This window comes from Palaeococcus pacificus DY20341 (assembly GCF_000725425.1).
GTDB lineage: Archaea > Methanobacteriota_B > Thermococci > Thermococcales > Thermococcaceae > Palaeococcus > Palaeococcus pacificus.
This window is the reverse complement of sequence record NZ_CP006019.1, coordinates 1,740,865-1,855,353: the sequence shown is the minus strand read 5'-3', so window position 1 is coordinate 1,855,353 and position 114,489 is coordinate 1,740,865. Positions and strand designations below refer to the sequence as shown.

Annotated in this window: 114 protein-coding genes, 3 tRNA genes and 1 pseudogene (2 of these 118 cut by a window edge); 62 read left to right on the top strand and 56 right to left on the bottom strand. The window is 42.1% G+C overall.

From position 1 onward, the window contains the following. A protein-coding gene (locus PAP_RS10045) for a hypothetical protein (protein ID WP_048165870.1) crosses the window boundary here: on the top strand, positions 1–580 show its 3' portion. It extends 80 nt beyond the left edge of the window; only the last 580 of its 660 coding nucleotides appear in the window; its start codon lies off the left edge, out of view; its stop codon occupies positions 578–580. Positions 581–607: 27 nt separating this feature from the next. Here PAP_RS10045 and PAP_RS10040 read toward each other — a convergent pair whose 3' ends face one another. From PAP_RS10040 to PAP_RS10030, 3 genes are read right to left on the bottom strand one after another with little or no spacing between them, the layout of a single operon-like run. Continuing rightward, a complete protein-coding gene (locus tag PAP_RS10040; protein ID WP_048165869.1) occupies positions 608–778 on the bottom strand; it encodes a preprotein translocase subunit Sec61beta in 171 nt (56 codons plus the stop codon). Between the two features lie 50 nt (positions 779–828). Continuing rightward, positions 829–1,509: a ribose-5-phosphate isomerase RpiA gene (gene rpiA / locus PAP_RS10035; protein ID WP_048165868.1), complete on the bottom strand. Its 681-nt coding sequence runs from the start codon at positions 1,507–1,509 to the stop codon at positions 829–831. Positions 1,510–1,514: 5 nt separating this feature from the next. After that, positions 1,515–1,850, bottom strand: coding sequence for a hypothetical protein (locus PAP_RS10030; protein WP_048165867.1), 336 nt, complete (start codon positions 1,848–1,850; stop codon positions 1,515–1,517). Positions 1,851–2,018: 168 nt separating this feature from the next. Between PAP_RS10030 and PAP_RS10025 the strand changes: the two genes are divergently transcribed. The 3 genes from PAP_RS10025 to PAP_RS10015 all read left to right on the top strand — a co-directional run bounded on the left by PAP_RS10025 (position 2,019) and on the right by PAP_RS10015 (position 5,354). Continuing rightward, positions 2,019–3,242, top strand: coding sequence for an inorganic phosphate transporter (locus tag PAP_RS10025; RefSeq protein WP_144368042.1), 1,224 nt, complete (start codon positions 2,019–2,021; stop codon positions 3,240–3,242). A 5-nt stretch (positions 3,243–3,247) separates the two neighbouring features. Then, positions 3,248–3,922 (top strand): TIGR00153 family protein, encoded by a 675-nt coding sequence (locus PAP_RS10020; RefSeq protein ID WP_048165866.1) that lies wholly within the window; start codon positions 3,248–3,250, stop codon positions 3,920–3,922. A gap of 208 nt (positions 3,923–4,130) precedes the next feature. Next, positions 4,131–5,354, top strand: a complete 1,224-nt coding sequence (locus tag PAP_RS10015) for an alanyl-tRNA editing protein (RefSeq protein ID WP_048165865.1) — start codon at positions 4,131–4,133, stop codon at positions 5,352–5,354. Between the two features lie 131 nt (positions 5,355–5,485). Here the strand turns inward: PAP_RS10015 and PAP_RS10010 are convergent, their stop codons facing one another. From PAP_RS10010 to PAP_RS09995, 4 genes are all read right to left on the bottom strand, one after another. After that, a complete protein-coding gene (locus PAP_RS10010) occupies positions 5,486–6,310 on the bottom strand; it encodes a 7-cyano-7-deazaguanine synthase (RefSeq protein ID WP_048165864.1) in 825 nt (274 codons plus the stop codon). A 65-nt stretch (positions 6,311–6,375) separates the two neighbouring features. Next, positions 6,376–7,293 carry a radical SAM protein gene (locus tag PAP_RS10005; protein ID WP_048165863.1) on the bottom strand — a complete coding sequence of 306 codons (918 nt, stop codon included), beginning with the start codon at positions 7,291–7,293 and terminating at the stop codon, positions 6,376–6,378. 58 nt (positions 7,294–7,351) lie between these two features. Next, positions 7,352–8,095, bottom strand: coding sequence for a dihydroorotate dehydrogenase electron transfer subunit (locus tag PAP_RS10000; RefSeq protein ID WP_048165862.1), 744 nt, complete (start codon positions 8,093–8,095; stop codon positions 7,352–7,354). Next, a complete protein-coding gene (locus tag PAP_RS09995; RefSeq protein WP_048165861.1) occupies positions 8,082–9,302 on the bottom strand; it encodes a dihydroorotase in 1,221 nt (406 codons plus the stop codon). Before PAP_RS09995 ends, PAP_RS10000 begins: the two co-directional genes overlap by 14 nt. Positions 9,303–9,652: 350 nt before the next feature. On the opposite strand from PAP_RS09995, the gene PAP_RS09990 reads away from it, so the two are divergent. From PAP_RS09990 to PAP_RS09950, 9 genes are all read left to right on the top strand, one after another. After that, positions 9,653–12,097 (top strand): ABC transporter substrate-binding protein, encoded by a 2,445-nt coding sequence (locus PAP_RS09990; RefSeq protein ID WP_084177561.1) that lies wholly within the window; start codon positions 9,653–9,655, stop codon positions 12,095–12,097. Positions 12,098–12,306: 209 nt separating this feature from the next. After that, the gene (locus PAP_RS09985) at positions 12,307–13,362 is read left to right on the top strand and encodes an ABC transporter permease (RefSeq protein ID WP_048165860.1); all 1,056 of its coding nucleotides are present in this window, start codon (positions 12,307–12,309) and stop codon (positions 13,360–13,362) included. Between the two features lie 11 nt (positions 13,363–13,373). Beyond that, positions 13,374–14,834: an ABC transporter permease gene (locus tag PAP_RS09980; protein WP_048165859.1), complete on the top strand. Its 1,461-nt coding sequence runs from the start codon at positions 13,374–13,376 to the stop codon at positions 14,832–14,834. A 10-nt stretch (positions 14,835–14,844) separates the two neighbouring features. After that, entirely contained in the window at positions 14,845–15,804 is a 960-nt protein-coding gene (locus PAP_RS09975) for an ABC transporter ATP-binding protein (RefSeq protein WP_048165858.1), read from the top strand. A gap of 10 nt (positions 15,805–15,814) precedes the next feature. Beyond that, on the top strand, positions 15,815–16,822 hold the full coding sequence (locus PAP_RS09970; protein WP_048165857.1) for an ABC transporter ATP-binding protein: 1,008 nt from the start codon (positions 15,815–15,817) through the stop codon (positions 16,820–16,822). Positions 16,823–16,859: 37 nt separating this feature from the next. Continuing rightward, positions 16,860–17,333, top strand: a complete 474-nt coding sequence (locus PAP_RS09965; RefSeq protein ID WP_048165856.1) for a hypothetical protein — start codon at positions 16,860–16,862, stop codon at positions 17,331–17,333. Then, a complete protein-coding gene (locus PAP_RS09960) occupies positions 17,330–18,094 on the top strand; it encodes an NAD+ synthase (protein ID WP_048165855.1) in 765 nt (254 codons plus the stop codon). The genes PAP_RS09965 and PAP_RS09960 overlap by 4 nt, the downstream gene beginning before the upstream one ends. A 9-nt stretch (positions 18,095–18,103) precedes the next feature. Next, positions 18,104–18,946, top strand: a complete 843-nt coding sequence (locus tag PAP_RS09955) for a DMT family transporter (protein ID WP_048165854.1) — start codon at positions 18,104–18,106, stop codon at positions 18,944–18,946. Between the two features lie 145 nt (positions 18,947–19,091). Beyond that, positions 19,092–20,024: an SPASM domain-containing protein gene (locus PAP_RS09950; RefSeq protein ID WP_052649142.1), complete on the top strand. Its 933-nt coding sequence runs from the start codon at positions 19,092–19,094 to the stop codon at positions 20,022–20,024. Here PAP_RS09950 and PAP_RS09945 read toward each other — a convergent pair. Next, positions 20,013–20,939 (bottom strand): Lrp/AsnC family transcriptional regulator, encoded by a 927-nt coding sequence (locus PAP_RS09945; protein ID WP_048166036.1) that lies wholly within the window; start codon positions 20,937–20,939, stop codon positions 20,013–20,015. The two genes, PAP_RS09950 and PAP_RS09945, sit on opposite strands and share 12 nt — an antisense overlap. A 63-nt stretch (positions 20,940–21,002) precedes the next feature. Between PAP_RS09945 and PAP_RS09940 the strand changes: the two genes are divergently transcribed. From PAP_RS09940 to PAP_RS09930, 3 genes are read left to right on the top strand one after another with little or no spacing between them, the layout of a single operon-like run. Next, a complete protein-coding gene (locus PAP_RS09940; RefSeq protein WP_048165853.1) occupies positions 21,003–21,491 on the top strand; it encodes an adenosine-specific kinase in 489 nt (162 codons plus the stop codon). A gap of 27 nt (positions 21,492–21,518) precedes the next feature. Then, positions 21,519–22,079, top strand: coding sequence for an XTP/dITP diphosphatase (locus PAP_RS09935; protein ID WP_048165852.1), 561 nt, complete (start codon positions 21,519–21,521; stop codon positions 22,077–22,079). A gap of 57 nt (positions 22,080–22,136) precedes the next feature. Next, entirely contained in the window at positions 22,137–22,589 is a 453-nt protein-coding gene (locus tag PAP_RS09930; RefSeq protein WP_048165851.1) for an Lrp/AsnC family transcriptional regulator, read from the top strand. A gap of 219 nt (positions 22,590–22,808) precedes the next feature. Here PAP_RS09930 and PAP_RS09925 read toward each other — a convergent pair. Continuing rightward, positions 22,809–22,957, bottom strand: a tRNA-Trp gene (locus PAP_RS09925). A gap of 110 nt (positions 22,958–23,067) precedes the next feature. On the opposite strand from PAP_RS09925, the gene PAP_RS09920 reads away from it, so the two are divergent. The 5 genes from PAP_RS09920 (at position 23,068) to PAP_RS09900 (ending at position 27,240) form a co-directional block, all read left to right on the top strand. Next, positions 23,068–23,307, top strand: coding sequence for a hypothetical protein (locus tag PAP_RS09920; protein ID WP_048165850.1), 240 nt, complete (start codon positions 23,068–23,070; stop codon positions 23,305–23,307). Positions 23,308–23,428: 121 nt separating this feature from the next. Then, positions 23,429–24,553 carry a fructose-1,6-bisphosphate aldolase/phosphatase gene (gene fbp / locus PAP_RS09915; protein WP_048165849.1) on the top strand — a complete coding sequence of 375 codons (1,125 nt, stop codon included), beginning with the start codon at positions 23,429–23,431 and terminating at the stop codon, positions 24,551–24,553. A gap of 501 nt (positions 24,554–25,054) precedes the next feature. Beyond that, positions 25,055–25,438, top strand: a complete 384-nt coding sequence (locus tag PAP_RS09910) for a 30S ribosomal protein S6e (protein ID WP_048165848.1) — start codon at positions 25,055–25,057, stop codon at positions 25,436–25,438. Positions 25,439–25,567: 129 nt separating this feature from the next. Next, positions 25,568–26,800 (top strand): translation initiation factor IF-2 subunit gamma, encoded by a 1,233-nt coding sequence (locus PAP_RS09905; protein ID WP_394296782.1) that lies wholly within the window; start codon positions 25,568–25,570, stop codon positions 26,798–26,800. A 26-nt stretch (positions 26,801–26,826) separates the two neighbouring features. Next, entirely contained in the window at positions 26,827–27,240 is a 414-nt protein-coding gene (locus PAP_RS09900) for a PIN domain-containing protein (RefSeq protein WP_048165846.1), read from the top strand. Here the strand turns inward: PAP_RS09900 and PAP_RS09895 are convergent. The 4 genes from PAP_RS09895 to PAP_RS09880 all read right to left on the bottom strand — a co-directional run bounded on the left by PAP_RS09895 (position 27,237) and on the right by PAP_RS09880 (position 30,235). Next, entirely contained in the window at positions 27,237–28,148 is a 912-nt protein-coding gene (locus tag PAP_RS09895; protein WP_048165845.1) for an asparagine synthetase A, read from the bottom strand. The genes PAP_RS09900 and PAP_RS09895 overlap by 4 nt on opposite strands. 144 nt (positions 28,149–28,292) lie before the next feature. Further along, on the bottom strand, positions 28,293–29,423 hold the full coding sequence (locus PAP_RS09890; protein WP_048165844.1) for a cation:proton antiporter: 1,131 nt from the start codon (positions 29,421–29,423) through the stop codon (positions 28,293–28,295). A 17-nt stretch (positions 29,424–29,440) separates the two neighbouring features. Continuing rightward, complete coding sequence (locus PAP_RS09885; RefSeq protein WP_048166035.1) at positions 29,441–29,947, bottom strand: CBS domain-containing protein; 507 nt, start codon at positions 29,945–29,947, stop codon at positions 29,441–29,443. A 210-nt stretch (positions 29,948–30,157) separates the two neighbouring features. Continuing rightward, positions 30,158–30,235: transfer RNA gene (locus tag PAP_RS09880), tRNA-Tyr, on the bottom strand. Positions 30,236–30,347: 112 nt separating this feature from the next. Here PAP_RS09880 and PAP_RS10305 point away from each other — a divergent pair. Beyond that, positions 30,348–30,485, top strand: coding sequence for a hypothetical protein (locus tag PAP_RS10305; protein WP_158442514.1), 138 nt, complete (start codon positions 30,348–30,350; stop codon positions 30,483–30,485). Here the strand turns inward: PAP_RS10305 and PAP_RS09875 are convergent. Then, positions 30,464–30,541 (bottom strand) — tRNA-Pro (locus PAP_RS09875). The two genes, PAP_RS10305 and PAP_RS09875, sit on opposite strands and share 22 nt — an antisense overlap. Positions 30,542–30,638: 97 nt before the next feature. On the opposite strand from PAP_RS09875, the gene PAP_RS09870 reads away from it, so the two are divergent. The 4 genes from PAP_RS09870 (at position 30,639) to PAP_RS09855 (ending at position 34,754) form a co-directional block, all read left to right on the top strand. Continuing rightward, on the top strand, positions 30,639–31,697 hold the full coding sequence (locus PAP_RS09870; protein ID WP_048166034.1) for a glycosyltransferase: 1,059 nt from the start codon (positions 30,639–30,641) through the stop codon (positions 31,695–31,697). A gap of 69 nt (positions 31,698–31,766) precedes the next feature. After that, positions 31,767–32,480 carry an RAD55 family ATPase gene (locus tag PAP_RS09865; RefSeq protein WP_048165843.1) on the top strand — a complete coding sequence of 238 codons (714 nt, stop codon included), beginning with the start codon at positions 31,767–31,769 and terminating at the stop codon, positions 32,478–32,480. A gap of 10 nt (positions 32,481–32,490) precedes the next feature. Beyond that, positions 32,491–32,955 carry a hypothetical protein gene (locus PAP_RS09860; protein WP_048165842.1) on the top strand — a complete coding sequence of 155 codons (465 nt, stop codon included), beginning with the start codon at positions 32,491–32,493 and terminating at the stop codon, positions 32,953–32,955. Beyond that, positions 32,955–34,754 carry a polysaccharide deacetylase family protein gene (locus PAP_RS09855; protein WP_048165841.1) on the top strand — a complete coding sequence of 600 codons (1,800 nt, stop codon included), beginning with the start codon at positions 32,955–32,957 and terminating at the stop codon, positions 34,752–34,754. The genes PAP_RS09860 and PAP_RS09855 overlap by 1 nt, the downstream gene beginning before the upstream one ends. 36 nt (positions 34,755–34,790) lie before the next feature. Here the strand turns inward: PAP_RS09855 and PAP_RS09850 are convergent, their stop codons facing one another. Then, a complete protein-coding gene (locus PAP_RS09850; RefSeq protein WP_048165840.1) occupies positions 34,791–35,855 on the bottom strand; it encodes a hypothetical protein in 1,065 nt (354 codons plus the stop codon). Between the two features lie 179 nt (positions 35,856–36,034). Between PAP_RS09850 and PAP_RS09845 the strand changes: the two genes are divergently transcribed. Next, positions 36,035–37,711: a DUF4910 domain-containing protein gene (locus tag PAP_RS09845; RefSeq protein WP_048165839.1), complete on the top strand. Its 1,677-nt coding sequence runs from the start codon at positions 36,035–36,037 to the stop codon at positions 37,709–37,711. Here the strand turns inward: PAP_RS09845 and PAP_RS09840 are convergent. Next, positions 37,679–38,014, bottom strand: coding sequence for a transcriptional regulator (locus PAP_RS09840; RefSeq protein WP_048165838.1), 336 nt, complete (start codon positions 38,012–38,014; stop codon positions 37,679–37,681). The genes PAP_RS09845 and PAP_RS09840 overlap by 33 nt on opposite strands. A 98-nt stretch (positions 38,015–38,112) precedes the next feature. Continuing rightward, a complete protein-coding gene (locus PAP_RS09835) occupies positions 38,113–38,760 on the bottom strand; it encodes a metallophosphoesterase (protein ID WP_048165837.1) in 648 nt (215 codons plus the stop codon). Positions 38,761–39,277: 517 nt separating this feature from the next. Between PAP_RS09835 and PAP_RS09825 the strand changes: the two genes are divergently transcribed. Beyond that, entirely contained in the window at positions 39,278–40,072 is a 795-nt protein-coding gene (locus PAP_RS09825) for a nitrilase (RefSeq protein WP_048165835.1), read from the top strand. 32 nt (positions 40,073–40,104) lie between these two features. Here the strand turns inward: PAP_RS09825 and PAP_RS10155 are convergent, their stop codons facing one another. From PAP_RS10155 to arcC, 5 genes are all read right to left on the bottom strand, one after another. Further along, positions 40,105–40,920, bottom strand: a complete 816-nt coding sequence (locus PAP_RS10155) for an SdpI family protein (protein ID WP_052649141.1) — start codon at positions 40,918–40,920, stop codon at positions 40,105–40,107. A 63-nt stretch (positions 40,921–40,983) separates the two neighbouring features. Next, positions 40,984–41,790: a DUF1648 domain-containing protein gene (locus PAP_RS09815; protein ID WP_048165834.1), complete on the bottom strand. Its 807-nt coding sequence runs from the start codon at positions 41,788–41,790 to the stop codon at positions 40,984–40,986. Next, positions 41,783–42,142, bottom strand: coding sequence for a PadR family transcriptional regulator (locus PAP_RS09810; RefSeq protein ID WP_048165833.1), 360 nt, complete (start codon positions 42,140–42,142; stop codon positions 41,783–41,785). The genes PAP_RS09815 and PAP_RS09810 overlap by 8 nt, the downstream gene beginning before the upstream one ends. Continuing rightward, on the bottom strand, positions 42,132–43,244 hold the full coding sequence (locus PAP_RS09805; protein ID WP_236626993.1) for a DUF3887 domain-containing protein: 1,113 nt from the start codon (positions 43,242–43,244) through the stop codon (positions 42,132–42,134). Before PAP_RS09805 ends, PAP_RS09810 begins: the two co-directional genes overlap by 11 nt. An 88-nt stretch (positions 43,245–43,332) precedes the next feature. After that, entirely contained in the window at positions 43,333–44,283 is a 951-nt protein-coding gene (arcC, locus tag PAP_RS09800) for a carbamate kinase (protein WP_048165831.1), read from the bottom strand. Positions 44,284–44,500: 217 nt separating this feature from the next. Between arcC and PAP_RS09795 the strand changes: the two genes are divergently transcribed. The 5 genes from PAP_RS09795 to PAP_RS09780 are packed head-to-tail and all read left to right on the top strand — an operon-like array spanning position 44,501 to position 48,197. Further along, positions 44,501–45,061, top strand: coding sequence for a DUF3201 domain-containing protein (locus tag PAP_RS09795; protein ID WP_048165830.1), 561 nt, complete (start codon positions 44,501–44,503; stop codon positions 45,059–45,061). A gap of 9 nt (positions 45,062–45,070) precedes the next feature. Further along, positions 45,071–46,222 (top strand): RsmB/NOP family class I SAM-dependent RNA methyltransferase, encoded by a 1,152-nt coding sequence (locus PAP_RS09790; RefSeq protein WP_048165829.1) that lies wholly within the window; start codon positions 45,071–45,073, stop codon positions 46,220–46,222. After that, positions 46,222–47,232 carry a flippase-like domain-containing protein gene (locus tag PAP_RS09785; protein ID WP_048165828.1) on the top strand — a complete coding sequence of 337 codons (1,011 nt, stop codon included), beginning with the start codon at positions 46,222–46,224 and terminating at the stop codon, positions 47,230–47,232. The genes PAP_RS09790 and PAP_RS09785 overlap by 1 nt, the downstream gene beginning before the upstream one ends. Then, positions 47,216–47,359, top strand: coding sequence for a Trm112 family protein (locus tag PAP_RS10250; RefSeq protein ID WP_201769537.1), 144 nt, complete (start codon positions 47,216–47,218; stop codon positions 47,357–47,359). Before PAP_RS09785 ends, PAP_RS10250 begins: the two co-directional genes overlap by 17 nt. Position 47,360: 1 nt before the next feature. Beyond that, positions 47,361–48,197, top strand: a complete 837-nt coding sequence (locus PAP_RS09780; RefSeq protein ID WP_048165827.1) for an NAD(+) kinase — start codon at positions 47,361–47,363, stop codon at positions 48,195–48,197. On the opposite strand, the gene PAP_RS09775 is transcribed toward PAP_RS09780, so the two are convergent. Together PAP_RS09775 and PAP_RS09770 are read right to left on the bottom strand one after the other, a co-directional pair. Beyond that, a complete protein-coding gene (locus PAP_RS09775; protein ID WP_048165826.1) occupies positions 48,194–48,973 on the bottom strand; it encodes a DUF835 domain-containing protein in 780 nt (259 codons plus the stop codon). The two genes, PAP_RS09780 and PAP_RS09775, sit on opposite strands and share 4 nt — an antisense overlap. Continuing rightward, positions 48,964–49,944: a bifunctional N(6)-L-threonylcarbamoyladenine synthase/serine/threonine protein kinase gene (locus tag PAP_RS09770; protein WP_048165825.1), complete on the bottom strand. Its 981-nt coding sequence runs from the start codon at positions 49,942–49,944 to the stop codon at positions 48,964–48,966. Before PAP_RS09770 ends, PAP_RS09775 begins: the two co-directional genes overlap by 10 nt. A gap of 140 nt (positions 49,945–50,084) precedes the next feature. Here PAP_RS09770 and gor point away from each other — a divergent pair, with 140 nt between their 5' ends. Next, positions 50,085–52,046: a glyceraldehyde-3-phosphate:ferredoxin oxidoreductase gene (gor, locus tag PAP_RS09765; protein WP_048165824.1), complete on the top strand. Its 1,962-nt coding sequence runs from the start codon at positions 50,085–50,087 to the stop codon at positions 52,044–52,046. A 108-nt stretch (positions 52,047–52,154) separates the two neighbouring features. Continuing rightward, entirely contained in the window at positions 52,155–52,832 is a 678-nt protein-coding gene (tpiA, locus tag PAP_RS09760) for a triose-phosphate isomerase (RefSeq protein WP_048165823.1), read from the top strand. 68 nt (positions 52,833–52,900) lie between these two features. Here the strand turns inward: tpiA and PAP_RS09755 are convergent, their stop codons facing one another. Then, entirely contained in the window at positions 52,901–53,866 is a 966-nt protein-coding gene (locus tag PAP_RS09755; RefSeq protein ID WP_048165822.1) for a TIGR00269 family protein, read from the bottom strand. A gap of 107 nt (positions 53,867–53,973) precedes the next feature. Between PAP_RS09755 and PAP_RS09750 the strand changes: the two genes are divergently transcribed. Further along, the gene (locus PAP_RS09750) at positions 53,974–54,711 is read left to right on the top strand and encodes an RAD55 family ATPase (protein WP_048165821.1); all 738 of its coding nucleotides are present in this window, start codon (positions 53,974–53,976) and stop codon (positions 54,709–54,711) included. Here PAP_RS09750 and PAP_RS09745 read toward each other — a convergent pair. Genes PAP_RS09745 through PAP_RS09735 form a run of 3 tightly spaced genes read right to left on the bottom strand, consistent with a single transcriptional unit; the run spans position 54,706 to position 57,143 of the window. Then, positions 54,706–55,230, bottom strand: coding sequence for a TIGR00725 family protein (locus tag PAP_RS09745; protein ID WP_048165820.1), 525 nt, complete (start codon positions 55,228–55,230; stop codon positions 54,706–54,708). The genes PAP_RS09750 and PAP_RS09745 overlap by 6 nt on opposite strands. 4 nt (positions 55,231–55,234) lie before the next feature. After that, positions 55,235–56,380: a site-2 protease family protein gene (locus PAP_RS09740; protein WP_048165819.1), complete on the bottom strand. Its 1,146-nt coding sequence runs from the start codon at positions 56,378–56,380 to the stop codon at positions 55,235–55,237. A 40-nt stretch (positions 56,381–56,420) separates the two neighbouring features. Further along, positions 56,421–57,143 carry a hypothetical protein gene (locus PAP_RS09735; RefSeq protein WP_048165818.1) on the bottom strand — a complete coding sequence of 241 codons (723 nt, stop codon included), beginning with the start codon at positions 57,141–57,143 and terminating at the stop codon, positions 56,421–56,423. 168 nt (positions 57,144–57,311) lie between these two features. Here PAP_RS09735 and PAP_RS09730 point away from each other — a divergent pair, with 168 nt between their 5' ends. Beyond that, positions 57,312–58,523, top strand: coding sequence for a glycosyltransferase family 4 protein (locus tag PAP_RS09730; RefSeq protein ID WP_048165817.1), 1,212 nt, complete (start codon positions 57,312–57,314; stop codon positions 58,521–58,523). Beyond that, positions 58,492–59,409, top strand: coding sequence for a glycosyltransferase family 2 protein (locus PAP_RS09725; RefSeq protein ID WP_236626992.1), 918 nt, complete (start codon positions 58,492–58,494; stop codon positions 59,407–59,409). Before PAP_RS09730 ends, PAP_RS09725 begins: the two co-directional genes overlap by 32 nt. Here PAP_RS09725 and PAP_RS09720 read toward each other — a convergent pair. Then, on the bottom strand, positions 59,389–60,291 hold the full coding sequence (locus PAP_RS09720) for an alkaline phosphatase family protein (protein ID WP_236626991.1): 903 nt from the start codon (positions 60,289–60,291) through the stop codon (positions 59,389–59,391). The two genes, PAP_RS09725 and PAP_RS09720, sit on opposite strands and share 21 nt — an antisense overlap. Before the next feature lie 72 nt (positions 60,292–60,363). Here PAP_RS09720 and PAP_RS09715 point away from each other — a divergent pair, with 72 nt between their 5' ends. Together PAP_RS09715 and PAP_RS09710 are read left to right on the top strand one after the other, a co-directional pair. Continuing rightward, positions 60,364–61,209, top strand: a complete 846-nt coding sequence (locus PAP_RS09715) for a glycosyltransferase family 2 protein (RefSeq protein WP_048165815.1) — start codon at positions 60,364–60,366, stop codon at positions 61,207–61,209. A gap of 14 nt (positions 61,210–61,223) precedes the next feature. After that, positions 61,224–62,561 (top strand): annotated as a pseudogene (locus PAP_RS09710) (sulfatase-like hydrolase/transferase). Here the strand turns inward: PAP_RS09710 and PAP_RS09705 are convergent. From PAP_RS09705 to PAP_RS09670, 8 genes are all read right to left on the bottom strand, one after another. Beyond that, entirely contained in the window at positions 62,558–64,087 is a 1,530-nt protein-coding gene (locus PAP_RS09705; RefSeq protein WP_048165814.1) for a flippase, read from the bottom strand. The pseudogene PAP_RS09710 and the gene PAP_RS09705 overlap by 4 nt on opposite strands. Positions 64,088–64,092: 5 nt before the next feature. Continuing rightward, complete coding sequence (locus PAP_RS09700; RefSeq protein WP_048165813.1) at positions 64,093–64,830, bottom strand: sulfite exporter TauE/SafE family protein; 738 nt, start codon at positions 64,828–64,830, stop codon at positions 64,093–64,095. Positions 64,831–64,839: 9 nt separating this feature from the next. Further along, the gene (gene cysC, locus PAP_RS09695) at positions 64,840–65,412 is read right to left on the bottom strand and encodes an adenylyl-sulfate kinase (RefSeq protein WP_048165812.1); all 573 of its coding nucleotides are present in this window, start codon (positions 65,410–65,412) and stop codon (positions 64,840–64,842) included. Next, positions 65,409–66,800, bottom strand: coding sequence for an alkaline phosphatase family protein (locus tag PAP_RS09690; protein WP_048165811.1), 1,392 nt, complete (start codon positions 66,798–66,800; stop codon positions 65,409–65,411). The genes cysC and PAP_RS09690 overlap by 4 nt, the downstream gene beginning before the upstream one ends. 5 nt (positions 66,801–66,805) lie before the next feature. Next, entirely contained in the window at positions 66,806–67,738 is a 933-nt protein-coding gene (locus tag PAP_RS09685; protein ID WP_048165810.1) for a DHH family phosphoesterase, read from the bottom strand. 5 nt (positions 67,739–67,743) lie between these two features. Beyond that, complete coding sequence (gene sat / locus PAP_RS09680; RefSeq protein ID WP_048165809.1) at positions 67,744–68,883, bottom strand: sulfate adenylyltransferase; 1,140 nt, start codon at positions 68,881–68,883, stop codon at positions 67,744–67,746. 28 nt (positions 68,884–68,911) lie between these two features. Continuing rightward, a complete protein-coding gene (locus PAP_RS09675) occupies positions 68,912–69,139 on the bottom strand; it encodes a ribbon-helix-helix domain-containing protein (RefSeq protein ID WP_048150718.1) in 228 nt (75 codons plus the stop codon). Between the two features lie 146 nt (positions 69,140–69,285). After that, positions 69,286–70,233, bottom strand: coding sequence for an NAD-dependent epimerase/dehydratase family protein (locus tag PAP_RS09670; protein ID WP_048165808.1), 948 nt, complete (start codon positions 70,231–70,233; stop codon positions 69,286–69,288). 87 nt (positions 70,234–70,320) lie between these two features. On the opposite strand from PAP_RS09670, the gene PAP_RS09665 reads away from it, so the two are divergent. Continuing rightward, positions 70,321–71,316, top strand: a complete 996-nt coding sequence (locus PAP_RS09665) for a sugar phosphate nucleotidyltransferase (protein ID WP_048165807.1) — start codon at positions 70,321–70,323, stop codon at positions 71,314–71,316. Positions 71,317–71,372: 56 nt separating this feature from the next. Here PAP_RS09665 and PAP_RS10150 read toward each other — a convergent pair whose 3' ends face one another. Next, a complete protein-coding gene (locus PAP_RS10150) occupies positions 71,373–72,221 on the bottom strand; it encodes a DUF835 domain-containing protein (RefSeq protein WP_052649140.1) in 849 nt (282 codons plus the stop codon). A gap of 1,069 nt (positions 72,222–73,290) precedes the next feature. Here PAP_RS10150 and PAP_RS09655 point away from each other — a divergent pair. Together PAP_RS09655 and PAP_RS09650 are read left to right on the top strand one after the other, a co-directional pair. Next, entirely contained in the window at positions 73,291–75,630 is a 2,340-nt protein-coding gene (locus PAP_RS09655) for an oligosaccharyl transferase, STT3 subunit (protein WP_048165806.1), read from the top strand. A 49-nt stretch (positions 75,631–75,679) separates the two neighbouring features. Then, positions 75,680–77,209 (top strand): flippase, encoded by a 1,530-nt coding sequence (locus PAP_RS09650; protein ID WP_048165805.1) that lies wholly within the window; start codon positions 75,680–75,682, stop codon positions 77,207–77,209. Here PAP_RS09650 and PAP_RS09645 read toward each other — a convergent pair. The 11 genes from PAP_RS09645 to PAP_RS09595 form a co-directional block, all read right to left on the bottom strand. Further along, on the bottom strand, positions 77,206–78,651 hold the full coding sequence (locus PAP_RS09645) for an alkaline phosphatase family protein (protein ID WP_048165804.1): 1,446 nt from the start codon (positions 78,649–78,651) through the stop codon (positions 77,206–77,208). The two genes, PAP_RS09650 and PAP_RS09645, sit on opposite strands and share 4 nt — an antisense overlap. A gap of 4 nt (positions 78,652–78,655) precedes the next feature. Beyond that, positions 78,656–79,945 (bottom strand): glycosyltransferase family 4 protein, encoded by a 1,290-nt coding sequence (locus PAP_RS09640; RefSeq protein ID WP_048165803.1) that lies wholly within the window; start codon positions 79,943–79,945, stop codon positions 78,656–78,658. Further along, positions 79,942–81,816, bottom strand: a complete 1,875-nt coding sequence (locus PAP_RS09635; RefSeq protein ID WP_048165802.1) for a hypothetical protein — start codon at positions 81,814–81,816, stop codon at positions 79,942–79,944. Before PAP_RS09635 ends, PAP_RS09640 begins: the two co-directional genes overlap by 4 nt. Next, on the bottom strand, positions 81,813–82,907 hold the full coding sequence (locus PAP_RS09630; RefSeq protein ID WP_048165801.1) for a glycosyltransferase family 4 protein: 1,095 nt from the start codon (positions 82,905–82,907) through the stop codon (positions 81,813–81,815). The genes PAP_RS09635 and PAP_RS09630 overlap by 4 nt, the downstream gene beginning before the upstream one ends. A gap of 40 nt (positions 82,908–82,947) precedes the next feature. Beyond that, positions 82,948–84,015 carry a glycosyltransferase gene (locus PAP_RS09625; protein ID WP_144368021.1) on the bottom strand — a complete coding sequence of 356 codons (1,068 nt, stop codon included), beginning with the start codon at positions 84,013–84,015 and terminating at the stop codon, positions 82,948–82,950. An 82-nt stretch (positions 84,016–84,097) separates the two neighbouring features. Further along, positions 84,098–84,805 carry a glycosyltransferase family 2 protein gene (locus PAP_RS09620; RefSeq protein WP_048165799.1) on the bottom strand — a complete coding sequence of 236 codons (708 nt, stop codon included), beginning with the start codon at positions 84,803–84,805 and terminating at the stop codon, positions 84,098–84,100. Between the two features lie 89 nt (positions 84,806–84,894). Continuing rightward, positions 84,895–85,458, bottom strand: coding sequence for a hypothetical protein (locus PAP_RS10145; protein ID WP_052649139.1), 564 nt, complete (start codon positions 85,456–85,458; stop codon positions 84,895–84,897). Continuing rightward, entirely contained in the window at positions 85,455–86,738 is a 1,284-nt protein-coding gene (locus tag PAP_RS09610; RefSeq protein ID WP_048165798.1) for a DUF58 domain-containing protein, read from the bottom strand. Before PAP_RS09610 ends, PAP_RS10145 begins: the two co-directional genes overlap by 4 nt. Then, the gene (locus PAP_RS09605) at positions 86,735–87,664 is read right to left on the bottom strand and encodes an AAA family ATPase (RefSeq protein ID WP_048165797.1); all 930 of its coding nucleotides are present in this window, start codon (positions 87,662–87,664) and stop codon (positions 86,735–86,737) included. Before PAP_RS09605 ends, PAP_RS09610 begins: the two co-directional genes overlap by 4 nt. Further along, positions 87,661–88,677, bottom strand: a complete 1,017-nt coding sequence (locus tag PAP_RS09600; RefSeq protein WP_201769536.1) for a DUF4350 domain-containing protein — start codon at positions 88,675–88,677, stop codon at positions 87,661–87,663. The genes PAP_RS09605 and PAP_RS09600 overlap by 4 nt, the downstream gene beginning before the upstream one ends. After that, positions 88,674–90,515: an Ig-like domain-containing protein gene (locus PAP_RS09595; protein WP_048165796.1), complete on the bottom strand. Its 1,842-nt coding sequence runs from the start codon at positions 90,513–90,515 to the stop codon at positions 88,674–88,676. Before PAP_RS09595 ends, PAP_RS09600 begins: the two co-directional genes overlap by 4 nt. Positions 90,516–90,583: 68 nt before the next feature. Here PAP_RS09595 and PAP_RS09590 point away from each other — a divergent pair, with 68 nt between their 5' ends. The 11 genes from PAP_RS09590 to cca all read left to right on the top strand — a co-directional run bounded on the left by PAP_RS09590 (position 90,584) and on the right by cca (position 100,154). Next, positions 90,584–91,342 (top strand): hypothetical protein, encoded by a 759-nt coding sequence (locus PAP_RS09590; protein WP_052649138.1) that lies wholly within the window; start codon positions 90,584–90,586, stop codon positions 91,340–91,342. Beyond that, on the top strand, positions 91,333–91,575 hold the full coding sequence (locus tag PAP_RS09585) for a hypothetical protein (RefSeq protein ID WP_048165795.1): 243 nt from the start codon (positions 91,333–91,335) through the stop codon (positions 91,573–91,575). The genes PAP_RS09590 and PAP_RS09585 overlap by 10 nt, the downstream gene beginning before the upstream one ends. A gap of 108 nt (positions 91,576–91,683) precedes the next feature. Then, positions 91,684–93,066 (top strand): ATP-binding protein, encoded by a 1,383-nt coding sequence (locus PAP_RS09580; RefSeq protein ID WP_048165794.1) that lies wholly within the window; start codon positions 91,684–91,686, stop codon positions 93,064–93,066. Positions 93,067–93,136: 70 nt separating this feature from the next. Beyond that, entirely contained in the window at positions 93,137–94,123 is a 987-nt protein-coding gene (locus PAP_RS09575; RefSeq protein ID WP_048165793.1) for a DUF1616 domain-containing protein, read from the top strand. A 140-nt stretch (positions 94,124–94,263) separates the two neighbouring features. Beyond that, positions 94,264–94,863: a TasA family protein gene (locus PAP_RS09570; protein ID WP_048165792.1), complete on the top strand. Its 600-nt coding sequence runs from the start codon at positions 94,264–94,266 to the stop codon at positions 94,861–94,863. 67 nt (positions 94,864–94,930) lie between these two features. Then, on the top strand, positions 94,931–96,253 hold the full coding sequence (locus tag PAP_RS09565; RefSeq protein ID WP_158442513.1) for an ATP-binding protein: 1,323 nt from the start codon (positions 94,931–94,933) through the stop codon (positions 96,251–96,253). A gap of 39 nt (positions 96,254–96,292) precedes the next feature. Beyond that, positions 96,293–97,090, top strand: a complete 798-nt coding sequence (locus tag PAP_RS09560) for an HAD-IIA family hydrolase (RefSeq protein WP_048165790.1) — start codon at positions 96,293–96,295, stop codon at positions 97,088–97,090. Between the two features lie 44 nt (positions 97,091–97,134). Next, on the top strand, positions 97,135–97,695 hold the full coding sequence (locus PAP_RS09555) for a ferritin family protein (RefSeq protein ID WP_048165789.1): 561 nt from the start codon (positions 97,135–97,137) through the stop codon (positions 97,693–97,695). A 15-nt stretch (positions 97,696–97,710) separates the two neighbouring features. After that, positions 97,711–98,151, top strand: a complete 441-nt coding sequence (locus tag PAP_RS09550) for a ferritin family protein (RefSeq protein ID WP_048165788.1) — start codon at positions 97,711–97,713, stop codon at positions 98,149–98,151. A gap of 44 nt (positions 98,152–98,195) precedes the next feature. Beyond that, a complete protein-coding gene (gene thpR / locus PAP_RS09545) occupies positions 98,196–98,750 on the top strand; it encodes an RNA 2',3'-cyclic phosphodiesterase (protein WP_048165787.1) in 555 nt (184 codons plus the stop codon). A gap of 51 nt (positions 98,751–98,801) precedes the next feature. Continuing rightward, positions 98,802–100,154 (top strand): CCA tRNA nucleotidyltransferase, encoded by a 1,353-nt coding sequence (gene cca, locus PAP_RS09540; protein ID WP_048165786.1) that lies wholly within the window; start codon positions 98,802–98,804, stop codon positions 100,152–100,154. Positions 100,155–100,288: 134 nt separating this feature from the next. Here the strand turns inward: cca and PAP_RS09535 are convergent, their stop codons facing one another. Beyond that, on the bottom strand, positions 100,289–102,214 hold the full coding sequence (locus PAP_RS09535) for a S16 family serine protease (RefSeq protein ID WP_048165785.1): 1,926 nt from the start codon (positions 102,212–102,214) through the stop codon (positions 100,289–100,291). A 145-nt stretch (positions 102,215–102,359) separates the two neighbouring features. On the opposite strand from PAP_RS09535, the gene PAP_RS09530 reads away from it, so the two are divergent. The 3 genes from PAP_RS09530 to PAP_RS09520 are packed head-to-tail and all read left to right on the top strand — an operon-like array spanning position 102,360 to position 104,643. Further along, positions 102,360–102,902 (top strand): universal stress protein, encoded by a 543-nt coding sequence (locus PAP_RS09530; RefSeq protein WP_048165784.1) that lies wholly within the window; start codon positions 102,360–102,362, stop codon positions 102,900–102,902. Positions 102,903–102,913: 11 nt separating this feature from the next. Beyond that, a complete protein-coding gene (locus PAP_RS09525; RefSeq protein ID WP_048165783.1) occupies positions 102,914–104,188 on the top strand; it encodes an ArsB/NhaD family transporter in 1,275 nt (424 codons plus the stop codon). Between the two features lie 5 nt (positions 104,189–104,193). After that, positions 104,194–104,643 (top strand): universal stress protein, encoded by a 450-nt coding sequence (locus PAP_RS09520; protein WP_048165782.1) that lies wholly within the window; start codon positions 104,194–104,196, stop codon positions 104,641–104,643. Here PAP_RS09520 and PAP_RS09515 read toward each other — a convergent pair. Genes PAP_RS09515 through PAP_RS09505 form a run of 3 tightly spaced genes read right to left on the bottom strand, consistent with a single transcriptional unit; the run spans position 104,640 to position 105,667 of the window. Then, entirely contained in the window at positions 104,640–104,870 is a 231-nt protein-coding gene (locus tag PAP_RS09515) for an Lrp/AsnC ligand binding domain-containing protein (RefSeq protein ID WP_048165781.1), read from the bottom strand. The two genes, PAP_RS09520 and PAP_RS09515, sit on opposite strands and share 4 nt — an antisense overlap. A 1-nt stretch (position 104,871) precedes the next feature. After that, positions 104,872–105,147, bottom strand: a complete 276-nt coding sequence (locus PAP_RS09510) for a hypothetical protein (protein WP_048165780.1) — start codon at positions 105,145–105,147, stop codon at positions 104,872–104,874. Next, positions 105,140–105,667 (bottom strand): winged helix-turn-helix transcriptional regulator, encoded by a 528-nt coding sequence (locus PAP_RS09505; protein ID WP_236626990.1) that lies wholly within the window; start codon positions 105,665–105,667, stop codon positions 105,140–105,142. Before PAP_RS09505 ends, PAP_RS09510 begins: the two co-directional genes overlap by 8 nt. 297 nt (positions 105,668–105,964) lie before the next feature. Here PAP_RS09505 and gdhA point away from each other — a divergent pair, with 297 nt between their 5' ends. The 4 genes from gdhA to PAP_RS09485 all read left to right on the top strand — a co-directional run bounded on the left by gdhA (position 105,965) and on the right by PAP_RS09485 (position 110,723). Further along, positions 105,965–107,224, top strand: a complete 1,260-nt coding sequence (gdhA, locus tag PAP_RS09500; protein WP_048165779.1) for a glutamate dehydrogenase — start codon at positions 105,965–105,967, stop codon at positions 107,222–107,224. 348 nt (positions 107,225–107,572) lie between these two features. Then, the gene (locus PAP_RS09495; RefSeq protein WP_048165778.1) at positions 107,573–109,141 is read left to right on the top strand and encodes a sodium-dependent transporter; all 1,569 of its coding nucleotides are present in this window, start codon (positions 107,573–107,575) and stop codon (positions 109,139–109,141) included. A 154-nt stretch (positions 109,142–109,295) separates the two neighbouring features. Further along, the gene (locus PAP_RS09490) at positions 109,296–110,024 is read left to right on the top strand and encodes an alpha-glucosidase (RefSeq protein WP_048165777.1); all 729 of its coding nucleotides are present in this window, start codon (positions 109,296–109,298) and stop codon (positions 110,022–110,024) included. A gap of 111 nt (positions 110,025–110,135) precedes the next feature. Then, positions 110,136–110,723 carry an ECF transporter S component gene (locus PAP_RS09485; RefSeq protein ID WP_048165776.1) on the top strand — a complete coding sequence of 196 codons (588 nt, stop codon included), beginning with the start codon at positions 110,136–110,138 and terminating at the stop codon, positions 110,721–110,723. Here PAP_RS09485 and PAP_RS09480 read toward each other — a convergent pair. From PAP_RS09480 to pyrB, 3 genes are all read right to left on the bottom strand, one after another. After that, entirely contained in the window at positions 110,713–112,239 is a 1,527-nt protein-coding gene (locus tag PAP_RS09480; RefSeq protein WP_084177557.1) for a D-glucuronyl C5-epimerase family protein, read from the bottom strand. The genes PAP_RS09485 and PAP_RS09480 overlap by 11 nt on opposite strands. Positions 112,240–112,408: 169 nt before the next feature. Then, positions 112,409–112,864 (bottom strand): aspartate carbamoyltransferase regulatory subunit, encoded by a 456-nt coding sequence (gene pyrI, locus PAP_RS09475; protein WP_048165775.1) that lies wholly within the window; start codon positions 112,862–112,864, stop codon positions 112,409–112,411. Beyond that, positions 112,861–113,787: an aspartate carbamoyltransferase gene (gene pyrB, locus PAP_RS09470; RefSeq protein ID WP_048165774.1), complete on the bottom strand. Its 927-nt coding sequence runs from the start codon at positions 113,785–113,787 to the stop codon at positions 112,861–112,863. The genes pyrI and pyrB overlap by 4 nt, the downstream gene beginning before the upstream one ends. Positions 113,788–113,898: 111 nt before the next feature. Between pyrB and PAP_RS09465 the strand changes: the two genes are divergently transcribed. Further along, positions 113,899–114,489 carry the 5' portion of a thiamine-phosphate synthase family protein gene (locus PAP_RS09465; RefSeq protein ID WP_048165773.1) on the top strand. Its footprint extends 306 nt past the window's final position, so 591 of the gene's 897 nt are visible here — the first part of the coding sequence; its start codon is at positions 113,899–113,901; the stop codon falls past the right edge of the window.

Here is a 114,489-nt window from a genome sequence, read left to right as displayed (position 1 = left end):
TACAGGGATAACCGTGGAAGTGCAACATGACAAGTTTTACTTCATTTTGAAGGTTAAAGCATTGGAAAACATTGGAAAGACTGGGGAATTTCACCCAGGAATGTTCTCAACCGAGAAAAAGATTAAAATTTCCCCTGAAGATATAGTTAGCGTTGGAAGCGATGCGATAATCATAGGTGGAGGAAAAGTTCCCCCTGTGAAGGAAATAGAACGTTTAGTTCAAGTTGCGAGTGAGTACTCAATGCTTGCCAAAGAGCTTGAAGAAAAGGAAAAGTTGCTTCAAGAACTTAAAGCGGAAAATCTCTCTCTTTCAAAGCAGGTTAGTGAGCTTGAGAGGGAGTTGAAGAGATATCAAGTGCTGAAGGAAGACTTTGAGCACTTAAAAGAGCAGCTCATCAAGCAGGAGGGGCAATTGGAGATGGCTAGAGAATACATAAAGCTCTTGGAAGGGCTTAGACACGATATAGATGCTATAAAAGCAAACGTTGAGAAGCTCACCACGGGTTATGTTGAAGAAGTCGTTAGGAACATTGTAAATGAAGAACTAAATGCTAGAGGGCTGAAAAAGACTCTTCTTTAAACTCCTTCTTTTTTTAAAATAAAATCATCAACCGAAGATTTGGGTTCCGAATGCGTGAAGCAGAATTTCTATTGCCACGAATATGAGTACAAGGGCTATTGCACCTCTAGGACTAATCTTAACTCCAGGAGTATCTTCGTCAAAGAATCTCATCAATCCAGCGCCTGTTGGGGGTAGGCTTGTTTTTTGCTTTGCCATCGCAATCACCTCTCTTTTTAAAAGTCTCTCCTAAACTTATAAAATTTTTGCTATCTCTCCATTTTTTTAACTCCTTCCTTCGTGCCGACTAAAACCACATCGGCTATGTCGGCGAAGATACCATTTTCAACTACTCCGGGAATGTTATTGAGCTCTATCTCCATGTCCAATGGATCTTCTATCCTCTCAAATTTGGCGTCTAAAATGAAGTTGCCATTGTCTGTAACGATCGGTCCATCTTTTTTAATGCCCATTCTAAGCTCCGCTGTGGCATTGAAAACTTCAATCTCTTCTGCTATAACGCGCCATGCGCTTGGGATTACCTCAATCGGCACGGGCATCTTTTGGCCCAAGTAATCAACAAGCTTGCTCTCATCGACGAGCACTATAAAGGTTCCAGCCCTGTAATCGATTATCTTTTCCATAGTTAAAGCAGCACCGCGCCCTTTAATTAAGTTTAAGTTTGGATCGACTTCATCCGCACCATCAACGGCTATGTCAATCGCATCGACTTCATCTAAGCTCACTACGGGTATTCCACTCTCAATTGCCAAGAATTTTGCTTGATACGATGTGGGTATCCCATAAATCTCTAACTCTTCTTCCATAACGAGCTTCCCAAGTAGGCGTATGAAATGAGCGGTGGTTGAGCCTGTGCCTAATCCCACTACCATGCCATCTTCAACGAATTTTAGTGCTTCCTTGGCCACGAGCTTTTTCATTTCATCCATTAAGTTCACCCCGTTGTATTGTAGAGGAACTTGTATAGGAGTGCTCTTTCTGGGGCGTAGAAGTTCGGCTCAAAGTGTCCCATTATATTGTACGTCAACACCCAGAAGTAGAACCAGAACAACAGGAAGCCCCAAAAACCTCTCCTTAAAATTAGCTTGTCCTCGTTTAAGTCATCTGGAAGTTCTTTAATAACTGTTGTTATTATTTTTGGTGAGATAAAGTAAATTGCAAGTCCCACGAACAAACCTATTGCTGTATTTGCTCCAGTAAGCCCGCTAAGCACTCCTGCGAGAGCACCAAGTCCATAAATCATGAGTGTTATTTTGTTATTCACATTCACTCCTTACCACCTAAGCCACTCTCTTTTAAAGTGTTTAAAATTCTTTCCCTATAAAACCTTGATCTTCATTGTTCAAATATATATTCTATATATGTTTATGGGTTTGTCTATATTATATTGCGGAAAACTATTTATTTAAGCTTTTCAAGTGGGCTTTTGGTGGTGCAAATGATCGATGTATTCGGTGATCCTTGGCTCCTAATTACAATAGTAGTTGGCCTCTTTATGGCTTGGGCAATAGGTGCAAATGATGCTGCCAACTCCATGAGCACTGCAGTGGGAGCAGGTGCAATAACTCCAAAGCAAGCTGTGCTTATAGCTGGTGTTTTGGAGTTTGTAGGTGCTTACTTCTTTGGAAAGAGTGTTACGGAGACCATAAGAAAGGGTATAATCGATCCATCTCAAATAACCGAGCCTACCGTTTTAATCTATGGCTCAATAGCAGCTTTATTGGCTGCGGCGCTTTGGCTCTTGATAGCCACCAAGTTTGGCCTGCCCGTTTCGACGACACACTCAATTATTGGTGGAATTGTGGGTTATGGTGTTATCTACGCAGGTATGGACATTGTTAATTGGAGTAAATTAGGGCAAGTTGTTTTGAGCTGGATTTTATCCCCAATATTTGGTGCTATAATGGCTTTCGTGGTGTTTAAAGCTATTTCCAAGTCTATACTTCAATCAAAAGATCCTGTCAAGAGTGCTAAACGATATGCTCCAGTGTGGATTGGTTTGGCGTTTGTGGTAATTGGGACGATGTTTTACATAAAGACTCTCCACGGAAAGGAGCTTGCTACTGCTTTAGGATATGGGGCTATGGCCGGTGTTTTGGCGTTTATAGTGAGCTTTATTCTCTTAAGGAACCATGTTAAGGCAACTGATCCTTACTGGTCTGTTGAGGGGATATTTAAGAGAGTTCAGGTACTTACCTCCTGTTACGTCGCTCTTTCACACGGTGCCAACGACGTTGCAAACGCTATAGGTCCTGTTGCGGCTGTTTACGCTGTTGCCACCATGGGATTGGCGGGAATGAAAGTTCCAGTTCCAAGATGGATTTTGGCGATGGGTGGTTTAGGAATAGCTTTGGGTGTTGCTACATATGGTTATAAGGTCATGGAGACTGTTGGAAAGAAAATTACGGAGCTTACAAACACGAGAGGATTTAGCATCGACTTCGCAGCAGCAACAACTGTTTTAATAGCTTCTCGCTTGGGAATGCCAATCTCGACTACACACACCGTTGTAGGAGCAGTCATAGGTGTTGGTCTTGCTAGAGGAGTAAAAGCAATAAACAAAGACATAGTGAAAGATATAATAATATCTTGGTTCATAACTGTCCCAGTTGCGGCAATAATTTCGGCCATGTTGTTTAAGGTCCTAATGATTGTGGGGTGAGAAAAATGCAGGTTTGGACTAAGCTCTTTGCGAAGAGCCCCTTTAAGCCTATGACAAAGCATGCAGAGGTTGTCTTGCAGACAGTGGAGACTCTGGAGAAGGCAATCCAGCTTTGGGAAGAAGGGAATTATGAGGCCATGAGGAAGTACGCACTTGAAGTCGACCGTTTAGAAGACGTTGCAGATAGAATAAAAGAGGAGATTAGGGATAGCTTAAGCTCAAAGCTATTCATGCCCGTTAACAGGGGAGATATTTTGCGTTATTTGCACATGCAGGATAAAATAGCTGATGCGGCTGAAGACACTGCAAAGTGGCTCTTAGTGAAAGAGCCAAATAATATTCCAGTGGAAATAAAGGAGTGCATAGTAAAGATGGCAATGGAAAGCATTAAAGCTGCAAAGCTCGTTTATGAGGCGATAGTTCAAATGGACACGGTTATTGAAAGCGGTTTCAGTGAAGCAGAAATTAAAAAGGAGTACGAAATAATCAAGCAGATTGAAAGCGTAGAGAATAAGATAGATGGTCTTGATACAAAGCTTATGCAATCTGTTTTTGAAAACGAAGACAAGCTGAGCTGGGGGACGGGACTCTACGTTCTAAACATAGCCCGCACTCTGAGCAATATCTCTGACAAAGCAAAGGATGCTGCAGAAAGAATAAGGCTAATGATGAGCAAGTAGCTCAGAGATCACCTTTCCTTCTTCATCTCTCCGTTCGCCCATCAATCATCATCGCTTACTCTTAAGCTCTTTTGAAAAGTATTTAAAAGTTCCTACTCAAAGAAAGTTTGGCGATGATGAGCTGTCACCGGGCAGAGCGGTGAAGAAAGTAGCCACACCTGAGCTATCTTTTTAACTTTTGGAGTCAACTATTTTTTAGGTGAGTATCATGACAGTTAAGCTCTTTTACGAGGATGCATACCTCAAGGAAGCGACTGCAAAAGTTGAAGCGGTTGAAGTAAATGGGGAAAGAATCCGGGTAAAGCTTGATAGGACTATTTTTTATCCTGAAGGGGGAGGTCAACCGAGTGATAGGGGCGTTATTTACGGCGAAGGTTTTAGGATTGAGGTTGAACACGTTGAAGGCAAGGAAGAGATATGGCACGAAGGCGTTTTGAAAGGCAGAGAACCTAAGGAAGGTGAAGAAGTTAATTTGGAGCTTGATTGGGAGTGGCGCTATGAGAACATGCGCCAACACACAGGCCAGCACATTTTGTCCGCTATACTAAAACGGATGTATGGAAGCGACACAACCGGATTCCAAATTTTTCCAGATTACAACAAGATAGAGATAAACTTTGATGGCGAATTAACATGGAAACATGTTTTAGCGGCCGAGCTGGAAGCAAATGAGGTTGTTTGGAGTGATGTGGAAGTTAATGTTGAGGAGCACGAAGAGCTACCTGAAGATCTCGTTAACATCTTAAGAAAGCGCGTTCCGGACGTAAAGAGCAGGATTAGAATCGTTGGGATTGAGGATGTTGATATAACCCCTTGTGGTGGCACCCATGTTAAGCGCACGAGCGAGATAGGTTTTATAAAAGTGCTTAATTTCTACAAGAAGAGTAAAAATATCTGGCGCATTGAGTTTGCCTGCGGCTACAGGGCTTTGATCTATCTAGACAAGCTCTTAGAAGATTATTGGGGTGCCTTGGAGGAAATGCCCAACAAGAATCGTCCTTTGGTGGAGCGTGTTAGGGAGTTTAAGGCAGACTATGAGAATCTCGAGGAGGAAAAGACTAAACTGCGGCGTGAGCTTTGGGAGTGGAAGGCTAGGGCCTTGCTCAACGATGCTGAGGAAATAGGCGGAATAAAAGTTGTGTCTCACTTAGAGAGCGCTCCAATGAAAGGTGCTCAGGCCTTTGCCGTCTATCTCGTGGACAAAAACCCAAATACAATAGCATTAATCGTGGGGGACAACTACGCCCTCTTTGCAAAGAATGAAGAAATTGAAGGCATTTCAATGCGCGAGCTTTTGAGGAGTGTCCTCAGCGAAGTCGGCGGTGGCGGCGGAGGAAGCGATATTTTGGCAAAAGGCGGTGGCTTTAAGGTGAGCAAAGAAGAGGTGCTTGAAAAAGCGAAGGAAATTTTGAGGGAAATGCTCACCAGCTGAATCTTTTTTCTATTTCTCTGTTTATCAATAGTCTTTATGTTCCTCGAAATCCTTCCGAATAGGAAGGCCAAAAGTAATGAAAAAGTTAGTACACTCTTTGGAGTTTTCAATAACTAACTTTCACACCTGAGCTACCTATCGGGGAGAGACAATCCAAGCCTCTCATAAATCTTGAGTTTTATTTCCACTGGAACTTTTGGCTTTTGGACTTCCTTTAATGCTTTTTCCTTATCCATAAGGCCGTATCTCACTAAAGCCGCTATTCTGCGTGTCTCAAAACTGTAACCTCTCTTCTCATAGTATCTCTCCAAAGCTGGCCCCAACATTAGGCAGTTCGTTGTGTAGCCGTAGAGCTTAGGGAACTCGAAGGGAAGTTTTTCCAAAATGCTCAACCTCTCTTTTTCCGTCATGAGTGTTAAAAGTCTAATTTGTACAACTCCTCCACTCATAAGCCTGTAGGGATGATGTCCAAAGGGTAGCTCATGCCCTGTGATGATGTACTTCATGCCTTTCTTTAGTGCGTACTTCCTCAGCTTTTTCATAGTTCTCGAAGAACAGCGCTTGCAGGGTGATTGGGACTTTAAAAGTGCCTCTCTAAAAATGTCTGAGTAATCGTATTGTAATACTGTAAATGGGACGCCTAAGTGATCAGCTATTCTCTTGGCGTTTTCTATTGCCTCCTTAGCCATAAAGCCGTGATCCACCATAACAGCTTCAACGTCAACTCCATACCTTTCTTTGGCCAAGTATAGAGCCACGGTGCTGTCTTTTCCTCCAGAAAAAGCCAAAATTGCTCTATCTACCTTTTTCATAAGCTCCTCTAATTCAGCTTTAATTCGCTCTTTGTCTGGTTTGTGATTTAGGTAGTCCCTACACTCTCTGCATAAGGGGACTCCATCAACTACATCAATTTTTCCAGTTCGTTCGTCATGGATGCAAAGTGAACATCTGAGCATGGAGAAAGAAGAGATAAGGGGTTTAAAAGACTATCCCTTTCTTTGTTGAAGCAATAGCAATAGGTTTAAACTAGTTTGAGGCTATCTTTCCTTTCCCTCTTCACTATCGGCGCCACATCCCTCGCTACTCTCTTAGCACCCCATAATGTTAAAGCGTCCATCTTCTTGTACTGCACGAGCTGGCATCCACTTATCCTCACATCTATGAACTTTTTGGCTTCCATGGCAGCTTTGAGATAATCTGCGATGCTCTCTGCTCTTTCAAAGTCCAAGCCAGCGTTATCAAGCTTTATATGGTTGTGGTAGTGAACGGTCAATGGTTGGAGCATCATCTCATCAATGCCAAGGGACGCTGCTAATTCAGCTATTTTTGGAATGTCCTCATCGTTTATGCCGGGCATAAAAATTGTCCTAACGATTGAGCGGACGCTTTTGTCCCTTCCAACTATCCTTAAGGCGTTTACAACGTCATCGAACGTGTCCGCATTTGTAATCTTAAGGTGCTTTTCTCTACTGGCGGCGTCTAAACTGATCATCACCAAATCGAAGTCTAACTTAGCCCAAAGCTCCTCCGTTAATAGAGAGCCGTTGGTCTGAAGGTCGAGCCTTGCATCCGGAAACCTTTCACGGAGCATTTTGTTTACTTCAACTATTTTGGGGGACATTAAAGGCTCCCCGTACTGTGAAACGGTAATGGCCTTTGGATTATCCCACCCGTAGTAGCCGGGCTTGGGGGCTTTTCCAAGCTTTACAGCAACGTTTGAATAGCAAAAGATGCAGTTATGGTTGCAAGCTGGTGTTAGCTCATATGAAGGGTGATGAACCGGGTTTTCTATGCTTAAATCTAAGCCTTGACAGCCCTGGCAGTGAGTTGGAGGGATTAGCTCGTCTACAAATTTCTTTAAAAGCCTCGCTTCTTTATTCTCCAAGATTTGGGGCTCAACACCCATTTTTCTCGCAAATTCTTCCCATGAATACTTCATACTCTCACCTAATGGCCGTCGGTGAAAGGGGGTTAAAAATGTGATGGAGCAAAAATGATTAAAATGTGGTAATTCTCCCATCAGGCAGTCTCTTGAACTTCCCCAACTCCGTCTCTTTAAGCTCTTCTCCATAAAAAACAGGTCCGTCTTTGCACACCAAGTACTTTCCAAGGGCGCAGGAGCCGCAGACACCAATGCCGCACTTCATGTATCTCTCAGCAGAAACTTGGACGTTCTTGAAGTCCATGATTTCCAAAACCTTTGCCATCATTATCTCGGGCCCGCACGTATAGACCTGCTCAAACTCGTCCTTTCTCTCCGCTAGAACGTCCGTTGGGAAGCCTTTAATGCCTAAGCTCCCATCGTCTGTGGTGAAAACTATTTCATCCACGTATTTTTCTACATCGAGTGTTGCAAATTCATCTTTGGAGCGGGCACCGTAAATGAGCGTAATTTTCTCGAAGTCTTCTCTATAGTGCTTTGCCAGCGCATAAAGAGGTGGAATTCCTATTCCTCCAGCAACCAAGGCTATGTGCTTACCTTTTGGTTCGAATCCCCTTCCGTAGGGCCCGCGTATCCAGAGGTAGTCCCCTTCTTTTAGCTCAAATAGGCGTGAAGTAAAGGGCCCCACGTTCTTAACCACGATTAGGTCGTTATCGGCTAAGCTGAAGGGCTTTTCCCCAATACCAGGAAGCCACGCCATTATAAACTGTCCAGGCTTAAAGTTGAGCATCTCATTAAATCGAAATGCTTTTATGCCGCTAGCTTCTTCCCAAACTTCTACCAGCTCAACTCGTTTCAATTCTCTTCCCTCCAGGCTTTCCTATGATTTCGTCTTCCTCCATAACAAGCCTTCCCCTCAAAAACGTCATCTTAACTTTTCCCTTAAGTTTTTTGCTTTCCCAGGGGCTCCATTTTGCTTTGGTGTAGAATTCCTCTGGCTTGACTTTCCACTCTTCTCTGAGGTTCACTATGATTAAGTCGGCGTCTTTTCCAATCTCGAAGCCCTTGTTCTTAAGCCCAAAAACCTTCGCTGGATTTAACGACGTCTTCTCTACAATATCATTCAAAGAGAGTAATCCCCTATTGTATGCGTCAAAAAGTAAAGCTAATTCCGTTTCAAGGCCGGGGATTCCGGCACTTCCACTTTCCTTGTCCTCAAGTGTGTGTGGTGCATGGTCGCTGGCTATTATTGGTATTTCATCTATATACCTCCACAGGAAATGAAGGTCATCTTTGGTCCGTAATGGGGGATAAACCTTTAACATATTATTATGTTTAAAGTCTTCCTTTGTCAAGAGTAAGTGGTGTGGGGTGACTTCAAAGCTTATCCAAGGGCGATTTTTCTCTAAAATTATGCTTAGCCCTTCTTTTGTAGAAACATGGCATATATGGAGAGGCTTTTTGAATTTTTCAGCACTAGTTAGGGCTTTTTCTATTGCTTTTACTTCAACGATATTTGGCCTATCTGGGAATTTTTGGATCAGTTCATAATCTTCGGCGTGGACGCTCACTCTCCGAGGAGCACATTTATAGTCATTCTCAAAGTTTTTTGAGTAAATTCCTCCAGTTGAAGCTCCCATGAAGATTTTATAGAAGTCTGCATTTACATTTTTTGCCTCTTCGCAGTTATTCGCTAGTAAAAAGCTCAATGCATAATCCGCGTATGCTTTTTTCTTAAAGATGGCAATTCTTTTTTTAAACGTCTCCTTGTCCATTATGAGTGGATTTGTGTTGGGCATATCAAAAATTGTTGTTATTCCTCCGTGTAAAGCTGCTTTTGTCCCACTTTCTATTGTTTCTTTATGTTTTTGGTTGAAGTCCCTTAAATGAACATGAACATCAATCATGCCCGGCAAAATAACTTCATGGAGTCCTGTTTTAATTGTTTCTTCGCCTTTCAGCGCGGACTTGGAGAACTCTAGAATTTTGCCATCGGAAATACCAATATGACCTTCAACTATTTCCCCATGATAGAAAAACTTGCCGTTTATCACTAACTCATACATTACGTGCCCATATCAACTTCAAAAAGGCTTATTTTTTAAAATTTTTGCCTAGATTAAATTTTGAAAATTATCCAAAAGCTTTTCTGGGCTTTCTTCAAGCGCATGGCTCCTTTATTCATCTAGAGCATTCCTTTTTCTGTGTTTTTTTGAAATAGTGGTTATTTAATCATTGCAAAATAAGGTTTGTCTATTAAATTCGTGCAATTAAGGCTTATGGGCTTTTTTGAGATTACTAAGCTTTACAGCCCTGAAAAAGAACGTAAGTCTTAAATAGGTAATCCGGTGTATAATGATATGCCCTTATACCCTAAATAAGGCATTGCTGTAGAAATAGACAAGGGGGATATGAGATGAGAAAGACATTGGGTATAGTTGTTGCAGTTTTGATGTTGTTTAGTATGGTGGCTGCAGTCAACCCTGTGGCTGCTGCTACTGCAAGCGACGCTGCCGCAAGATATGATGCAGACATTGCTTGGGCCCAAAAATACAACCACTTGGCAATAAGCAATGGTCCATACATAATTGACACCTACGCCCCAGAGAACCTCTACTTAAAGCTTGTTAAGTACACTGGAAGTAGGAACGTCTTTACAAACGATCCAAACCTCTTAGCAGAGGGAATTCCAGAGGTTATTGAATACCAAGGTGTCCAAAACCCAGAGAACGTTATTCTTCAAATTGCAAGCGGTGATTTTGACATTGGAATGTTTGCATTCCCAGCCGGTAAGTATAACGGTCTTGGTGAGGACGTTGTTAGCAAGTTGAGCCTCTTTAAGAGTGCTTCAAGCTACAACGAATTAAGTTTCAACACCTATCACGATCCAGATAAAGACACCGGTATTGTTACTGTTGGTGACAATGTCTACTTTAACCCATTCGCTATTAGAGAAGTTAGATTTGCTATGAACTGGCTCATTAACAGACAATACATTGTCCAAAACATTTACCAAGGTTCTGGTGCTCCAATGCTTGGTTGTATAAGGCCAAGCCACCCAGCCAACAAGTACTTCGAGCCAGTTTATGATGCTCTTGGAATTACCCCAGAAGGTGATGAGGAGTTAGCTCTTCAAATGATTGATGAGGCAATGCAAGCTCAAATTGACAAGGTTAAGCAATACGGCCACACCCTCGAGAAGAAGGATGGAATGTGGTACTTTGATGGAAACCCAATTGAAGTCAACTTCATCATAAGAATTGAAGATGAGAGAAAGGATATTGGTCTTTACGCCTCAAAGCAAATCCAAAAGGCTGGCTTTAAGGTTAACGAGCTCCTCTGGGACAGACAAAAGGCTGGTGGTGTTGTATTCGCTACCCCACCAAGCAACTATGAGTGGAACATTTACACCGGTGGATGGGGAGCTGGTGGATTGCCAAGTGTTTGGATTGACGATTACACTGCCTGGTTCTACGCCGCCTGGTATGGTTACGTCCCAGGTGCTGTTGAGCCAAAGCACGTGAACACTGTTACTGTTGAAGACTTCTTGAAGGAAGTTGGTGATGGTGACGCTGACGCTGGTTTACAAGCCATTGGTGCTACCTACTACAAGAGCGCTGCCGATCTCGGTGATATCCTCAAGTGGACAGAAGAAGAGCTCACACAATTAACAACACTCTTCCACGTTGAGTTTGACGGTAAGGCTTATGAAATTACAAATGCTGACCAATACTGGGACCTCCAAAAGATTTCAATGGGTATCGGTGTAATGGAGAGCGCTAGAGTCTTTATGATTGAAACATGGGAGTTCTACCCAGCTAACAAGGACAGAGTTAAGAACATAAAGGCCCACGAGAGCGTTGGTCTCGGTACAAGATGGAGCGTCATGAGTGCTGAAACCCCAGACAAGAAGGTTAAGATTGCCCAATTCGCCGCCACTGGTGCTCTCTTCATGAGTGCATTTAATGATGTTGGCGGTATAAGCGACGTTTACTCAAGCAGAGTCTGGCAACTTGTTAGGGACTACGGAGGAACCAACAACTTCGACGGTGTTTACACACCATACAGATGTAAGTGGGAGCTTGAGAGAGGAGACTTTACAGTTCCAGAGAGCGCTGTAATCTACAACCAGACCCAAGGATGGATTGCCGCTAACGCCGGTGAAGACGCCAAGGTTAAGATCAAAGTAACCTGTGACGTTGGCGAGTGGCACAACGGTATTAAGGGCAACATGGATGACATTAGATACTACATAGCCTTCCTCTACACCTGGGCTTACAAGGACAGCCCAGATGATCCATACTACGATGAGGGTCTCTCAGGTACTGCTGCTTCACTCAAGAACGTCCTTGGTTTCGAGTTCACCGAGGATGGTTACGTTGCTTATGGAACATACACCCACCCAATTGCTGACGATATGACAGCAGCATTCTACATCTTCTATCCAAGATACCCATGGGAGCTCTACTACGCTATGGGTGAACTCGTTGCTAAGTCAAAAGACTACGGTATTGACAAGGTCTACTCATTCAGCAGCAGCGGTGAGGGTATCAACTGGCTTGACCTCTTAACCAAGGAGCATGTTGACGACCTCGTCAAGGTCATGGAGCAACTCAAGGCCAACGCTCCAGTTCCTGAGGCTATAAAGGGTGAGGCCCCAACACCAACCGAGACACCAACTGAAACACCCAAGGAAGAGGTTAAGACTGTTACAGTAACTGAAACTGCCACAGTCACAGAGACAACCACACAAACAGTTACTGAGACAGTAACAGAGACTGGCGGTGGAGTTTGCGGTCCAGCAGCAATCCTTGGACTTGCCCTATTGCCACTCTTGGCCTTAAGAAGGAGAAGAGAGTGATTTTCTCTCTTCTTATTTTATGATTTTTATTCTTGACTATTTTTGATGTATTTGTTTAGAAATGGGCTTTTTATCTGGATTCGTTTTTTCTAGTTTTAGCGTTTCGACATGCATCTAACATAAGGTATATAAATCAAGTTTTACAAACGAGAAAAAGATAATGTTCAAAATTGGGCTTTGAACCCCCTTTAGATTCGGAGGTGACTGAAATGGGATACGGTAGATATCTTGCGTTTAGGATTGTGAACGCAATAATAGTTCTAATAATAGTTACCTTCTTAATATCTGCCCTCTTCGTTAAAGCATCTGAGCAAAGCGCTGAGGGTAAAGTGATCGAAGAACTTATGATGTGGGAAAAGACGGAAGGTAGTAATATTAAGAAGAGTCAGGGAATAGAGGCTTTTGAAGCGGCAAAGGAAGCTAAAATCATAGAGCTTAGGAAGAAATATGAGCTTGATAAGCCATATTTGCAGAGAGTTGTGTCGAAATCCCTCCGTACTCTAAAAATTGACTTCGGTAAGACTAGCATGCCAATATTTGGAACAAACCAAGTGAGTGATATTATAAAACAAGCACTTCCAAGAACAATCTTGTTGTTCACGAGTGGAACAATAATCGTTATTATAATAGGACTTCTTTTGGGTGTTAAAGCTGCTCAAATGGCAGGAAGTGCATTCGATAGAGGATTGTCCATATTTGCTTTGTTAACTTACAGTCTGCCAATGTGGTGGACAGGAATGCTCATGTTGTTAATCTTTGGTTTTGAGCTTCGCTGGTTCCCACTCTCATCTCTGCCGGATCCAAATCTCACGGGATTTGCACACATAAAAGATCTCGCATGGAGACTTGCACTCCCAGTTATGACCTATGTCCTTGTTGCATTTGGTGGTTGGGCTTGGACTACAAGGAACATAATGATTGGTACCCTTCAAGAGGACTTTATCATGGCTGCTAGGGCTAAGGGTGTCCCAGAGAACAAGGTTATATATGGGCACGCTTTGAGAGCTGCAGCTCCGCCAATTGTTACAATGACAATTTTCAGCCTCTTGTTCTCAATGGGTGGTGCTATTATTACGGAGAGCGTTTTCAACTGGCCAGGAATGGGAAGGCTTTACTGGACAGCATTACAGCAGGAGGAAACTAACTTACTCATTGGAATCACGTACTTCTTTACAGTGTTGTTCCTAGCTGCAGTGATATTAGCTGATATGGCGTACGGTTTCCTTGATCCAAGAGTTAAGGTGGGTAAGTCCTCTAAGATGTGAGGTGATGGAGAATGAGATGGTCAGATTTAAAAGAGAGCATCAGCGAGTTCCTTTTTGAATTTAAGAAACAGAAAGGAGGTATACTTGGAGTAATTTTGTTAGTTTTACTAGTGCTAACTGCCATTGCAGCTCCGTATATTACAGAGCCAAATATCCCTGAAAAGTGGAGTGATTCACAAGCATGGCTTGGAAATCCAACCAATGTTCCACCTGCATGGTATAACATGTTCACATCAAAGAAGTTATCTCCTCATGAAATCGTCACTGTCTCTGATCCAGATATAAAAATAGAACAGGTTGATGAAAAAACAACTGTAGTTGAAGTCACATATACATTTGAGGATTACTATTACGGACCAAAGGCAATCATAATTAAAGGCTTCAACACGACGGTTAAGAACAAGAGGAAGCCAGTTAAAATGACTCTCACTTTAGAAAGACCAGATGGCAGGGAAATAACGTTCTTTGAGAGAAAGTCTATCAGAGGAAGCACAGTTATTCAAGTAGGAAAAGATGCTGAGATCTCAAAGGAAATTTACAAGTGGCTTTACTATGAAACAACAGGTGAAGAAATCTCTGAGATGGATATACCCCTTGATAGGCTCCTCATAACCGATATGGTTCAACCATTGTTCTCAGTAGTGGAAGGAAAAACAATAGAGGATGTGCTTAAAAACCCAGAACCACTTCACGGCACTTACACTTTGAAGATGAAGTTTACTAAAGTTTATCCTGAAGACACAATTGATCTATCAAATATGGAGGTCTTGTTTGTAGGAAGGGCATATGGTACCATGGGAACTGACTATTTGGGAAGAGATCTCTGGGCAGGCCTTGTATGGGGTAGCAGAGTTTCACTTGTAATTGGTATACTAGTATCTCTTATTAGTACCGTCATAGGAATCGTCTATGGAGTTACAAGTGCATACTTGGGAGGAAATGTAGACGAGCTTATGATGAGAATAAACGAAATATTCAGCTCAATACCACGTCTGCCAATACTTATCCTTCTTGGAGCTACAATAAAGGGACACATAACACTTGGAGTAATGGTCTTCCTGCTGGTTATATTCGGATGGATGGGTGTTGCGAGAGTAGCCAGAAGTATGGCCCTCCAAATTAAGGAGCAGATATACATTGAGGCTGCAAGGGCATTGGGTGCTGGAAATGGAAGAATTATAATTAAACACATGCTACCTCAGCTCTTGCCTTATGCGTTCGCGGTTATTGCCCTTGGAGTTCCAGGTGCAGTTATTGCAGAGGCTTCACTGAGCTTCCTTGGACTTGGTGACCCAACACAAGTTACATGGGGACAAATACTCAACGCTGCTCAAACTCAAGGAGCAACACTCAAAGGATACTGGTGGTGGGTTATTCCACCGGGATTAGGAATAGCTCTAGTTGGTCTCACATTCGTGTTAATCGGTACTGCATTGGATAAGATATTGAACCCAAGGCTCAGGAGATTGTGAGGTGGGAGAAATGGCCAAGAAAGTCCTTGAAGTTAAGGATCTTAAGATGTATTACTTCGCATCAAGAGGTGTCGTTAAAGCTGTTGACAGTGTCAGCTTTGACCTTCACAAAGGTGAAGTATTGGGACTTGCCGGTGAGAGTGGATGTGGCAAGTCCTCCCTTGGTTTTACTTTAATGGGAATGCCAACAGCACCAGGAAAGATCGTTGGGGGAAGTGTTAAAGTAGATGGAAGGGAGATAGTTGGTCTTCCAGAGGATGTTCTTAGAAAGGAGATTAGGTGGCAGAAGATAGCTATGATATTCCAAGGTGCAATGAACGCTCTAAACCCCGTTTATACCATTGGATATCAAATGATTGAGCCTCTCCTCTACCACAAAGGAATGAGCAAGGAGGAAGCTTTGGACAAAGCCCAGAAATACTTGGAGTTGGTAGGTCTGGCTCCAGACATTGTTTACAGATACCCTCACGAGCTCAGTGGTGGAATGAAGCAGAGAGTAGTTATAGCTATGGCCCTCCTATTAGAGCCCGATGTTGTCATAGCGGACGAGCCTACAACAGCTCTGGACGTTGTTGTTCAGGCCCAAATCATCAACTTGATGAAGAAGCTCAAAAAGGAGCTTGGTCTCTCAATGATATTCATCACACACGACTTGAGCATTTTAGCAGAGATAAGTGATAGAGTCGCTATCATGTATGCCGGAAAGATAGTGGAAATTGGAGACAGTAAGAAGATTTACTATGAGCCAGCCCACCCATACACACAAAAGCTCCTCTCAGCTATTCCAAGACTCCATGAAGACGTTGAGAAACTTGAATTTATTCCAGGACAACCACCAAACCTAATTAGTCCACCAACAGGCTGTAGATTCCACCCAAGATGCCCATTCGCAATGGAAGTTTGTAGAAAACAGGAGCCTGAGTTGAAGGAAATTGATAGAGATCACTATGCTGCATGCTGGTTGTTGTGAGGGATGAAAAATGAGCGAGCCAGTTCTTAAAGTTGAGAACCTTAAGAAGTACTTCCCGATCAAGAGGGGACTCGTGGATGTTTTAAAAGGAAAGCCAGAGAGACACGTTAAGGCCGTTGACGGGTTAACCTTTGAGATAGGGAAGCAGGAGGTCTTTGCCCTAGTCGGTGAGAGTGGATGTGGTAAGTCAACTACAGGAAAACTTGTGATGAAGCTCTTGGAGCCAACGGACGGTAAAATATATCTGGAGGGCAAAGATGTCACTGAGCTGAAAAGCAAGGAGGAAGTTAGGGAATACAGAAGACGCGTGCAGATGATATTCCAAGATCCTTTCTCCTCAATGAACCCGAGATTTAGAATCTATGATGTTCTAGAGGAACCATTATTGATCCATGGAATTGGTGAAACAAGGGCGGAAAGAGAAGAGCTCATTTACAAGGCTCTTGAGATGGTTAAAATTATTCCGCCGGAGGATTACGTTGGAAGATTCCCGCACATGCTCAGCGGTGGACAGAGACAGCGTGTCGCTATAGCCAGAGCGTTGATACTCAACCCAACGTTCATTGTTGCAGATGAGCCGGTTTCAATGCTTGATGTGTCGATTAGAGCAGAAGTCCTTGAGCTCATGAAAGACCTCAAAGAGAAGATGGGTGTTACCTACCTCTACATCACCCACGATTTATCCACAGCTAGATACTTCGCCGACTATATTGCGGTCATGTACTTGGGAAGGATTGTTGAAATGGGTCCAGCACACGTTGTCATTGACAACCCAATACACCCATATACAAGGGCACTCTTGGCTGCTGTTCCAGAGCCAATCCCAGAGAGGAGAGAGATTATCAAGGAGCTTCCAATTAAGGGTGAAGTTCCAAACGCTGCTAACGTCCCAGCAGGATGTAGGTTCCATCCAAGATGTATCTACATGGAGAAAGGCCTCTGTGATACAAAGCATCCACAATTAATTGAATATGAGCACAACCATTGGGTAGAGTGCTGGTTGGCTGGAAAGATTTGATTTCTTTTCTTTTTCATTAAACTTTTTGGTGGTGTAAATGAAGGAAGAAATTAAGCTGGCTTTTTCATACAGTGCGTTTAGAGTAGGATTTATTCTCCTAATATTGGCTCTTCTGCTTTCTGGGATATCCCTTTACAGTGTTCCTAAGTCTTATTTAGAGAGAGGCACGTTATATCAAAATGAGACCAAAGAGTTTTATGTCCCCTACTCCTCATACTCCATAGACAATGTAAGTTTAATATTTCACTCAGATAACGCTCAAATAGAATACTACTCGGCCGTAAATGGCACGATAAACGTTAGCGGAACCCAAGAACTTACATTTAAATTCCTTCCAAAGTTATATGTTGTATCGGGAAATGCTAACTACACACTTAAAGTTGAAGGAAAGAGGTATCCCCTCTTGAGTTTATCTTATATATCCTTTGTTGCTATGATCTCTGGCATAGTTTTAGTTTTACTCGGCTACTCAAAATTCCTAGGTGAAGCTGTTAGGAGGCATAAAAAATGAGGGCATTGGATTATGAAGCCCTAATAAGCAATCTTGAGAAGTTTATTAGGGAAAAGACAGAAGAGACAGGTGTTAATGGGGTAGTAGTGGGAATTAGTGGCGGTGTTGACAGTGCAACAGTGGCGTTTTTGGCCACAAGGGCTCTCGGAAAAGAGAGAGTTTTAGGCCTGATAATGCCCTACTATGAAAACAAGGACTTTGAAGATGCAAAGTTCGTGTGTGAAATGCTTGGTATAGAGCATAGAATTATTAACATAAAGCCGATAGTTGATGCTTTTGAGCAAAGTTTGGGATTTGAAATCGACAAGAAGTCAAGAGGGAACTTAATGGCCAGAACGAGAATGATGCTCCTCTATGCTCATGCCAATGTCAACAACATGCTCGTTTTAGGGACAAGCAATAGAAGCGAGTTTTTGGTGGGATACTTTACAAAATGGGGCGATGGAGCAAGTGACTATGCGCCTCTGATAACCCTGTACAAAACTGAAGTTTGGGAGATAGCGAAGAGAATAGGTGTTCCTGAGAGCATTGTGAACAAAAAGCCAAGTGCTGGTCTTTGGGAAGGACAAAGCGATGAAGATGAGCTTGGAATTAGCTACAAACTTTTAGATGAGGTACTCTATCGTCTGGTTGATTTAGGGAAGAGTAAAGAGGAAACAGCAGAAGAGCTTGAAATTTCAGTTAAACTGGTTGAGTATGTGGAAAAGCTAATAAAGGGCAGCGAACACAAAAGGAGGTTGCCAGTGGGTCCAGAGATATGAGGTGGGAGCTTGAAGAGGGGATATCTTTTAGTATTTTTTGCCGCAAGCATGTGGGGGACTTTGGGAATATTTGCCAAGCTCCTCTATAGATACAGTTTAGATCCATTTACTATAGTTTTTTATCGAGCATCGATAGCTTTTACTCTTCTCTTGCTGTACAATGCATTTAAAAACGGCTTAACTTTAAAGAGGCAAAAACTGAAGTTTTACGCTTTTTACGGATTTTTCAGTGTGTTTTTGTTCTATGTACTCTATTTTTATGCAGTGAAGGTTTCGTCAGTATCTTTGGCGGTTTTGCTTTTGTACACTGCCCCAATTCACTCGACGATTTTAGGTTATTTGGTCTTTAAAGAAAAAATAACTCCGATGAAGCTCTTTTCATTAAGCATGGTGCTTCTGGGTGTGCTCTTTGTAACTCAACTTAATGAAGAGGTCAATCTCTTGGGGATTGTTTTGGGGCTTTTATCCGGCTTTACCTACGCTTTATACGGTATATTGGGCAAAATCGCAGTTAAAGAAGAAAAACCTGAAGAGGCTTTGATGTATACGTTAGGCTTTGGAGCATTGTTTTTGTTACCCTTCTCCAGATTTAGTGTTCCTCTCGAGGCCATGCCATGGATATTTGCCTTGGCATTGTTCCCGACTTTCTTGGCTTACCTCATGTACAATCATGCCCTCCAAGAAGTGGAAGCAAGCAGGGCTTCGATTGTAGCAACGATAGAGCCTGTGGTTGCTCTAATCTTGGCTTACCTGATTTTCCATGAGACCTTAAGTGGAAGACAAACCATAGGCGCTGTACTGATTATTTTGGGAGCACTAATCCTCCAATATGAAGAAAGCATATCCTCATGATTTCCTGATTCTATTTAACCTTTTTCTTTTCTTTAAATGATTGTGTTTACTATTCATTTTTTGCACACTTTTACAAGTGGTAACAAAAATCCGAATAGAAAAAGTTAATATATGAGTCTTTCCTTTGTTATCTTTGGTGAGTATAATGGAGAGAACTAAAATTGAGCCTGTTATGGTTGATTCCACCCTTGTTGAGGGTAGGTTCATCTCGATAGCAAAGCCTCCTTGGACTAACCGAGAGCACAATGGGAAGTTAGAGAGATTGATAATCCAGCTAGGGAAAGGTAAAGGAAAATACTCGGAAATTGATGGTATAAGGCGCTCTATTGGTTGCATAGGCAACAACAGCTTTATTCTCCGAAGGGAGCCTTTAAGCGAGGAAAGAATAAAGGAGCTGATCTATGAGTTCTCGTTTACGCGGGGAGATGAGCTTTATCTCACGAATTATGACGATGTTGAAATGCTCGTTAGAGTAGCTGACTACGCTGGTAAGCTTGGAATTGAGAATGTGTACATGATTGTGAGGATTGAGGACATGGAGGGGATATCACCTATAGAAGGCGTTAAGATCATAGTTGAGGCTGAGTACAATGAGGAGAATCTTAAAAAGCTGGAGAAATTGTCTTTCATCGATGGGGTTTTGCTAATAATGACTCAAGAGGATTACTTAGAGTTTATGAAGCATGGGACTAGCTTCCGCACCGATATTTACTTGGATATAATTTATCCTCCCAGCCTCAGGAGCTTTAAAATAAATTCAATTGAGCTGAAGAGAATAAGAAATCCAACAGCAAATAAATACCATCCCTGTCTCTCTGGAACATTAGTAATAAGCGCCGATGGGTATGCGTTGGTGTGTCCGTTGCTGAGGAACTTTATCATCGGTGATGCCAAGAGAGAGGGCATTAAAAAGCTCGTAAGAAAAACACGCTTGAGGAATTTCTGGAAGCTGAAGAAGGATAAAATTGAAGGATGCTCGTTATGTCCTTTCAAGTATATTTGCCATGATTGCAGGGCATTGGAGTATCAAGCTTCAGGAGATCCCTTTGGCATTGAGTATTGCCAGCTAGAAATCTAGGATTGATCTGTACCCTTTTCCATCCCTTCTAACTCTCTCTGAGAATTTTCCCCATCTGTTTATGTCCCTAAGTATATCCAAGTACTCCACGGAAAACTTGTTTACGTATTTGCTCATCTCCAATATTTTTAGACCAATGTCCTCTTTTGAAGTGAAGTACATTTCTATCAAGTAGCCCTTTGGAACTATAGCCCCAATGTGGAAGTCGTATCTCTTTATCCACTCTTGTATTATGGATTCGTCCAGGTCTTCCGCTATTCCCACGAATGCTCTGTTGTATGCATAATCATCATAAACGGCGATGTAGTTTAGTATTATCTCGAGGGATTCGAGCCTTTCAATCATGTATTTTACGGTGGGCCTTGTTTTTCCGAGCGTTTGAGAAATTTTTGAAATACTTGTTCTTGCGTCTTCTTTTAAAATATCCATCAAAATGGCATAGTCGTAGCTTAAATTCCACTTTCCGAATTGTCTTGGCCTCTTTGGGTATCCTCTAACCTCATAGTACTCGTAATCATCACTGTACTTTGATAATAGCTCGTCTATGTATTTTACTTGATCGACAGGGATATGGTAGTATGCAGCTATGCCAAGCTTAAATCCAAAGGAAGCATTTAAATAGTTACAGAAAGGATTTTTTAGAATCTCAAGGGCCTTACTTCTAAGTTCATCTCTAGGAACGCTTATAAACGCTACAAAGCTCTTTAGCCCAATTTTTGCTATGTTATAAATTGTACTAACTTGAACATATTTATCTGGGCCGTAGTATTTATCGTAGATCCGTTTCAGCTTATAATACTCGATACCTTCCAACTCTGAAATTTTTTTCAGGCTCTCCTTGGGATATTTGGTAAGGATTTCAACCAAAAAATCAAGTTCTTCATAGTTAATGCTATTGTTATTACTAACTTCCATCATTTTTATCTCACAGAAAACGTTTTATCAGTTGAACATATATTATTTTTTTGGTGGTGCAGAATGGTCAAAATTGAAGTTGTGGACATAGAAAAGCCTGAAGGTATCGAATGCATAATAGGACAGGGGAATTTTTCTATATTTACAGTGGATGACTTAGCTAAATCTCTTTTAACAACAGTGCCGGGTATAAAGTTCGGCATTGCAATGAATGAAGCAAAGCCACAATTGACTAGGTACACCGGCAATGATAAAGAGCTGGAGCAGTTGGCAGCAAAGAATGCCTTAAAAATTGGTGCAGGACATGTTTTTGTGATTCTAATGAAGAATGCGTTTCCAATTAACGTTTTGAATACAATAAAACTTCATCCAGCTGTTGTAATGGTTTATGGGGCGAGTGAGAATCCTCTGCAGGTTATAGTTGCTGAAACGGAGCTTGGTAGGTCTGTTTTGGGGATAGTCGATGGAAAAGCCGCGAATAAAATCGAGACCGATGAGCAAAAACAGGAGAGAAGGGAGTTAGTGGAAAAAATTGGATATACCATTGACTGATCTTTAACTTTTTTAGAAGGTGATTGGATGAGAGTTTTGTTCATAACTTCGAATAGAGGCAAGTTTGAAGAAGCAAAGAAGTATTTGGAGCCCCTTGGAGTTGAGCTCATCCAAAAAAAGTTTGAATATCCGGAGATACAAGCAAGCAAGCTTGAGGATGTGGTGAAATTTGGGATTGAGTGGCTGAAGGATGAGATAGACATGCCCTTTTTTATAGATGACTCTGGCCTTTTCATCGAAGCGTTTGGGGGTTTTCCTGGGGTTTATTCAGCCTATATTTTTAAAACTCTGGGCAATGAAGGTATTTTAAAACTCATGGACGGTATTGAAAATAGGAGAGCATATTTTGAGAGTGTTATTGGTTATTACAATGGTAAGCTCCATATTTTTAAAGGGATAGTTCATGGTTCCATTGGGCATGAGAAGAGGGGAAATAGGGGCTTTGGCTTTGATCCTATATTCATTCCTGAGGGGTTCTCTAAAACTTTTGCAGAAATGACAACGGAAGAGAAGAACAATATATCTCATAGGGGGCGGGCTCTAAGTGAATTTTCAAAGTGGCTAAAAGAGAATTTGGGGAGTGAATAGATATCCAAATGCGATAGGTTTATATTGAAAATATGACAAACAAAAGAGGGGGAAAGTATGGGGGATACGTTGGATAGAGTTGATATGAGACTGTTGGACGAATTGAAAGACAACTCAAGGGAGAATATAGCAGCTTTAAGCAAAAAACTTGGTATTCCAAGGACTACTGTTCATTATCGTATTAAAAAGCTCGTTGAAGAGGGAATAATTGAAAAGTTTACTATAAAGCCGAATTATAGAAAGCTCAATTTGGGAACAACTGCATTTATATTGGCGAGGTATGATCCAGCATCTGGCCTAACTCAAAGGGAAGTCGCTGAAAGAATAGCACAACTAGAGTGGATCTACGAGGTTCACATTATAGCAGGCGAATGGGACTTGCTGATAAAAGTTAGGGCACCATCAGCTGAGGATATTGGGAAAATAGTTGTAGATAAACTAAGGGAGATCAAAGGAATTGGACAAACGGTAACTATGGTATCGTTTGTTACGGTAAAAGAGGATGTTTAATTAAGAGGGCGATGATTAGCGTTCTCCTTTCTGATTTTATGATGAAGCGAGGAATGAATGAGCCTAACAATCTTAAGAGAATTGATAGACTTGTTTTTCTTTTTGTTGTTTATTATTTTGTAAATAAGTGAAGAAACACCTTTAAAAGAGTATTTTCATAAAAAAGTCTTTTTTATGGCGAGAAAACTGTTCAGCAAAGTTTTATACTAGAGCGAGAAGTGGTGGGGGCACGGGGATTTGAACCCCGGTCCGCGGGTTTCTCCAGCCGCTCGGGGCTCCAAAGGGTCATCATGCCCCGAGTCAGCAAACCCGCTCCTCCTCATGGCCTCTGGAGCCCGCGATGATAGACCAGGCTACACCATGCCCCCAGCCATTATCTCTTAGGGCTTCGGGCATTTATAAGCTTTGCGGGCATTATTTCTACAAGCGATGGAAATTCTTATTAGGAATGACACTCATAGATATTTATGGTGATTTTATGGTAGAACTCAAACACATAAAGGTTGGTGAGGATAAGTTCAAGATTAGTGATGACGAAGTTGCCAGAAGGGAACTCAAAATTACAAAAATTGATGAAGACGTTATTCAAGTTCAAGAAGAAGTTCATGGAATTATAGCAGCAATTGGGGGAGTTAGCAGCGTCAACATCAAAAAAGAAGAGCTCAAAGAGATAATAAAGATAGCAAAAGAAGAATTTGGATGGACTGACCTCTGCTGATTTGCTTTAATTTTGTTTATTTTTTCTGATGCTCTTGGCATTTTTGTGTCATTCTTAGTGATATATTTTCTCATAGTAAAATTTTATAAACTTGAAATTATAGTTAAGAGTGGTGATTAACATGGCTATTGGAGAGAAGATAACCATTAGTGTTATAAAGGCCGACATAGGGGGATGGCCAGGCCACCATAAGGTTCACCCAGCTCTCATAGAAAAGGCAAACGAATTATTGGCCAAATCTAAGGAAGAGGGAACCATTATCGACTTCCACGTTACCTACTGTGGAGACGACCTTCAGTTGATAATGACCCACAAGAAAGGTGTTGACAGCGAGGAAATCCACGGTTTGGCTTGGGACACATTTAAAGAAGCAACTGAGATTGCAAAGGAGCTTGGCCTCTATGGAGCAGGTCAAGACTTGTTAAAAGACGCTTTTAGTGGAAACATTAGGGGCATGGGACCAGGAGTAGCTGAGATGGAGATTACCTTAAGGAGGAGCGAGCCAATAGTGACATTCCACATGGATAAGACGGAGCCAGGAGCTTTTAACTTGCCAATCTTTAGAATGTTCGCTGATCCATTCAACACAGCTGGGCTCGTTATAGACCCACACATGCACATGGGCTTTAGGTTTGAAGTTTGGGACATTATGGAACACAAGAGAGTAATTCTTAACTCCCCAGAGGAACTCTACGATCTCTTGGCGTTGATAGGTGCCAAGTCAAGGTACGTTATAAAGCATGTTTTCCCCAAAGAGGGCCATGCAATACCAAGTGATGAGCCTGTTGCAGTTATAAGCACGGAGAAGCTCTTTGAGATAGCTGGAGAGTATGTAGGAAAAGATGATCCTGTGGCTATTGTTAGGGCACAAAGCGGTCTTCCAGCTCTCGGTGAAGTTCTTGAACCTTTTGCGTTCCCACACTTAGTAAGCGGATGGATGAGAGGCTCACACAACGGCCCAATCATCCCGGTTCCACTCAAATACGCGACACCATCAAGATTCGACGGACCTCCAAGGGTGATTGCTTTAGGATGGCAAATAAACAAGAATGGAAGACTTATAGGCCCAGTTGACCTTTTCGATGATGTAGCATTCGACGATGCAAGAAGAAAGGCTTTAGAGATAACAGACTACATGAGGAGGCACGGTCCATTCGAACCACACCGCTTGCCTCTCGAAGAGATGGAGTACACAACACTTCCAGGCATTTTGGAGAAGCTGAAGGATAGGTTTGAGGAGCTTTGAATGGGAAGCATCTTCAAATCTCCCTTTTACTCTTCTTATTTAGTATTCTTTGATTAGGACATTTCTAGTTCAAAGCTCGTTTGAGGGACAATTTTTAGTATTCTAAGCTGTTTGCAGCCAGAGAGTGTCCTCGGGGTTGTAGGGGCGGAGCCCTTCCGTTTTTGAGAGAGAATGGGGTGTGGGGTGGAACCCCACTTGAGAGGGGGAGGGGGTTGGCAAGGACGTGGGGGACGAAGTCCCCCGGTCCTGCATGGAAAGGTTTTTAAAAGGGGAATGGGTTGCAGTTTGACCATTCTGGCATCTTTCGGCCTTCCCCTTTACCCCTTCATTTCAGCGGGATGTCAGAATACGGGGTTAACGTAAGGGGCACGAGAGAACGCTGAAAAATAATCAGAACAATGCCCCTCGAGAGAAAGGTTTTTAAATATTTCCTCTTAAGCACCCCTGGGTAAGGGGTTTCCCCAATGAATCCCGCTAATGAACAGAAAGAGGTGGGAGGAAATGGTTACGTTTAAGGTAGTTATTTCAGACCCAAAGAGTGGAAAAGCTAAGCAAATCGAAGTTAGCGACAAGAAAGCCGAAGCTTTGATAGGTTTGAGGATTGGCGACACCTTTGACGCGAGCCTCTTGGGTGTTGACTTAAGTGAAGTTTTCGGCGAAGAGATACCAAGCAATGTAAAGCTAAAGATAACCGGCGGAACAGACAAGGACGGCTTCCCAATGAGGCCTGACGTACACGGCCCAAGGAAGATAAGGATTTTGGTTTCAAGAGGCCCAGGTTTCAGGCCGACAAAGAAAGGAGAGAGAAGGAAGAAGACAGTTAGAGGCAACACCATAAGCCCTGAAATAATGCAAATAAACACCAAGATTGTCTACGGGGAGTGAAGGCTCCCTCTTCTTTCAATCCATTTGCTTTTGTTGAGCCTCTCACATCTTTTCGGATGATGTCTTGGCTCAAATAAGGCAAGGTTAATAAAGCAAAATTCTATTCTATACTTTAGAGAGGTGATGGGGATGGCAAAAAAGAAGTTTAAACAATCTGAAGTTAACATTGGTATGGTTGGTCACGTTGATCACGGTAAAACTACATTAACTAAAGCTTTGACGGGAATTTGGGCCGATACTCACAGTGAGGAGCTTAGAAGAGGTATCACAATAAAGATAGGTTTTGCAGATGCGGAGATTAGGAAGTGTCCGAGCTGTGGGAAGTACTCTACTTCTCCAAAGTGCCCCTACTGCGGTGCTGAAACAGAGTTTGAGAGGAGGATTTCCTTCATAGATTCACCCGGTCATGAGGCTTTGATGACCACAATGCTCGCTGGAGCTTCTCTAATGGATGGTGCTGTTCTTGTCATAGCAGCTAATGAGCCATGTCCGAAGCCCCAGACTAGAGAGCACTTGATGGCTCTGCAAATTGTTGGAAACAAGAACATTATAATTGCCCAAAACAAAATCGAGCTCGTCAGCAAAGAAAAGGCCATAGAAAACTACAACCAGATAAAGGAGTTTGTTAAGGGAACTGTTGCAGAGAATGCTCCAATCATTCCGATCTCGGCTCTACACGGTGCAAACGTCGATGTTTTGATGAAAGCTATTGAGGACTTCATTTCAACACCTAAGCGCGATCCAAATAAGCCGCCAAAGATGTTTGTCCTCAGGAGCTTCGACGTTAATAAACCCGGAACTACACCTGAGAAGCTCATAGGTGGCGTTTTGGGAGGTTCAATAGTCCAAGGAAAGCTCAAGGTAGGGGATGAAATCGAAATAAGGCCTGGTGTGCCTTATGAGGAGCATGGAAGGATTAAGTATGAGCCAATAACTACGGAGATAGTCTCTCTTCAAGCAGGAGGTAAGTTCGTCGATGAGGCCTTTCCAGGTGGGCTAGTAGGTGTCGGGACTAAGCTCGATCCATACCTAACTAAGGGAGACTTGATGGCAGGTAACATCGTAGGAAAGCCCGGACAATTGCCGCCTGTTTGGGAAGACCTCCGCTTAGAAGTGCATCTTTTGGATAGGGTGGTTGGAACTGAGGAAGAGCTCAAAGTTGAGCCCATAAAGAGGAGAGAGATGCTGTTGTTGAACGTGGGAACTGCTAGAACAGTTGGTCTTGTCACGAACTTAGGAAAGGACGAGGCAGAGATAAAGCTTCAAATACCAATATGTGCAGAGCCTGGAGATAGGGTTGCAATAAGCAGGCAAGTGGGCTCAAGGTGGCGCCTCATTGGATATGGTCTTATTAAGGAGTGATTTTCTTCTTTCTTTTGGTGATTTTTATGGTTAAAAATGATTATTTGATTGTACTCGACACGAACTTTCTCTTAGTTCCCGGCCAGTTTGGAGTGGATATTGTAAGAGAACTCTACCGCATTTTGGATGTCAAGTTTGAGGTATGTGTTCCAGATGTTGTAAAGCAAGAGCTCGATGTCATAGAGCGAAAATCCCGCGGCAAAGATCTTTTAGCGATTAGAATGGCTAAGAGGCTAATAGAGGGTTTTAAGATCGTGGAAGTGGGCAGGTTTGGTGAAAAGCCAACGGATGAGCTAATTTTAGAGTTTGCCTTAAAAACGCCTAATGTAATCGTCTGCACAAACGATAAGGGGCTAAAGAAAAAGTTGAGGGAAAAAGGAATTCCCGTTGTTTATTTGAGGCAAAAGAAAATTTTAGTCCTGGAGGGGATGATAAATTAAATCACTGCAGGAATTCCCGGAATTCTTGGGAAAGGTTGCACCTCCGCTATGTGCTTTGCTCCTACTATGAACCTAACGATTCTCTCCACTCCAATGCCCGCGCCTGCTGAGGGCTTAAGCTTTCTCGCTTTTGCTACCTCTAGATAGGGCTTAAATGCCTCCAAGCTGAGTCCACTCTCTTTGAGCTTCCTTAAGATTACCTCGTACTGCCATTCCCTCTCGCCGCCGCTTGAGACTTCGCCATAGCCTTCGGGCATTATTAGGTCATAGTTTCTAAAGTGTCCTGGTTTTGTGGGGTCTTCTCTATCATAGAACTCTCTTGAGATGTCGATTATCCAGAAAGGCTCGTCCATAGCTTTGCTTGCTTCCTCATCGTCGCCATATTCCTCTTCAATCTCTGCCATGGTGAAGCGCTTGAAAGGAGCTTTTATCTTTGGGAGCTCTCTATCCAGCTCTCTCATCTCTGGTAATCCTCTTGCATAGTCAAATAAACCTACTATTAAGCCTTCTATAAGACCCATCACATCGTCCATGCTTGCGTAGGCCATCTCGAAGTCGAGCTGGGTGAACTCATAAGCGTGTCTTCCATCGTCTCTATCCCTCTCTTCAAGCCTAATGTTTGGAGAGAGTACGAAAATCTTTTCCAAGCCCATCGCTATAGCCATCTGCTTGTGGAGGATCATGCTGTGCATTAATTTAAGCCTAGTTCCATAGGCCTCAATCTCTGGGGCCCTCATTTTGCTCGCTGCGGGATCTGGCCACAGTGGATCGGTTATAGAGCTTAGCATTACAGGTAAGAGCCATTTAAAGCCCTTCTTTATGAAATAGTCAGTCATATATCCAATTACCTTCGTTTGTACTCTCAGGATTGGACTTATATCTCTACTAATCAGCTGAACTGCGTTCATGTTATCACCTATTTTCAGCATTGTCTTTAAGGTTTATGTCTTTTATGCAAAATATGTTGAATTTATGATAGATATTTCATTTTATTGGCCATATTTTCAACAGAATGACAAAAATTAATCTAAAATTTGGTCATCTAATTTAGACTATTTCAATTTTGTGTGAGCCCACTTGAGCATTGGAGGCGTTATTATCGTCGTTACAAACACCATGAAAACGGCTATGGTGAGCATGTCTTGATTGGCTACGCCGCTCTTTATTGCAATTGCTAACATTGCTAATTCCACACCCAATCTTGGTATCATTCCGATACCAATCCCAAGCGATTCTTTTAAGTTGAAGCCGCCTAAATAAGCTCCTGCCCCACAGCCGACTATCTTGCTCAATATGGCCATTATTGTGTATAAAACTGCGAAGAGGCCTGCGCTGTAAATATATCCCAAATCTATGCTCATGCCAACTTCGACGAAAAATATAGGTATGAAAATTGCGTATCCCAACGTGGAAATCTTCTCTATAATTTGCTTTCCGTAGTAAGTCTGTCCTAGGACTAAACCTGTCATATAAGCTCCCAAAATCGATGCTATATTCATTCTTTCGGCTAAAATGGCAAAAAATATTGCCGTTATTAATGCGAAGGTTGTGGTGGTCTCGGGCAGCTTTATTCTGCTCACTTGGTGGAATAAGCGCTCCATAAGAGGAACGCCAAACTTCAATAGTATAAACAAAAAGCCAACTACTTTTATCAATATTTCCAATATGCCGATGATGTGCACACTCCCTTCTTTAAGCACGGAGATTACTATAGTCAGCGCCAAAATTCCAAAAACATCATCTATAACAGCAGCAGCTAGAATAGCAGCGCCTTCTTTAGTTCTGAGCTTTCTTAACTCCATCAAAACTCTAACCGTTATGCTGACACTTGTTGGGGTCATTATGGCACCGAATAATAGGGCCTCGTTAGTCGAAACAAACGGCAATGATATTAAAAATCCAAATAAGAATGCTGTGATAACACCTATAGTTGCTATAAGCATGCTGGGCCTTCCGACTCTCTTAAACTCTTCAAGATCACTTTCAAGACCCGCCAAAAACAGCAGAATGAGAACTCCTAAGTTTGAGAATGCGTGTATAACTTCGTCACTCTTAAAGTATAATCCTATGGCTATCCCACCTAGAATTTGCCCTAAAACAGTCGGCTGTCCTATCTTTTCAAATGCGTATCCTGTTATCTTTGCTGTAATTAATATCAAAGCAATCAATAGCAGGTCTTCCATTTTTATCGCCACATGGGTTAGAGACTTACAATTCTGATGAGCCTTACAATGTCCTTTACTTCCAGGACACCGTGTACTCTCTTTTCTTTATCCACAACGGGAAGATGGTGCTTTCCGGTTTCAACCATGAGTTTAATGGCGTGATCCAAGTAATCATCAATAGTTATCGTAATGGGCTTTGTTATCATTATGTCCCTTACATATGAGGCTCTGGTTAAAGAATATCTCTTTAAGAGCCCCAGCCCTATAACTGTGTGTCTGTGGAGAGGTGCAAAGAATTTTAACAAGTCCTTTGCAGTAATAAAGCCTAAAAGCTTGCCTTCATCATCAACAACAACAGCCGAAGTCTCTTCCCCTCTTAGCTTTCCAACCAGCTCAACTAAGCTGTCCTCAGGATGAACTTTGAGAAAGTCTTTATCCATAACGAGCTTGACAGGAACTTTGCTTATGTATTTGATGTTGTGGCTCATCTCTTTTCTCTTTTCGAGTTGCACATGTCGCCTCTTTCCCACTATAATCTGCATCTTTTTGGTCTTCGCCTTAGCAGTTTTTTCAAGCTTATCCCCCGCTTTCTCCACCACTACCCCCAATCTATTTATGCAATGAAGGTGCTTAAATACTTTTTTTATTGGGAACGGAAAGAAGACCTTCTAAATCGGCTAAATTTGAGAATAAGACTCTAAAATTGCAGGATTGATGCGAGGTAATTCTTTATTAGAAGAGTTTATTTTTGGTGGTCCCGCGGGCCGGATTTGAACCGGCGACCTGCGGATCTACAGTCCGCCGCCACTCCCAGGCTAGGCTACCGCGGGACCCTAAGCCCGCCCGATAGTTAATCATTAGTGAAGGGTTTATAAATCTTTCTCTGGGTATTCGAGTCTCAATAAGCCAAAGCTTTCTTAGCAACATTTAGCTGCATGAGGAGTGATTAAAGTTGTGCATCTTCCATGGAAGCTCTTGATAATGAGGAATCCCCTAAAAATCACTTATGGAAAAATAAGCGAATTGATCAAAATTCGCGCAGGCGAAGTTTGTAATGCTGGTGGGGCCGCCGGGATTTGAACCCGGGTCTCGGGCTCCCGAAGCCCAAAGGATGGACCAAGCTACCCCACGGCCCCATCTCCCTATGCTATGAATACTTGGAGGTATTATAAACATTGCGGAAGGAAAAGGTTATTAATTCTTAAAGATGCATTACTCTGGGAGGCGAAAATGGTGAGAATTTCAATCATCGTCCCTACTTATAATGAAAGAGACAATCTCGAGGAGCTTTTCAAAAGGATAAGTGGTTCTCTGAGAGGTCATGACTTTGAGATAGTAGTAGTTGACGATGATTCTCCCGATAAAACTTGGGAAAAAGCCCAAAAACTCTCCAAAATATATCCTGTTAAAGTAATTAGGAGAAAAAATGAAAAAGGGCTCTCTTCCGCAGTAATTAGGGGATTTAGCGAAGCGGAAGGGGATGTATTTGTTGTTATGGATGCGGATTTGCAGCATCCTCCTGAGGTAATTCCAAAACTCATTGAAAGAATAGAAAATGGGGCGGATATAGCCGTTGCTTCCCGTTATGTTAAAGGAGGAAAGGTGGAGAACTGGTACTGGTATAGGCGGTTAATATCAAAAGGTGCCATAATGATTGGACGTGTAGCTTTGCCTAAAATTAGGCACGTTAGAGACCCCGTAAGTGGATTCTTTGCCCTCAAAAGAGAAGTCGTTGAAGGGATAGAGCTCAACCCTGTTGGGTTTAAAATACTCTTGGAAATTCTCATAAAGGGAAGATATAGTAGAATTGAAGAAATTCCGTTTACTTTTGGCCTAAGAAACGCAGGAGAGAGTAAATTAAGCCAAAAGCAGATTTTTAATTATCTGAGGCACCTGTGGCGTCTAATGAAGTGGGAAGGTGAGATAGACAGACTAGTTAAATTTTCCATCGTTGGCTTCACAGGTGTTATTGTAAATGAGTTCTTTCTCTGGTTATTTTTTGAGAAAACTGATTTAGGGTTAGTTTTGGCTGGACTCTTCTCCTATGAGCTCAGCGTTTTGAACAACTTCCTTTGGAATGACATCTGGACGTTTAGGGATTTGAAAAACGTGCCCTTTTTGAAACGCTTAGTTAACTTTCACTTAGCTTCAATAGCTGGGGGTGCAGTTCAGCTTGCGTTTCTCTATGGGTTAACGTACATAGGAATCCCCTATTTGATCTCTAACCTCATAGGAATTCTCATCTCGTTTATAGTCCGCTTTATTGTGAGCAGACATTGGGCTTGGGGTTAGTTCAAAAGTGATATAAATATCTTCGTTCATATTTATTTCTTAGGGGATTAACCTTGGGAGGTTATTCTCATGTACATTGGAGAAATACTAAAAACCTTAGATCGTGTTTCAACTGGGGTTCCGGGGTTAGATGAGCTGATTGGTGGGGGTTTAATCCCGGGGAGGGTCTACCTTATAAGTGGGCCTCCTGGGAGTGGTAAAACTACAATTGGAGTTCAGTTTCTTGTAGCAGGTGCTAGGAATAATGAAAAAGGCCTTTACATTTCTCTCGTTGATGATCCTAAAGTTATAATTCAAGACATGATGAAATATGATCTCAACATCCTACCTTACGCAAAATCTGGGAAGATTGTTTTCTATGATATTGGCTACCACCTCCTAAGAATAGAACAAAAATTGACATGGAGAGAGCTTTTCGTGAAGATTAAAGATGTAGTCTCAGCAGAAAGGCCAAAAAGAGTGGTAATAGATTCATTCACTTCAATAGAACAGCTTGTTGCGGATCCCGAAAACAAGAGAAGAGAGATTGGCAACTTTATAAGGTCTCTTGAAGAGTTAGATGTTACCACGTTAGTAATATCTGAAATGCTGAGCTCAGATAATTATACTGATGAATATTATTTGGCCAGCGGTGTCATAGTTTTGCATCACTTTATGAGAAACTATACGATGATAAGAGCGCTTCAGATATTAAAAATGCGTGGCACACCTCATGACAGTAATATAAAGAGAGTTAGGTTCTCAAAAGAAGGCATTAGGGTTTACAATGAGGCGCCGTTCTGAGGGGATCGAAATGGTAAAGAAAAAGGATACTCAAAAAATTCAGGAAATAATTAGGGAAGCGTATCGTTTTGGGTACTTTATTGGCTACAAAGGACACAGTGAGTGGATATCGTGGGTTGGACATAAGAAATCTGAGATATATGAAAAAGCCAGGGAACTTGGAGTTTATGAAAAAGCTAAGAAAGCATACCAGCGGGGAAAACTTGATGGTGAGAGGAAGAGAATGGAAGATGTGCAGTCTGGACTGGCTGTTAAGCTTTCTCCTTTGGATGAGTCTAAATCCAAATTAAAGGAAGCATTTATTGAAGAGGAGATTCAATCTGAGGGACGGTTCAATATAGAGTTTGCGCGGATTTTAAACAGTCCGTCAATTCTAGAACCACCTGAAATTTTAGAGCTTATGGGGATGTTAAAGAAGCCTAAGACTCTTGGTTTTCCTTCTTCCATAGGGTACATACAGGATGGTGATGACTGATGATGCAGAAGTTCGCTTATCACTTTCATGGCTACCAGCCGGGAGATATAATTTATATCCATGATGGCACGGGATGGGATCCTATAAAGTATTCGGAGCGCTTAAGTCCTGTCTCACTGAAGATTAGGGATGTTGATGTTGAAGGTAGGAATTGGACTAGGGCGGTCATAAAAGCCTACGATTACGTGGATGACACTTTGGGTGCCCTTAAGAAAGGGGCGGTAAGTGTTGATATCGAACCTTTTACGCTTTACATGGTCTTGAGATATAAACCGAGAATTTACGGAGAAATTATCGAACTCTTGGAGAATCACGTCGAAGCTGTCCCTACTACCCCCTTTCACCCAATAATGCCCCATATAAGCAAGTTTGCTCAAGAAGTTCTCGCGAGAGTGTCTTTTGACTTCTACAAACCTTTCATTAAAGATAAGGAGGTTGTTGGTTACTGGCTTCCTGAAAATGTCATAGCCAGAGATAGTGCTAAAATAATAAGCGACTCCACTGATAAGAAACTCCTCTTTCTCGTGGATGAGCGGCAGTTCAGGGAGCTTCACCTTTTTCAGGCTAAGTTTTCATGCAACACATTCAAAGCCAATGGTAAGCTCTGCTACATCTTTGGGAGAGACCACCAGCTTAGTGATGCCTTTGCATTCAACACGCTTGATGTTGAGGGCTTAATTAGGGCTGTTGCAGAGGGGAGGATAGACGTTTTCAAAGAATCCCAGAACATTCCTTATCTCGTTTACTTAGCGAGTGATTTGGAGGCCTTGGTCAGCAACCCCCAGCAGCTCGACAGGTTCATGACTTGGTTGAAGGGATTGGAGGATAAGGGCGTTGAGCTCATAAACGCGGCCGAATTCGTTAGGAAAAAGCTCAGCGGTGGGTTTAAGTGTCTCGAAGGGGAGTGCACAGAGAAGTTTGAGCTCCACGTGAAAGACTACTCGAGCTGGAGCGACTACTTTGATTTGAGCTTAGATGGGACAACGAGTGATACACGCTGGCTAGGCGTCCGGAGGGAAGATAATAAGGTGATACACCGCTTTTACAGGGGTAAAAAGTACTCCCAGCTTTGGAAGTTAGCCTTCACAAAGGTGTTTAAAGAGCTGAACAGGAGCATAAGATACGCGGTCTTTGATTTGATAAAGCGCAATGATTCAAGCGCTACGCTCGATTCATTAAAGGAGTTTCTTGTTAGGTATGCTAGGATATTCTTTAGGGAGCACTATGAGTATTTTGAGATTGATACGAGCGTTGAATATGTCACGGAGCCAATCAAAGATGTTGATCCGGCTATAAGTCTCAAGCTTGGAAGAATTTACTACTTAGCTTTGCTCGGCAACCACTCATGCCCGAGATTTTGGGAGCACATAGATACGAGAGTCACATTCGGCAATGTCGTTGCCATAAGCAAGGCACTCGCCGAGCTTATAGACCTTTACCTTGAGGAGGGCATTGAGGAGAGAGCTCACTATCTATTCCTCGAGTACATGAAGTTGCTCGCTTTTCCACAGCTCTACTATGATTACGAGTTCTTCCGCTTAGAGGGCTTGGAAGGATGGGAATCTACGGAGGAAGCTTGGTTTGCTTCACTGAAAAGCCTCGTCCCCAACTCGCGCTACAATGTCGTTACGAGAGCGGCTTTATATGTGGCCCAGAAGGACTTCCCAAGAGACATAGTATCAGCGTTAGAGGCTCTCTACGACTTCAGCCAAGCTGTCCCTGACACGGGACATATTCCGGGAGAGTTTCATGGAGACTGGGCGAACAAAGAGTGGTGCGAGCACAAAGGGAAGGAGTGAACTATGTTTTTTTCCTTTTCCTCCCATGAAATCGCTTTACCTTTTCCACCTCCATACAACCAGAAAAGCTGCAAACGCCCCGAGGAGAAGTGCGAGGGCCTTCTTTGAAATACTCCCTTCCTCCAGTGCCTCGGGTTTTATGAGCTCTGCATTCGTGTCTTCAAGGAGGAAGCCTACGAGCACCGTCCTGTCGCTGCTCTTCTCTGATTTGCTCCGCTGAAGGAGTGTATCCGCGGAATAGACTTCTTCAATGCCTAGGGCCTCCCAGAGGGGGCTTACAGGCATGTATATCGTTATGGCCAGCCCGCTCGTCCCGTCGAAAGCAACCGCATCAATTGCCCATCCCCCACCTGTATCTATCTTCTCGCTCTTAGTGAAAGATATGGGCGGTACAAAATCTCTATAGTATGTCATAACGGTCATGTTCAGCTCTCTGGTTTCCTCAAATGTAACTCCCTCCATAATCTCCTTCCCTTTGAGCTCTGCCGGATTATCGGAGAAGAGGAAGTTAACTCCAACAGGAGTGCCGTTTATTAAGAGCTCGCCGGTCTTAAGGTCGACCTCAACGACCCCGCTCCAGCTGTGGTCTTTTCCGGTGTGTGTGGTGTTCATTATGTATGCATAACCCTCATCAACACCGATGAGCAGCTCCCCTTTAGGGCCTTTTTCCCTATAGACGTTCTTGCACATCGTTATTAAAGTGTCGTTGACGAACTTGTTAACACACATCTCGCCGGAGTAGTCGTACATTCTCTGGTATTTCTCAAGGAGCTTCCTCCCCTCCTCAGCGCTTACCTTCCTCTCAACGATCCTGCTGCTGTTTTCACTTCGAAGGAGAATTCCTAAAACAGCTTTATCGCCCTTTATGTCGAGAACTGTCCACTTAAAGTAGATGCAGGGGCTCAGTAGATGTGTTGTCTCGTTTTCCTCCCTGATGATGACTTCGTTTCCGTACTTTATGTCTCCTTCAAGGGCCTCTGCGCTGCACGCTTTGTATGAAGCGTAAACGCCCGGTTTGAGCCAGTATGGTGTTGCAAGTGCACTCTGCATAACGATTGAGAGAAAAAGAAGAAGGGTTAAAAACTTCTTGGTTTTCCCCATTGAGTATCACCCTCTTCTAGTATTCGGGGGATCTATTTTGCATTTATACAATAATTACCCCTTCTACCTTTATAAGGTTTACCATGTTTGATAGTTGTATCTTGATAGTTTCTAATGAATAATTAATCCTACCACCGGAAACCTATTATATTCTCGTGAGAACTCTAATTGGTGAGCCTATGGAGCGCTTTTTGAAGGAAGCCGAAGTTTTTAGCTCGGATAGAGTATTGCAGAACATTGCGGATATAACAAAATTCCACCGAATTCAGGGTTCAAAAGAGCTTTTTGAGGCAGCCAACTATGTTCTAGAGGATCTGAGGATTTGGGGGATTGAAGCAGAGCTTTTAGAGGATGTCTATGATGGGGAAAGGTGGCACTTAACTCTAAAATCTCCCATAGCTTGGGATTTAATCCATGGTGAAATCGAAATCGGAGAGAGAAAAGCAACCACAGAAAAAACGCCCCTTGTAGTGATGGCGCACTCTCCGAGCGGCGAAGCTGAGGGAGAAGTAGTTCTAATCGAAAGAGAAGAAGATTGGGAGAAAGCCAAGGACAGGATCGTTCTAGTGGGAGAAGAATGGAGAGAGAACTACGAAAAAGCTAACAAGAGCGGTGCTAAAGGCTTCATAATCTACCGCAAAGGCACTGGAAAGGCTTTCCCCTACGTTGGACTCTTCTTGGCAAAGGAAGATTTGGAGTGGGCAAAAATTCCTGCGGTTGCGATAAGTGAGGAGTGGGCCAATGAAGTCATCGCCAAGCTCAAGAAGGGTGAAAGCGTTGAGGCCAGGCTCAAAGTAGTGAGCGAGATTAGAGAGAAGCAAGTGCTCCCTATGGTCTATGCTAAAGTGGGCAAACCGCCGTATATTCTCTTCACTGCTCACCTGTGCCATCCCAAGCCCGGAGCAAACGACAATGCGAGCGGGAGTGCAGCGCTTTTGGAGCTCGCGAGAGCACTCTCTAAATTATACGACGAATCATTCCGCTTCGGCTTTGCCTTCCTCTGGATTCCTGAGTATCATGGCACACAAGCCTTCATAGAGAGCTTTGCTGAGCTCGAGCATTACTATGTGGTAATAAACCTCGACATGGTGGGAGGACGGGAAGGAGTTGTCATGCTAATAAGAACGCCTCTTTCGAGGTTTTCAGTAATAGAGGGCATCATGGAATACTATTTGGACTTGGCCAACTCTAGAGGAAAGAGTTTTGGCGGCAGCTCTCTTCCAAAGGTGCCCCTTAAGAGCTATCCCTATGAGATGGGGAGTGACCACGACGTGTTCAGCTTCTTTGGGATTCCTTCGGTAATGCCCATAACTTGGCCCGACAGTTTTTATCACTCAAGTGAGGACTCAATAGAAAAGCTGAGCAAAGAAACACTCGAAATAATTGGAAAAGCTGTTTTGGCGACGGCTTTGGCCTTGGCAAAAGCCAGCAAAGAAGAGCTCCAACGCTTTGCGAAGGCATATGCCATGAAGTATCTCGGTGAGCTGGGCCTAACTAATGAGCTGGATGTGGCGGAAAAGCTCGTCATGAAGGGACTTGCTAGGGATGGACATTTTTTGGGTGTTGATATTGGTCATGAGTTTGAGTCCAACCCTTGGCTCCAGTGGAAACAAAAGGGTATACTATCCCCTAGGGACATCATGAGAATTGATAAAGCACAGGGAAAGGAGATGAGGGAGCTTTTAAAGGAGCGTCCATTGATGGCTTTGCTCCATGAACTCTTGATGTTAGGGGAGCTTTTGCCTAAGGATGATGCTTTTAAAGCCTTGGAAGAAGAATACGGCAAGTTTAAAAGAGAAAGTCTTGAGAAAGCTCTGGAGATTTTAGGGGCCCTTAACTTCGTCAGTTTCCTTTAGCTCTCTCTCAATTTCGTTGATTTTCTTCACAACGTTTTCTTTTAACCTTTCGAGGAGTTCTTGGGGAGACACCGCTGTGTAAGTGTAGCCGAGCCAGCCTTCTTCAATGAGCTTCCTCTTTAGGAATCCTCTGCGGTAGAGGTTTAGAACATGTGCCCTAACGCTCCTCTCGCTTAACCCCACTTCCCTCTGTATTTCTTTTATTCTTAAGGGAATATTTTTCTCCAAAAGCAGTTTGTAAATCCTTATCTCGCTTTTTTTGACCCCAAGTGAGCGCAACAGGCTTTCGAGCTTTTCGTGCATTGACCTCACCCTCTAATTTTCCCACCTATGCAATCTTCTCTTCATATATTTTATACGTTTAAACTTCATAAAACTTGCGGTTTGTTTAGTTTTTCAAATTAAAACATTACTTCCCCCAAGTATGTCCAGTCAGGAAGGAAAGCTTTTCCTTTCTTAGCCTTCTTCAAGAAAGGTATCATCTTTATGCCTTCCCTAACATCAAAGCCTTCTATGTAGGGATTTACTGTGGGGAGAATCAAAAATTTATCCACCCTAATGAAGCACTTTGTCTTTTTAACGATGCTCCCGATTTTAACGCTTACCGCTGGGTGTATATGACCTAAAATGGCCCGCTCAAAATCTATTTTTGGAAGATTTTGATGACCGTGGATGAAAAGGGTGTCATCAATGAGGAAGTAGTTCTCGACCTCAATGTTTCTGAATTCCTCCTCGAGCTTTTCAATGTTGCCGTCGTGGTTTCCTTTGGTTATCAGGATTTTAAATTCCTCCAGCTCGCTGAAGAACTCTAGGAGAAGCTTCTTTGTGAATGGTTTTAGACTTAAGGGTTCCTTAACATCACCGAGCAAAATCACTAGATCAGGATTCCTTGACTTTATAAACTCCACTAAGCTTTTCTCAAAATACGTTCTAACTCTCAAACCCCTTGAAAGCTCAAAAGCAATATGCAAGTCTGCTAAAATAAGCGTCTTCCCTTTGGAGGTGTCCAGTTCTAAAGAAAGCCTTTCAAAGGTTTTGAAATGCTCCATGTGAGGCACCAAAGGGAATATAAAAAGAGGTCAAGAACCTCAGATTAATCCTCTCTCTTTCCTGTGCTGTCTCTTTAAGCGCCTAATCCTCTTCTTCAGCCACTTCCATCTCATTCTTCCTTTCTTCTTCCACTTCCTTGGTCTCCTCTTCATGATGACCACCTCGATAATCGTTCCATCCTCCCTTCTTATAGGAGCCTTTTTAAACTTTTCCCTATCTAGCATTCGACTAAACTACTGGGCAAAAGGACACTTATGGGGCTTCAATGGGAAAATCTGGCTCTTCAGGACTTTGTTTTAATTTTTAGAATTTTCGGACTTTTAATCCATTTTAATTTTGAACTGCGTCTTTTATACATCTTTTACTAAATTTGCAATTTTGTTGCTATTGCAATGACAAAATTTAGTATTCTTGTAGCTCAGCATACTTATTGGGGCATTTTTGAGGCTGTTGATATAATAACACCCAATAAAAAACGCAATAAATGAGAAGTGCTAAAGAAACCTCGGTGGTGGCATGAAAGTAGGATTCATTCAGATGGAACCAAAGCTTTTGGACTTAAATGCGAACTTGAGCAAGGCCGAGCGCTTCATCAAGGAAGCTGCAAAAAAAGAAGCCAAGCTCATCGTTCTTCCGGAACTCTTTGATACAGGTTACAATTTTGAGAGCAAGGAAGAAGTTGAAGAGATAGCTCAGCAGATACCCGATGGTGAAACAACACTCTTTTTGATGGAGCAGGCGAGGGAGCACGAGCTTTTCATTGTGGCTGGGACAGCTGAAAAAGACGAGAAAGGAAAGCTCTATAATTCGGCTGTGATTGTAGGCCCAATAGGTTCCAGTTACATAGGAAAATATCGTAAAATACACCTCTTCTACAGGGAAAAGCTCTTCTTTGAGCCGGGCAATTTGGGCTTTCATGTCTTCAACATAGGTATAGCAAAGGTTGGAGTAATGATATGCTTCGACTGGTTTTTCCCGGAGGCTATGAGGACTCTGGCTTTGAAAGGCGCTGATATAGTTGCCCATCCCGCTAACCTCGTCATGCCCTACGCACCAAGGGCAATGCCAATTAGAAGCTTGGAGAACAGAGTCTTCTCAATAACGGCCAACAGGATTGGCGAGGAGAGAGGGCTTCGCTTTATAGGGATGAGCCAAATTAACTCACCTAAAGCGGAGATTCTCCTTAGGGCCAGTGAGGACAAAGAAGAGGTTGGTATCGTTGAGATAAACGTGGAGGAAGCGAGAAATAAGATGCTCAATGAGTTTAATGACATCTTTAAGGATAGGAAGAGGCAGTATTACGAACTCTAAATTCTCTTTATTATTTAAAGAGATTCAGCAATTCAACTCTCTCCAATCGCCAGTAAAAGCCTAAACATCTCAACCAATATTATTATGATTGCTCCAAAGCTTATCCCACTTATGATGGCTCCGCTGTGGATGTTATAAGCGTTGTAGGCTATTATGTAGGCCCATGCTGAGATTATAAGGAGCTCCGTGAAAAACATGAGCTCAACGAAAATTTTGCCTGCCTTTGGGTTGAATTTCGGCGTGAACTGCACAAATAGGGGCTTTTTTGATAGGTACGTTATTCCTATTATCAGAGCGGAGATGACCAGCGGAAATGCCACGAGGGAGGTTATGCTTTTCTCCATGAAGCCATTGGGGTTTCCGTAGAAATCAAAGTGGGACGCTATGTTCTGGGGCATTTTGTCGTAGCTGAGGGCAAGAAAGAGGAAGTAAATACTTAAGATGGCAAACTCTCCGAAGAGATATGGCCTTACATTCAGCTCGGGGATGTTTTGGGGGATGATTTCTGGCGCTTCAATTTTAAACTCTTCGAGTTCATACGTCTCTTTTGCTATCTTGTAGCCTTTGTAGAAGATTACAATTATCCCTGCGAGCATTATTATCGTGTTCTGCATCATATCAACAAAGGGGCTCAGGATGAGCATGAGCGCTCCAAGAGCCATAAATGCTTTTCCAGCAAAAGTGTTGGTTTTGCGCCAGGCTTCTTTTGAGGCAAATGTGTAGCCTATTCTAACTCCTATCGCATAGTTTGGCTTATCCCGGAAGAGATATGTTAAAAGGCCGGCTGTGAGCATCAGGAGCGCTATGAAAATATTAAACATGATGTTTATGATTTCGATTCCTTCCATGCCAACCTTGCTTATCTTTACCGAACTTATTTAAAATACTTCCGGTGAAAGAAATTTCACCTCCTAAGCTGGAGGGCGAAACAGTGAGAGGAGAATCATCGCAGAGGGAATAGCGATGAACAGTAATGAGAGCGTGGTGAGAGAGCTAATGGAAAGCAAATGTGCTCCGTTGAGGCTGAACCAGATTATGTCGGTGTATGCAATAAACTGGACAAACATTCCTGCGAGGAGTAGATTCAAAGTCCACTTCCTTGTTTGTTCTGGATTTTTTGAGTAGATTGAGATGTACGCTCTCTTGAATGGTTCTTTTGCTAGGTAAATCAGGCCTAAAAAGAAGGACATGATTGTGAGTGGAACTATTAGGACAAAAGGGAGCTTTGAGCCGAAGCTGTCCGGGGCTCCGGAAGAGGTGAAGTGGATCGCTATCACTTCGGGGAGCTTGGGGTAGTAATAGAGGGCGATGAGTAAGTAAATTATCATGATAAGTGCACCGCTGAAGAGCCAAGGTTTGACGTTAAATTCTTTTAAAGGCTTTATCTCACCTTCAGCAGGCTTAAACGTTTCTCTCTCAAGGGCTATCTTTGAGACGTAGGCACCGAGGGCTATTATGACAAAACCTCCAAATGTGGCTATAAGCACAGCTTGATTCTCACTCAGTGAAAAGCTCAAGAAGATCACGAGCACACCTAATGCCATAAATCCTATTCCCACGAAGGTGTTCCCCGCTCTCCAGGCCTCCTGAGATGCTAAGGTGTAAGGAATTCTAAACCCAACTCTAAGCCCCCTCCTGAACTCCTTCTTATTTCTGAAGCCGTAGCTGAGCAGCCCAGCTAAAAACATTGTTATTCCTAAGATTTGAACCTCATTCATATCCCTCACCGAGCCTCTCTAGAATTTCACCAATAAACGAAACCTCTTCCTTGAGTTCACTCAGGACCTCCTCTCCTAGGGAGGTTATTTTATAGTACTTCCTCGCCCTCCCCCCAACTTCGGCCCAAAAGCTCTCGACCAGCTTGTACTTTTCGAGACTTTTGAGCAGGTCATAGAGAGTGCCCTCACTCGGCACTATTCTTCCTTCGCTGAGCTCGCTGAAGGCCTTTCTTATCCCATAACCGTGCATAGGCTTATCCTTGAGGAGGGATAAAATAATAAATGAGTAAGTACCTGCCCTGAGCTCTTTTTTGAGCTTTTTAATGGCTCTCCTCTTCCCGTTACCAAACAACCTTTTCTTCCTCCTTTTCTTCCTTCGCTTTTGGTAGCGCATAGCGGAGTATTATTAGGGTAACAGCAATTAGGACAATGTAAGTCAAGATTAAGCTCGTTTGAGACTGTGTCAGCTGGTAGTGAGCTGCGAAGGTGTCTATTATTCCATGAGCTATGCTCAGGCTTAAAAATGCTTTCCTTCCAAAGCCGTTTTTGTAAGCATAAGCTAAAACTATCGTAGTTCCAGCGTGGAATAGGGTAACTAAGTAGCGTTCTGCGCCTCCTAAGAGTGTCATTGAAAGAGTTTGGGAAGGTGGAATCCCCAAAGTCATAGATTGGACAAGCTGGAGCAGTGGAATTATTATGGCCTCGCCGACTCCAAAGCCAAGCCCTATGAAGAGAGCTATCCTAAGGCTCTTGTTCCTTGAGAAGACATACTTAAGGCCCTCTTGGAAGAAGCCTGCAACGAAACCGAGCCAAATTGATGTTAGGACTATAAACATGGCGCCTTTTGCTATTACATCAGTGTTTGACTTTATGCCCATAATTAGGAAGGGCACCTGCTGTATTGGGCTCTGCACAAAAAGCGTCACCAGCACCAGAAAGAAGCCTAAAATGAGCTCTGCCCAGTGGATTTTCTTAAATCCCATGAGGTAGAATGTGAGGAAGGCTAAAATGCCTCCCAGCATTGGAAAAGCCATAGCTACAGGCGTTGGAATTCCTTTCTCTCCCTCCGTTGGATTCACAGCATCTATCCAAAGTCCAGAAAGCTTGTATTCTCCATTAACCTCTCTAAAAACGAGCCTAAGTGTGAGATATGCTTTTTCAAACTCAAAGCGGTAGTATGCTATAATAAACTCGCCCTGTTTTCCCTCTTTAGTGAATTCATAGCTTTTCAGCTCCCCATATTTTGAAATCAGCTGATCTCTAAATGCTTTGAAGTAGCTCTCGGTAAATGCTTTTTTCATCTCGCTATCCAAATGAGGCTCTAAGAGCGCGTAGTCTCCGCTTTTGAGACTTTCAAAAGTTGCTTTGGCTGCTTCATCATAGGGCCTCTCTGCAAGGGCAAACCCTAGGAACAGCAGAAATATTAACATTACAGCAACTTTTTTCATCACCATCACCATACCTCGGACTTCGAGGTAATTTGGGCAAAAATGTATAAAAACATTGCGATTGGACTGTGTAGAAAAGTGTGAAGAGAAGACTCTAAAGCTCTTTAACTATTTGTGTTCCTGTTTTTCCTTCTAGAGCGTCCACAGCCTTGTCCAAAGCTGCTATAACTGCTCTCTCTCCTCCCCACTCGACGAATCTTATCGTGGCTAGAACCTTGGGCCCCATACTTCCCTTCTTGAAGTGCCCATCATCATAGTAGCGCCTCATTTCCTCGACGCTCACTTTGCTGAGCCACTTTTCCTCCGGCTTTCCATAGTTTATCGCAGCACCATTCACATCGGTTAAAATCATGAAGATATCCGCGTTGACGACTTCTGCTAGCTTCTCGCCCGCCAAGTCTTTGTCTATAACGGCTTCAACACCCTTTAACTCTCCATCTTCTTCAATAACGGGTATTCCACCGCCACCGCTCGCTATGACTATAACTCCTTTCTCCACTAGATCTTGGATTACTTCCTTCTCGATTATGTCTTTTGGATCTGGCGAGGGAACCACTCTTCTCCATCCTCTTCCGGCGTCGTCTATAACTACCCATCCTTTTTCCTTTGCGAGCTTTTTAGCTGTTTCTTCATCATAGAAAGGCCCAACGGGTTTTGATGGGTTCTCAAAGGCGGGATCGTTTTTATCAACCAGCACCTGAGTCACCACTGTGGCAACGGGCCTATCAACACCTCTCCTCTTAAGCTCGTTTTTAATTGCTTGCTGGATCATGTAGCCTATCTGCCCTTGGGTCATGGCTCCGCAGACGTCCATAGGTTGGGCAGGAATGCCGTGTGTTTGACCAGCATCATGTTGCAAGAGTAAAGCACCCACTTGAGGACCATTTCCGTGAGTTATAACTACCTCATAATCGTTATTAAGGATTATATCAACAATCTGCTTTGCAGTCTTTTTTACATTCTCCATTTGCTCCTCATAAGTTCCCTTTTGCCCTCGTTGAAGAATTGCGTTTCCCCCTAAAGCAATAACAACTCTTTTCCTCATTGCTCATCACCTCTCACGGGTGTATTATAATGGTGAGGCGAACATAAAAGGGTTTCTTAGTTATGAAATGATTTACATAGGAAAAATTTCGGAAAATTTTGGACATTTGCTTTGCTAACATCAAGTTATTGGGGGTTGATATTTTAAGTTGTATCTCCGGTGAATTTTTGAGTTAAATTTTAAAGCTTTCCCTGCTTATCTTCTTAGAGGTGAGAAAATGCTTGAGAGATTTGTAGAAGAGCATTCATTGGAAGTTCATGAACTCTTAAATCTCATATGGAGAGAACTTATCGAACTCAACGAGGAGCTTAGAGAGGAGCTGAAGCCGCTGGGCTTTAAGGTTGAGCCAATTGAGGAAGTTTTTAACGGCTACATCTTTTTAAATGGCGAGTGGAGAGAAATGACCTACCCTTATCCCGCTTTTGAAGTTAAGCCTCAGGGAGAAGTAGGTGCCACAATACATGGATTCTACTTTGTCTTTGGAATTCCTACGAGGAAGATAAACAAAGCGTTTTTAGATGAGTTCTTAACAACATTCCCCAGGAGCTACATTTACGGCAGCGAGAGCTTTTTGGAGGATGTTTACAACTATCAAACAAACCCCGCAAGCTATAAGGAGGTCTTTGAGCGCATTAAGATGAGCGACGAGGTTTTGTTCAACTTTGAGGTTGAAATCAAGGATTTTAAGAACCCAAGGGAAGCCCTAAAGCTGAAATTCTACAGATTCCTTGATCTTGCAAAGAAGTACGAACTTTTGCCGGTCTTTAAGGAGGAGTAGGTGATTTTAGTGTATTTAGAGGCCTTTCCGGAGGAGCTTCAATCCTACTACCGCAGCCTCTTTGGCGATGAGGCAGAGATAATAATGGAGAAGCTTAGAGAGCCCGTTGAAAAGTACTACATAAGGGTAAATACGCTTAAGATAAGCAGAGAAAAGCTCATGGAGGAGCTTAGAAAAGAGGGACTTAAACCCAAGAGGAGCCCTTACCTGGAAGAGGGTATTTACTTCGACAGGGAAGGTCCAAACTTTTCTGATGATTACGACCCAAAGCTCCCAAAGGTAATAGCCAACAAATTTGCCTCTGAAAGCGTTTACCAAGGTGCAATGCTCTACGCTCCGGGAGTTTTAAAGGCCGACAAGGGAATAAAGGAAGGGGATGAGGTTCAAATTAGAGACCCCCGCGGGCTGCTGGTAGGAGTTGGTATCGCAAGGATGAGTGCTAAGGAGATGATTCTATCCACGAGGGGCATAGCCGTTGAAGTTACCCTCCCAAAGTTCAAGCTCCCCAGTTTGAGTGAGCTGAAAAGCTATGAGAAAGGCCTCTTTTACGCCCAAAGCCTGCCCTCCATGGTGGTCGCTCATGTTTTAGAGCCGAGTGAAGAGGAGCTTATAGTTGATATGGCCGCTGCTCCTGGCGGAAAAACCTCTCACATAGCCCAGCTCATGCAGAACCGCGGTAAAATCATAGCTATGGACAAGTCGAGGAACCGTCTAAAGAAAATGGAGGAAGAGCTTAAGCGCTTGGGCGTTAAGAACGTTGAGCTCATCCACATGGACTCGAGGAAGCTCCCTGAACTGGGGATAAAAGCCGATAAGATACTTCTCGATGCTCCCTGCACTGCCCTCGGCATAAGGCCCAAGCTATGGGAAAGCAGGACTCCTAAGGAAATAGAGGCAACGGCGAGGTATCAAAAGCACTTCATCAATGCAGCGATAAAGAGCCTTAGGAAAGGAGGAGTCTTAGTTTATTCGACATGCACGCTAAGCTATGAAGAGAATGAAGCCAACGTCAGATACATGCTCAAAAAAGGCTTAAAACTCGAGGAGCAGAAGCTTTTCATAGGCTCACCGGGCATTGGGATTAAAGAGGTGCAGCGCTTTTATCCACACAAACACCTGACGCAGGGATTTTTCATAGCGAAGCTTAGGAAGGTGAGCTGATGGAGAGAAGGAGGATCACTTTAATTTTGATAGGAGTTGTGGTTATCCTCCTCCTCATATGGTGGGCAGGGGTAGAGGAAACGCTAGCTATAGCTATGAGTGCGGATGTTAGATACCTTCTCCTAGCCCTTTTAATGCAGATTTTGGCGGTTCTAGCTTGGGCTCTTAGATGGAAGGTTTTCCTCAAAAAAGCGAACATAGATGTGAGTGTAAGCAGGATTCTGATGGCCGTTCTCGTTGGGATTTTCGTTAACAACATAACCCCGGGCGCTAGAGCTGGCGGTGAGCCTGCGAGGACTTATATAGTCGGCAAAAGGAGTGATAAGAGATATGCAACAATATTCGCCACCGTGATGGCAGATAGAATTTTGGATGTCATCCCTGTAATGCTGTTCACGTTTATTGCGTTTAAATATGCTCTGAGCTTGAAGATACATCTTCTACTCGTTGTTTTGGCTATTTCCACGTTTGTTCTTTTCTTGGTACTGGCTTTAACTTTGCTCTTCTCATTCAATGAAAGGCTTGCTATGGGGCTGCTCAGACGGATAATCTCACTCTTAAGGCGCATATTCCCACAAAAGTTCGCTGGAATTGAGGAGAAGCTTGAAGAAAAACTTCAAAAGGCAATCTTTGAGTTTAGAGAAACATTATCCGATCTCTCAAAGGACCCGGGTGTTTTTTTCAAAACTCTCTTTTATTCTCTCATTCTATGGGTGGTCATGGTTTTCAGGACGTTCTTTGTGTTTAGGAGCATAGGGTATCCTTTGGAGATCTACAAAGTTTTGATGGTTCAGATGGCTGGAATAGCTTTGGGAATGATTAGTGTCCTTCCGGGAGGTGTTGGCATAACCGAAGGTGTTAACTCTGCGCTATACTTGAGTCTATCCATAAATAAAGAGCTGGCAGTAACTGGAACAATTTTGGATAGATTTATATCCTTTTGGCTACCTACAATAGTTGGGGGGCTAATAAGTTTTTACCTGGGTGCTAAGGGTGAAGAGGATAGCTGACATCTTAGCTTGCCCAAAGTGCAGAGGTGAGCTGAAGAGAGAGGGTGAGAGGTGTAAGCTTAAATACCCAATTGTGGAAGGAGTTCCATCCCTCCTGATTGAAGAAGCCAAGCCTCTGGGGGAGTAATATGAAGTTCGGAATAGTAGCAAGGAGAGATAAGGAAGAGGCATTAAAGCTTGCGTATCGTGTTTATGATTTCCTCAAGGTTAGCGACCACGATGTTTACGTCGATGTGGAGACATATGAGCACTTTCCCCACTTTGAGGAGGCGGATTTGAAGCCTTTAGAGGAAATGGACGTCGATGTTATAGTCGCTATCGGTGGGGATGGAACTATTTTGAGGATAGAGCACAAAGTAAAAAATAACATCCCAATTTTGGGAATAAATATGGGCACGTTGGGATTTCTAGCCGAGGTGGATCCGAGTGAAACATTCTTTGCTTTAAACAAAGTTATTGAGGGAGATTATTATATCGATGAGAGAATTAAGCTCAGGGTATATCTCAATGGCGAGAGCAATATCCCTGATGCTCTCAATGAAGTGGCTATACTCACGGGAATCCCCGGAAAGATTGTGCACTTAAAGTACTACGTTGACAAGAGTTTGGCCGAGGAGATTAGAGCGGATGGATTGATTATCTCAACCCCCACAGGTTCTACAGGGTATGCACTGTCTGCTGGGGGCCCGTTTTTAGATCCAAGGATTGATGGAGTTGTTATTGCTCCACTGGCACCTATAGCTTTAAATGCACGCCCAATGGTTGTTCCTGCGGACTCTACGATTGATGTCGCGGTTTTAACAAAGGGAAGGGATGTGATTTTGACGGTTGATGGGCAGTTCTACACATACATCCATCCTGAAGTGGAGATTAGCATAAAGAAGTCCCCGAGAAAGACAAAGTTTGTGCGCTTTTCAAAGGGAATCTATCCAAGGTATACCTTAAAGATAAAGAAGAAGTTTTAGAGGGGCTTAAACTCTTTCAATAGCAGGGAGTGCTGGCTAACATTTAGAGCATCTTTGTCTATGAGAAGAATTAATGTATCTCCGCGGAGTGTTAGGTGATCCTTCAGACCTACCAGGAACTTGAATGTAGTTTCAAATCCGTTGTAGAGGATTATATATTCAAGACAGTCTATTATTACGAATGCCCTTGGATTTTTCTGGGCAAAGTTTATTGCAAAATCCTGGATTACATGGAGCTTCGTTGGTGAAACTCCTCTATCAGTGGCTTGTGTAACCCACAGCGTTAGGATATTCTCATTTTTGAATTCCTCGTAGAATCTGGGTGCCCTTGTGATTATGAGGGTTGGGGAATCCAGATCATTGATGATCTCAAGTACGTCGAGGGCTCTATTTTTTGAGCTAAAAGCCAAAAATGCTTCACCTGGAGATTTTACTTCCTCATTTTTCTGGATTTTTTGCGAGTTTAATGTCGGCATATAGGTTTGCTCCACCGTTATTATATACTGCACAATGGTGTAGATTATGCCCACTATAGAGATGAAGTAGCATGTGGTTAAAATCTCCACATCATAAGGAATGCTGATGAAGTTGTCCAAAAAATCTATGAGCCTTCCAAAAACAGCAATCCCAAGGAAAAACGCCGCATTTTGCACAAACACTTTAAGTTCTTTTGAGTATCTCCTAAGGCGCTTCATGAAAAAGATCCACACATATCCAAGGGCGATTAGGAGTATTGAGTCATATGCTAAAAGATACAGCGGAACTCTCAGCTCCATGTAACCTCGACCTCATCTGTTCTAAACTTCTGCTTTACTGTAGTTTCTTCAATTTTAAATCTTATGCCGGCTTTGAACATCTTTAGGCCAGTATATGCTATCATCGCACCGTTATCGCGGCATAAGTCGTAGGGTGGAACGTAGAACTTCGCACCCCTATCCTCTGCCATAGCTTTTAGCATTTCCCTTAAGCGGTTGTTGGCAGCGACTCCTCCTACTAAAACCACTTCATCTTTGCCCGTGTGCGCTAAAGCTCTCTCTGTTACCTCGACTAATGCTGCAAAAGCAGTCTCTTGGAATGAATATGCTAGGTCCTCAATTCTATATTTACCGCTCTTGTACTTTCTCACAACTTCCGTTAGAATCCCTGAAAAGCTTAAATCCATTCCTTTAACAGCATATGGTAGTTCGATGTACTTCTCTCCTTTTTGAGCGAGCTTCTCTATCTTTGGCCCTCCAGGAAAGCCTATGCCCAGCTCACGCGCAAAGGTGTCTATGGCATTTCCAATCCCAATGTCAAGGGTCTCACCGAAAACCCTATACCTACCTCCTTTTAGTGCAATAACCTGCGTATTACCGCCACTGACGTAGAGGCCAACGGGATCTCTTACATCACCGTAAAGCTTGCTCACTTCAACGTGGGCTATGCAGTGGTTGACCCCCACTATTGGCTTGCTGTATCTGAGGGCTAGTGCACGTGCCGCTGTTGCGACTACACGCAAAGCTGGCCCTAAACCCGGGCCTTGAGAAAAGACAATTACATTCACATCCTCTATTTTCACCCCTGCTTCTTGGAGTGCTCTCCTCAAAAGGGGCTTTAAAAGCTTCGCATGGTGCTCAGCGGCTTCTTTTGGATGAATACCGCCTTTTTCCGTGGTTAGAGTGTCAAATATGTTTGCTAAAACTTTATCTTCTGTTGTAATTCCTATTCCAAGAGTGTGTGCTGTTCCCTCTATTCCCAGAGCTATCATGAGTTACCCTCTGCAGTTTTGATTTAAAAAGCTTGGGTCAAAATTAATAAGCATTGCCGACGTACTTTGGTAGTTAGAGGACAAGCCTTAAATATTGTGGTTGCTCAATAACACTGGGAGTGATATGTGGAGGTGGAAGTATGAAGTTCAACGTTCTCAAACTTAACGTTGAGAGAGGTGAAGTTAGGAGCGAAGAGTTCGAGAAGGAAGGCGTTTACGGCATCATCGATTATGCTCTGCACCTTCACGATGAAGTTTACAAAACTTACGAGCTCGATCCTTACGATCCTAACAATGTAACCGTTTTTGGAAAAGGTCCTTTTGCAGGCTCCCCCCTTCCAGGTGCCCATAGATTAATGTTCGTTTTTAGATCTCCCTTGTGGGGAGGAATTTTTCCCTCAGCTATGGGCGGTGCCGCTTACCAGTTCCAAAGAGTCGGCGTTGACTTTGTGGTCATTGAAGGAAAGGCGGAGAAGCCAACGGTCGTTATTTTAAAGAACGATGGCGAAAATATAAGCGTTGAGCTCCATCAGATCGAAGAGGAAAAGCTCATTGAAATTTGGCGCGGATATAAAGGTGAAGAAGGAGTTTATGCCCTCACCCAGTACCTCATCGACAACCTTGGGCACAAGTTTGATGGTATGGAGTACAGGATAGCTTGTGTTGGTCCTTCCGCACTCAACTCAAACTTCGGTGCTATATTCTCTCAAACCCTTAGAAAGGGCAAGCGCTTGGAGGGAAGCGAGGACTGGGCGGCAAGAGGAGGAAGCGGAAGTGTTTTGTTTAGGGCACACAACGTTGTAGCGATAATGTTCGGTGGAAAAGTGAAGAAGAGCTTCCCCAATGAGGACATAAGCAACATTAAGATAGCGAAGGAGATAGTTGAAGGAGTTCACAAGAAGCCTATGCTTGATGTAATAAACGAGAAGACGGTTAAGTATAAGTACAATCCCAAGCTCAAAACCGGTGGAACCTTTGGAGGGAACTATCCCGCTGAAGGAGACTTCGTTCCGATTCTAAACTGGCAGATGCCGTACATTCCAAAGGAAGAGCGCATTAAGATTCATGAGAATATAATAAAGCACTACTGGGAGCCTTTCAATAAGGAAGCTATAGAGACGAAGAATTGGACTACTTGTGGAGAGCCATGCCCGGTTTTATGTAAGAAGCACAGGAGAGGTCACCATGTTGAATACGAGCCCTATGAAGCCAACGGCCCACTGAGTGGAAGTATAAGCCTCAGGGCGAGCGATATAAGCGTTCATGCTGTAGATGCGATGGGCTTCGATGCGATAGAGTTTGGAGGTTTGGCTTCTTGGGTTCTCGAACTCGTTTATAGGGATTTGTTAAAGCCTGAGGAAGTTGGGCTAAGCGATAAGCCTGACTTTGATAAAGAGGCATTGCTGTTGAGGCCTGTTGAGGCGAGTGAGAAGAACGCCAAGCTTGTTGCGGAGTTAGCTCATAGAGTTGCTTTTGCTGAGACCGAAATAGCCAAAATCCTCGGTTTAGGAAAGAGGAAAGCCAGCAAAATCTTGGATGAGTACTTTAAAGATCGCTTAAACTACGGCGAGAGCTTTAAGGACTACGCTGTCTTCACGCCCATAGGTGAGGATGGAGAAATCACGCCTACGATGTACTGGGCCATTGGAAACTACATCCCCTATCCAATCCAAGGGCGCTACTGGACGTTCTACCAATTTGGTGTTTTCCTTGAGCCGGAAGAGCTTGCACAAAAGAGCCTTGGGAGTGCATTAAAGGAGTTCTGGTACGACAACATTGGCTGGTGCCGCTTCCATAGGGGATGGATGGGCGCTGTATTAAAGCCCCTCTTCATGGAGGCCTACGGTGAAAATGTGGATTTAGATGCTCACGCTAGAAAGATGCTTAGAAAGATTGTGAACTACGCCAAAAAAGCTGGCTATGAGCCTGTCTTCTGGGACTCAATGCGCGTTATAGACTTAGTTGCTAAAGGCGCGGAGGAGTTTGGAAACGAGAAGTGGGCTAAGCGCTTCGAAGAGGACAAAGTCGGAACTGCCAAGGAGTATCTTAGGAGAGTGCTCCAAGCTTACGGCAATGCTCTCGGTGTTGACTGGAGCATTTGATCTCAATTTCTCTTTTTCTAAAAACTTACTCATGAGTATCCTACTCAGAGTGCGTTTTAATAGGCAAAGCATTTAAGCTTTAAAGTAGATTCACTTTAGGTGATACCTATGAAGCTGAAAGAGCCGATTATAGCGATTAACTTTAAGACCTACATCCAGGCAACTGGAGAAGGCGCTTTGAGAATAGCTAAGGCCGCTGAGAAAGTGTGGAAGGAGACGGGAATTACATTCGTCGTTGCTCCTCAATTGGCCGACCTTTATAGGGTTGCTCAAGAGGTTGAAATTCCTGTTTTTGCTCAGCACATTGACCCAATAACGCCCGGAAGTCATACGGGTCATGTTTTGCCGGAGGCGGTTAAGGAAGCTGGTGCCGTTGGAACGCTCTTGAATCACTCCGAAAACAGGATGATTTTAGCGAATCTTGAGGCATCAATCGCTAGAGCTAAGGAGCTCGGCTTAATGACGATGGTGTGCACGAACAATCCAAAGGTTAGCGCTGCTGCCGCTGCTCTTGAGCCCGACTATGTCGCGGTTGAGCCCCCAGAGCTCATAGGAACGGGAATTCCTGTTAGTAAAGCTCAACCAGAGGTAGTCACAAACACAGTGGAGCTCGTTAAGAAGGTCAACCCAAGCGTAGGTGTTCTCACGGGCGCGGGCATCTCAACGGGCGAAGATGTTAAGAAGGCTTTGGAATTGGGAAGCGTTGGAGTCCTTTTAGCTTCGGGCGTTACGAAGGCAAAAGACCCAGAGAAAGCTATTTGGGACTTGGTTTCCCTTATTGTTTGAACTTTTTCTTTTCTTAAATTATGCGGCTTTGGATTATTCAACTTTAAATAAAATTTCAAAAAAGCGGATCACTCAACCCTAAACGTCAGGCCCTTTTCTTTTGCTTTTTCTTGGACTTTGAGCTTGAACTGGCATGCCTTGCATATCTCGCCGTTTGTGGGCTGGCCGCATATCTTACATCTTCCCAAATCGCGCTTTGCATAGGCTTTCGCTAAGAGGGGATACATCTTGTCGTAGCTCCTTAGGATTTGGTACTTCGTTCCCGGATGCTTCTCTTCCATATCATTTACCCAATCTCTAATCTCAGCCCTGAAGGCCTCGACAGCATAGGGGCACTCCTCTAAATCCACTTCGATGTCGTTGAGCAGCGTATAAAGGACAATCTCCTTCTCCGGAACTTCCCTTAGGGGCTTTATCCTTGGGACGAGGCCTTCGTGGATTACCTCATAGTAGGGGCCCGTTCTTCCCAATCGGGCTATATCGCCGCGCATTATGTTCATGAGGAACACTTGAGCTTCATCGTCCAAATTGTGGCCAACGGCCAATTTATCGGCTCCAACATCCAAAGCCGCGTAGTTTAACAGCCAGCGCCTCCACACACCGCAGTAAGAACATGCTCCAACCCTTTCGCCTCTCTCAAAGCTCCCCATTATCTCAACGGTCTCATCTAAAGAAAAGCCGAAATATTCCTTAAAGGAGTATATACGGTGCTCTATCCCGAGTATTTCCGCGTTCCTCTTTGCAACTTCAACACTCGGCGGCCTGTAACCTGCTATCCCCTCGTCTATCGTTATCGCCACGAGCTCGAAGGGGAGCTTCTTTCTGAGCTTCGCCAAGAGGTGAAGCAAAACAACGCTGTCCTTACCCCCACTTACGCCAACGGCTATCCTCTCGCCTCGCTCAATGAGGTGGTATTTCCTCACAGTCTGCTTTACTTTGCTCTCCACTAATTCGTTAAAGTGCTTGTGACAGTAATATCTTCCCTCATATTTGGCATGATATACAGCGTCTCTTCCACACTTACTGCACTTCATAGGCTCACCTTAATTTTCAAAGAGGGTTAGATTTTAAAAGGATTGAGGTTGGAATATAGAAAACTTTTTTTACAAATTATGCAAAATTTTTCTGTGGAGGTGCCACTATGCAAATTCTAAGCACAGGGATTGAAAAGTTAGATAATGCATTAGGTGGGGGCCTTTTAGAGGACAGCGTTACTCTGATAGTCTATGATACATATTCTCTTGGATGGGGCTTGGCAATTAAAATTCTGGAAAATAGAATCAAGAATGGAGATTTTGGCGTGATCATAAATTCAGTTCTTCCTCTCTCTTCACTTGCCACGGAACTAGGGATGACAGGATTTAACATATATAAATGCGCTGAAAGCGGAGATCTAGGTATAATAGATATATTTGCCTCGGTTAATAAAATAACATATCCCTATCCCTTTATCTACTCTGCTGAAGAGATGGATGTTTCAACTTTTCTCCCCAAGTATGCGAATTTATACAGAAGAATGCTTAAGGAACGCATAAAAGACAGACGGCCAGTGGGTGTTACTATAACAATGGATGGGTCTGCGTTTTTATTTGGAGAAGATCAGGTGATAAAGATTCTGCAAAGAAATTTAACGCTAAAAGAAACTGCACGAATGACTGAAACTAGAAAAAGACCACTAAATATTATGCTTCTAAATAGAGATAGAGTTTCAAGGAAATTTATTTCTTGGATTGCGCTCTATAGCCAATATATCATAGAGTTCCAGTCATCTGAAGGCTCTGAAACAGAAAAGATGGTTGTAAGGAAGTCTCCCCTGCCAAATTTTGATCCCCAAGCCTATGAATTTAGACTGCGGGGAGGAAGTATAAGGATACTATGACCTTTTATTTTTTGCGAGCCTTAAAGCCAGCTCAGCTGCTTCTCTTGGATCGCTCGTGAAGTAAACCTTCTCTATTTTCTTGTGGTCGAAGTAGCCATCTTTTGCTAAACCCTCAAGTTCATCGCTCTCATATGCCGTATCCGTTAGAACAACGAGAGGAATGCCGAGGTTGTAGGCCATCAAGGCCTCGATCATCGTCCCAACTCCCCCGCCTAGGACAACGAGGACATCAGCTGAGTTCACCAAAACGCCGCTCCTCTCGACAAAGTCCATCCCTGTTTTTATGCGTATTTTGTTAAACTCGTTTCCTTCTTGCCTATCTGGTAAAATGCCTACAACAATCCCTCCGAGCTTTGAAAACTCCTCACTAGCTAGGCGCATTATTCCCTCTCTTCCTCCGGTCAGCAGAACTACATCGTCTTTGTACCTCGCTAGTTCCCTTGCAAACTCTCTAGTCTTTTCAGCCGCTTTTTCTAGAGGGTTCCTATCGCTTGAGCCCGCTATAGCGATTTGTTTCATGCAATCACCCGATGAGGCCTTTTAAAGCGGGGAAGAGGTTCACCATAAGCAGGAAGAGTCCTATGCCTATGAATGCATAGCTTATTGGCTTTGCGACTTTCTCTGGGAGGTACTCTTTAAGCAAATCGTCCAGCATTCGCCCTCCATCGAGAGGGATTAGTGGGAAAAGGTTCATCAACCCAATGCCCCAGTTTAGGAGATATATCCAGTAGAGCGAGAACGCCAAAGGAAGAACAACGCTGTCAAAGCCTATCTTTGACTTCAAGCTTTGAGCGGGATATATGCCCAAGTAGCCTTTACCTTCTTTTTCTGGATGCTCCCCAAGCGTTATCTGGAAGTGCTTAACCTCTCCATTCCTCAAAATCTCCAGCTCTATTGTTTCTCCGGGTGCTGTTTTGTTCATAAAGTTTAGAAAGTCCTCTATTGTTTTTATCTGCTCGCCATTTATGCCGATTATTATGTCTCCTTTCATCAAAAAGTCCTTTGCTGGGCCGCTTGAGTCCAAGTTTGTGATTTCAACTCCACTCGGTGCTAAAACGGGCATTAGGGCATAGTTCAAGAGGACGATTGCTAAGAGTGCTACTACTATGTTTGCCATTGAGCCCGCGGCGTAGACTCTAAGACGGCTCAGGAGAGGAGCTTTTTTAAGCTCGTCTTCATCGGGCTCAACAAATGCTCCTGGAATCACTGCAAAGAGAACCAGTCCGACGGATTTTAACCTGAGCTTTTCCGCTCTTGCGACGACGCCGTGGCTGAGCTCGTGAACGACCATAACGACTACCAATCCTATTAAACCATACCAAAGAGGGATTGTAACTCCAGGAATTACCAGTTGAACTCCAGCGCTTGGAGCTTTTGTGCTTAAAGTGTTCATAGCGGTTTTAAAGAGCATATAAAAGACGAATGCCATCCCAACAAATCCTATAACAATTCCAATTGTTGCATATGCCTTCCAGAACTTCCTCCACTTTCTCGCGAGGTTGTTTATAAAGTTTAACAGCTTCTTAGTCCTCCACATTGCTACGAATAAGTCCACTTGAAGTCCTTCTTCCTCAAGTTCTATCCCTTCGGATTTTCTCCCAAATAACGCGTACATCACGACCCAAAAGCCGATGATTGCCGTGATTGCGATGATTAGATTAAAGTTCATTTGACTCACCTAAAATTTCATTGGAAAGAGGGTTTAAAAATTATGCCTTGAATCCATGTTTTTTGAGCCAACTTTTAACGTCATCTGCGAGCCATTTGTCGGGAACAATGCTTTGCTTATTCTTATAAGCGGTTTTATCTTCGTCTCTTCCGTAGTCTTCCAAAATCTTTTCAAAAGTCTGAGGATGATGTTTCTTGAGATAGCTCTCACACGCAACTGTAATCATTAAATAGAATCTTCTCATGAACCACGGTTCCTCCGGACTCTCGTTTTGATTCCTCATGTACGAGAGGTAGGGTTTAATCGCGAGGAAAGACTTAACTACAAGTCCCCCTAGCTCTTCTTGGATAAACGATACGTCTATAAAATCCTTGTACACGTAATAACCTACCTTATTAAACGCCACACTAACGTATCTAACTGCATCTATATTCTTCTTTATTGAGTTATCGTTACTCTTGGTGTCTCCTAAGATTTCTTCGGCTCTCATGTCCTTCTTTGCCCATTCAAAAATCGTATTTAATTCCTCTTTAATGTCATTGTTCAAAATGTCATAAACTCTATTGAGTGCTTCAAATCTTAACTGTTTAAGCGTAAGATCTAACTGATATATAGTTATGGCCATTACTACCGTTGCAATAGTGGATGCAGCCGTTAAAAGAATATCTACTTTATCAATGATGTCTGCTCTATACAATCCCCATAAAGTTATTAATAAGATTACAACGCTTGAACTCAAAGCTATTCTTTTCAATTGCCTCATGGAGTGAGATATAGTACACTTAAGCTTAAATAGATTTTCCTGAAATTGAATGCTTTTAACTTTGATAAGAAGTGTAATACCAAAGGATATACCTAGGATTCATTTATCTTTCCGAACCTAAAACTTAAAAAATCTCTTTTAATTAAATTTAGCGGTGAGGCACATTAAATGAAAACGAACATAACTGTAGTAATGTTTTCCCAAGTATTTCCTCCGGAAAAAGGAGGCAATGCATCAAGAATAGGGGATTTGTACAAGTATCTAACCAAATTTGGAGTCAAAGTTATTGTTGTTTCTGCAGTTGAAACTTATCCCTTTGGAACATTTCCCCGGGAATCTAGGCTAATTAAAAAAGAGGGGGATATTATTCGGTTGTTTACATATCAACCGATTAAAAAAGATGCTTCAAGCATTGAGAGAGTTTTGTATTACACTATTTTTCCAGTTTTGGCAAACATATGGCTGGTTTTCAATAGAAAACATTCAGATGTGATCTTGATCACTTCACCACCACCTCAAATGTACGTGGTTGCTCTTATTGGTAAACTCCTAAGAAAAAAAGTTATAGTAGATATTAGAGATCTATTTTTGGATGTCAGTGTTAGTCTCGGCTTTATAAAAAGGGGGAGTATTGTTGAGAGAGTTTTTAGGTTTCTGGAGTCCAAAGCCCTTCAAACCGCTAATGCTGTAACCCTTGTTACCCCCAAGATAAGACGTCAACTGGTTGAGGAATATGGAATAGACCCCACCAAATGTTATGTTGTTCCGAATGGCGTTGATCTAGAAACATTCAAATGCGAAAAATCTAAAAGAAAACCCCAAATGGTCTATACTGGCTATTTTGGACATGCTCAGGATTTCGACACGTTTTTAGAAGGCTATGCTCTAGTTGAGGAAAAAGATAGAATACCCTTGATCCTTGCAGGGAGTGGGGAAAACCTCAAAGAAACTCTAAAAAAGGCTGAAAAACTTGGTTTGTCCAAGTGGGTAAGCTACATCGGAATGCTTTCAAGAAAGGAAGTCGTCAATCTTCTCTGCTCTTCCACCATTGGTGTGGCCCCAATAAAAGCCGATGAGAGCTTAAAATATGCAATACCCTCAAAAATCTATGAGTATTTAGCATGCGGTTTGCCATTCATAGGAGTAGGTGTTGGAGAGATAGAGAGGATTGCAGAGGAAAGCAAGGTTGGATGCGTAGGGAGAACTCCAGAAGAAATCGCTGAGTGTATTAGGAAACTTTTAAACTCAAATTTTGAAAAGCTGAGGGTTCAAGCTCTCAGATATGTTAAGAGATTCAGCAGAGAAAGCTCCGCTAAAAGATTTATAAAAGTCTTACAGAAAGTTCACGGTGGAGATAATAATGAGAAGCATGAAAACTAAGAAATACATCTTAGTAACCCCAGCAAAAAATGAAGAAGAAACATTACCCCTACTTGCTAAAAGTGTTATTAACCAAAGCATTAGGCCAAGCTTGTGGGTTATTGTGAATGATAACAGCACTGACAATACTAAAACGATTATTGATAATCTTTCAAAAAAACACAGCTGGATTATAAGTCATGAGCTTAAGGATGAAGTTTTTGAGTATGATCCCACATATAGGTATTCTGTCGTTGTTAGAGAGGGATTTAAAATTGCTAGAAAAATTGCACGTGAAGCAGGGTTTCCTTATGGATTTATTGGACTTGTAGATGCGGATTTTATTTTAGAACGAAAATTTTTTGAAAAAGTTTTAAATGAATTTAGAAGAGATCCCCAATTAGGTATTACCAGTGGAGGGGTTTATATATTACGTGGAAAGAAATTAGTTTGGGAACGTACTAACCCAAAATTTGCCAGAGGAAGCCCACGTGTTTTCAGAAGAGAGTGCTTTAATGATATTGGAGGATATAAAAAATTCTATGCTCCAGATGTTCTTTCGAATTATATGGCTAGAATAAAAGGCTGGAAGGTGAAGCAAATTGTTAATGCCATTGCAGTTCAAATGAGGCCAACACAAGAGAGATATGGGTATTATAAGTCATCCATAAAACGGGGATATGTTAATTATTATTTGGGAACACCTACATTATCAGTTTTGTTATGGGTTCTGTATATGGGAATACTCGATAATCCAATAAAAGCTTCCGGGTTTCTCAAGGGATATCTGGAGAAATTGGAGAAAAAAGAGAATAGAGTTGATAACAAGTGGATATTGGAGCTTGTAAAAAAAGATATGAGTGTAACAAGTAATATCCAGAAAATACTACGGATAGTTAAAATTTGATCTTGGAGATTTACTAACAACTAATTTAAAGAGATCTTGAGGCTTCTTGATAAGTTCACCAGTATTACTACTGAAAAATCCATGATCTGAATGATCGCCACCTCGTGGATCTTCTGAAATTGGTTCCATTCCGTGATCTGAGATTATGTAGAGCACATCGGTTTCATCAAGTTTCTCAGAGACTTTCTTAACAAGTTTGTTCAAATCAAAGTAAATATTCATAAGCTTTAGCTTTTTTCTAATGTAAAAATGAGAAATCTCATCGAGGAATGGAGTGTACCAGAATATTAATTCATAATCTTTATCAAGTGCCTCAAAGAGAGCTCTTCTATCCTGTTCATAAGTCTTCATTGCATATTCTACAAGAGGCTTTAGGTTTCCCTTCACGGCCTCTGCCATAGCTGTTTTGACTTTAGGCGTCGAGACGTTTCTTCCATAGGATGGGATCCCGTTTGTCCAGGTCTTATCAAAGTAGTCAAAAATTGTCTTATACTTCCGTGTTCTTAGCAGGTAGTCGTGGGTAGCTAAAAATGGGTCTCCAGTCACTCTCTTTATTATTGCTTCTCCTATTTTTCTCCTTATTCCTAATGGCAATATCTTTGAACCCAGTCTTACATACCATGGAACTTTTACTTTGCTGGACTTGCCTTTGTGAGCAATGAATCTATGTCTTTTTATGAATGGTTCTTCTATCTCAGGTATCCTTTCTCCAGTAATCATAGATGCCCAAATAGGGGGGGTTACTATAACCTCAAAATCAGAGAGATTGGTTTTAGTGTACGCCTTTTGTGTGATATACTTAAGATTCCACTCCCTTACTAGGTTATACTCCAAGCCATCAATACCTAGTATGACTATTTTTCTATTCATTTTATTTCCCAAATCTCTTCCTGATGCAGAGATAATAAAGTTTTTGTATACTTTGCAGTCTTTGATACATAGGGGGTATAACTAATGAGTTATCTTAACGATATAAGTGTGATTATAAAAACATTTAACCGGCCGGACAAATTAGAGTCAGTCTTAGGTTCATTAGTTGGAAAAGGATTTGGAGAGATTATCGTTGCAGATGACGGTGAGCAGAATCCCTTGAAAGACTTCATTTACAAAAAATTTGAGAATAGCCTTCCTTTGAAAGTTCTTAAGCTTCCCTATGATTCCGGTTTAGCTTTTGGAAGAAATGAGGCTGTAAGGGCCTCTAAATCTAAATATCTATTGGTAATTGACGATGATATGACAGTTAACAATGTGGAAGTTTTAAAAAGAGTTCTTGAAAGGGAAAAACATTTAGGTGGTGTTGCGGGGTGTTTAATAGAGAAGGGGAGATATAGGTGTTTTGCATGTAATTTAAGGATTAAGGATAGATATTTGATAAAATACGATCCCCCTCTTAAGCCTAAGTTTTCAGAAGATGTTGGATATTTAGAGTTTGATCTAGTTCCCAATGCAATTCTGGTAAGGAGAAAAGTCCTAAACGACTATTCATGGGATCCAACTTATAAAATCGGGTTTGAGCATCTTGATTTTTATTTAGCCCATAAAAGGCTTGGAAGGTGGAGATTTGCTATCGTGCCCTCTGTTTTCTTTTTCCATTTTCCAGGAGGGGGCAGAGAGTATCTGAGCATGTATAGGTTCAACAAAAAGAGAATATCTCAGTCCAAACAATATTTCTTGAGGAAGTGGAATTTAAAAGGAGTTGTCTCTATGGAGTACGGATTAAGCTATCCTTCATTAAAGCGACTGATGTTAATCAGGTTAAAACAAAAGTTGCCATTAAATCTAGCAAGTTTATTGCCATAATAGGGGAAATCAAAATGAAGAATCCTCATATTGTCTTCATAGTATTGGATACCCTTCGGGATGATTATGGGAATATAATACGGGAGTCTCTTTCTGAATTGGGTTTTATTAGTTATAATAAGGTAATAACACCATCTCCTTGGACTCTTCCGGCACATGCTTCTATTTTTAGTGGATTATACCCGTTACTTCATGGCGCTCATGAGACTAAAGATCGAAAGAATTTTCAAGTCAAATTTAATGGCCCTAATTCTCTGCTTAGTTATCTTATTGAACAGGAGTATGAAACATACCTTCTAAGTGCTAACATGTTTGTGAGGCCGGAATTTGGTTTTTCTCAGTTTGAAAAATTTTGGGATATCTATCCGTCGCAACCTTCATCGATTCTTACCAAAAAGGAGAGGAACATTGTTTTTAAGACATGGGTGGAATGTAACAGTTCAAAACTACGCCTTATAAAGCGTCTCGCAGGCTCTGGAAGATACAAACTTCTCCTTAAGCTTCCATTTAACTTCTTATGGATACGCATTCAACACTATTATCGGAGATACTTTCGTAAGTGGCCAATAGAAAAGGGTTCAAAAAAGGCTGTCAATATACTTAGGGGATTGAATTTTAAAGAGCCCACTTTTGTCTTTCTCAATCTTATGGAAGTTCATCATCCTTTATTTCTAAATCCTCCCATCTCTTTTTACTTGAACTTTAAAGAGAAAGGAATTGATGAGAAGCTTTTAAACTTATGGAGACAAAAGTATTGAGAGGCTACGGTCTACTTAAACTCCCGTCTCTTGGATATAATGAACATACTGAAAAGAAAGGGAGTTTTTGAGGATTCCCTGGTAGTTGTAGTTAGTGATCATGGTGAACTCATTGGGGAGCGTGGGAAGACACTCCATGGGACGTTCCTCTATGATGAACTCCTTAGGGTCCCTCTGATGATAAAGTATCCCTCTTCATGGGATGTAGAGATAGAAAAGCGCGAAGGCTACGTAAGCTTGACCTCCTTGGCATCCTTCCTAATAGGGCTTCTCGAGGGTCAAGTTCACTCGGATGGAGAGCTGTACTCAGAAACGGTTTTCGCTGAATCGTACGGTGTGTCAAATCCCATAGATCCTTCCCTACTTTCAGAGGCTGAGAAGATTCGCTACTCAGAACTCAACAGATATCGGATAGCAGTGTATCACAGAGGTTTCAAAGGAATATTCAACGTCACTGAGTGGAACTTTGAAAATATAATATCATATGACCCAACTATCGAAGTCACAGAAGATATTGTAAAACATATGAAAAAAGAGATCGTAAAGTTCCTAAAAACCACTACTATAACTAAAATTCCAAAGATAAAGCTCTAAACAAACCTCCTCAAAATTTTCTTTATTATCTCCAAATTTACCCCTAACTTCCTCTCCACCGCTAACAACAGCTCAACATCCTCTTTATCTATACTTTTACTGAGCAGGACGAGCAAAAAGTAAATTCCTAAAAACACCGCCAAAACAGGCACTGCGTACCAGATATTAGGCACTCTTAAGTGTAAACTCTCAATTAATCCCAGCAATACAAAACTAATCACCAACGGCTTAACATAATTCCAGCTAAAAGGATGAATTTTAGCATTTCTATAGAGCCAAAATGACCTAAAAACGTTAGCAACAAAATAAGAAACTGCAGTGGCAACGGCGGCACCATCAAGCCCGTATGCTGGGATCAGCAGGATATTGAGTATAACGTTAAGGACAGCTGCAAAGGAGTTCCCAATTAAATTCAACTTCGGCTCCCCGATTACAGTTAAGCTCAACCCATTCAATCCGAGGAAAGTATGAAACATAAAACCAAGGGCTAAAATCTGGAGGGCTTTGCTTGCCCCTAAGTACTTTTCTCCAAAGAAGAAATTAACTGCGACCTCTGGAAAGAGAAACATCACCGCAAAAGCGGGTAGAGTTAGCAAAAACACCCATTTTGTAAGAATTTGATAAACCCTTCCCATCTCTCTAAGTTTTCCCTGAGCATAAAGCTGAGAAGCGATAGGCATGTAGAGAAAGCCCGCAGAATTCAAGAAAATTGGAAGCATGCTGGCTAAAGGAGCGGCAGCATTATAAATCCCCACAATTTCCGAATTTAAATAGTACCCAAGCATTAACGTGTCAGTACGGGTCATTATAAACCCTAAAATTCCCGTAAACATTAAGGGTAAGGAGAACACCACAAGTTCTTTTCCTAGAGATGGAATGAGTTTAATTCTAAACTTAATCAGCCTAATTCTCGAAACATCGAAAAGCAGAAAAATTAGTGTTAATCCCTGTGCAGCGGCGTAAGCGAAGAATATGTACGAAAAATCAAACTTCAAAAGTGCGCCGGTTAAAATAAGGGCAAAAAACACCATTGGATAGAAAATGTTCTGGAAGTAAACCTTCTCCCTGACTCTCCCAAATCCTCTTGAAATTGCGACTATGCCTGCAGTTAAAGCCGAAAAAGGGAGTGCAAAGGCTATTATTTTTAAGGGCTCTTCAAGTCTCGCATCATGAAATATCTGAGCAGCACTGTTTGCCCCGATAATTAGAAAAAGTGCCAACAGCACACCGTTGAAAATAAGGATAGTAATCGCTGTTGAGACCAAATCCCACAGCTGGAAGGGCTTCTTCTCCTTATAAATCGCAACTTCCCGTGGAAGAGAACTTCCAAAACCGAGTGTGGCAATAACCAAAGCTATGCTGAAAACTGTTAGGGCTAAATTAAAAACGCCATACTCCGCCGTGGCAAAATACCTGGCAATAATCGCTTTATTAAAGAATCCGAAGAGTGTTGAGATAATGGTTCCGATGAATATAATGCTGATCCCCCTAGCAATCTTCTGCAGAGCTTGACTTGCCTCACTCATAAAACTCACCCAAGTTCGGTTAGGAGTATCACCAGTCCTATCCCTAGGATTATCATGTTAACGAAGCTCTTAAGCTTATCCTTGGGAATGCTTGAGTTTATATGTGTGCCCATATAAACCCCTGGAATCGTTCCTACAATCAAGGAGAGCGCTAAAAGATAGTCCACATTTCCAAGAGTTATGTGGCTCAAAGCGCTTAGTGAGGCAAGCAAAAGGCCGTAGAAAATCGTGGTGCCAACAACGTATCTCGGCTCTAAATCAGTGAAGTTCATGAGCGCAAAGCTGACAATAACGCCGGCGCCAACCGATGTGAATTGAACAATCAAACCCACCACAAACCCGAGAATAATCAAAGTATGGGAGCTAAACGTTCTCTTCCTAAACTCTCCTTTTAAAATGGTTATCGTGGATGTGGCAACAAGTATAATTCCCAATACGAGAGTTAAATATTGATTAATCTCCTTCTTACTTACTATCCTTAAAATAATTGAAGCTAACACTATGGCAGGAACGCTGCCCGTGAAGAGCTTTAGGGCAATATCTTTCTTAACGTGGCCCTTTTTGTTGTGGAAGAACACCCCAAAAACCCTTGTAATCGTGGCGTAAACCAAATCAGTGCCAACAGCTGTTAACGGTTCAACTCCAAAAAAGATGAGCGAAGGTGTCATTAATGCTCCTCCGCCGACACCCGTGAGGCCGACTAAAATGCCAACGAGGAAGCCAAGAAAAATGAAAGAGAGCATGGCATCACCTCAAAGATAGCCAAGCTCTCTGGCCTTGCTTAAGACTGCCTCTACCTCTTCCTCGGGAGTCATCTTTGAGCTGTCCACCTTAACTTCCGGGCTCTCTGGCTCCTCATAAACGCCGTCGTAGCCCGTCAATCCCTTGATTTCTCCCCTTATGGCTTTAGCATAGAGACCCTTTGGATCCCTTTGGATCCTCACCTCGAGGGGAGCATAAACATAGACTTCAATGAAGTTGCCTATCTCCTTCCTCGCGTACTCCCTGACGGCTCTGTAAGGGGAGATTAGTGATACTATCGTTATAACGCCGTTTCTCGATAGGAGCTTGGCCATGTGGATAACTATGCGGTTGTGCATCTCCCTCGCTTCCTTGCTAAAACCTAAGTTTGGATAGAGGGTTTTTCTTATCACATCGCCATCTAAAATCTCCACTCTATAGCCCATTCCCTTGAGCTTCTTTTTTAGAGCGTGTGCCAAAACTGTTTTTCCAGCACCGCTTGGCCCAGTGAGCCAAATGGTAAATCCCCGCTCCAACGTCCTAAGAGATGCTCCTTGGGCATTTGCTCCTACTTTCTCGCTCATATTACACTCCTCCCTCTAAGCGGCTTTTTCATTCCAAAGAGCTTGAGCACTGTTGGTGCAAAGTCGTAAATTGTGAGCTGGGTTTGCTTAGCCTCCTCCATACCTGGCAGATACAGGGAGAACACTCCATACTCAGCGTGGACGGCATCATCTGGGCCCAAGTCATTCTCTAAGAGGTATGGTGTTTCATAACCGAGAGTTCCAGCAGCTCTCCAGTTCAAATCGTCCAAATAAACCATCATGTCGGGTTTGTCTCCTTTAGCAATTGGATATATCTCCTCTGGATAGAACACTTTAGTATTCCACTTCTCACCGTTTGGCCCTCTAATGCCCTTTATGAGCTCGGCAACCTCGTCCCTAACCTTGTGATAGTTCTCGGGCTCGATGATTCCGTGGGGTTCTCTTCCCTTGACGTTGAGGAAGACCCTTGAGTAGTAGCCGCCCCAAGCCCAAGCAATCGTCTTGCTCCAGTCAACCTTAAGCTCGTTGAATCTAACCTGCCTCCCTTCCTTGAGAATCTCGGGGTTCTTGATTTTGAGTAGGCCTTCTTCAATCAGCCACTGGTTTATTGCGAAAGCTCCCTTCATAGCCTTTATTCCGTGGTCTGAAACTATTATGACAGCGGTCTCATCTAAATCCAGGAGCTCCAATGTTTTTCCTATCTCCTCATCGAGGAGCTTGTAGTAATCTGGGATGACGTTTTTGTAGGGATTGTCATCACCGGGATATAGGTGGTGGTTCTCGTCGAAGTACTTCCAGAAGGCGTGGTGCACCCTGTCAAGCCCTATATCCACGAACTGGAAGTAGTCCCACTCCTTCTCCTGGATTAGGTAGCGAATAACCTCGAACCTCTTTTTCGTCATCTCCCAGAGTTGCTCCTTAACCTCATCCCTGTTCTCTTTTCTAAAGACTACATCAAAGATGTACTCACCGACTAAGCGCTCAATCTCGCCTTTAAGCTCTTTTGGGTAAGTATAATCAACTGAAGCATCTGGGGTTATAAAACAGCTCACGAGGTAGCCGTTGATTGGCCTTGGTGGATAGCTCGGCGGAACGCCAACTAAAATTGATTTTTTGCCCTTTTCAGCTATGTAGTGCCAAACGGCCTTTTCCTTAACCATTAGGGCATGGGCAATCCAGATATCGTTGTATGTGCCCTTCTTTCTATGTCTAAAGCCGTATAATCCAAGCTCTCCAGGTGTTTTGCCCGTGGCCATGACCATCCATGCGGGAATAGTGATTGCTGGGATTGTGCTCTGCATTGGGCCGTAAATTGATTTTTCCAAGAGCTTCTTTATGTTTGGTAGGTCATCCAAAAGCCTATCGAAGAGCAGCTCTGGAGGAGCTGAATCTAAACCGATAACAAAGACTTTCTTAACGTTTTCCATCCCGATCACCTCAAATGGGCGTTAATTATCTCTAAAGCTTCGCTTATTCTATCCCTTTCGCAAACGCAGCCCAAAACCTCACTCTTTCCACCCGCGTTGAAGCCCTTTTCTTTGAGAGCGCCAATAATCTTACCCATGTTTATTCTCTCTTTCAGCTCGTGGGAGATTCTAAAGTATATCTGGCCTTTCCCGTGGAAGTCCCTGTTTACCACGATTGCCCCTTTATAGCCCACTTCCCAAACCGCTTTCCTTGCGATTTTTGAGATTATATTGAATGAACTCGTGAACTCTATGAACGCAAAACCCTCCTTCAGCTCTACGCTTGAGAAAGCGTCTTGGATTGCTTTTTCTATCGCCTCAACATTCTTAATCCACGGTTCGTACTCCAAAAGCTCCCTGAGAGTTGAGCTTAAAAGTATTCCAACGGCCTTCTCCACGCTCTCTCTTTCCATCACGATGTAGTTTGAATCAATGAGCTGAACTAACCTCAGAGCTTCCTCCTTTGTGAGTCCTTCTTTTTCTAAGAGCTCTCCAACTTTTGGAATTTCAAAGGCTTTGCTTCCAATATCACCAATTACCCCCAAAGCACTCCAAGCGTTCCAAAGGGAAAAATAAGAGGAGACTACGAAAGAGGCTGAAGGAGCCTCATTTCCCTCCAGTGCCGGGTTTATCTGCTTAACTTTTGGGTTTTTGATTCTCGGCTGGATGTGGTGGTCTATGAATATAATCTCTTTCTCTATTCCCTCAACTTCGTGGACTAAATTGAGGTCGAGGATGTAGATCTTTTCAGACTTTTCAATGGCTTTTCTAATCCTCTCGTCAAGACGGAACTCTCCGATTGGAGGGCTCAAGTTCATGAAGTCCTCTAACCTCAAAGCTTTGATAACGAGGGCCGCTGAAGTTATGCCGTCCGTGTCCCAGTGGTGAACTATTAGCATGGGGATCACTCTACGAAGGGCTTCTCAAAGCTCCTTATCACTTCATAGACCTCTGGCCTCATCATGTATTCTGGCGGCTTCTCACCGCTCGTTATCATCCTCCTGAGCTTCGTGCCGCTTATCCTGATGTGGAATTCTTCATCGTGGGGGCATATCTTCGCGTTAACCATTCCTCCGCATCTCCTGCAGTGGAAAGCCTCACGTATGAACATTGGGGTTATGCCCAAGTCGGGGAACTCATCAAAGAGGTCCCATGCTTCATATGGCCCATAATAATCGCCAACTCCTGCGTGATCCCTTCCAACTATGAAGTGAGTTGCCCCAAAGTTCTTCCTCATTATTGCGTGGTGGATTGCTTCTCTTGGCCCAGCATAGCGCATCTCATAGCGGACCGTCGCGAGCGTCGCGGCGTTCTTTGGATAGTAGTGCTCGAAGAGAGTCTCATAGGCCTTGATTATCACTTCATCTTTATAATCTCCTTTCTTCTTCTTTCCGAGGACTGGGTTTATGAAGAGACCGTCAACGAAGGTTAAAGCTGCTTTCTGCACGTATTCATGCCCGAGGTGCGGCACGTTCCTTGTTTGGAAAGCCACAATGGTTTTCCAGCCGCGCTCCTTAAAGAGCACCCTCGTCTCAACTGGCCTTAGGGTGTACTTCTCGAAGGGGTTTGGCACTTCATTGAGGAGCTCGATTTCACCGCCGACGAGGTATTTGGCCATTGAATACACCTTTGCGACACCAGGATGGGCCTCATCGGTGGTCTTGAATACTTTTTGGGCAAATTCCTTCTTGTCGTAGGTGTAAATCTCATCAACGTGCATCCTCGCTATTGGAGTGTTTTCATAGTAGAGCAAAATTGCATCACCCTCTTCAAAGTTGGGCTCATCAACGTCGAGAACTATTGGAATGCTCCAGGGAATATCGTTTGATAATCTCATATGGTCGAGAACGGACTGGAACTCATCACTCCTCAAAAAGCCAGTGAGTGGTGAATAGACTCCGTGAGCTATATTCTCAAGGTCGATAGCTAAACCGTGCCTAATCTGCACCTTTGGGAACTCGTGCTGCTCGCTTAGAATTCTCTCCCTAGTCTTTTCAGCGGCTACTCTCCTAACTAACCTGCCACCGTGCGGCTTAGAAACCATGACCATCACCTAAGAAAGAGTTAAAGAATCAGTCGAGGTACCCAAGAGCCCTCAGTCTCTCCTTAACCTTCTCTTCTTCCTCTTCGCTGAAGACCTCTTCCTTCTCCTCTTCCTCAAGGCTTGCCAAAACTTCCCTCAAAACGTATGTAACGTAGTCTGAAACTGAAGTGAATCCTGTTCCCTCTATTCTTGCCTTAATCTTATCATAGAGGGGCTTTGGAATTGAAACTGTTGTGTACTTCTTTTCATCAGCCATCACAAACACCTCCAACCTTAATGATATTTAATTACATTTAATTAGCCAACAAAGAAATATATAAAGATTTCGTTTGAAAGTTGAAAATCTGTTAGGAGAAATATTCAAAAATGGAACAAAAAGTAACGATTGATAAATTATGCATTTTAACCCAAGAGCTCTTTCACAGTCCTTTCTACGGCTTGATAGCTGTTCATCCTTGGCTTCCATCCCTTAGCTTTGGCTTTTTCTATGCTCAGACGCATGAACTTTACGTCGCCCTTCCAGCCCCTTCCTCCATCAACTCCACCGGTGAAGCGGAATTTTGGATTTAAGCCCATTCCTTTGCTCACCGTCTCTGCTATTTCCTTAACCGTAATCCAGTCTTCACTGCCGAGGTTGTAGACGTCGAAAATTTTTCCTTCTTCTTTAAAGCGCTCGAAGAGGTATAACATAGCTTCAACCGTGTCGCTAACGTGGAGATAGCTCTTTCTCTGCGTTCCATCGCCCAAAATTTCAAGCTCCCCTGGATTTGCTTTGAGCTTGTTTATGAAGTCGTAGATTACCCCGTGGTTGGAGCGCTCTCCAATTATGTTTGCCAAACGAAAGACGAGCGACTTTATATCAAAGGTGTGAGCGTAGCCGCTGATTAAAGCTTCAGCCGCTAATTTTACTCCTCCATAGACGCTTATGGGTTCTAGAGGAGCGTAGTCCTCAGGTGTGGGAATTATTTTAGCGTCACCATAAACGGTTGATGATGAGGTGAAGATGAGGTATTCAACATTTTCTCTTTTCATGGCCTCTAGGATGTTGTACGTGAGCAAAACATTGGTTTCGTAGAGAAGCTCTGGACTTTGGGCGCCAATCCTAACCTCGGGGTTAGCTGCCAAGTGAAAAACAGCCTCCACTCCTTTAACAGCTTCGCTGCAAACGCTCGGCTCCCTCAAGTCGCCCTTTATAAATTCAAAGCGCTCGTTATCCAGCCACCTTTTAATGTTTTCCAGGCTCCCGGCGCTTAAGTCATCAACAACTTTAACTTCATGGCCCCTCTCCATTAGCGCATCAACCAAGTGTGAACCGATAAATCCAGCACCGCCTGTTACGAGGATTTTCACTTTTACCACCACAACTATTAATGCAAAATGATTTAAATATCTTTGGCGTAAATTTTAACACTCGAGTTGTGAATCAAGGTGATAGCGATGAAAGTATTGATTATGGCTGGCGGCTATGCTACTCGTTTGTGGCCCATAACCAAAGATAATCCCAAGGCGTTGCTGCCTGTGGGGGATAGGGTTATTCTCGATTACATCCTTGAGAAGACAAAAGAGCTTGATATGGAAGTTTATATATCCACAAACCGCTTCTTCGCCAAGTATTTTGAGAGCTATGCTGAAGATAAGGGCGTGGAGCTTTTAGTTGAAGATACGCTCCACGAGGAGGAGAAGCTCGGCACTATTGGAGCGCTGAAGTTAGCTATAGACGAACTAGGCTTGGACGATTATCTCGTAATAGCAGGTGATAATTTGTTCTCCTTCAGCTTAAACGAGTTCTTAAAGCACTACTCAGGCAAACCGCTGATAGCTGTCTATGATGTTGGCGACTTTGAGCTGGCAAAGAGATATGGTGTGGTGGTGCTTGAGGAGAACAGGGTTATAGACTTCCAAGAAAAGCCTGCTGAGCCCAAATCTACACTGATAAGCACAGGTGTTTATGCATTCCCCAAGGAGATAATGGCCAGGATTGATGAGTATTTAAAAAATGGCAATAGGGATTCCCCGGGCTATTTTATTCAGTGGTTGCTTTCTGATGGGGTTGATATCTACGCTTACAAGTTCGATAACTACTGGTACGATATAGGTTCTTCCGACAGCTATCTTGAGGCGTTGAGAACTTTGCTAAAGGAAAGCCACATAGAAGAGATTCAAATTAGCCCATACTCCAAAATAATCCCTCCTGTGGTGATAAAGAAGGGTGCCCGGATTTTGGGGAGGTCTATGATAGGGCCCTATGCGTATATAGGCGAAAACTGCGTAATTGATAGTTCCGATGTAAGCGACTCCATAATTTTTAGGAACACGATAATCAGGAACTCAACGATCTGGCGTTCCATAATCGATGAAAAGTGCGAGATAAGGAATTTGGAGCTTAAGAAGAGCCTCGTTGGAGGACATGCGAAAATACAGAGGGGAGATTAGCTTAAGGTTTTATGTCCCAACAAATTTTTCCTTTTTAATATGAAATCTTCTGGTCTTTAGGCACGCTTATTAGTGGTTAATATCTCACGAATGTTTGTGAATTCCCTCGCTATTAGGGCAAATTCTTTCTCATTATAGGCGTGTTTAATAACCGGAACCAGAATTATTGTGTTATTTATAATCGCATAGTCTTTAAGCTTGGTTAGAACCTTGAACATTGGATCAAAACCATTTTCTAGAATCAAATACTCCAAACCGTCTAACAGAATAGCCTTTGGAATATTTTCTTTTTTCATAAAATCGACTAGGATCTGCATTAAATACTCCAACCGCGTTGGGTGAATGGTGTTTTCACCATCAACCTTGGTGATCCACAATACAGGAGTTTCCTTTAGTCCGAATGTTTCCCTAATAATATATGGAGGTCTTCTGGAAACTATTAATCCCGGCCTCTTTTTGAGGATTTCCAAAAACAGAGAATAGCAATCTATTTCAGTGTTACACAAGTAAACTCCCGGCGGGATTTGCTTTACAGCTTCACTTTTTATTTTTTCTTCTTTAAATTCCATGATGATGGGAATTAGTTCATACCGCTCTAAGAGTGTTGAGAAGAGGTATCCAAATCCGATTATGAATAATAAGACCGATAACGCATAGAGTGAATCTCCTATTGTTTGGATTGCTTCAAGCTGTTGTTCGCTAAGCTGAAAGTCAATATAATCCGGGAGATAAAAGAATTCCGACACAAAGTCGAGGGTTATGCTGGCTAAAATTACGTCATAAAACTTTTTTAATCGGGAATACTTTTCAATAAATCGCCTTCTAAACTTTACTGCCAAAACTAAAATGATGAAAAGACCTGCTATTGTTACAAATTCAATACCATCGAGGAGTATATCCAGCATCACTATATCACCGTATTATAATCAAATATCATTAAGGAATAATTCAAGGATTTATAAATATTTTCTTTAGCCAGTTTCCATTTAACGGTAACTATAAGCTCTCTTTTCCCTGCCAACTACTCATTTAGAGCTCTCTTCCCCCTTTTGACCTAGCTGTTCGTTGTTAGAAAAAATTAGCGGTTATTCTACAGATTTATGCTTTCCCTTTATTATAATCACGATTAGTCGAAACTTGTTTATATTTCTCGGCAATCTTTGAAAGAAAAAGATGCTTTCAGGAGGAAGGCTTCTATGTTTTTGACCTGAAAGACTTTCTTCAGCTCCTCCGTGAAAGTCTTAATAGGTTTCAGGGGTGAAACTTATGAGGTTTCGGGATAGGCCGGTTTCAAGAATTGACGAGCTTCATGGGATGCTCATAGAAAGGCTTTGAGAGGGTTTTCTACAGAATGCTGAATAATCTTATTGGTGCGGGTATGGTTGAAAAGAGAGATAAAAAGTATTTTATTCCAGAAAAACCTCTAAGGGGAGCAATTTTTAGATTTAAAAAAGTGCTTTGATAACTTTTGTTTTTAGGTGCTATAGAAAAAATGAGGGGTACTATATAGGTGGGGCCTCAGTGAGTTTCGCTCTGAGGCAGGGTCCACACCTTCACACATGAACCTTACAACTCTGGGTAAGTTGCAAGACCCATGTTTAGGTATGAACTCTGGGTCAGGGTGAAGCTTTCGCTTCGGTCCCTTCCTACACAGTACCCCTCATACTAATGTTGGCTTTGGAATATATAAAGTTTTCTGTTCCATTATTTTTATTTAAAGCAAAATTAAATTTGAATTTATTAAAAATAATGTGGTATTTAAGTGGAATTATAACAAAGTGAAAATGTCCTTTGTGCAATGCATTAGATATATTTATGCTCCATTGGTCATTCTGGATACTTCAAAACACAGTGCGGGGAGCACAACATTTTTATCTTTCGTCTGAGTTATTTTATTTTGGCAGGTTATAGGAATGCCCTTATCACGCTCTGCATCTTATTCCCAAAGGTATGTAAACTAATTGAGGGGTATTCATGAGGAACGAGAAGTTTGAAAAGGTAGTGAACTTGAGTGGGAGAATACTCGAGCCGAGGTATGCGCTTTCTTTTGTGGTGATTATTGCTGCGATATTTAGGCTTCTCCCATTGAGATATCACTACCTTTTCGGTTATGACCCCTATTTTCACTTGGCTTACATTGAGGAGAGCTTGAGGGCTGGGTATTGGATTAACTTTTATCCTTTGGCTAGTGCTCCTTGGGGACAATTGTTTGATAATTCATGGCATCCTCTGGGCTTTTATGCAACTCCAGTTTTTGTTTGGAAACTTTTGAAGATTTTTGGAGTCTCTTTATATGATGCATTTAGGGTGACAGCACCAATTTTTGGTGTTTTAACAGTAGCTTTCTTTTATTTGGCAGTGCTCAACTTCTACGGAAAAAAGGAGGCGTTTTTCTCCTCATTCTTCCTTGCGATAATGTATGGGCACGTTTTTAGGTCAATGGCCAATTATTACCGCGGTGATAATTACATGCTTTTCTGGTACAGCGTGGCTTTGTTTGGGATTTCATTGGCGTTTAAATACAAAAGGAGAGCTTGGAGATACAAACGTTATATGTTCTATTTAATTCCAGCTTTTGCAAGTGGGTTTGCGAGCGCTTTTTGGACAGCGTATTATCCGATATTTCTCTTTTTGCTTGGAAATGCCATGTTTTTAGCAATCGGGGCGTTTATTTTGGATAAAAGGAATTATTTCAAGCATTCGATTGCTTTAACACTCTCCACAGCTCTTGGTGTTTTATTTGCTAATTATCTCGGTGGGCATCTTAGATATGGAATGCTTGGAGGGAAGAAATGGCTTGCTAAAAAATTAGTCGAGAAATTTGGTTTAAACTTAGGCAGAATTAAGGATGTTTATCTATTAATCCACTTGAAATACCTTGTCCCATTGGCTTTGCTTGTGATTCTCGTACTCATGATGATTAGTAGAGTTATAAAGGATAAAAAACAGAGGGCTGTACTTATTTTGATATTCTCCATTGTGGGAGTGCTTTTAGTGTTCAGTAAGTTTGAAATATTGAAGGAGCTTTCCTCGGGTTTTGGAATCTTTAAAGAATCACCTATCTTGGAGACACAGCATTCAACATTTTCTGACCTTTGGAGTGCATACAATATTGGGATGCTTCTCAGTCTCTTGTTCATTCTGAGACTTACACCAAAGAGAGTGAAAATTGCGGACTTTTTAAGCCTCGGTTTAATATTTCCAAGCATCTATATGATTTATACATGGACGAGATTCTTATTCATAGGTTCGATGGCAGTTGCATTAATGAGTGGGGCAGGACTAATTGCACTTTATGAACAATTGAGTGCTTTCAATTTAGATAAGAGAAAGATTTTGGCACTAAATCTCAGCATAGTGATTTTGCTTTCAATGGGCTTTGCCATTGGATTTAGTAGGGTTAAAGCAGAGAGGCCTTTAATTAACGATCATTGGGTTGGTTCTCTAACCTGGCTGGAAAACAACTCCTATGAAAACGATATTGTTTTAGCATGGTGGGATTATGGGGCTTGGGTTGAATATTATGCAAGGAGGGGAACTGTTGCACAGATGGTTCCGAATCAGGGTGTGGCTCGATACTTGTTGGGTGATTTGAGCGAAAGATGGGCCATGAACTCCGGCGTTGATTATATAATCGTTTCTTATGACACAGCCCTAAAGTTTAGTGCGGTTTTAGATACTGTCAATGTTTCAAAAGAGGATCATGCTCTGGTAGTTTTGCCCTTGGTTTCTAAATTCGGAACTCTGCTTTTTGAAAAGGATGGATACAAAATAGTTGCCCAGCCTGGTGAGAGGTGGCAAATTTTGGTAAACGCTGGTGGCCAAGTATTCTCGCCGAGAGAAGTCTTTTTAGAGTATAGGAACAACTTAACAAAGCTCACTTTTAAAGGTGAAAAAGTTGGAAATGCTTACATTTATATAAACTTAAACTACGGTTATGCTGTGTTAATGAGTGAGAAGACATTCAACACGACTTTAGCTAAACTCATGTTCACCGATGAGTATGCAAAGGATTATGAGCTAGTCTATTCGGATGGCGGATATATCAAGATATTTAAGTTCAAGCATCCAAATGTTGTTGTTGAAAGAAATAACAGCGAGATAATTTTCAAGTTTGAGAATGCTACGGGAACTGACTTGGGAGTGTTTGCGTATTTGGAGAACGGAACACTGGTCTTTGAGAAGTGGTATCCTGTAAAAGACTTGAAGGAGTTTGAGCTTCCGGCTGAAGTCAATGGGACAATTATTAGATATATCTACTCCAAAAAGAAAACGGTATTAGATAGGGGAGTTTTTAGGATTGATGGAAGATGATTCAAAAATGGAGCAATACTAGTGCAAAAGATGCAAAAGGTGAAATCCAATGAGCGAAGCAAGCCAAGCTCTGCAGAGGATTGCTAAAGGGACGGGGATTGTATTTTTTGGAACTGTATTTTGGTTGTTTTTTGAGTTTTTGAGCAGGGCAATAATAGCGAGGCATTATTCAACTTCTGAATATGGTGTTTTTAATTTAGCATTGACTGTTTTGAGTATTGCTCTTGTAATAGCTACGCTTGGCTTTCAAAATTCTCTTCCTAGGGAAGTTGCATTTTATAGGGAGAAAGAGCCTTCGAGAGTTAGAGATTTGATTTCAACAGCTTTGATAATTGTAGCAGTGAACAGCATAATTTGGGTGATAGTTTTAATTCTTGGTGCTGAGGATATTGCTCAAATTTTTAATGAAACGAGGTTAGCTTACGCTTTGAAAATAGTGGCTTTTGCTTTGCCGTTTTCGGCTTTAATTGGAACGATAATTCCGATCTCCCAGGGTTTTGGAAGGGTTAGGGAGAAAGTGTATTTTCAGAACGTGGTTTATCCCACACTGTTTTTAATCTTTGTTATAGCTGGAGCTCTCTTAAACCTCCCCTTTGCTTATGTTTTCTTCGCATACATTGCTGCTCAGGCTTTCACGCTTTTAGCCTTGATTTTTGATGTCCTGAAGGTTAAGCTCTTTGAGTTTAAGACTTCGCTGGATTTAAAGCTCGGGAGAGGGTTAATTGTCTTTTCTCTTCCCCTGCTGTTTACTGGACTTTTAGGCTTTGTAATGACGTGGGCTGATACTTTAATGCTTGGTTATTACAAGTCTTCTGAAGTTGTAGGGCTTTATAATGCTGCTTCTCCCTTAGCTAAACTGCTTCCAATATTTTTAGGCTCTGCATCGTTCCTTTATGTCCCGATAGCGTCACGACTCTATGCCCAGGAGAAGATTGGAGAGATGGGCAGAGTTTATCAGATTTTGACTAAGTGGGTGTTCTTGCTTACTCTTCCCCTCTTTGCAGTGATGTTTCTCTTTCCCGAGGCTACAATAGGATTCTTCTTTGGAGCTAAGTATACTTCAGCGGCACCAGCACTTCGGATTTTAGCGTTAGGTTTTATGTTTCACACTTTCTTAGGTTTAAATGGATGGAGCTTGATAATAGTAAAGGAGAGCAAGTTTATTTCTTTTTCTACATTCATTGCAGCAGTCTTTAACATCATTTTAAATGCTCTGCTGATCCCTCCTTATGGCATGAAAGGTGCGGCTGTTGCCACTGCTGTTTCCTACTTTATTTCCAATGTCTTGAATTCTTTTAGGCTTTATCGGAGAACCAAAATTCATCCCTTTAGTTGGAATTACGTGAAGCCGTTAGTTATTAGTTTTGTGTTGTTGGGACTGATTCAGAGTTTGCACTTGAGGGTGCCAAGTATATGGTATGCAATTCTAATTTTAGCTGTTTTTCTTTTGATATACTTCTTCTTAGTTTTACTCAGTAAGAGTATTGATAAAGAGGATATTGAACTGTTCTTGGCGATAGAAAAGAAATTAGGAGTGGATTCAGGAATAATAAAAAGAGTGTTGAGAAGATTTGTTTAGATTTTGCCTTTTAGTTTTAGGTTTTTGATTGCTTTTTTAAGCTTTTCATCTTCTTGTCTTTTCTCATAGTAGCTTGGGTCAACATATTTTGGTTTCCTTTTAGCGAATTCCGAATCTTCTTCAAAAATTTCTATTAAAACTCTTCCATCCATATCGTTTGGAATTGGTAAGCCAAAGATGTGGAGGATTGTTGGGGCAATATCATAAACAGTTGGCAACCTACTAAAGTTAATATCTTCGGAAATTCCTTTTCCAGTGACTGAGAAAATGCCATGAATTTCATGGTCGGCCATGTACTTTGCTTCAGTTATCTTCTCCGAGAGCTTGTATGAATATTCCACACCCTTAGCAGGAATAATGAATAATGAGGGTAGGTTATCAACATGTGGGCCGTTATAGAGTTTGCTTGATTCAACGATCGTTTTGATTTCTTCGAAATTTTGAAGATACTGCTTGACTTTCTCTTTTATTGACGCATCTTTAGTATACATTCCCCATGTTGTGGGCTCTGGGGGCATAAAGGCGTGAGTTTTCTCAGGGTTTAGTGTTGCTTCAAGAATATTAGAGGGAGCATTTGAAGATTCAACTGCTCTCTTGAGTAAAGATTTCGGAAATACTTTGTTAACTAATCTTGCCAACTTAAGCTTGGTTTTACTGTAGCTAATAAATCCACCCTTAGCGAGGGCGGAGTTAACATAAAATACTTTGTTTTTAATCTCAAATCCATGGTCGCTAACTACAAATGTTATATCTGCAGTTTCTTGGGCATCTTGTATGAACTTATAAAGGATCTTAAAAATGGGAGCAACTAACCCCTTGTCTTTCCCTTCCAGAATATGCGGATATATATGTGAGAACCAATCTGTTTCGCTAAACACTACAAAAAATAAATCCCAATCTTCTTTCTCCAGCAATTCATAGTAAAAATTAAGTCTAATTTGGATATATTCCTTGACAAGTGAAGCGTATTCTTTTTTGTTTTCAATGTGGCTCGCCCAATCGTGTGGTGGGTTGATAAGGTATTCTTTATATGTCTGAGATAGCTTTTTAGGATAGATTGTCTGTTCAGGAGCCGCCCAGTCAGAAACGATAATTGTGTTATTCTTATTGACTATTCCAGAAAAAGGATATGTCATTGGAAGATTTATCACTATACTCTTCAGTCCCGAAGTATCTAAAAGTTCTGATAATCGGGAATATTTAACATCATGTGAAGTAACAAGCTTTGTTTTTAGTGTATTAATATCAATCTTTTGCCATCCAATTATGCCGTGTTTTGCTGGATTAACTCCAGTAAAAATTGAAGTCCATGCTGGGGGAGTGTATGGGGGGATTGTTGATATGAAATCATAAATCGTATCCTTCTTTAGTCCAACAAGTTGGACTGTTGTTTTACTTGCGCCATCAAGGCCAATTATGACTATTTTCAAGTGCTCATTCATGAGATCACCTTCCAGCGAGTAATGATATATACAAGCTTTCTATCTCTTTTGCATGCTCTTTCATGCTCTTTGGAGGTTTTATGTTCTTCTTGAATTTCTTTATTAACCATGGATTTTCGATAATACGCATGATTTTCTCGTATAAATCTTTTGAGTCTCTCGGCCTAAATAATAATCCCGTTTTTCCATCTTTTACAAATCCTGGGATTGCACCCAAGTTTGAGGCTATAACAGGAGTTTTAGTAGCTCGTGCTTCCGCTAAAACTAAAGGACAGTTCTCATACCATATTGAAGGGAACACTAGAACATCAATTTCCGAGTATGGTTCTCTCACATCCTTAAACCTACCCATAAGCTTTATATTTTTCTTGCTTTTTATTTTTTCCAGAAGTTCTTTGATATATTCTGAGTTTGGGTCGTAATTTCCATAAATCCTTAACTCTGCTTTGTCTTCAGGTATATCCATAAATGCATCAACTAAAATGTGGAGACCTTTTTCTTTGCTAACCCGTCCAACAAATCCAAAAATAATTTTGTCAGTATCTTTCGCTCTTTTCTTAAATCCCTTGAATTCGTCTAGATTGTATCCATTTTCCAAGTATATTATTTTCCCCTCTGGCACATCATATCTAATGAGCATTTTCCTTAAGAACCTTGAAGGGGCTATAATTTTGTCAACAGTTAAAAGCATATGTTTTAAAAATTCATTCCTTTTTTTGAAGTCTTGGGGGTGATTGAGCCTTTTTAATGTGAATTTCAAAAAAGGTCTTAATTGCTTAACTGGAGTATTTGCGGAGAGTTTTTCAACCCAACATCTATAACACTTATCTGGTTCAGGCATATCACAAATATTATTTTTATAATTAATCATAGTGGAAAATGGACATAAAAACCAGTAATCATGAAGAGTGATGACTGCTGGAATATTTAATTGGTGGGCAACATCAATTAATTTGGCTGACCTGAACCTCCACAAATTATGAAAGTGAATTACATCTGGTTTTATGTGAATTAAAAAATCCATGAACTTTTGTTCTATGCTTTTGTTGGTATATGTATTTTTTATTTGAATTGCCTTAAACAATGCAAACTGTGGAATTTGCAGAGTGTGTATATGAAGGTTGCCGTATATTTTGCTAACAATCTGGGGTTGTTTAATCGTCTTTGCATATGTGGGGTAAACTACATGAACTTCATGCGATCTACTTATCTCTTTTGCCAAATTATACATATAAATCTCGGCTCCTCCAATAAAATCTGGGGGAATTCCCGAACCGACTTGTAGAATTTTCATTTTTCTGACCTCCATAGACTATATACTACAATAACACCATCATAGATCTTATCCTTATATAACAATTTTCTGTTGATTCTGTCTCTTAAGGTAAATAAAGAGACTGTTCCTTCAGCATACTGGGTATTAGGATCCACCAGAAAGCTACTATTAAGTGCAATATAAGAGAAAATAGCATAGCCTGAGCACTTATCAAGGTCTGAAATGTCTGTAATAACTCTTCTATTTATATACATCCACATAGGCACCACGTATCTCGACGTGGTCTTGTAGTCAGAACAAATAGGAAGTTCTCTATCGATGCGATTGCTAATGCCCCAAATACTGTATTTCTCTGAAGAAGCGTGGTAATATAAAACAGGGTACTCTCCACTATAAAAAACAGGATCCAACTGATTGCTAAGATTTGAGGAGATTGACAAAAAGCAAATAAATAGGGCTATAACGAATATCAAAGCATCTCGTAACTTTTCAGTTCTTATCACAGCGATGATTCTCCAAATAGCAATGGAAGATAATAATCCAAAAATTAATCCTAAAAAGTAGAATATTCTCCTCGGATTAAGCATATACATTCCCATTTTAAGAAGAGGGATAGATAAGACTCCGAGGGAAATCAGGGATAACAGGATTCTCGTATCCTCGGTCGATTTAAAATCAAAATTTTCAAGGTAAAGAAGACCACCTATTATGGAAAAACTGACATATACCAAGAATGGGAGGTACATAAGAAGCTCGCCTAGTGTAAAATGTGTAGTGGACGCTATTGTCAAATTTTTCAAGCTTCCGCCATATAGTAACTTGTAAAACCCCAATACAAAAGGAGAAAAAACATCTCGATACATTGAGACTTTACCAACATAGCTAATAATAGCCAACATAATTATCCACCTGGATAGTGCTTTTAGATGTTGTATATTGTTGTTGCTTATTGGCAATGCTACTAGAACAATTAACGGTATGAAGATTAAAATTACAAACACGAGAGAGTAAAAATAGTGGGAATTTAGGATTGAAAACCATGAGAGAATTAATATGATAATATAGGCAGGCGATTTTTCAAAGGAGAGATAGGATATCAAACCAAGCAATATGAAAATCATAGCAAAAGCCCTGCTGTCTTGGACATATGCCCATTTTAAAGTTATAGGGAAAATTAATGAGAGTACCATAGCAACGTAAGCAATTTTTTTGTTAAACTTTTTTTTGAACAGAATATATGATAGAAGAAGAAAATTAAATACTAGTATTACTGTTGAAATTAGCTGCAAATTTGCTTCGTGGATTTCTGGCACTAACAATAGTATAGCTTGCCATATGTTGTAGTTAGGTATACCATAGTGGTGAAACCACAAAGGAATTGGTGTAACCTTGCTATGAGTGATAAGGGATTTAGTCATTACTAAATATGCACCAGGATCGTCTTGGTACTGAATGATTCCCCCTACATAAAATGTTGAGATGAAACCCGTGAGCAATAGTATTGTAAGTAGGATATATCTAGATGTAATAGGGGGGGATATAATTCCATAAAAGATTAAGAGACTGAGTGCTATCGAAAACACAAGGAGAGTAATAGCTCCCCTATTGGTGTTTTCTTGTGCTAATATACTAATTACAGATAGCATAAACAACCCTAAAGATATCAAAAGTAAAAAGAACATCTTAAACTTCGAAACTTTTCTTATTCTAAGTATTTCAGAACTTTTGGGTAACATCAAATAACCAAAACTTCCAATAACGACAGATAAGACCTGGAAAAACGTTAAACTAAGTTTATCTCCTTGTTTTGTGAATACATATAGTAAGACAGAAAGAGAAATGACTAAGGTGAACGCGGCTATTTTCTTCGATATTTCTGTGAATCTCATTCTGCCCCACCTTCCCTCTTTAATTCGCTTTTGTAAAGGACATAATACAATTTTGCGATTCTTTCCCACTTAAAATTTTTTAGTCCTCTTACCTTGACTTTTCTTTTTGAAGACAACATTCTGATAGCTCTAACAACATCTTCAGGTGTAGGTTCATTAATTGGGACGATGCTTTCAGTAAAGTACTCTGCCAGCTCTCTAAGCCCCAGCTTATTATTAACTATTACTGGTTTATTAGCAACTAAACTTTCCACAACCATAAGTCCAAAAGCTTCGATATTGGATAAATTAACAATTATATGGCAAGAATGTAGTGTGGTATATAACTCCTCTTCAGAAAGCACCCCTAGGAATTTTACTCTATTTTTTAAATTTATTCTTTTTGTGAGATATTCTAATTCTCTTTTATATGAACCATCGCCTACAATAGTAAGAATAAAGGACTCTGGAAGATACCTTAAGGATTTTATAAGGATATGCACATTTTTATATTTCTCTAATCTCCCAAAATATAGAATACAAACTTTATCATGCAGTATTTTTCTTTTGTTTCTGAATTTCTTAATTTTCTCTATTGGAACCCCATTGTATATGATTCTCATTTTGTCTCTTGATAATTTGAAGGTATCTAATAGGATGTTCTTTTCAGTGTTTGAAACGCAGATAATCTTCTTAGCTTTGTTAAGATACTGAGAAACAATGAATTTATCATAAATTGGCTTTGTTAATCTAAACAGTAGAGTGCTCCCTTGTGGATGATAATGAGAGGAAACAACTACTTTACTCCAGTTTTCTATAGCCATTAACACCTCGAGAGGGTATAGATTTGAGGTTCCATGAATGTGAATAACATCAAATTCTTTTTGTGCCCTTTTTAGCTCCCCAATCAAAGTTAGACTAAGTCCAAAAAAAGATTTGAATACTCTAACTTTTATTCCATTCCAGAACAAGATTTCATTTTTGGATCCTTTGCACCATATTTCAATATTTATTTCCCTCGTTTTGGCTATGCGAAGTGTAGTTTCCTTAACTACTCTTTCAACCCCACCTAGAGCCCATGGAGGTTTAGGAGAGAGAACTAAAATATTCATTTTTCCTCACCGAACAAATAATTTACTGTCATTACCAATTTTATCTCCTATCTTTTTTCCACTCATATTTCTTCTCAGCTATTTTTCTTGCATTATACCCTAGTTTTCTTCTTATTTTGGGATTTTCAATTAAATATTCAATAGCTTTTATGAACTCTTCATTCACGTCATCTACTATTATTGCATGCTTACCACTTACCAACTCTAACCCCTCAGCGCCTTTTTTAGTCGTTACTATCGGCAAACCAACAGCCATATAGTCCAAGACCTTAAGCTTAACACCTTCGCCACTTACTAATGGTACAACAGCAATATCACATTCTCTAAGGACACTATAAATATCCTCAATAAATCCAAGGGATATCAATGTGCCATTATTCATCTTAGGAACTCCCTTGCCAAAAATTATGAATTGGAAATTCTTATATTTTCTAAACTCTCTTGTGAGTCTGTTTTTTATAATGTCAATAGCTTCTCTGTTTTGAACTGTCCTATAGATGCCATGAAATACAGCCCAAACTTGATGCTTGTTCTCTTTACTCTTCTTGACTTTTGGTCTTTTTTCAACATTAACAAGTGGTGGAATAACGACTATCTTTTCTGGGATTGCCCTGTATTTTTCTATGAATGTTTTTTTATTTTTATGGCTTATTGCCAATATATAATCAGCATAATTTAGGGATAATTTCTCAATAAAGCCTATGGTGATAAGATAAAATAGTTTGATTACTTTTGGGATATTATTGTCTTTTATAATAATTTTTGCATACTCACTTTCAACATTATGGGAATCTTGTATAATAGAAGAATTAAGCCCAAAAATTTTCTTTACAACTAAATAAGTAGAAAAAATTCCCCAGGGCTGACTTATTAGGATAATTGAAGGGTGATGTTTTTTTAGATATCTAAAAAGTGCATAGTAATAAAATGGATTTAAAGATAAAAAATATGATCCCAGACGCATGTTCTTTATTTTTATAAAATCAAATGCATAGAAATAAACTCTGTTATAACTTTCTTCATAATCTTTCAAGTCTGATGGCTCAATAATTAGGATTTCTTTATTTTTGGCAAATATTTGGGCAAGATAGGATATTCTACTTTCCACCCCCTCGGTGGGTGTTGTTTTTAATCTAACTTTTGTATGGGGTGAAATTATTAAAATAGCTGACACGAGTAATATACCCCCGTTATTTAATTCTCTTTCTAACTAGGTACCATCCAATCTTCAGTCCTGTCTTAACCGCACCTAAACTTGATCCATTTCCAAGCTTAGGTTTATTGGGCCTTCTTCTATAATTGATTGGGACTTCTCCAATTTTAAAGCCTTTCTTTGCGCTCTCGACATAAAGGTTTGCCTCAAGGTCAAAACCATCGGCATCGATTTCAATTGAATCTAGAACATACTTTCTAAAACCCCACATACCCGTGCACACATCGCTTACTCGTTTGTCATACAAAATATTCGCCATTAAACTTAACATCATATTTCCGAACTTGTTGACTTTAGGCATTGCACCGTCCTCAATCTTTCCTTTCAGTCTTGAGCCTATAACAACATCGTACCTTTCCAAAGCTTTGACTACATCATAGATATGCTCAGAAGGATATGTATAATCCGCATCGAGCATAACGAGATAATCATAATGAAAATCAATCATATTAAGAGCATGTTTTACATCCCTTGCTTTTCCGCCCTTTGCGATATTATACACAACTGCTCCTTTTTTCTTGGCGATTTCTTCTGTTCTATCTGTGCTCGGACCATTTGCCACAACAATTTTGATATCATATCCCAAATTTTGCAGTTTCTCAAAAGGGATTTCGTCTATAACCATTCCAATAGTGTCTTCCTCATTAAACGCCGGAAGCAGCACCACCAGCCTTTTTTTATCCATGATTTGCCCTCCTATTCAACAGATATCGCCGGCCAAAGCAACATCTGACTCAATGGTCAGCTCTTAGTTATAAGCGGAAATCTTCAACTTTACTCCCACCTAAATTCGACCCGTCTTATTTCCGTGAGCTCCTTTAGAGTAGCCAATATTGTGAAAGCTGTTACTATGGCAACTTGGGTCTCCGGGGTGTAGAGAGGTTCATAGGCTAATCTTATGGTGATTAATCCTAGAAATAACAACCCAATCGAGATTAATAAGTTTTTCGCCGTAACAAAGTGTTTAATATTCAGCTTTGGAAATACCATAAAAATAATACCTGCAAAAAACAAAACTTCATGTAAAATCCCCAAGAAAAGAAAAATTATTGGAAATAGTAATATAGCATCAATATTCTTGGGCACTTCAAAGCCCTCCAATACCTCCTTGAGCACCATTAGCGACGGGAGCACTATTAGGATGAATGTTCTCACTCCTTCATATGACAGCACATCCCTGATGAAAACTTCATTCACGAGTATAACCCCATAGAAGAAGTAAACTGCCAAAGCCAGCTCTTTGCTTTTCTTTGATGCCAGATAAGCCAGGGGAAGTAAGACAACAGCTTTGGCTTTTAGTATAAACCCTCCTATGAGCGAAGCTATCAGCCACATCATCTTATCTCCCTCACAATCTCCCTTAGGTAGTCGCTCGGCCCCAGATCAATCGTGGGGACAAGGGCGTTGAATCTTTTCAGCATCTTTTCCCTTTCCAAATACCTTTTATAGAGAAACTTCAGCTCATTTTCATCAAGCTTTTCTGCATAGAACAGTATCGGGTTTGGGGAGAGTATAATGACCTTGTGCTTTTTCTTGAGCATCATAATGACCCTGTAGAGCTGGGAGGTATGGCCCATCAGGTCTGTAATCACTATTAAATAGGATGGATTTTTTATGTTTAACAGTGCCTCGACAAAGCTTCTTCTCTTCCTGGGGAAGAGTTTCCTGAGGAACCTCTTTCCTTTCTCGCTGAACTTTGAGATGTTCCCTTTTAAGCTTGGCAGTCCCTTCTCGGGTTTAAACTTAACCGCCAGCCTTACCCTGTTGAGCTGCTCCCTTCCCCTCGATGGGGGAATTATTCTAAAGCCCTCATCGGTGTATACTATCATCCCCACGCTGTAGTTCCTCTTTAGAAGTAATGTGGCCATGTGAAGGGCAAGTGTTGAGGCGTAGTCTATCTTTGCCCTCTTGACCCCTTTTCTCATCTCTCTGGTGGCATCTAGAACCAGGTAAACGTCGCTCTCGCTGTCTTTTAGGAACTCCTTAACAATGAGCTCTCCCAAACGCGCACTCGCCTTCCAGTCTATCTTCTTCAAGTCATCACCCGGGAGGTATTCTCTCAGTCCATAGAGCTCCATGCTCTCCAGACCCAAAAGCATGCTCTTCTTATAGATCTGCCCTATTCTAATGTTGTAGTCCTCTTTTGCAGCTTCCCGTAGAGAGTCCACTGAAGGATAGACCTCCAATCTATACGTGCCCACATCAAACTCCTCAAAATAGAGCTCGGAGGGATCATAAACCTCGAGTTTTGTTGAGAGCTCATATTCCCCCCTCTTATTGGGGATTATGTGGTATACGATATACGCTGTCTCTTCGGGCGAAAGCAGCACCGGCTCTGGCTCTTCTACTTGCACCCAGGGGGGAGCATTTTCTTTCACTCTAATCTTCACTTTGCTCCCGAGATTTTTGACCTTAAGGGTTACTTTAGCCTTTTTCCCCTCTTCGAGGTTTTCATCAACACTCCTCTCAACTTCAACCTTTGGCTTAAACGTCATTCTTGAGTATATCAAATAGCCACCCAAGCTCGCCCCAAAAACCGCACTAAATGGATTGGAAGCTAAGTATCCGTGGACGAAGCTGAGTCCTATGAGCGTCCACAGCATATCCTCACGCTTCATATGGGCACCTCTATTTCATCGAGGATCTCTCTTATTATTTCCTCCGCTTTCACTCCTTCGAGCTCGTATTCGGCTTTAACTAAAAGCCTGTGAACGAGCACACTTACCGCTACGGCTTTTATGTCATCTGGAATGACATAATCCCTTCCCCTGAGGAAAGCCAGCGCTTTGGATGCGTATAATAAGTGCTCCGCGGCTCTCGGGGATGCTCCTACCAGAAGTCTATCATCTCTCCTAGTTCTCGCTATAATCTTGTATAGGTACTCCAGCACAGCTTCGCTCGTCTTGACTTGCTTAACCCTCTGCATGAGGCCCAATATCTGGGTGGGGGTGAATATCTGCTCCACTTCTCTAAACTTTCCTCTGTCTTTTCTGAGGAGCATGTTCATTTCCTCGTCCTTGGTTGGATAGCCGACTTTTATTTGGAGCATAAACCTGTCCAGCTGAGCCTCGGGCAGTGTGTAGACCCCTTCGAACTCGAGAGGGTTTTTGGTTGCGATAACCAAAAAAGGCCGGGGGAGCTTTAATGTGTGACCTTCTATAGTCACTTGGCCTTCCTGCATCGCCTCCAGCAGAGCGCTTTGAGTTTTGGGCTGTGCACGGTTTATTTCATCTGCAAGGATTATATTGCCAAAGATCGGTCCTTTTTTGATTTTAAACTCTCCCCTCTTTTGGTCGTAGTAGAGCGTGCCTATAATATCCGCCGGGAGAAGATCGGGGGTGAGCTGGATTCTCGAGAACTTTAACCCAATCGCGTTGGCAAAGCTCTTGGCTATAGTAGTCTTCGCGACCCCCGGAATGCCTTCGAGTATAACGTGACCTTCAGCGAGCAGGGCAACTGCCAAAAGCTCTATGACATCTTCTTTTCCAACAACAGCGTTGTGTATTTCATCCTCGAGCTTTTCGAGGAACTCCTTTCCGTTCATTTTTCACCACCTAACTTTTTACCTGTCTCAATTTCTCCAATCATCTTCAATAAAACCTTTTCATCATACCCCTCTTTGGACAGAGATGCTACAATATCTTCGATTGACTTCTTCTCCTCTTTCGGGATGAATTTTGAAATCAAATTGGCGATTTTTTCAGCAAGGTTCAAGGCCAAACCGCTCTCAATGATGAGTGCTATCACAGCGACGGTTAAGAATATGTAGAAGATTTTTTCTCTGTCTATAACTCTCTTTACCCTTATGTAGCCCTGCTGGTAGATGTTGAAGTTTGAGTGGTGTGCTTCATCGATGTAAATTCTGTCTGCGTTTATATACTCCACAAAGTTTCTTATGAACTGCTCGTTTATTTTGTACATGTCGTTTATGAACACGCTTGGGTCGGAAAATAGGATTATCCTTCCATTTCCATAGCTCAGCTCGGTCATTATTGGATATTCTCTCTGGTTCTTCCCTAGGATGGTCACTTTACTCGTGTATATATCGCCCTGGGTGTTTAAAAGAGATGAGGGTACATTCAGCACGATCTTGTCCACTCCTTTGCCCAAAGCCGGATCCAAAATCTTGACGAGCTGCGGGAAGTTCTCATTTTTGTAGTAGAAGATATCCAAGAACGGCTCTTTTGCAAACCTCACGGTTAGATTGAGGCCTTCCAAGATCTCATTGCCTGTTCCAAAGTCGTCCATCAAAACCAAAGTCCCGCCGTTCTCTAGAAATGCTTTGATCTCCAAAATTTCCCCTTGTGAATACCCCAAATCCGGCCCGATTATTATCAGTGCTCCTTCTTTACTTCCGAGGCCGAAGGAGTCAAAGGGGGACACTATTGGGGTTGGTTTAGACTCATTGTAAAGCAACTTCCCAAAGCTGGAGCATCCATTCCAGCGGGGATTCAAAACGCTGAACTCTGCGTTTGTCATGAACAATGGAAGGGATAGCGGCATTATGAGCATGAAGATGCCGAGTGCCAGTAATATGCCATAAGCGACCCCTCTCACAGCTCATCCCTCACTAAAAACCCTAATAACGTTCTGCCCACAGACCTTATGAACTCGATAATCTCGTTTGAGCTGAGTCTTTTCTTTGAGTATGTGTACTTCTCGTGGAGTATCGTTGCGATGGCTAAATCCCCTACGAAGGGCTCATCTTTGACCCGGGCTAAGAGCTCCCTTGGGGTCGTGCTCCTTTTGAGTCTATAGGTTTTGATGAGCCTTGAGTATAAAACCTTGTAATAGTCGTTGAGCTTTTTGCTTCTCTTTTTCTGTTTCTTCTCCTCCTTTTCTTGGGCTTTTAAGAGTGCCAAAAACTCCTCCTCACTCATTCCATCTATCGTTGTCTTCGCTGAGAGCGCTTTATATGCTAAAAAGCCTCCCACACTTAAGATTAAGAATAATATTGCTTTTAGAATTGGAACTCCTTCGATGACTTCAACACTCAGGATGTTGGATTTTGACGGAGCGTAAAAGCTATCACCTTGAAAAACCGCTTGAATATCGTGCCTGCCTGTTTCATTGAACACGACAGTAAATTCAAAGTTGCCTTTTGCTTTTATCTCCTTGTATTGCTTTCCATCGACATAAATAGTTATGGGCACTTCGTATTTTGAGGCTACGACTGCCTCTACTTTCAAAGGCTTCCCTACTTTGATTTTTTCTTGAGAGTTGAGCTTTATCATAAGAGGGCGCCTCAAAAATGCCACTTTTACTGTTGAGGATGTTGGAGCGTAGAGCTCATCTCCATTGTAGGATACTTTAACTTCATATCTCCCCGCCTGCTTGCTGGTGAGATTTGCGCTAAATGCACCGGTATCGTCAGTTGCGGTACTCATAGAGGTGTTTTTAAACGTTATAAAAACCGTCTGTCCTTTTAGGGGATTACCCCGGTAGTCCTGAAGAACTCCTGTAAGTTCGAAGCTTGTTCCTATGTATGCGCTCCCACCATAAGCAATTATCTCTGTTGGTATTCTTGAGACGTTTAATATCAACGTATTTGATCTCAAAATTTTGCCGTTTTTCTTTCCGGTAACAAAGACTTTGTAGGTCCCTATTTCACTAAAGGAATACACAAAGCGGAATCGATCCTTGGAAACTGAGACTAGAAGTATGGTTTCTAGACCGTTGGAATCTTTTACATGAAGATTAATTTTTTCGAGGCCCTTAGCATGACCGTAGAAAGTCACGTTCTCAAATACTGGCGGGTTCAAATCGGAGGCGTATAACGTTAATCTGTCCTCCCCTCCAAGGACGTCATATTCTCTTAGTATCCTCTCATAGCTTTGGAACATCTTCTGAATCTTTTTTAAGTTCTCCTCAAGCCGGTCGGTATTTAGCTTGAGCTCGTTTTGCTCCTCGCTTACGAACGTGAACTCGGCTATTGCCCTTATGCTCTCGTTTACCTTCAGAATACCCTCCTTTCCCATCTCAACACCATTGAGCGCAAGCGCATACGCTCTGCGGTCTTTCTCCTTCACCCTATCAATGTTCCCTAAAAATAGCATTTGGCCCTTTATTATATCCCTAATTCCATCATGGAGCCCCAAAAATGGGGGGATATATTCCTCCACTGCACTGGTGACGCCCTTCGATTTGTAAAAACTTATTTCCTCCACCGTTTGATTTAACCTAGCCCCTAAAAGATTGCTGTAGTCTATAGACGTGTTTCTCTCATCCACTATGGCGTTGGTGGAGGAGATTGCATAGTTGAGCAGGATTTCCAAAAATCTGTACACTCCCTCATCGCTTTTCTTGGCCTCCTCCAGAGGGATTTGCCTATCCAATGCTAATCCCAGTGGTGAAAGAATCAACATGATTAAAGCCAGGGTGATGATTCTCTTCATAGTCCCTCTCAATTTAATCAAGGGCAAATGTTTTAAATTTTTGCTCAAAGTTTACGAGGGGGAGGGGATTGGAGTTAAAATATGAAGTTAAACACATTACGAGCGCGTTCCTTGTACTTGTGGGAGCTTTTGCTGGTATTTTTGGAGCAATAAATGGAAATCAGGGCTTAATTAATCTTGGATTGGCGGGAATATTTCTGGGAGTGATTATTTTCACGTTTAAAAGCTCTGGCTATATAAAGAAGGAAGCATTGAATAATGTTATGAATTCATATAACCTCCTGCTGGAGAAGATGATAACGGATTTAGGTTTGGAGGGCAACGCTGTTTATATTCCCCCTTATGAGAACCTCCCGGAGGGAGGCTTATTTGTTCCTCTTCATGAGGAGTTTGACCTTAATTTGGGAAAGCTGAGCTCTGATGTTGTTTTCCTAACAAATGTAAGCAACGAGAGGCAGATGGGCCTTTCCCTTAGGCCTCCGGGTCTAGAGCTATTAAAGAAGTATGAGGAGCATCTGGAGTATCCCCTTGAGAGCACCAGCTACTCAGAAGTTGAGGCCTCATCGGGTTCTGTTTTAAGGGCTCTTGGATTGGCTAAAAGTGTCTATATAGAAGAAGTTGAAAAAGGCTTTAGAGTAGTCGTCCAGCCGGATATTGAGTGTGATCCTCAATCATGCGAAAAAGTTGCCTGTCCAATATGCTCCTCAATTCTCTTGGGATTAGCTAAAGCCACGGGAGAGCTGATACATGTTGAAAGCGTCGAGAAGAAGGACTATGGGATTGAGATAAAAGCTAAAAGGCTTGGAGGAGTTAGGGAATGGATGTAGAGGACTACATAATTCTTTTCCTCTCTCTGTGGGTTCTAATTTCCGCGTTAGCCACAAAAAGCGTTGATGTCTTCCTCACGCTAACCCTAATAGGGCTTTTGATAACTCTGGAAGTGGGAGGCCTCTTTTTGAGCAGAGAGCAGAAGGAGGGCATGAAGCCCATAGTGGAGCTCCTATTAGTCATATTCGCAATCATAGTCATGAAAAAGGTGTATGAGGTTCTGGCTGGTTGAATCATTCAATAAAATGAACGATCATTCATTGTACTGATACCCTTGTATTCCTAAAAGACCAAAAACTATAAATATCCAAAAATAGGATAATCCTATTGGTGGATACTTATGAAATTCTATGACAGAGAAGAGGAGATGGAAGCTTTAGAAAAAGCGTTCAGTCTAACCCGTTCTCGCTCATCTCTTATTATTGTTACTGGAAGACGAAGAATTGGGAAAACAAGGCTTGTTAGAGAATTTTTCTCCAGAAAAAACATTCCCTATCTTGATTTCTTTGTTTCAGTTAAAGAAGAAAGCCTCTTACTGGAAGATTTCCAAGATGAGATTGAAGAAAAACTCGGCTATTCACCGAAATTTGAAAACTTTGAGGACTTGTTGAACTTTTTATTTAAAACTCAGGATAAACTAGCCATATTTTTTGATGAGTTTCAGAACTTCTTAAAGATAAATCCTTCAATAATCCATGATCTTCAAAAATTCTGGGACAGATATAAGGAAGAAAAAAGATTCTTTGTTATTCTCTCGGGCTCTTATATTGGAATGATGAGGAAAGTGTTTCTTTTAAGGAAATCCCCTCTATACGGCAGGGCTGATCTTTATATCAACCTCAAACCCCTGCGGCCGAGTACGGTTTTTCAAATGCTGAATGACCTTGGAGTAAAAGATCTTGAAGAGAAAATAAAATTCTATGGCATTTTCGGAGGAGTGCCGAAATACTATGAATACCTGGAGCTCTTTAGAGAGAGGACCTTCTTTGATTTCTTAGAACAGATGCTGAAGTTTTCTTCAATCCTTCAGAATGAGGGTGAGGCTCTTCTCATAGAGGAATTTGGAAGAGCCCACAAAATATACTTTTCTATATTGGAGGCAATTGCAAGCAGCAGAAACACCCTTGTAGAGATAGCAAATGCAATTTCTCAAAAGCCTACAACGATACCAAAGTACCTGAAAGCCTTGGAGGAGTACTTCAACCTGATTTCAAAGGAAAATCCTGTACTGGAAAAGAAAACCAAGAAGTCCCGTTATATTATCAATGATTACTTCCTGAACTTTTGGTTTACCTTTATAAGAAAAAACCAGAATTTGGTTGAAACCGGGAACTATGAGGCGTTAATGAGGAAAATAGAGGGTAATTTCTCCAATTATTTTGGCAGGGTGTTCGAAAGAATTGTAAAAGACATCCTTTTGGAGCTGAATCAAAGGAAAGTTATAGAGTTTGATGAGATAGGTCCGCAATGGGGCCGGAGCAAAAAAGGAAGCTACGAAATTGATTTAGTTGCGACTAAGGGCAATAAAGCTCTGTTCATTGAGGTAAAATGGAGGGACAATGTCAATGGGATTGCCCTTTTCAAAGAACTCAAGGAGAAAGCGGACTTAACTAAGTGGAAAGGAGAAAGAGAATTCCTCATAATTGCAAAGAGCTTCAAAAAGAGGGCTCCCGATGCCCTATGCTGGGATTTAAAGGATCTGGAGGGGTTGATGAATTCGTAAGATTTTTGTTTCAACGCTGTGTTATCAAAACCATTTTAAACATTCCCACTCCTCTAGTATTGGTGGTCAAATGGACTGGAGAGATTACTGGGATCTGCTCACAATCACAGCGCTCTCACTCATTCTCGACCTGCTCATAGTGTTCTTTCCCAATAGCATTGCTAGAAAAGCCCTTGGTTTGGCATTTGTGCTCTTCTTCCCGGGCTATGTGTTTATAACTGCCCTGTTTCCAAACAAGAAGGAGCTCGACAACCTCGAGCGCTTAGCTTTAAGCTTCGGGCTGAGCATTGCAATAGTGCCGCTCATAGGATTGGCGTTAAACTACACGCCTTGGGGAATAAGGCTAACCCCCATATTAGTTAGCTTAACTATTTTCAACGTCCTCTTTGGCATTACAGCTATTTACCGCAGGATGAAGGCTATTGACCCGTGGATTCCGAGAATTGATGTCCAAAAGCTTAAAGAAGAGCTCGAGTGGGAAAAAGCAAGCCGCTTGGATAAAGCTTTAACCGTGATTTTAATAATCGCGATAATTTCTTCAATAGCAACTTTGGGCTACGTAATAACCCACCCAAAGCCAGGCGAGAAGTTCACGGAGTTCTACATTTTAGGCCCCAGTGGAAAAGCCGCGGATTATCCAACGGAGCTTTTCGTGGGTGAAAATGCCACCGTGATTTTGGGCATAGCGAACCATGAGTACAGGAACGTCACATATTATGTTGAGGTATGGCTCGTCAACCTGACATATGACTTCGACACCAATCAAACTCACATCCACAACATGTACTTAATGGACACGCTCAACGTTACCCTTCCCCACAAGCCAATAGATATCGAAGGCAATTGGACCCCCCAATGGGAAACCAACTATACATTTAGCATAGATAAACCAGGAAAATGGCAGCTCTGGTTTTTGCTCTTTAAAGACAAAGAGCCTCCTCTTCCAAAGCCAATAAACGGTGATTATGCCCAAACAGATGCAGCTCAAAGGATCCTCGACGCAATAAACGGCACCATCTTGAGCTTGAAACTTAATATCGACGTGCGGGAGATTTAGCCCCTGAGCTGTCCCAATCCTAGACATTGTATTCATTTACCACTCCCTGTTTTTACTCATCTTAGTAATCTTTTTGTTCAAAAAATATTTATGTTAAATATTACAAAAATCAATTGTAAAAACTTAGTTGGGTGAGTTGTATGAACAGGGGATTGTTAGCGGTTTTAATGGTGGGCGTTCTCTTAGGAATGGGAAGCATGCACATCAGCACCGCCCTCTTCAGCGACAGGAGTGTTTCTCAAAACAATGAAATCTCGACGGGGGAGTTTGATGTTAGGATAAGCAAAGATGGGAGCAAGTTCTACGATGATTTAAAGCTCTTCGACTTTAACAACCTAAAGCCCGGCGACTCTAGGGATGTGGTGTTTTACATTAAGAACGGCGGTGATGTTGATATCTCAACGCTGCGCTTGGATTTTGATGTGCAGGATTTAGAAAAAGGCTCGCTAACGGATGCGGAATCTCTAGTGGACAACACCACAGATGTGGGTGAGCTGAGCCAAAATTTGCTCATAAGGGACTTCGAGATAACTAAAGGAAATCAAACGTATAGTCTAACAGATTACATTGGAAAGAACCTAAAAGATGTCAGCTCCTCAGCCATAAGCATCTTAAACGAAAAATTAATGCCCAGAGAAACGCTAAAAGTAAAACTTTCTCTCCAGCTATCGCCGAGTGCTGGAAACGAATGCCAAACGGACACTGCAAAAATCTCCATAAACATCTATGCCGAGCAGTGACTGCTCTTTAATTTTTGATCCTTTATATGGACCAAAAAATTTAAATTTTGGTCCGATATATGGAACAATGGTGAAAGGTGTGGACAGAAAGGAACTGTTCAAAATAATCCTTATGGAAAGTTTTGAGAGAGAGCTCCCCTATGGGGTTGAGAGGGAGTATAATATCCCTTTAAACCTAAATCACAAGGCAGTGTCTATAGTTGGACCAAGAAGGAGTGGGAAGACCTTTTTAATATTTCAGCTGATAAATAAAATTTCAAATGATGTTCCAAGAGATAGAATCCTCTATGTTAACTTGGAGGATGATAGGATTTTACCTTTGAGAGAAAATGACCTGTCTCTAATGCTTGATGCCTATTATGAGCTGTTTCCGGAAAATGCCAATGAGGAGCTTTATTTATTTTTGGATGAAGTCCAAAACGCGCCGGGATGGGAAGCTTTTGTGAGAAGGTCTCTGGATAGGGGGCTTAGGGTTTTTGTAACCGGTTCGAGCTCAAAGCTTCTCAGCAGAGAAATTGCCACCTCTTTAAGAGGAAGAAGTATAACCTTTGAAATTCAGCCTTTTTCTTTTAGGGAATTTTTAAGGGCTAAGGGCATTGTGGAAGATCGAGCGGTGTATACCTCAGAACGCTTTAAAATCAAAGCCCTTTTCCATGAGTATCTAAAGTGGGGAGGCTTTCCAGAGGTTGTATTGATGGATGATGAATTTTTGAAGCTCAGAACACTTCAGGAATATTTTGAGGTAATGTTCTATAAGGATATTGTTGAGAGATACAACGTTAAAAAATTCCATGTTCTGCGGCATCTGCTAAAATTTTTAGCTTCAAATGTTTCGAGGTATTTCAGTGCCTCCAGCTATTACAAATTTGCAAAACAGGAGCTGAATGTTAGAAAAGAGGATATTCTGCACTTCACATCTTATATTGAAGATGCTAAGATGTTCTTTTTCCTGCCAATATTCTCTTATTCCCTGAAAGCACAGCTCAGAAATCCCCGAAAAGTCTACTGTGTGGACACCGGACTGAGAAACGCAAACACTTTTTTGGTTTCTGAGGATTATGGGTACCTAGCTGAGAATATTGTTTTCTTAGAGTTGCGCTCTAGGTTATTAAGGAATCCCTCTCTCGAGCTGTACTACTGGAGAGAGCCCAGAACCCAAATTGAAGTGGATTTTGTGGTTAAAAATGGTTCCAATATCCAAGAGTTGATCCAGGTAAGCTGGGATATTGAAGAAAGCATGGATAGAGGGGTCAGGGGAATGGTTAGGGCACTTGATGCATTTAGCATGAAAGAGGGAGTGATCCTGACTAGGGATTATGAGGATATTAAAAAGATGGACGGTAAAAAAATAATTTTCAAACCTATATGGAAGTGGCTACTTGGCCAGTGAATTTTTAAACTTCTCCACTCTTCTTCTTTAGGGGTCGTTATGATAGGTATCATCTTTGACATGGACGGTGTAATTTATAGGGGAAGCAACCCTATAGACGGCGCTAAAGAGGTTGTTGAGTACTTAAAATCAAGAGGAATTCCCTTCATCTTTTTAACAAACAACTCCACGAGAAATGCTGCTATGTACAGGGAAAAGCTCGAAAAGATGGGCATAAGCGTGAGCGAAGAAAGGATAATCACATCTGGCTATGCAACTGCCCACTACTTGGAGAAGCACTTCGAGAAAGGAGAGACGTTTGTAATCGGTGGGAGAGGCTTAATAGAGGAGATAAAAAACATCGGCTGGCCAATTATTGGTATGGAAGAAATTAAAGAGCGGTGGCACGATGTAAAATACGTCGTCGTGGGCCTGGACACCAAGCTCACATATGAGAAGCTCAAGTATGCAACTTTAGCCATTAGAAATGGTGCTCTTTTTGTGGGCACCAATCCGGACACAACTTACCCCGGTGAGCAAGGAATACTTCCGGGGGCGGGCTCCATACTAGCGGCCCTAAAAGCTTCCAGTGGAAATGAACCTCTTGTAATAGGAAAGCCCAACCAGCCTGTCTATGAGATCATCAAGGAGAAGCTAAAAGTGGATGAACTTTGGGTGGTTGGCGACAGGTTAGATACTGATATTGCTTTTGCTAAAAAGATTGGTGCTAAGGCGATAATGGTTCTTACGGGTGTTAATACGCTTGAGGACGTTGAGAAGAGTGAGATCAAGCCAGACTTGATTTTGCCGACCATAGGGGACCTTTTGGATTACCTGAAAGTTCAGCTGGGTGGTTAAATCTTTATACTTTTTGAGCGCTACACTATATGTGAGGGTTGTGTATGGAGAGCTTTGAGATTGAAAAAGAGGTTGAGGAGAGAGTTAGCCAAATTTTGCAGGAGCTTACTAAAGAGCCCCTTTATGAGGTACTCAGCTATGCTATAAGAGGAGAGGAGGAGGCTGTAGAACTTTATACTTTTCTCTCTAAGAGGCTTGAGGAGCCCCATGCAAAGAAAAGGTTTGAGGAGTTCATTATGGCGGAGAAAGGACACAAGGAAAAGATTATTCGTATCTTCAATGAGCTGTTTCCGGATAAAGAGCCTGGAAAAATAAAAGCTGAGACGTGGATTGGGATTGCAACGAAGGGCAAGCCCGCAATAAAAACAGCAAAGAGCTATTTAGATATCCTAAAAATCGCAGTAGAGTCCGAAAAGCTTGCGGAAAGCATATACAACTTCATCGGGAGGAACATTCCAGATGAGCAGTACAAAGCAATCTTCTTTGAACTCGCAATGGATGAAAAAAGGCACTACGACTTTGTAAAGAGCCAATATCTTTTTTACAAGAGAGCAAAAGCAGAGGAAAGCGTGCACGACATGATAAATGATCTGCTTCAAAAATAGTGGTTTGGTGATAGAATGAACCTTGAGGAACTCCTAAAAAGTATAATTCATCAGGAGAACGAACTTTACAACCTATACAAGCTCGGGGAGACTTTTGCAACTTATGAACTCCCCAGCATGGTGGAGCACTTCAAATGGCTCGCCGGCGAAGAGCTGAGGCACAAGAGAACGATTGAGTCCTTTTTAGAGGAAGACACATTAAAAGGAACGGCGGTTATAGACTATCTGGACTCACTGAGCTTAGAGCCATACTTTAAAGATGAGCGTGCAGAGCCAGCTGATTTAGAGGATTTAATTTTAGAGGCCCTCATCAGGGAGAAGCACTCCTATGAGCTCTATGATAGGCTAAGTCAAATACTAAGCGGCTCCCTGAGCGATATATTCAAGATGATGCGTCAGGAAGAGCTCAAACACGCATACCGTTTGAAAATTCTTTATGAGATGATTGGTGAATAGATAGGTAATTTGGGAGGAGAGTCAAAAAATGAGGGGTGATGGCTATGAGAGCTTTCATAGCAATTGAGATTAACGATGCGGTTAGAGAAAACCTCGTTAAAGCGCAGGATAAGATTGAGCGTGCTAAGGCAGCTAAGATAAAGTTCGTTGAGCCGGAAAACCTGCATTTAACGATTAAGTTTTTGGGGGAGATTACAGAGGAGCAGGCAAAGGAGATAGGCGAGATTTTGGAGGGTATAGCTAAAAAATACAGGAAGCACAGCGTTAAGGTTAAGGGTATAGGCGTTTTCCCAAGCTACAACTACATCCGCGTTATATGGGCGGGCTTAGAGGGAGATGAGGAAATCAAAAAAATTGCTCAGGACGTTGAAAACGCCATGAGGAAGCTCGGCTTCAAAAAGGACAAGGAGTTTGTGTCGCACATAACGATTGGAAGGGTAAAGTACGTCAGGGACAAGGTCGAGCTCATGCTCACTTTAAAGGAGCTTGTCAATGAGGACTTCGGTGAATTCACAGTTGAAGCTATAGAGCTCAGGAAGAGCACTCTAACGCCCAAGGGTCCGATTTACGAGACGATAAAGCGTGTTGATTTAGGTTGATAGTTGGCTATCGACTTATTTATATACCTCTTGATAGTGGGGTAGCAAGTGATGACGAGAGATATCCTGCAGGAAGTCCTTCAAAAGATAAAGCCAAGCAAAGAGGAGCGCGAGCTTGTTGAGAGGATAAAGGGCGAGCTCCTAGGCTTGGTTAGAGAGGAGATAGAGAGAGCTGGCTTAGAGGTCAAGCCCTACTTTGTAGGCTCCCTCGCTAAGGATACTTATTTAGCGGGAGACCACGACATAGACTTGTTCCTTGCTTTTCCTCTTGATGTTCCGCTAAATGAGCTCAAGGAAGAAGGATTTAAACTGGCTGAAGCAATAGGGAAGCGCTTGGACTCATATGAAAAGGCCTACGCTGAGCACCCCTACATAAGCGGCAAGTACAAGGGCTTTGACGTTGATTTAGTCCCCTGTTACGATGTTAACTCGTGGAGAGAAGTGAGGACGGCCGTTGACCGCTCCATACTGCACAACCGCTGGGTGCTTAAGCATCTGAACGGAAGAAACGATGAGGTTAGGCTCTTAAAGCGCTTCTTCAAGGGTATTAACGTTTACGGCAGCGAGATTTATGTTAAGGGGTTTTCTGGCTATCTAACAGAGCTTTTGATAATACAGTCCGGCTCCTTCCTGGATGTTTTAAAGAGCGCTGATTTTATGCACAGGAAGAAAATCATAGACCCCGAGGGGTGGCTTAAGAAGGAGAGGGAAAGGGCTTTAAAAACGATAGAGCGTGAAAAAGAGGCACCTCTAATCGTTTTAGACCCTGTTGATCCAAGGAGAAATGTTGCTTCTGCGTTAAGCTGGGAGAAGTTTGCGCGCTTTTACTTCAAGGCTAGGGACTTTCTTGAAAAGCCTAGTATAGAGTTCTTCTTTCCGAAGGAACCTCAAGCTGCTGACTACAGGGAGCTTATCCAAAGGAAGGGCACCCACCTACTAGTTCTCCTCTTTGAGAAGCCCTCATTTATTGACGACGTCCTTCTGCCGCAGCTTGAGAAGAGTGCTAGGGGGCTTTGGAAGGCCGTTGAAAAGGCGGGCTTTAACGTTTACGACGCAAACTGGGGCTATGGGGAGAAAGCTTTCATAATGCTTGAGGTTGAGGGGCTTGAGCGTCCAAAGATAAAAGTCCACCCCGGCCCGGAGTTTTACACCTCTAGGGGCTTAAACTTCTACAAAAAGCACGACATGGTCTGGGTTAGGGGGAGGAATCTGTTCAGCGAAAAACATCAAAAGTCCTATATCGTTGACGTTATAATCGATCTTTTGGAGAAGAACCAGGTGTCTTTGGGAAGGAACCTAAGGGATGCCATTAAAGAGGCGGATATTTTGGTGGATTTTGTCCCACCGGGCCTGAAGAGGGAAGCTTACCTCTTTTTGAGCAAGAAGAAGTGGAACCTTAAATGAAACCTTTTATAACCTGCCCCCGTAAGTAACTTACGGTGGCGTAAGTTGCTTTTCAATCCTATCTTAGAAACTTGAAAAATGGGATGGATAATTGATCCTGTCGTTAAAAAAGTGTTGAGGGAAATATAAAGAAGTTAAAGCTTCCTTCCAAGTCCGATTCCGAGGAGCAGGCCTGCTAAAAGCGCTCCCGATGCATAGATTACTGCCTCGTTTCTCCTCGAATCATCGGTTTGGGTGCTTGTTTCATTTTCTATTGGGGTTTGAGTGCTCGTCGTGTTTATCAAAGGAACAGCTGGCGTAGCTGGGGATTCTATCTTTGGAACGCCCTTATTTTGGAGGAATATTGTGGATGTTTCTTTAGCGTATTGGTAGAAGGTCATTGCTGTTACCAGGTTGTCGATGCCCATTTGCTCCTCATAGCTTTGTGCGAATTCGTAGTAAGCTATTCCCAGAAGGGGGTAGATGCCTTGGCTTTGGGCTATGGCTATGGCGGTCTTTGCGTCCTGCTTCATGCTGTTGAGCTTGTCTCTTAGAACGGTCTCGTTGTCTATACCAATTGTGTCGAGTATTATATTTGCCCTAGCTTGAGCTTCAATTGCCGAGAATAAAGCCGCTGAATACTTACCCTCTTCATAGTAGCTCTCGCCTTTGTCCAATTCGCTGAGCAGATCTTGGAGCGCCGCCTCACCGAACATGGAGGTTATATACGTTACTATAAGTCTTGCATTGTCTAAGTAGTCCCTAGCTACCCCTTTCACAACGTCTCTGCTTATTGCATCGCCATTTGCATACTTCTCTCCTAAGCCCGCCCAGAACTTGGCTGTTTGAAGCCTCTCATATGCAAACGCTCCGTTTCCTATTGCATTCCAGTAATCCCCTTTGTAATAAGCGGCCCAAGCGTCGCTTAAATAGCGTTTTGCCTCTTCGATTCTCTGCTCACTTGCCGCTATTGCCTGGAGCATTGTTATTCCTTGGATTGTCCTGCTTTCCGCTTCTTTTTCAGTGATCTTTATGTCCTCATCGATGCTCTTTAGGAGATTTTCTATATCCCTGTTATCTTGAGCCTCCAAGCTCCACTCAACCGTCCTTATGGTTATCCTTGCTTGGAAGTCCAGGCTTAACGCGGTGTAGTACATCCCTTTATCGATGGCATCCTTTGCGTTCTTTAGCTTTAGATCCGCCTGGTTTAGTGCGCTCCTGAGTAGAGTGTATGAGGAATAGCTAACATCGCTGTCCTTGAGCTTTTGCTCAACCTCTTTGTAGTATTTAGTCGTGTTCTCGTAGTCATTAAGCGCGTCATCTTTCAAAAAGCTGGTATCTATGCTAATGCTCTCGGGGGCTTGAGGCTTCTCTATTCTATGCCCTGTGAAGTAAAAAACCGCATCATAAATGTCTTTAATTTCCTTAACCTCAAGACCCCACCTTTCTTTTGCATACTCTACCACATCGACAGGCTCTACTTTGTTAGTTACTTGTACTAAAGGCCCTATTTGTGTCTGCTCGGTTTGCTGCACCATTTGGATTCTCTGGCCTTCGGGGATTAAGAAGAGCGTTGCACCGACGCTGTGCGCTGCACTAGCTTTCTCTAAAATGCCTCCAACGGGCCCTATAGTGCCGTCGGGATTTATCATGCCTGTCATCATCACGTCATCTCTCAATTTCCACCCCTTTAATGCCGCAATTATTCCTACGGTCATTGTGCCCCCTGCCGAGGGCCCACCTATGGTTGGGGCATCAGACTTTACCTGGATGTAGACGTCATATTTATCCATATCAACCCCTAAAACTTGTCCCGCAACTTGGACCGCTAAACGAGCACTCGCCTGCATGTCCACCTCGGTTAGGGGCCATGTTTCGATATAGACGTGCCCGCTTCCAGGGGCGACGGTTATGGAGAAAGTAGTGGCAACACCAATTAGCTCGCCGTTTGAGGTCTTTGAAACCGCTGGTGCTTTTATTATAACCGTAGTCCCCTCGCTTGGACACTGGGCCAAAGCTAGGGGAGATAAGAGCGATACGATAACTAAAAACAAGAATGCTGCACTGATGGTTTTTCTCATACTTTCACCTCCATTTTTGTGAAGATTCTCTCCTTTAATATCCCTTGTGGTTCATCGTTTGAAATTTTAGATGGATGAACCAAAAAATCTTAATTTGAACCAATAGTTTTAAATATTGAGCACTTGAATATAAACGGGGAGTAAAATGGGGCTCTATTCGTCATTAATCCGGAGAAAATTTAGGAACATTGCGGGAAAGCGTTATGATAGGATATTGAAAGAATATAAGGAGTTTTTGCTTGCTGAAGAGGAAATGGTTCTTCCTGAGATTAGTTCGATTTTAATGCCCCTCGACAGGTTTGTTAAAGATATCCCTCTGGAGCTCTATGAAACGCTCTCATCCTACGATGCGAGAGTTTTACTGGTTTACATCATAGACTCTCAGGTATTTTCGATAATAAACCAAACGTTAAGCAGAGATGCCAGTGAAGAGTTTAAGCGTAAAGAAGAGATTTATGGACTCAAGATTCTCAGGGAGATATCGAGTGAGCTTGAGAATTTTGGATTAAAAGTTCAGACAAGGCTCTTTTTTGGTGATAAGGGTGAAGATGTTATTAAGCTTGCTGCAGATCACGATTTACTTGCCATTTCAAAGGCCTACGGCTCGGAGATAACTAAAACTTCTCCTCTAAGTCCGGTCGCGTTTAAGATTATACAGCACGTGAATATTCCAACTATAATCTATTAGGAGGTGAAAAAATGAACATGGAGGCAGTAGCACTTGCAGTGTTCCTCTTTACCTACGCTCTCATAATGAGCGAAAGGATACACAGAGCAGTAGCGGCAATGTTTGGGGCCTCAATAGTTCTTGTTCTTAGAATAGTCCCCTGGGATAAGCTGCCCACATATCTCGATTTAGACACTATATTCCTTTTGATGGGCATGATGATAATAGTCAACACCGCGAGGAACAGCGGGCTTTTTGAGTATATTGCTATAAAAACGGCGAAGCTTGCTAAAGGAAGCCCCATTAAAGTTTTAATTCTCTTCTCCATTGTCACCGCTGTTGTAAGCTCTGTTCTCGATAACGTAACCACTGTTTTGCTCCTCACGCCCATGCTCATTTACATAGCAAAGCTCATGGAGCTAAACCCGATTCCTTTTCTCCTCTCCGAAATATTCGCCTCCAACATAGGTGGAACTGCGACGCTTATAGGCGACCCTCCAAACATCATGATAGGCTCTGCTGCAAAGCTCAGCTTCAATGACTTTTTGCTTAATATGGGGCCAATAGCATTGATCGATTTGATTTTAACTATTGGATTTGTGTATCTCGCATATAGGAACAGCTTGAAGGTTGATAAAGACAAAAAGAATAAGATTGTTAGGACTTTGGAGCGTTTGGACGAGAAAGCGGCTATAAAGGATTTAACGCTCTTCAGGAAGTCCGTCACCATAATTTTGCTCGTAGTTTTGCTGTTCTTTGTTCATGATAGATTGGGATTGGAGCCGGCAATTGTAGCGCTCTTTGGTGCTTCCCTCATACTCCTCTGGAGCAAGGAGGATCCTGAAGGAATCTTGGAAAAAATTGAGTGGCCCGCTTTGTTTTTCTTTGGAGGCCTCTTTATAATTGTAGGAAGTCTGGAGGAGACGGGAGTAATCTTGCAGGTGGCTCAATGGATGATAAGCCATATACACAGCCAAGGAGGAGCCCTATTTGTAATAAGCTGGTTCTCGGCTTTTGCTTCTGCAATAGTTGACAACATTCCTCTAACCGCAGCTATGATTCCTTTGATAAAGAATATGGGAGCTTCAATGAACATCTATCCCCTCTGGTGGGCGTTAAGTTTAGGAGCTTGTTTGGGTGGTAATGGGACAGCGATAGGAGCTTCAGCCAACGTTGTCGTCATTGGTATAGCTGAGAGGGAAGGGATAAAAATCACATTTGGAGACTTTCTTAAGGTTGGAGCGATAATAATGACGTTAACCGTTGCTGTTGGTGTGGGGATACTTTGGGTTAGATACGTGTGGTGAGGAAGATGAAGATTTTAGTGTTAGTTGATGGTTCAAAGTGGAGCCAAAAAGCGGCTCTGCATGCTATAGCAATCGCAAAAAAGAAGAATGCTAAGGTTATACTGTTCTCTGTCTTGGATAGGAGGGAAGCAAAGGCGATGGCCTTCAGTTTAGGGGCTAGGAGCGGCAAGCTCGATGAGATAAAGAACTATGAGGATAGGATATGGGGTGAGATGAAGGAGAGCATAAACGAGCTTATGAGAGATTTACTGGAGTTCTGCCACAAAGAGAAGGTCAACTGCTCTATGAAGCTGGTTGAGGGTATAGCAAAAGAGGAGATTCTAAAAGAAGCGAACAGCGGAAAATACTCCCTTGTGGTCTTAGGAGCTTATGGAAAGAGCGGAAAAACAAGGATAGGCAGTTTATTGGAGGAGGTTGCTGGGGTTATAAAGCCCCCAATGTTAATTGTTCGCTAAACTATGGCCTCTAAATATTTCACTTCTTTGACCCCTTCCAATTCTGCTATCCTCTCTTTGAGCTCTTCAAAACCTCTCCTCGTTAAAGGTACGAAAATTTTCGCTATAATGTCAAATTGTCCAGTAACTACATAGGCTTCATCGAATTCAAACTCCTCGAGCAGCTTCTTTTGAACCTCTTTCTCTTTTCCAGGCACGGTTTTTAAGATATAAATCCCTAAAGGCACTTCAATCACCTTTCTTGACTATTGCAACGAAGAACAGCCCTAATATCCCTACCTCCACCAACGCCACAGCTACGTTTAAATATTCCAGGTGAATGTTTGGGAATATGAGATGAGCATTTTCCAGGGCTTTCTTTATAGTAAAGAACACAAATGCCAGTAATAGGAAAAGCACACTCTTTAAGTGGCTCTTTTTGTAAGCCCTCCATGATATTAAGGACAGTGCAAAGGCAATTGATATCACAATTAAGTCTAGGACTAAACTCACATGCTCAATCATGTTCCTCACCTTTTATCTCGAGCATTAAATCAATCAGCCTATCCGCAAGCTTATCCCAAAGCTTTGGTCTGTATTCGCTAATTACCCTCACTAGGGTCTCCACATCAAAGTTGGCTTCGTATATTACCTGCCTTCCTCTTCGATTCTTTTTTATTAAGTTCAGCTCTTCCAGCTGGTTCATATGATAGTTTACAGTAGCTTGAGAAAGCTTTAGTAAAGAGGCTATTTCGCTTTGGTTTTTCTTGCCTTCTGAGAGCAGCAGGAGTATTTTTCTTTGGGTTGAAGTAGAGATAGCTCTAATTAAGGGCTCATACTCCTTTTCAAACTCTTTTGGGAAGATGTATCTTTTTCCTCCAATTTTCTTTGAGATTATCAAGTTCTCTTTTTCAAGCACACTCAGGTGATACTGCACAGTTCCTATTCCTAAATTGAGATCCTCCACTAACCTGCGGAAAGTTATCCCCGGGTTTTCTTTGATGTACTGGAGGATGTGCTCTCTCGTGGATGTCATGTTCTTCATCAAAACCTATCTCCTAGTACTTTAATGTGTTTTTGGTACAAATCTCATAGCAAATGATATTCACACCTCAAAATTTTAGAGCACTGTTACCCTTTAATGGACATTGCTGTATGTAAAAGAAAGCCGTACGTGGCTTCTTTAAAATAAAAACTCCCCTAAATATTCTTGTTTGTTATAACATTTCCATACATAACCTTTTGTTTAGAAATAACGGTTTTCCAAGCAGTTTCAGCGAAAGGTTTATATAGGCTATTGCACAAGTATGTATCGCCAATCACCTAAATTGGAGGGATGAACATGGTTGAGCAAGACCCATTTGAAATTGCTGTTAAGCAGCTCGAGAGGGCTGCCCAATATATGGACATAAGTGAAGAGGCTCTTGAGTTTTTAAAGAGGCCACAAAGGATTCTCGAAGTAACAATTCCAGTTGAGATGGACGATGGTTCTGTTAAGGTTTTCACCGGTTTCAGAGTCCAGTACAACTGGGCCCGCGGTCCAACAAAGGGTGGTATTAGATGGCACCCAGATGAGACCCTCAGCACAGTTAAGGCTCTCGCTGCTTGGATGACCTGGAAGACTGCTGTTGTTGACATCCCATACGGTGGAGGTAAGGGTGGAGTTATCTGTAACCCCAAGGAAATGAGCGACAGGGAGAAGGAAAGGCTTGCGAGAGGATACATAAAGGCTATTTATGACATTATCAGCCCATACACAGATGTTCCAGCTCCTGACGTTTACACCAATCCACAGATCATGGGCTGGATGATGGACGAGTATGAGATGCTCGCAAGGAGGAAGACCCCAGCCTTTGGTATCATCACAGGTAAGCCACCAAGCGTTGGTGGTATCGTCGCTAGAATGGACGCTACAGCAAGAGGTGCTGCCTTCACAGTTAGAGAGGCAGCTAAGGCCCTTGGCATGGACCTTAAGGGCAAGACCATCGCTATCCAAGGTTACGGTAACGCCGGTTACTACATGGCCAAGATCATGACAGAAGAGTACGGAATGAAGGTTGTCGCTGTCAGCGACAGTAAGGGCGGCATTTACAACCCAGATGGACTCAACGCTGATGAAGTCCTTGAGTGGAAGAAGAAGAACGGTACAGTTAAGGACTTCCCAGGTGCAACCAACATAACCAACGAAGAATTGCTCGAGCTCGAAGTTGATGTCCTTGCTCCAAGCGCTATTGAGGAAGTCATCACCAAGAAGAACGCCGACAACATCAAGGCTAAGATCGTTGCCGAGCTTGCCAACGGTCCAACCACACCAGAGGCAGATGAGATACTCTATGAGAAGGGCATCCTCGTAATCCCAGACTTCCTCTGTAACGCCGGTGGTGTTACAGTCAGCTACTTCGAGTGGGTGCAAAACATCAACGGCTTCTACTGGACAGTTGAGGAGACAAGAAAGAGGCTTGACGATAAGATGACCAAGGCCTTCTGGGACGTCTACAACACTCACAAGGAGAAAGGCATCAACATGAGAGATGCCGCCTACGTTGTTGCCGTCCAAAGAGTCTACCAAGCCATGCTCGACAGAGGATGGGTCAAGAAGTGATTTCTTTTCCATTCTCTTTTACTTCCTCTTTAAATCTTCACCTAGTATTTTAGACACCCATCTAAAATTCTCAGTATTGTAAAAATTTCAGATTTTTGTTTTATTTCATGTAAATTGAACTAATTTTAGGCAAATTTTTGACAGATATCTAGAGCGGTTGCACTTTCTTTTTAAATCAACCGACAGAATGGCAATTCTTAACTTTCCTAATTTTAATATGTAGTAAATCGTCTTTTGCCGAAATCGACTAGGAGAAAGCTTTTTATATGGTTCACGTGTTTATATGTAATGCAAACATTTGTCTATCGATGTTGTATTTAGTTGAACTTTGCCTAGAGGTGAAATGAAATGGCTGAACAAAGAGATAAATGGGCAACTAAGATTGGTTTGATCTTAGCCATGGCAGGAAACGCAATAGGTCTCGGAAACTTCTGGAGATTCCCGTACCAGGCCGCCAAGAACGGTGGCGGTGCGTTCATGATACCATACTTTGCAGCGCTGTTCCTATTGGGTATACCCATCATGTGGGTCGAGTGGGTTGAAGGTAGATATGGAGGTAAGTACGGCCACGGTACATTGGGACCAACATTCTACTTAATGTCAAGAGAGAGCTTAAAGCCAAGAACCGCATTGATATTTGGTATCATTGGTGGTATGCTGGCATTTTCAGTTACAACACTCCTCAACAGCTATTATCTGCACATCATAGGATGGTCAGCGGCATACACATACTTCAGCGCAACCGGAGCATACTTCGGAAAGGACTCCGTTCAGTTCTTAATTAACTACTTGGGCAACACTGGACAGGTGCTCCTGTTCTGGGGTATCTCAGTGGCACTCTTGGGAGTTGCAGTGGGTCAAGGTGTTAGTAAGGGTATAGAAAGATGGGTTAAGGTTATGATGCCCTTGCTTTATGTGGCAGCTATTCTCCTGGTTCTTAGGTCTTTGACTTTGGGCTCTCCAGTTAAACCAGAATGGAGTGCTATAAAAGGATTTGAGTTCCTCTGGGAGCCAAGACTTAGCGAAGTAACCTGGCAATCTGCTTTAGCCGCTGCTGGACAAATATTCTTCACCCTGAGTTTGGGTATGGGTATCATACAAAACTACGCCTCCTACTTAGGCCCAGAAGACGACGTTGCACTCTCAGGTTTAGCAACAGTTTCACTCAACGAGTTTGCTGAAGTCATATTGGGTGGTTCAATTGCTATACCAATTGCTTTCGCTTACTTGGGTCAAGAAGGTGTCAAAGCGGGTGTAGGTTTAGCTTACATTGCCCTACCAAACGTCTTCATGAACATGCCAGCTGGTCAATTCTTCGGTGCAGTATGGTTCCTATTACTCTGGTTCGCAGGTTTCACATCAGCTATAGCTATGTACAACTATTTAACCGCTCTCTTGGAAGAGGACTTGAAGATAAGCAGAAAGACCGGTGCAATATTCGTGTTCATACTCTACTTGATATTGGGACTTCCAGTGGCTTTAGACCCAACAAAGGCCACATTGGACCTCTACTACTTAACAGAGCTTGACAACTGGGTTGGTTCATACTTACTGGTAATCCTCGGATTCTTCGACATCATAGTTGCCGTATGGCTCTTCAAGCCAGAGAACTTCTGGGAGGAGCTGCACAAGGGTGCATACATTAAGGTTCCAGAGTGGGTTATGATACTCATCAAGTACATAGCCCCAGCATACACATTCATACTGTTGTTCTTCACAACAAAGAGCTACATTGAAAGCGGATACTTCAAGGCAGTGCCAAGCTATGTTGCCAAGCCAGAATTTGCCAACTGGGTATGGCTCGCTAGAGGCATGATGCTCTTCATCCTCATAATAGGTGCAGTAGAAGCATACATGGCAATAAAGAAGAAGTATGGCGAGGAGCTGGAGAAGAACGAGGTCATTATAAGGCTGTGAGGTGGGGAAAATGAAAGGCAGTGCTCTCGCATTTATGGCATTTGCATGGGGAGTAATCCTAATTTGGATGTACTTGGCAATTAGCAAACTGATGAAGGCTGAGCAAAAGGCTTAAAGCCTTCCTATTCTTTTATCTTTTTGGGGGTGAATTCTTGTGAAAAGCATAGAACTTCTTGACCAAATAGTTCAAGTTTTAAAAGAGACGGAAAAGAAAGTTGAAGATTTAAGCTCACTCTCATCAAAGAACAAGGAAAAAGTACTGAAAATGATTAGAGAAGCTGAGGAAAACTTCTCTGCCCTTAAGGATGAGGTGGTTATAGATAACGAGGAGCTCGCAAGCTTCTTCTTAAAGAGAGCGACAAAATTAAAGAATGCCACAAACAATAAAACAATTGAAAGATTAGGTGAGAAGGAATATGTAAAGGATGTTAGGGCAATTTTGAGGTACTCAAAAGCTGCTCCATATGACTTTGCCGGCTATATGAAGTACGTTAATAGAGCATATAAAGCGTATGTGTGGGGTTTGATATCGTTTTTCATCATATCCGGTCTGTTCCCGCTGGGATTTAAGTTCACTTCACTGCTCCTCCTCATACCTGTTTTACTCTCCCTTCTAAGCCTGAAGAAGAGGGGTTATACCGGACTAATGCTGGCATTTGCGGTAACACCAATCCCAATAATCACAGGAGCTTATGCCGTAAACTATGGTATCCACGCTGTAGGAAACCCCGAAGAAATAAACGCGGTTGCACAGGCCTTTGGAACATCCCTCGGCGTAGCGCAGGGAATAATATTCCTCTTCCTGTTGCTGGGATTGATCGATGTGGTGTTCCTAGGGTATGCAACATACATGTTTTACAAACACAGAAGTGCCTTCCTTTGAGCATCTCTTCTTCATTTTTCAATAATTACTCAATGGCTCTACCGCTCTTTTGTTCCAATTTTGGAACAAACTTTTATAAATTTTGGAACAATAATTGTTCACGGTGATATCATGAAAGCGAAGGAAGTTGCTTTAATAGGATTAATGCTGGCTTTAGCGTTAATGCTCCAAGTCTCGCCCTTTAAAATCAAGACACCATGGGGCATGGACATAGACTTCGTGGCAGTTCCAATAATGATTATCTACTTCATTTATAGCTTTAGAGAGTCATTTTTAGGCTTAGCCCTGCTCTTTTTGGGCCTCACACTTATAGCTCAGTCCTCTTGGCTGGGAGCGAGTATGAAGTTCTTTGCAACTTTAAGCGTCCTCTTAGGCCTTGAAATTGCCAAGAGGCTCACAGGCTTCAGCACCTCAAGCTTAAACTCAGCGAAAACTCCAATCTTTATAGTGCTAGCTTTAACATTCGCCGTCCTAATAAGAGCTCCCCTAATGATAGCTATGAATTATTACTACGCTATTCCCATATGGTTCGGCATTCCAAGGGAGCAGGTGATCCCAGTCGTGGAAGAATTCACACACATGCCCTTCTGGCTAGCAATAAGCCTTCCAAATGCAATACAAACGGTAGTTGATGTCATTGGAGGCTTTTTGGTTAGCTTTCCTGTAATCAGGGCTCTCCCGCATGTGGTTAAGGAGTAATCCCTTTCTTTTCTATATATTCCTTCCATTTTTCAGCGTACTCCAAAAAGTACCTATCTCCTGTAGTGTTGTAGAGCCACACCAGAAGTTCTATGTGAAGCCGATGATAGCTTTCACTTGCTCTTAGTCCCTTCACGGAGTACAGGCTCCAATCTCCTGCATCACAATCTTTTAAGGCCTTCTTAACACTCTCAACTCCCTCGTTGAAGAGTTCCAATGCTCTCTCATCCCCTGTGACTTGGTAGTAGTTGTAAAGGCCTTTCATGGTGATTATGTGTCCGTTCAGGACGAGAAATGTTGGATCGAAGTTGTACTCCAAAAACCACGTGCCATAGGTCGTGTTTATTACAAAGCCTTCTTCTCCCTTCAGCTCGAAAGAATTTATTAAGAGCTGTGCCTTTTCAAGATAAGTTTCATTCTTTGTGATGTTGTAAGCTTTTGCATAGAGTCCAGCAGCAATTCCTTGAGAAAAGGAGGAAACCCATGGGATGCTCGAGTTCCGGTAATGGAAGTAAATCTTAAAGAGTGCATATCTCTCTCCATTGAGCTCTTCGACTTCCATAAGGCTATCAAGCTCGTTTAAGAGGGCAATACCTTTTTCATAATCTCTCCTATTGAAGTATGAGGTTATCCAATTGACTGCGGTAACGGGGTATGGGTAAAATCCCCTACCTTTATAATAGACGAAGGGCAGCTTGCTTTGGAATTTGCCCTCTATTTTAGGTATAAATTCGTAAGGCGTTTCATTCGAGAATGCAACGATGTAGTAGCTTTTGTTGGGAGATGTGTGGTTTGAGTAGTAGGCGTTGTTTGCTTCGAGTGTTAGCGTGAGTATTTTAAGTTCTGTTTCGGTAAGCTCCCGTTCTCTTCCTAAATCGGCAAATGCTCTGATTGGATAGCTCAAATCTATGTAAGAGCGGTAGTAAGCATAGTTCCCCGTTGAGTTAAACTCTTCGAGAAGTTTTTCTCTAAGTCTTTGGTTTTCTCTTATTGCTTCAACAAGCTCTCTGTGATCATCTTTTGTGAGAACTGAGGCCCTAACGAGCAGAACATCTTCATCTTTCATTGGAGAATTGTAGATATTTCCTATCTTGATTTTATAATTCTCGCTCTCTTTGATGATCCTAAGCCCAATTGTAACCCCACCTTCTTGTACCTTAACATTAGTAGAGAGGCTCTCGCTTATTCTGTGTGTGGTGTTGGAAGCATCTACAATACGGCCGGTAACTCTAAAGCTTAAGGTGTACTCCCCTTTTTCCATTTTACTCATGTTGAAGGCTTTGACAGGCGATACTACATCATCAACCACAATACTTCCGAAAGAAAAGTTTCCAAGCGTTAGGTTCTCTATATAGAGTTCAAGCGAGTGTACTTTAAAAACCTCTTCTGAGCTCTCTATTTTAAAGTAGAGTTCAAAATGCTCGACGATATCCCGTGAGGACACATTAATGCATGCGGAGGACATGACAAAAATCACAATTATAAGGGCTGAGGCATGTTTTTTCATACTATTCATGTTGGTTAAATATGAACTTGGAATTTAAATAATTTTCGTGTCTGAATCGCTGCTAACATACGTGAAAAATAATGAAGGAATTTTAATACGCATATGCATAGTTATATTTGCCAAAGGTTAGGCAATGGTTAATCGCTGGACTCAAAAAAGCAGTGGAATAAAAAGAAAATCACAAATTGGCCAAAATCTCCTTCTCCTCCATAGTCCTCTCGCAGTAGTGGCAGCGAACCTTTAGAGGCTCCTTTGAGATGACGTAGAACTTTGGTGTTGTATACTCATGGTTGCTCACACAGTTCGGATTTGCGCACTTCAGTATGCCGCTTATTTCCTCGGGAATCCCCACTTGGAACTTCTCCGCGACTTTATAGTCCCTAACTATATTAACAGTGGCGCTCGGCGCTATCAGTGCGATTTTATTCACTTCCTCCTCGCTTAGGAACCTTCCTTCGATTTTTACTATGTCTTTCTTTCCAAGCTTCTTGCTGTGGACATTCGCCGCTAATAAGAGTGCTCCACCGTCCAGCTTATCGAGTTTGAGGATTTGGATTACTTTGAGACCTTTCCCTGCGGGAATGTGGTCTATCACTGTTCCCTCCTTAATGGCTGTCACTTTGAGCTCGCTCATTCTATCACCCCCAATGTAAGACCAAGAAGCGCCATTCTAACAGGAACTCCCGAGAACACCTGCTTAAAGTAAATCGCGTGTTTTGAAGAGTCAACGCTTGGATGTATCTCATCAACTCTTGGTAGTGGGTGCATAACTTTTAGGGTCTCTTTTGCCTTCTTTAGAACTTCACAGTCTATTACATAGCTTCCTTTGACCTTTAAATACTCCTGCTCGTCTGGGAAGCGCTCCTTCTGAATCCTCGTTGCGTAGAGGACATCAAGCTCGCCAATCACGCTCTCTAAATCGCTCGTCTCATAGACTTTTATGCCCCTCTCCTTGAGCTCCTCTACAATATGTTTGGGCATTCTTAAGAGCTCAGGCGAAATTAAGTACAGCTCTACATCGTAGTGAGTTAAAGCTTCGCTTAGGCTGTGCACCGTTCTGCCGTACTTTAAATCTCCAAGAAGGCCTATCTTTAGGCCATCAATCTTTCCAAAGGCACTCTTTATGGTGTAGAGGTCGAGCAAAGTTTGTGTTGGGTGCTGATTGCTCCCGTCGCCGGCATTTATAACTGGAATATCCGCTACTTCAGCTGCTAATCTTGCGGCTCCCTCCTTTGGGTGCCTAATAACTATAACGTCGCTATACTGTTCGACCGTTTTTATGGTGTCCCTCAAGCTCTCTCCTTTCTTGACGCTCGTACTTGATGCTTCTGAAAAGCCTATTACGCTTCCTCCTAAACGGTGCATTGCACTCTCAAAACTCAGTCTTGTCCTCGTTGAAGGTTCGAAGAAGAGCGTCGCCAAAATCTTGCCCTTTGCATACTCCAAAGAGCCCTTCTCTTTAAGCTCATGCTCGAGGTTCTCTGCGGTTTTTAGAACGTACTCAATATCTTTTTTTGAGAAATCTCTAATGCTTATAACGTCTTTACCTTTCCACATTAAAAGCCCACCAAATGTAAATTTTTGTGAGTATTTAAAGCTTTTTTAACATAAATTTGTATATGGCAAGTTTTATAACTAAGTTTTTGGAAGTTATTAAGGGGTGAGCGGATGAGAACACCGTGCTCATTTTGGGCGGAGGTCATAAGCCCTAGCCTGAGGGCAAAGGTTGCTAAGCATCTCTATGAAAAAGGTTTTACTCAAGCTCAAATAGCTGAAAAGCTCGGTATAACTCAAGCGATGGTGAGCAAATATCTGTCCGGGAAGTATAAGCAGCTTAGTGAGGACATTGAGGTTATTATTGGGGAAATGGCGAGAGAAATTGCCAACATGATTTCCTATGGCGCTGATGATGAGGAGGTTGTTAAGTACACAGCGAGGAAATTTTTTGAGCTGATTCAAGGCGAGCTCTGTTCTGCCTATCTAAAATATGCTAACCTAAAAGATCCCAGCTTGTGCAGGGAGATTTTTGGTGAAATTCCTTCAAAAGGAGAGGTCCTGGAGACTCTTAACTTAGCATTGAGGGAGCTTTTGAAGGATGAGAAGTTCTTATGGTTGATACCGGAGATTAGGAGCAACTTTGCATATGCTCTTCCGAGCCCCAAGGGGAGTGAGGACGTCGCTGCTGTTCCCGGCAGGATAACCAACGCCAAAGGAAAAGCTTTTGCCCTCCCCCCAGAGTTTGGAGTTAGCAAGCACACT

Bases quoted from the DNA above. Each gene is read 5' to 3' on its own strand.
- PAP_RS10040 (WP_048165869.1), bottom strand. From the start codon at position 778: ATGGCAAAGCAAAAAACAAGCCTACCCCCAACAGGCGCTGGATTGATG.
- rpiA (WP_048165868.1), bottom strand. From the start codon at position 1,509: ATGGATGAAATGAAAAAGCTCGTGGCCAAGGAAGCACTAAAATTCGTT.
- PAP_RS10025 (WP_144368042.1), top strand. From the start codon at position 2,019: ATGATCGATGTATTCGGTGATCCTTGGCTCCTAATTACAATAGTAGTT.
- PAP_RS10020 (WP_048165866.1), top strand. From the start codon at position 3,248: ATGCAGGTTTGGACTAAGCTCTTTGCGAAGAGCCCCTTTAAGCCTATG.
- PAP_RS10015 (WP_048165865.1), top strand. From the start codon at position 4,131: ATGACAGTTAAGCTCTTTTACGAGGATGCATACCTCAAGGAAGCGACT.
- PAP_RS10010 (WP_048165864.1), bottom strand. From the start codon at position 6,310: ATGCTCAGATGTTCACTTTGCATCCATGACGAACGAACTGGAAAAATT.
- PAP_RS10005 (WP_048165863.1), bottom strand. From the start codon at position 7,293: ATGAAGTATTCATGGGAAGAATTTGCGAGAAAAATGGGTGTTGAGCCC.
- PAP_RS09995 (WP_048165861.1), bottom strand. From the start codon at position 9,302: ATGTATGAGTTAGTGATAAACGGCAAGTTTTTCTATCATGGGGAAATA.
- PAP_RS09990 (WP_084177561.1), top strand. From the start codon at position 9,653: ATGAGAAAGACATTGGGTATAGTTGTTGCAGTTTTGATGTTGTTTAGT.
- PAP_RS09985 (WP_048165860.1), top strand. From the start codon at position 12,307: ATGGGATACGGTAGATATCTTGCGTTTAGGATTGTGAACGCAATAATA.
- PAP_RS09980 (WP_048165859.1), top strand. From the start codon at position 13,374: ATGAGATGGTCAGATTTAAAAGAGAGCATCAGCGAGTTCCTTTTTGAA.
- PAP_RS09975 (WP_048165858.1), top strand. From the start codon at position 14,845: ATGGCCAAGAAAGTCCTTGAAGTTAAGGATCTTAAGATGTATTACTTC.
- PAP_RS09970 (WP_048165857.1), top strand. From the start codon at position 15,815: ATGAGCGAGCCAGTTCTTAAAGTTGAGAACCTTAAGAAGTACTTCCCG.
- PAP_RS09965 (WP_048165856.1), top strand. From the start codon at position 16,860: ATGAAGGAAGAAATTAAGCTGGCTTTTTCATACAGTGCGTTTAGAGTA.
- PAP_RS09960 (WP_048165855.1), top strand. From the start codon at position 17,330: ATGAGGGCATTGGATTATGAAGCCCTAATAAGCAATCTTGAGAAGTTT.
- PAP_RS09950 (WP_052649142.1), top strand. From the start codon at position 19,092: ATGGAGAGAACTAAAATTGAGCCTGTTATGGTTGATTCCACCCTTGTT.
- PAP_RS09945 (WP_048166036.1), bottom strand. From the start codon at position 20,939: ATGGAAGTTAGTAATAACAATAGCATTAACTATGAAGAACTTGATTTT.
- PAP_RS09940 (WP_048165853.1), top strand. From the start codon at position 21,003: ATGGTCAAAATTGAAGTTGTGGACATAGAAAAGCCTGAAGGTATCGAA.
- PAP_RS09935 (WP_048165852.1), top strand. From the start codon at position 21,519: ATGAGAGTTTTGTTCATAACTTCGAATAGAGGCAAGTTTGAAGAAGCA.
- PAP_RS09930 (WP_048165851.1), top strand. From the start codon at position 22,137: ATGGGGGATACGTTGGATAGAGTTGATATGAGACTGTTGGACGAATTG.
- PAP_RS09920 (WP_048165850.1), top strand. From the start codon at position 23,068: ATGGTAGAACTCAAACACATAAAGGTTGGTGAGGATAAGTTCAAGATT.
- fbp (WP_048165849.1), top strand. From the start codon at position 23,429: ATGGCTATTGGAGAGAAGATAACCATTAGTGTTATAAAGGCCGACATA.
- PAP_RS09910 (WP_048165848.1), top strand. From the start codon at position 25,055: ATGGTTACGTTTAAGGTAGTTATTTCAGACCCAAAGAGTGGAAAAGCT.
- PAP_RS09905 (WP_394296782.1), top strand. From the start codon at position 25,568: ATGGCAAAAAAGAAGTTTAAACAATCTGAAGTTAACATTGGTATGGTT.
- PAP_RS09900 (WP_048165846.1), top strand. From the start codon at position 26,827: ATGGTTAAAAATGATTATTTGATTGTACTCGACACGAACTTTCTCTTA.
- PAP_RS09895 (WP_048165845.1), bottom strand. From the start codon at position 28,148: ATGAACGCAGTTCAGCTGATTAGTAGAGATATAAGTCCAATCCTGAGA.
- PAP_RS09890 (WP_048165844.1), bottom strand. From the start codon at position 29,423: ATGGAAGACCTGCTATTGATTGCTTTGATATTAATTACAGCAAAGATA.
- PAP_RS09885 (WP_048166035.1), bottom strand. From the start codon at position 29,947: ATGCAGATTATAGTGGGAAAGAGGCGACATGTGCAACTCGAAAAGAGA.
- PAP_RS09865 (WP_048165843.1), top strand. From the start codon at position 31,767: ATGTACATTGGAGAAATACTAAAAACCTTAGATCGTGTTTCAACTGGG.
- PAP_RS09860 (WP_048165842.1), top strand. From the start codon at position 32,491: ATGGTAAAGAAAAAGGATACTCAAAAAATTCAGGAAATAATTAGGGAA.
- PAP_RS09855 (WP_048165841.1), top strand. From the start codon at position 32,955: ATGATGCAGAAGTTCGCTTATCACTTTCATGGCTACCAGCCGGGAGAT.
- PAP_RS09850 (WP_048165840.1), bottom strand. From the start codon at position 35,855: ATGGGGAAAACCAAGAAGTTTTTAACCCTTCTTCTTTTTCTCTCAATC.
- PAP_RS09845 (WP_048165839.1), top strand. From the start codon at position 36,035: ATGGAGCGCTTTTTGAAGGAAGCCGAAGTTTTTAGCTCGGATAGAGTA.
- PAP_RS09840 (WP_048165838.1), bottom strand. From the start codon at position 38,014: ATGCACGAAAAGCTCGAAAGCCTGTTGCGCTCACTTGGGGTCAAAAAA.
- PAP_RS09835 (WP_048165837.1), bottom strand. From the start codon at position 38,760: ATGGAGCATTTCAAAACCTTTGAAAGGCTTTCTTTAGAACTGGACACC.
- PAP_RS09825 (WP_048165835.1), top strand. From the start codon at position 39,278: ATGAAAGTAGGATTCATTCAGATGGAACCAAAGCTTTTGGACTTAAAT.
- PAP_RS10155 (WP_052649141.1), bottom strand. From the start codon at position 40,920: ATGGAAGGAATCGAAATCATAAACATCATGTTTAATATTTTCATAGCG.
- PAP_RS09815 (WP_048165834.1), bottom strand. From the start codon at position 41,790: ATGAATGAGGTTCAAATCTTAGGAATAACAATGTTTTTAGCTGGGCTG.
- PAP_RS09805 (WP_236626993.1), bottom strand. From the start codon at position 43,244: ATGGTGATGAAAAAAGTTGCTGTAATGTTAATATTTCTGCTGTTCCTA.
- arcC (WP_048165831.1), bottom strand. From the start codon at position 44,283: ATGAGGAAAAGAGTTGTTATTGCTTTAGGGGGAAACGCAATTCTTCAA.
- PAP_RS09795 (WP_048165830.1), top strand. From the start codon at position 44,501: ATGCTTGAGAGATTTGTAGAAGAGCATTCATTGGAAGTTCATGAACTC.
- PAP_RS09785 (WP_048165828.1), top strand. From the start codon at position 46,222: ATGGAGAGAAGGAGGATCACTTTAATTTTGATAGGAGTTGTGGTTATC.
- PAP_RS09780 (WP_048165827.1), top strand. From the start codon at position 47,361: ATGAAGTTCGGAATAGTAGCAAGGAGAGATAAGGAAGAGGCATTAAAG.
- PAP_RS09775 (WP_048165826.1), bottom strand. From the start codon at position 48,973: ATGGAGCTGAGAGTTCCGCTGTATCTTTTAGCATATGACTCAATACTC.
- PAP_RS09770 (WP_048165825.1), bottom strand. From the start codon at position 49,944: ATGATAGCTCTGGGAATAGAGGGAACAGCACACACTCTTGGAATAGGA.
- gor (WP_048165824.1), top strand. From the start codon at position 50,085: ATGAAGTTCAACGTTCTCAAACTTAACGTTGAGAGAGGTGAAGTTAGG.
- tpiA (WP_048165823.1), top strand. From the start codon at position 52,155: ATGAAGCTGAAAGAGCCGATTATAGCGATTAACTTTAAGACCTACATC.
- PAP_RS09755 (WP_048165822.1), bottom strand. From the start codon at position 53,866: ATGAAGTGCAGTAAGTGTGGAAGAGACGCTGTATATCATGCCAAATAT.
- PAP_RS09750 (WP_048165821.1), top strand. From the start codon at position 53,974: ATGCAAATTCTAAGCACAGGGATTGAAAAGTTAGATAATGCATTAGGT.
- PAP_RS09745 (WP_048165820.1), bottom strand. From the start codon at position 55,230: ATGAAACAAATCGCTATAGCGGGCTCAAGCGATAGGAACCCTCTAGAA.
- PAP_RS09740 (WP_048165819.1), bottom strand. From the start codon at position 56,380: ATGAACTTTAATCTAATCATCGCAATCACGGCAATCATCGGCTTTTGG.
- PAP_RS09735 (WP_048165818.1), bottom strand. From the start codon at position 57,143: ATGAGGCAATTGAAAAGAATAGCTTTGAGTTCAAGCGTTGTAATCTTA.
- PAP_RS09730 (WP_048165817.1), top strand. From the start codon at position 57,312: ATGAAAACGAACATAACTGTAGTAATGTTTTCCCAAGTATTTCCTCCG.
- PAP_RS09715 (WP_048165815.1), top strand. From the start codon at position 60,364: ATGAGTTATCTTAACGATATAAGTGTGATTATAAAAACATTTAACCGG.
- PAP_RS09705 (WP_048165814.1), bottom strand. From the start codon at position 64,087: ATGAGTGAGGCAAGTCAAGCTCTGCAGAAGATTGCTAGGGGGATCAGC.
- PAP_RS09700 (WP_048165813.1), bottom strand. From the start codon at position 64,830: ATGCTCTCTTTCATTTTTCTTGGCTTCCTCGTTGGCATTTTAGTCGGC.
- cysC (WP_048165812.1), bottom strand. From the start codon at position 65,412: ATGAGCGAGAAAGTAGGAGCAAATGCCCAAGGAGCATCTCTTAGGACG.
- PAP_RS09690 (WP_048165811.1), bottom strand. From the start codon at position 66,800: ATGGAAAACGTTAAGAAAGTCTTTGTTATCGGTTTAGATTCAGCTCCT.
- PAP_RS09685 (WP_048165810.1), bottom strand. From the start codon at position 67,738: ATGCTAATAGTTCACCACTGGGACACGGACGGCATAACTTCAGCGGCC.
- sat (WP_048165809.1), bottom strand. From the start codon at position 68,883: ATGGTTTCTAAGCCGCACGGTGGCAGGTTAGTTAGGAGAGTAGCCGCT.
- PAP_RS09675 (WP_048150718.1), bottom strand. From the start codon at position 69,139: ATGGCTGATGAAAAGAAGTACACAACAGTTTCAATTCCAAAGCCCCTC.
- PAP_RS09665 (WP_048165807.1), top strand. From the start codon at position 70,321: ATGAAAGTATTGATTATGGCTGGCGGCTATGCTACTCGTTTGTGGCCC.
- PAP_RS10150 (WP_052649140.1), bottom strand. From the start codon at position 72,221: ATGCTGGATATACTCCTCGATGGTATTGAATTTGTAACAATAGCAGGT.
- PAP_RS09655 (WP_048165806.1), top strand. From the start codon at position 73,291: ATGAGGAACGAGAAGTTTGAAAAGGTAGTGAACTTGAGTGGGAGAATA.
- PAP_RS09650 (WP_048165805.1), top strand. From the start codon at position 75,680: ATGAGCGAAGCAAGCCAAGCTCTGCAGAGGATTGCTAAAGGGACGGGG.
- PAP_RS09645 (WP_048165804.1), bottom strand. From the start codon at position 78,651: ATGAATGAGCACTTGAAAATAGTCATAATTGGCCTTGATGGCGCAAGT.
- PAP_RS09640 (WP_048165803.1), bottom strand. From the start codon at position 79,945: ATGAAAATTCTACAAGTCGGTTCGGGAATTCCCCCAGATTTTATTGGA.
- PAP_RS09635 (WP_048165802.1), bottom strand. From the start codon at position 81,816: ATGAGATTCACAGAAATATCGAAGAAAATAGCCGCGTTCACCTTAGTC.
- PAP_RS09630 (WP_048165801.1), bottom strand. From the start codon at position 82,907: ATGAATATTTTAGTTCTCTCTCCTAAACCTCCATGGGCTCTAGGTGGG.
- PAP_RS09620 (WP_048165799.1), bottom strand. From the start codon at position 84,805: ATGGATAAAAAAAGGCTGGTGGTGCTGCTTCCGGCGTTTAATGAGGAA.
- PAP_RS10145 (WP_052649139.1), bottom strand. From the start codon at position 85,458: ATGATGTGGCTGATAGCTTCGCTCATAGGAGGGTTTATACTAAAAGCC.
- PAP_RS09610 (WP_048165798.1), bottom strand. From the start codon at position 86,738: ATGAAGCGTGAGGATATGCTGTGGACGCTCATAGGACTCAGCTTCGTC.
- PAP_RS09605 (WP_048165797.1), bottom strand. From the start codon at position 87,664: ATGAACGGAAAGGAGTTCCTCGAAAAGCTCGAGGATGAAATACACAAC.
- PAP_RS09595 (WP_048165796.1), bottom strand. From the start codon at position 90,515: ATGAAGAGAATCATCACCCTGGCTTTAATCATGTTGATTCTTTCACCA.
- PAP_RS09585 (WP_048165795.1), top strand. From the start codon at position 91,333: ATGGATGTAGAGGACTACATAATTCTTTTCCTCTCTCTGTGGGTTCTA.
- PAP_RS09580 (WP_048165794.1), top strand. From the start codon at position 91,684: ATGAAATTCTATGACAGAGAAGAGGAGATGGAAGCTTTAGAAAAAGCG.
- PAP_RS09575 (WP_048165793.1), top strand. From the start codon at position 93,137: ATGGACTGGAGAGATTACTGGGATCTGCTCACAATCACAGCGCTCTCA.
- PAP_RS09570 (WP_048165792.1), top strand. From the start codon at position 94,264: ATGAACAGGGGATTGTTAGCGGTTTTAATGGTGGGCGTTCTCTTAGGA.
- PAP_RS09565 (WP_158442513.1), top strand. From the start codon at position 94,931: ATGGTGAAAGGTGTGGACAGAAAGGAACTGTTCAAAATAATCCTTATG.
- PAP_RS09560 (WP_048165790.1), top strand. From the start codon at position 96,293: ATGATAGGTATCATCTTTGACATGGACGGTGTAATTTATAGGGGAAGC.
- PAP_RS09555 (WP_048165789.1), top strand. From the start codon at position 97,135: ATGGAGAGCTTTGAGATTGAAAAAGAGGTTGAGGAGAGAGTTAGCCAA.
- PAP_RS09550 (WP_048165788.1), top strand. From the start codon at position 97,711: ATGAACCTTGAGGAACTCCTAAAAAGTATAATTCATCAGGAGAACGAA.
- thpR (WP_048165787.1), top strand. From the start codon at position 98,196: ATGAGAGCTTTCATAGCAATTGAGATTAACGATGCGGTTAGAGAAAAC.
- cca (WP_048165786.1), top strand. From the start codon at position 98,802: ATGACGAGAGATATCCTGCAGGAAGTCCTTCAAAAGATAAAGCCAAGC.
- PAP_RS09535 (WP_048165785.1), bottom strand. From the start codon at position 102,214: ATGAGAAAAACCATCAGTGCAGCATTCTTGTTTTTAGTTATCGTATCG.
- PAP_RS09530 (WP_048165784.1), top strand. From the start codon at position 102,360: ATGGGGCTCTATTCGTCATTAATCCGGAGAAAATTTAGGAACATTGCG.
- PAP_RS09525 (WP_048165783.1), top strand. From the start codon at position 102,914: ATGAACATGGAGGCAGTAGCACTTGCAGTGTTCCTCTTTACCTACGCT.
- PAP_RS09520 (WP_048165782.1), top strand. From the start codon at position 104,194: ATGAAGATTTTAGTGTTAGTTGATGGTTCAAAGTGGAGCCAAAAAGCG.
- PAP_RS09510 (WP_048165780.1), bottom strand. From the start codon at position 105,147: ATGATTGAGCATGTGAGTTTAGTCCTAGACTTAATTGTGATATCAATT.
- PAP_RS09505 (WP_236626990.1), bottom strand. From the start codon at position 105,667: ATGAAGAACATGACATCCACGAGAGAGCACATCCTCCAGTACATCAAA.
- gdhA (WP_048165779.1), top strand. From the start codon at position 105,965: ATGGTTGAGCAAGACCCATTTGAAATTGCTGTTAAGCAGCTCGAGAGG.
- PAP_RS09495 (WP_048165778.1), top strand. From the start codon at position 107,573: ATGGCTGAACAAAGAGATAAATGGGCAACTAAGATTGGTTTGATCTTA.
- PAP_RS09485 (WP_048165776.1), top strand. From the start codon at position 110,136: ATGAAAGCGAAGGAAGTTGCTTTAATAGGATTAATGCTGGCTTTAGCG.
- PAP_RS09480 (WP_084177557.1), bottom strand. From the start codon at position 112,239: ATGAATAGTATGAAAAAACATGCCTCAGCCCTTATAATTGTGATTTTT.
- pyrI (WP_048165775.1), bottom strand. From the start codon at position 112,864: ATGAGCGAGCTCAAAGTGACAGCCATTAAGGAGGGAACAGTGATAGAC.
- pyrB (WP_048165774.1), bottom strand. From the start codon at position 113,787: ATGTGGAAAGGTAAAGACGTTATAAGCATTAGAGATTTCTCAAAAAAA.